Genomic DNA, 110,807 nt, shown 5'->3' with positions numbered 1-110,807 from the left:
TAATAGTAGCTAGCACCAAGCACTCCGAGCATGCTGCCGGTAGTTAACACTTCGAATAACAAATCGCCACGCTCCTTTCTATATCACGTAGTGATAGTTGTAATAGATACGCATAGTGGAAGCGAATAATAGGACGATTGGTGTCGTAGTGATAGAGGCGATTATTTACCGTTCGCTCTACCGTGATGCTAGCGATTGGTAATGCGTATATAAGAGTGTATGGGGATTCGCCTAAATATTGCGTGTCTATCATAAGATTTTTTGGAAAATTACAAAGGAATTTATGAAAGGATTAGGACGAGTTTTGTCGAATTTATATAATAGGTGATCAGAATGGTAATTAGCTTAATTGGATCGTGGATAAAACAATCGGAGTATAGTAGGCCGGAAATTTGCGAGATATTCGGAATCTCACAAAATACATTATCGAATTGGAGTACCGGGAAGACCTATCCGTCCATACCGCAGGCTTTAAAACTGGCTGCGTTGTTAGGCGTTAAAGTGGACGATTTATATAAGGTGAAAGACGAAGAATAAGACCCTCGGTTAATTACCGTGGGCCTCTTCTTGAAATATACGTAATCTATACCGTGCCATTTCCTCCGCTGCTTCTCTCGTGGTGCCGTAGCAACTAAAAACCGACAGCTTTCCGTCAGTTGCCATTGCGTTGTAATTATTCTCACCGTGATACCATACCTTAACTTTAACGCGCTTTATTCTCACCGATCATCGCCTCGCTTTCTACCGTTAAGAGTTCGGTAACTGCTGGCGAATACCTGCGGATATTTGCGACAGTTGTGTGAACTATATGAGTTCAAAAAATTATACGCGGGTCAGAAACGTCAATCTCGGCCTTGTCGAAAGGTAGGCTTGGGGTCGACACAATTCGACATTACCAGAATTGTTTGTATTGTTCACACAATTTATACAATTCGCAGTTAGCGCTTGTCTGCCTGTCCTAGCCACGCCTGGCAATGTTCCCTCCGGATGAATACGGCCGTATAAAAATGCGACAAAATTACGAAGTATTCTAATTTTACGTAATTATCTCGGTATCGGTACGTTGATATGACGGCATTTAATGGCCCCGTAAATAACGGCGATATACATCCGTTTATACATTGTTGATATGGCGCCATTTATAACGATGGCAGCTCCGTTATTTCCCTACGTTTATGTATAATGAATATCGGTTCAGTATGCGGATGGCCTACGAGCTGATCCGTTATTACGCATGGCCGAACGTCTACAACCGACACGCTATTCGACAGACCCCCTGAGTTTCGACAAGGCGTCCGCCCCGGCAGCTCCGTGCGGATGCGGAGCCCCTACGGATATTGCGAAAATGTAAAGTATTGACCGCAGTGGTCAACGTATACCTTACTTATCCTTACGTCGTAAATCGTAATCATTCCGAGTTTCTTCTATTATATACCCCGGTAGGTATATTTGTAATGTCCGTTAAAACGGTAGACTCCAATTAGCGTCAATGTTTCGTAACTCCTCCCGCTCTATATCGGCCACCAGCTCCGTAATATCTTGATCGCCATTTACAATGGCTCGCTCTAACTCCGCACGGTTGGACATTTGCTTACGGATTTCTTTCCAGAATGCAAGCGCAACTTGTTCCGGCCGTCTTCCTTTTAGCGGAAAGCTCCCACGCTGCATTAGTCGGCTAGCGGATGTATAATGAATCTCGATAGTGATTGCGTTCAAATTAATCACACTCCTCGTATTTATTATACACGAACAAACGTTCCGTATAAATAGAAACATTTCCCACTTAAAACGACACGTATTGACAATCCGCTGACTATTCGGCAAAATAGCGTATGTAGGTTATTAAATTTTAAGCCGTAGGTCCTACGCTGACACTTTCGGTCAATCAACCGCAATGACAATGCGATGACAATACGATGACACTAGCGAATACATAACGTAAAGTTTCCTAAACTGTAGGTCGGAGGTTCGAATCCTCTTCGGGACGTCAAAGAAATCCTTATTTATCAAGGGTTTCTTTTTTTTTAGGATTTATTATAACTGAATGTTGATTTCACTGTTTTCTGTATATACATTTTTTATAATAGATTGGGGAGAAAAATATGCTAAGAAAAATCAACAGCAATGATATGGGTTCTAGTAATCTTGGTTGGTTAAGAAGTAAATTTCACTTTTCATTTGCAGAATATTATAATCCAGACAATATTCAGTTTGGGGTTTTACGTGTAATCAATGATGATTTAATTAATCCGCAAACAGGTTTTGGCACGCATCCACATAAAAATATGGAGATTATCTCCTACGTGGTAAATGGTGAGTTGACTCATGGTGACAGCATGGGTAACCAAAATACAATAACACGCGGACAAGTTCAATATATGAGTGCAGGTACGGGTGTACTGCATAGCGAATACAATTTAGGCAAAGATACATCAAGGTTTTTACAAATTTGGATTTTACCAGACAAAAATGGCCATGCACCATCCTATGGTGATTTTAGATTCAATTGGGATGATAGGAAAAATAATTGGCTGCACATGGTTTCGGGAAGAGACGGAGATGCTCAAATTACGATTAACCAAGATGCAAACATCTATTCCTTGGAATTGCAGCAAGGAAAAGATATAAGTTTTCCAGTTAAAGAAGGCAGGCAGGCTTATTTAGTTCAAATAGAAGGTACTTCTGTCATTAATGGCATTGAACTCTCTGATAGAGATGGAATGGAGATTGTTGAAGAAGATATCACAATTAAGGCAGAAAAAAACTCTCATATCTTACTAATAGAGATGAAAAAAGCATAGTAGTTTGATATATAAAAAGTCTGATGGAAATCCCATCAGACTTTTTGTTTTATTTCACTATCGACCTTTCATTGATAATCATTTGAATTTGCGCCACTGTTGCTGGATCTTCAAGCCCTGTAATATCACCTGAAACCTTTCCAGACACGAAAATTTCCTTTAATAAGCGGCGCATGATTTTTCCGCTAACTGTTTTCGGCAGTGTTTCTGTGAAGATGATGGATTTTGGCAGGGCAATTTTTCCGATAAGCTGTATAATCCGCTCATTAATCTTTTCTTTTAAATCATCAGTCCCTAGAGAAAGATCATTTACCCGGACAAATACAAGCGGTACCTCACCCTTGATTTCATCTGGGACACCAATTACGGCCGCTTCAGCAACTCCTTCACATTCAAGAACTGCACTTTCAATTTCCATTGTACTTAAACGATGCCCGGCAACGTTGAATGCATCATCTGAACGACCAACAACCCATACATAGCCATCCTCATCAATTAGGGCCAAATCACTTGCAAAATAGCTTCCTTCTACCTGACTAAAATAAGAGGAAATATAGCGCTCCGGTTCCTTCCAGAGTGTGCGGCAAAGCATTGGGAATGGTTTTCTTATGATTAAATTTCCTAACGTACCCGGTTTTACTGGATTTCCCTCTTCATCCACTACAGCTATATCTGCACCTAAAAATTGCATTCCGGCTGATCCCGGCTTCATTGGAGTTAACCATGAGGCACCAGCAATTGGACAGCCCGCTGTTTCTGTTTGTCCCCACGTATTATTAACACATATTTTTTTCTTTCCTAATACATCATACGTCCATTGCCATGATTCTGGATCAAAGGGTTCACCCACTAGGGAAACGACATCCAGACATGATAAGTCAAATTGATTCCGTACTTTTTCCCCTAGACTTTTTAACATCCGTAAAGCAGTTGGTGCGGTAAACAATTTATTAACACGGTATTTCTCGATTACCTGATAAAATCTGTCCTTTGTTGGAAAGTCAATCGATCCTTCATATACGACAGTGGTCACTCCATTTGCGAGTGCGCCCGCAATTCCCCAAATATGCATCGTTAACCATCCAATATCAGCCGTACACCAGAAAACATCATCATCATGATGATCCATATGATATTTGCTATAAATGTAATTTTGGATTACAAAGGCCATTCCTGAATGAACGACTCCCTTTGGTTTTCCTGTTGTACCGCTTGTATAGAAGACAATTCCATATTCATTGGCCTCTAGCTTCTCAGGTTCACAATGGATACTTGCCATTCTAGTTAGTTCCTCCCACCAGAAATCCCGTCCTTCTGTCATATTGATTTCTGAATTAAGGCGATTAACGACGATTACCGCTTCAATGGATGGAATATCTGGTATTACCCTGTCCACTTTTTCCTTTAAGCAAACTTTGTTTCCACGTCTTATCGTAGCGTCAGTCGTTACGATAATCTTTGGCTCAAAGCTAATGAGACGGTCCTTCAATGACTTTTCGGAGTATCCTGAAAATACTGTATTGTAAATTGCCCCAATCCGAAAGCAAGCGAGCACGGCAATTATTGCCTCTGCCAAATTCGGAAGAAAAATCGCCACACAATCCCCTTTTTTCACACCAAAGGAACGCAAGACATTCGAAAAGCGATTTACTTCTGCTAACAGCATATTATATGTAAAAAACTTAGTGTCCCCGTTTTCTCCCTCCCAAATCAGTGCGGTGCGATTTCCAGCACCATTTTCCACATGACGATCGAGTAAGTTAACACAAGGGTTACTGATGCCCCCTTCAAAAAAGCGAAAGTCAGGAAGGCTTCCACTTATTGTTTTTTGCCAAGGCTCATACCAGAATAGCTCTTTCGCCACATCGTTCCAAAAGGCTTCGGGATCTTTTTGGGATTTTTGAAGAAGTTCTTGAAAAGCTTTACTGCTTCCAATTGAGGTGATAGATTGTTTTTCTTCGCTTGGATATACAAGTTTACTTTCTGCAACTACCTTTAAAATTCCGCTTACATCCATATAAATCCCCCTAAATTGAAAATATTAAATCCATAGTGACCGACTAGTTGGTTAGTTCAGCGCTAAATCTATGAAAGCGCTTTACTATTATGTAATACAAAAATTACTGCTAAAATAGCAGCCTGTCATTGATGTACATCAATAAGGTTAACATAAATATTCTGAATTTTCAATATTGTAAAATTCTGCCTTAGCTGCATCTGCTGTGGGGCTTCCCGAACCGCCCGCGGAAAGCGAAGCCGCCTGGAACGGAAATCAACAGACTAGTTTAATGTAGCCAAACAAAAAAGACTGTNNCGATTTAAAACCCGAAATCCTTCGGATTTGTCGACAGTCTGAGAAACAATATTTATGAATCCTTTGAAACTCTTACCCTTCTAATAATAACGAGTGTGGATCTTCCAATAATTCTTTGACTGTCGCCAAGAAGCTAACAGCCTCTTTTCCATCTACAATTCGATGATCGTATGACAAGGCGATATACATCATCGGGCGGTTTTCCATTCGCTCCTTATCAATCGCAATTGGTCTTGTTTGGATTTTATGCATTCCGAGAATCCCTACTTGCGGGCTATTCAAGATTGGCGTTGACATTAACGAACCGAAAACTCCACCGTTTGTAATGGTAAATGTTCCACCTTGCAAATCATTTAACGTAAGGGCATTATCACGAGCTTTTTTACCAAGATTACTGATATCCTGTTCGATTTCGGCAAAGTTTTTCTGGTTCGCACCGCGGACAACCGGGACGACCAAGCCCTCTGGTGCTGCAACAGCAATACCGATATCATAGAACTTCTTGATAATCAATTCATCGCCTTGTATTTCGGCATTTAAAAGCGGGAATTGCTTTAAAGCTGAGACTACAGCTTTGGTAAAGAATGACATGAATCCCAGACGGACACCATGTTTTTCATAAAAGGCATCTTTCCGCTGATTGCGTAAATCCATAACGGCCGACATATCGACTTCGTTAAAAGTGGTTAACATCGCTGCTGTATGCTGGACTTCTACTAGACGTTTAGCGATGGTTTGACGCCGGCGGGACATTTTCACCCGTTCAACTGGTTTGTCAAACTCTTCATCTATTTGTTGTACGGCTGGTTTTGAGCTAATTTTTTCCAACTTAGCCTCTTCTTTAACTGAAGGTGCCGGAGTGTATGCTTTTACATCCTCTGGTCTAATTCTGCCAAGTGGATCCCTGCTGCTTACTTGCGCTAAATCGATTCCCAATTCTCTGGCCAATTTTCTTGCCGCTGGTGAAGCAATCGGGCTTGCAGCTTTCGGAAGTTCTTGCTCAGCTTGGGTGCTTTGTTGATTAAAGGTTCCTACTTCAGCTGATTTTTCCGGAGCTGCTGGAACAGATGAATTGGCTACAGTAGCTGCATTCTCATTCTCTTCGATAATCGCAATAACATCGCCTACTTCGACGATATCGCCAGGCCCTTTTAAAACCTTGGTAACTACACCTGAGTATTCGGCATTTAATTCTATATTAACTTTATCAGTTTCCAACTCAACAACACTATCCCCTTTGGTTACTTTGTCACCAATATTAATGAGCCATTGAGCAATAGTTCCTTCTGTAATGGATTCTGCCAGTTCTGGTACTTTGATTTCAATCATGTGGTGTATCCTCCTATGTTTGTTGGTAATTCCCCTATTAAGTTAGTATTTCTACTTAAATTATTTTCCTTAAATGCAATTAGTAACTAGTTCTCTTTCTTGTTTCTGAGAATCTATTAGACTCAATATAGTTCAGAGCTTGTTGGATAATCCGTTCTTGTTCTTTCTTATGAACGGCTGGATCGCCTCCTGCTGTGCTTGAACGTTCACGACGTCCAATGTAACCAACAGTCAGTCTGCCAGAAGCAAGTTCAAAGAGAGTTGGAGCGATATAATGCCACGCACCCATATTTTTCGGTTCTTCCTGCACCCAAACAATTTCTTTCAAGTTAGGATAACGCTTTATGATGGCTTCTACTTTTTCCTCAGGAAATGGATACAATTGTTCAATTCGAGCGATGTGAACCTCTTCTAGGTTTCGATTTTCTTTCTGTGAGTCTATTCCAACAGCCAGATCAATGGCCATCTTACCCGTTGTTAACACTAAACGCTTTACCTTTTCTGTCACTTTTCCGAGTTCAGGCTGTTCCAAAACCGTTTGGAAATGACCTTCGCTTAGTGCAGTACCAGTAGAAGCAACTAGCGGGTGGCGGAGCAGACTCTTTGGCGTCATAATCACCAATGGTCGAACAAACTCTGATCCTAAGATGGCAGCTTGACGGCGTAGTATATGAAAATATTGGGCCGCACTTGTCAGGTTGGCCACCGTCCAGTTGTTTTCAGCAGCTAACTGTAAAAACCGTTCAGGGCGGGCACTTGAATGCTCCGGACCTTGGCCTTCATACCCATGAGGCAACAGGAGAATTAGGCCTGATTTTTGTCCCCATTTTGCCCTTGCAGATGAAACAAATTGATCATAGAGCGGCTGTGCCGTGTTGGCAAAGTCGCCATATTGAGCTTCCCACATGACAAGTGTTTCAGGAGCAAATACATTGTATCCATATTCAAAACCTACAACAGCTGCTTCTGACAGCGGGCTATTATGAACCGCAAACGAAGCTCGTGCTTGCGGAAGATGATGCAATGGTGAATACGTTTCATTGGTTTCCGCATCGTGGAGCACAATGTGCCGCTGTGCAAACGTTCCACGCTCAGAATCTTGGCCGGTTAGACGAATTGGTGTACCATCTTTTAACATCGACGCAAATGCCAGCACTTCTGCTACCGCCCATTCTACTTTCCCATTAACTTCTAATGCCTGATCACGACGCTCTAAAATCCGCTTTAATTTTGGATATACATGAAAACCTTCCGGCCATTTCAGTAAATCTTGGTTTATTTCACGAAGTGTATCAAGTGGCACGCTTGTTTCCAACTGTGGAATTCCTTTGGCAATTACCATTGGAACTTCTACTTCTGCTGGAGGTTCACTTTGCGTCTTATCTGATACTTTTTCAAACTCCACTTTTAACATATCTTGCACACTGCGATTCATTTCCTCAACTTCAGCTTGATTGAGAATGCCCCTATTTTGCAACTGTTTAGCATACACTGCTCTTACAGTTGGATGGTTCACAATTTTTTTATATACCTGTGGCTGAGTAACCGCTGGATCGTCCATTTCATTGTGGCCAAATCGACGATATCCAACCAAATCAATCAAAAAGTCCTTTTGGAAACGAGCGCGGTACTGATAAGCCAAACGAACAGCGGCCAGACATGCTTCAGGGTCATCCGCATTGACATGGACAATCGGAATCTCAAATCCTTTTGCTAAGTCACTCGAATATCTCGTCGAACGTGAATCGTGGCTATCGGTTGTAAAGCCTACCATGTTGTTGGCAATGATATGGATGGTTCCACCCGTTCGATATCCTTTTAACCCGCTTAAATTCAAGGTCTCCGCTACAATTCCCTGACCCGGAAAAGCTGCATCACCATGGACCAAAATCGCAAACGACCTCGTAACATCCTGCTTAGGGTAACCGGCATTCTTCCGTTCTTCTTGGGCCGCTCTCGCAAAACCTTCAACTACCGGATCAACAAACTCAAGATGACTCGGATTATTCGCTAAGGTAATCCGCGCTCGAACATTCCCGGGGCCTTCCATGAAACGATTCCGGCCTAAATGATATTTCACATCTCCTGTCCAGCCCTCACTAATATCGACTAAATCTTCTGAAGGACCTTGTTGTTTAGCGGACGAATGTAGAAATTCAGAGAACATCTTGCTGTATGGTTTGTTTAACACATGCGCAAGAACACTTAAGCGGCCGCGATGCGCCATTCCAATCACGACATTACGTGCTCCATCCTCGACACCTTCGTGCACGGCCTCATTCAGCATCGGTACTAGCATGTCAACGCCCTCAATGGAGAATCTCTTCTGACCGACAAAGGTTTTATGCAAAAATTGTTCAAATCCCTCTACCTCTGTCAAACCCTGAAGCAAGTTTTTTTGTTCTTCTTTTGATAAGGATCGATGCAAGGAACCTGTTTCCACCATTTGAGTCAACCATGATTGTTCATCCATATGGTGCACGTGGTTAAATTCAAAGGCTAGTGTGGAGGTATAAATATCCTTTAAATGGTTGATCGCATCCCATGCCGTTTGTATTCCTGCCGGGGCCTCCTCCCAAACTAGTTTGGCTGGAATCGCTTTCAGCTCTTCCTCACTTACCCCATGTTTTTCTGGATGAAACAACTCTTGATTTTGCACATTCCCCTCTAGTGGGTTCATGTTTGCCTCTAAATGACCGTTAGAACGAATGTTCTCAAGCAGCTTTACCACTTTCAGTACTATCTGTATATTTGTAGAATTATTAGGATTGAAAGAATCATTATTAGGGTATTCTTCGGTATGTCTTGACTCAAAAGACAAAGGTGAGCCCCATTTTAGAAAAAGCTCTCTTAATTTTGGATCAATCAATTCTTCTCCGTTTGTATACCGCTCGTATTGTTCAATAACATAGCCAAGGTTTGGACCATTGAATTTCCTCCATGGATTATGCTGGTTCTTCTGTACTCCCATTCACAATTCCCCCAATGTTGTGTTACTTATATGTTCTGTTTCAGATTATTTAGTAAGTAATTTTCAATTGCTTAAGGTTAAGGATAATGTAATAATTGAAATAAATAAAATGCTAAAAAATAATATTAACTTATAAAAAATATTAATATCAGATAGATGGGTGGAAAAATGGATTACCGTGACTGGGAAATACTAAAGGTGCTTTATCATCAAAAGAATTTAACAAAAACAGCCCGCCTCTTATTTCTTACTCAACCCGCATTAACGACTCGATTAAAGCATATGCAGGAAGAACTAGGCGTAAAAATCGTAACCCGTGAAAGCAGGGGAGTGCATTTTACCCCACAAGGAGAATACCTTGTTCATTGTGCTGAGGAGGCATTAGCACATTATGAAAAGATAAAAGAAAATGTCCAAAATATGAGTAATCACGAAAGTGACCAAGTGGTAGGTACGTTGAAATTGGGGGTTTCCAACTTTTTCGCGAATTACGAACTTCCCTATATTTTGAAATTATTTAAAATGCAATATCCACATGTGGAATTCAAAGTAACGACGGGATGGAGCAGAGACGTAACTCAACTTATTCATAATAAAGACGTTCATATCAGCTTTGTTCGTGGAGATTATGGCTGGCGGGGATTATCGAAACATCAATTGTTTGAGGAAACTATTTGCATTGCTTCAAAAAATGAATTTAATATGAAGGACCTGCCTCGTCTTCCTAGAATCGAATATCGAGGGGACTACCTATTAAAATCACTCATTGATCATTGGTGGGCAGAAAATTTTGCGCAAGCCCCCTTTATAAGTATAGAAGTCGATCAAGTAGACCCCTGTAAGGAAATGGTTTTAAATGGTTTAGGATATTGCATTTTGTCTAGCAGAGTACTCAAAGGGATAGAAGACATATACAAAATCAATTTAAAAGACCAAGAAGGAAATTCAATTTTGCGAAGAACGTGGATGTATTACCATAAAGAAGCTATGGAGTGGAATGTTGTTAAGGCGTTTGTCAATTTTATCGAAAAAATCGATTGGAAACACAATTGAAAGAGGTGAAACAGGTCACGTAGTCTTCTTCTACGTGACCTGTTTCACTACCCTAATTAGGTAAAAATGTTGTTCGGAGACAAATTGTTAAGCAATTACACTATACCTAGATAGCTCCTTGTGATATTTGGAATAACTATTTGCCCACTATTGCTATATCTGGAAAATAGATTTGATAATGCTGTAAGGAAGGGATGATATTCCTCATCGGTTTTTTTGGGGGAATATGAAGCGGATAAGTATCGTCCCAAAAATCCATTTAAATTAAATTGCAGGTCATTGTGAAAGAACTTTAAATCATACTTTCCATCTTTAAAAAATTGCTGAAATGCAATCGGAGTTTCCTCCATACCACCGCTAAATCCTTTAAAATTTGGGCAGTACCTTTGGCAAACCTCTGCACTTTCCTTGTTTATATCGCTTGACCCATCCCGGCTATTCCAGACAAGAGCAACTTTTCCATCTTGATGTAAAATCCGTTGACATTCCAATTTGAATGGCTCCATGTCGAACCAATGAAATGCTTGTGCTACGGTAACTAGATTTATACTATTATCAGTTAAACTTGTGTTTTCAGCCGTACCCTTAATCGAAATAAAACGGGAATCCGTCTTCAAAGCTTGTTCTGCAACTGTCCTCATATCATCATTTGGCTCCACTCCAATTACAGTAAATCCCCTATCAATAAGCTGCCCACTTAATATTCCGGTTCCCGAGCCAATATCTGCAATAATACTATCCTCATTTAAACCAGCTTTAGAAATTATATATTCAATATATTCAGGGGGGTAGCTGGGACGATATTTTGCATATACCTCTGCTTTTCCTGTGAATTGATCATTTGATTTCATAAAGCCACCTTCTCTCTCTGTTCCAAATGAAATAGCCTTTAAAACAGCAACCTCTACTTTACCGCATGAGTTTCGTGATATTCATTTTTTAAAGGAAAACAAATGGTGAATTTAGTTCCTTGATTTGGGATACTAGTCACCTTAATCGTTCCTCCATGATCCTGAATAATTTTCTGACAAATAGAAAGCCCTAACCCCGTTCCATCAGATTTCGTTGTATAGAAAGGACTAAAGATTTTCTCCAGATTTGTATCCTCGATACCTACACCCTTATCACTAATCTCAACTACAGCTTTGTTCTCATCTTTTAATAATCGAATCGTAATATCTCCATTTTCAACCATTGATTGGATGGCATTATTTATTAAATTCACAAAAACTTGTACCATTTTATCAAAGTCCATCGGTAAAAACAGATCGGGATTGTAATCCGCGTATATGATTTGATGTCCCGAACTACGGGCTTTGGAATCTGTTAATACGATTACCCTCTTTAAACACTCATGCATGGAAAATGTTTGGTATAAAGAGACATTTGGTTTTGAAAATTGCAGGAATTCAACTGTTAACTTATTCATTCTACTGACTTCACTAAGGATTAAGTCATACCAAGGTTTTATATTATAATTATGCTCTTTAGAATGTTTGATGAATCCTTGGATAATGGTCAAAGGGTTCCTAATTTCATGTGCGAGGCCACCAGCCATTTCTCCTAAGAGTTTCATTTTTTCCTCTTGATAACGTAATTCTTCCCGTTTCTTCTCTTCTTTGAGGAGATTTTTTGCTCTCTCTGTCTCAATGATGTATTGAATGATAAGCACTACAGCTAGAGATGTTAAGAAGTCCGATCCAACTGCGAGTACGCTATAGGCATCAACCGGAGTATACGAAATTCTTATTAATGTGTAAAAGGCAATCAAGACAAAACCAAGAAAAATCCCTTTAAGGACACCCCTGATTTGAAATAAGAATTTACTAAGTAAAATAATATAAATGGAGAAACACCAATTCAACTGGGTTGTTAAATGAAACAATAGTAACGAAATGATCTCAATAGCAGCTATATAAATAAAATAGCGTGGATATATCCTTTCCCAAAAAATGCTTATTATAAAAATAATGCCTAGTAAAATCATTAAAAAGTGGTTTTGGGATTTATTCAACGTTGTAGAGGAAAAAATCACAAATACAACATAAATAGGCAAGACGACATGGTACATTAAACGAAAAAACATATATTTCTCTCCGATTCATTTATCTAAAGGTTGTCCAAATGATTATACTAGATTTTCCGGTCAAAAACCTCAGATTAATTTTACCATAATAAATAAAAAGACTGTCCTCTTATGTTATGTTAAAGGACAGTCTAAATGACAAGTTATTTCGCACTCACATACTTTTGCTGACTACAAGGATCTAATTCCCCCCAAAAAACCACTATACTCTCCATTACCTTTTTGAAACTGGGACCCCAGCTATTCCCCAATGGGATTTTGGGATCTCTGTAACGATAACTCTTATGCTCTCCTTTGGAGCGTCTAATGTTTCTGAAACAGTATTAGTAAGATTGTGAATAACTTCTTCTATTTTCTCTTTTGGTCTTCCTTCTAATATTTGAACATTAATAATTGGCATTGTAGATACTCCTTTTTTTAGACTCTTCAGGCTGCTGCTATCTTACTATTCCTCCAATTTGAAAACAACATCCTGATATAATTCATCACGATCAATGATGCTTCCTGTAAATTCATGCGTCAGCCTTCCGTCTCCATTAAAGATAAACGTTTTGTTGTCATGTAAAACTTCAGACCCTCTTTTTTCATAATGCTCACCGAGGGTATTTGCCAAGTTTTGAATCTGATTCTTATCTCCTGTCAGCATTTTCAGGTAGGATAAATCAAAATTCATTTTCTTTGCATGTTCTTTCATGATTTCTGGTTTATCATTTTCAGGGTCAAGTGAAATGGACACAAGTAAAAGATTATCTGTCTTACTTCTTTTTGATTTCAGATCCTGCTGCAAATGGCTGAAATTCCCCAATAATATGGGACATGCGTTTGGATCGATACAATTAACATACGTAAAGGTCAGTACAACGGTTTTCCCTAAAAAATCTTGTTTCGTTACTGAATTTCCATTCTGGTCCATTAACTTAAATTCAGGTAAAGTAACTTCTTTTGTCGCTTTATGGGCATTCGCTAATGTTTTTGCCTCAACAGTAAATTGCTTTTCATCCTCAACAATTTTGCCATCTTGTTCTACTTTTATTGTAGCCATCCAATCACCGTTCATCGCTATATTAGCGGTTCCAATATATTTGCCATCCCCAATTTCTTTAACTGCTACAGGGGTTGTTCCGTGGTCCATATTTTTCATATTTAATTCAGCACTCACTTTAGCCCCCTCCACCGGATTTCCCTGTTTGTCGACCACAGAAAACTGCATCGCATATATTTTTCCAGGTGTAAATGTTTTTGGTGTAGAAAGTTTTATCGTTAAGTTACTTGCTGACCCACAGCCTGCAATAAATATAAACATCAGACTCAATATGAATACAAAAGATTTTTTCATCGTGCCTAACCTCTCAGTCAGATAATTTTAATATCACAGCTCCCTTTTACTATATAATACAATCTTCTTTAAATCTGTGAAGTTTTACACATAAACCAAAATAACGATTGTAGGCGCATGATGAATTCATACGCCTCTTCAATCATCAATATGTACTGATTCTTTCTTTCTCATCAACCTGTAGTCTTGTAAGCAATGGACGGTTTATCTTCCACTCAACCTGTACTGGAAGATTGAAAAATTCCGTTAACTTTTCACTTGTTAGCAATTTTCTTGTCTCTCCAGCTGCAAAAACTTGACCCTCTTTTAGTAAAAGGGTTTTGTTGAAAACAGGAAGGATTTCCTCGAGATGATGCGTGACATAAATCAAGCTCGGGCCATCGGGATCTTTTGCAATTTTTTCAATCGATTCTAATAGTTGTTCACGTGCAATAAAATCTAATCCATTTGTCGGTTCATCCAAAATCAGCAAAGAAGGGTCTGCCATCAGTGCACGAGCAATTAATACACGCTGCTTTTCACCCTGTGATAATTTTTCGTAATTTCGGTTTGCATATCTAATACAACCAAGTGACTCCAAAAGACCAACAGCCTTTTTCCTCATTTCATCTGTGGGTGTTTCATAGAGACCAATCGATGCAAAAGCCCCGCTTAAGACAACCTCAAATGCGTTATCTCCGGGATGAAATTTTTCCTGAAGTGAATATGATACAAATCCAATTTGTTTGCGCAGTTTCTCACTTAGATACGTTTTCCCAAATTCCATGCCCAGTACAGTTACATTCCCTTTTGTCGGAAAATAATAGGCATTTAATAAATTTAGGATTGCAGTTTTACCCGAGCCATTTAAACCAAATAATACCCAATTTTCTCTTCTATTAATCTGCCAATTTACATTTTGCAAAATCCAATTTCCTTCTCGTCTTAATGAGACATTTTCAAGTTGTAAAACCATTGTAATATCTCCTTTCATCTTTTTTATGGTATGTATTTTATTATTATTGTATCAAATTTTCAGAAAATAAAAAAATAAGCCCTACCAAATAGGACTTATTGAATCTTTTTTACTCGTCTCGAAGCGATCGATATCTTCCACTAAAATAAATTAACGGATCCGAATCTTCCAGGTTAATGCTAGTTACCCGGCCAATAAAAAGGGTATGATCTCCTTCAACATGCTCCGCCGATACTTCACATGTAATTTGTGCCACTGCGCCAGGTAAAACCGGGATTCCTTCAAGACGGTCAAACACTACATTTTGTTGATTTTTTAACTGTCCTGCAAATATCATTGATAATTCTTGTTGTCCCGCAGCAAGTATATTGACCGAGAACTTTTTGCTTTGTTTTATCTTTTCAAGCATTTGTGCTTTTTCAGCAATCGAAATGACAACAAGTTTTGGATTAAGCGAAACAGACATAAAGGCATTTGCAGTCATTCCATGTACATTTCCCGCAACTTCTGTTGCCACTACTGTTACTCCAGTTGCAAATTTCCCCATTGCGTTTCGAAACTGACGGTCATCCATAATAACACCTCGCTACATATTATTATTTTCTAGCCTTTCTTTTTCAAACGACGATACATCCGATATCCTTTCCGCATTGCATCAACCATTAAAAAAGGGATTGGTGGATGATATTTATATATATATGGTAAATAAATCTTATAATAAGCTTTTTTTAAATCTTTCCATTTCCTACAAAATCCTTTTTTATAAAAATCAGATATATCCACTATATAACCCCTACCCTCAAACATGACGACATTTTTCCCATGGACATCGTAGGGATTTAATCCAACTGACCTTGCATAATCCAAACCGGAATCAATATCATTTATAACTGATTCGGGAATTGGAACCCCCTTTACCAGGGCATCAAACAAAGTGATACCTTCTAGCTTTTTTAAGATTAAATAATTTTCCCCATAATCATACAGAGTAGAATAACTTTTATGATTTCCTAATCTTTTATATACTTCAATTTCCTTCTTAAGTTCCTCAGGATTTCGACCATATACTTTTACAACCCATTCTGGCTTTGCATCAAGCGAAAATACCCCAGCATAATTACCACTTCCGATGGTTTTCCAGATCTGTGATTGATTTTCTACTATAATTGGGTCAAACGGACTTGTTGTCGTTAATTGTATTTTCGGGAATAGCTCTGTTTCTATTAAATTTATATACTCCGCTTTTTGCAAAATGTACACCTTCTAAACCAAAATATAATGGAAATTTCTTTTATGCCATTATACACTAATAATTAGTATTAAGATTTAGAATTCATATGGAAATTCGAAGCACTAAGGGCTAATAGAAAGGATTTGCTATGACTTTTCCCATTTTAGAAACCAAAAGACTTAAATTAATTGAAATAACCCATCAGCATGTGGACTACATATACGAAATTTTATCCTTAGAAGAAGTGACGAGGTTTTATGGGACTAATCGTTTTACTTTACCTGTTGAAGCTTCAAGATTAATTGACATGTTTTATAAGAATTTTGTTGAAAAACGCGGGATCCGTTGGGGTATAAAATTAAAAGAAAATCAGCGCTTCATCGGTACGGTGGGGCTTAACGGTTTACATTTAAAAAATAGGCGTGCTGAGATTGGCTATGAACTCCATCCAGATTATTGGAGAAGGGGACTAAGTTCCGAAGCGATAAATGAAGTAATCCGCTTTAGCTTTCACCACTTAGATTTAAATCGTCTTGGTGCCGTTGTCTTTCCGGAAAATGTAGCATCAATCAATTTACTACTGAAGATTGGTTTCACAAAGGAAGGAATTCTTCGCGGCTATATTAATCAAAATGAACAATTTTATAATACGTACGTTTTGTCGTTATTAAAAGCAGAATGGACAGAAAGCCAGGGGTAATCTCCTGGCTTTCTTATTCCTCAAAGTAATCCTTTACTTTTTTAGGGTTTTTCCCTACGGTATCATTATAGTACGGATTACATTCAGTAGCATCTTGTGGATCGAGATTGGTTTTGATCACTAACATTGGTGAGGGTGAACTCTCTGCAATGATTCGGTCATTTAATTTGTCAAAATCGGGTATATTTTTATTTCCAGGCTGTCTAGGTTCCATTTTCTAACACCTCCTTATCATAGCATGCTAATTTTCCATTTAATAATTCCCATGAAAAAGAAAAAAACTAGGAAGTAAAACCTCCTAGTTACTTTTATTCTTCTTCTGAGCCGACTAAGAAATCTGGATTTAACTCTTCGAATTCTTCATCGTCTACATCCATACCCCAATCATCATCGCAGTCCTTGCATCCATCAGAGCTGACAAGAACACAAACCTTTGTTTCGCCAATCACCTCTACGAGGAATTCTCTTTCAACATGGACGATGATACGATTGCCATTCGGAGAAATGACTGCTTCAACACAATTTGGCTGCTGCAGCACTCGAGCACTAATTTCATTGTCATCGAGGCAATCATGGTCACGATACTTTAACTTAATGACGTCTGTATATTGGACACGTTCTGTGACAACTTCTGTTTTGGTATTATCATTAAATGAGTACCAAACATTGATGTCATAAGAGCCATGTATCTCTACAGTCTTGCCAACCTTTTTCGCATTATATTTATGGTTGATGATCCAACAGCCAAGTATACTTGTTGGACTATGCGCCGGGCTAATCGTATGATTGGACTGTGTAAATTTACGTCCTTTCGCTACTACGGCCTTGGTAATTATCTCTCTATATTCTCCCATTTCGCGCGAACCCTCCTCATTCATTTTCATTTCATCGTATGCAAGATATAAGACTAGTGTGAAATTTATTTTGTTGAGTACTGGATAAAAGTTTAGTCATAGTTCATTTTATGCGGGAGTTATAGGTGTGTGCCTTGTATGCATGTACTTTAAAAATGAAGAGTAATAAGATTCAGATTGGAGGGGAAAATAAATAGGAGGAAAAAAATAAAGCCAGGCTCTAGTAAGCCTGGCTGGAATCTTAATGTTCGTGATCGCAATCGTCGTGACCTTCACAAGAACCGCCGCCATTTTGCATGCTTGAACCAGTTTCTCCTAATAATACATCGCCGCCCGTTGAAATGATGATTTCATCGGTGACTGTATTTGAAATGGTTGAAGCAATAATTTGAAGCAATTCGTTTACATCTAATTGTGATTGTTTGAACTCCTGTACAACAGGAATTTCATCTAATTCTTGCTCAATCGAAGCAATCTTATCTTCAACCTTTTTCAAGGCCTCAGGTTTTCCATAATGCTGAAGATTTACAGCTTGCTTTTGTAATCCTTTTATATCTGAAATTAAAGTGTGAACTTTCGTGTTTTCATTTAATTGTGCTTCTGCACGTTTAAAGAAGTCAACCTCTTCTGTTTCTGCAATCATTCGAGCTAAGTCTGTTGCACGTGCAACGATATCATCTTTTGTATATTTCGCCACTTTACTTCACCTCTGCTGGATCTAGTTCTTTCACGATTTCTCCGTTCAATGACCATGTTCTTGCTTCTGTTATTTTGACTTTTACAATTTTTCCAATTGCAGATTTTGGTGCAACAAAGTTTACAAGCTTATTCCTAGATGTGTAACCTGCAAGGACATCAGGATTGTTCTTACTCTCCCCTTCAACCAAGACATCAACGATTTGCCCTTCATGCTTTTTCATCGCTTCTAAGGAAAGTTCATTCACAAGTGCATTTAAGCGTTGTAACCGTGCTTTCTTAACTTCCATTGGAACATTATCTTCCATTTTTGCAGCTGGAGTGCCTTCACGTGGAGAATAAATAAAGGTATATGCTAATTCATAACCGACTTCACGATAGAGAGACATTGTTTCTTCAAACTGCTCATCCGTTTCATTCGGGTAACCCACTATAATATCTGTGGTTAGAGCTACATTAGGAATTGCCGCTTTAATTTTTCTTACTAATTCTAAATATTGTTCTCTAGTATACTTACGTGCCATAATTTTTAATACATCAGTAGAACCTGATTGAACCGGTAAATGAATATGGTCCATTAAGTTTCCACCTTTGGCCAGCACATTAATTAAACGATCATCAAAGTCACGCGGATGGCTTGTGGTGAAGCGGATTCTTGGAATATCAATTTTTCGTAATTCATCCATCAATTCACCCAGACCATACGAACCTTCTTCTAAATCTTTTCCATAAGCATTTACATTTTGACCAAGCAAGGTAACTTCTTGGTAACCCTGTGCGGCAAGATGACGTACTTCTTGAATGATTTCTTCCGGCCTGCGGCTTCTTTCTTTCCCACGAGTGAATGGTACGATACAATACGTACAGAATTTATCACAACCATACATGATGTTAACCCAAGCTTTAATATTCCCACGACGGACTTTTGGAAGGTTTTCAATGACATCTCCTTCTTTAGACCATACCTCAACAACCATCTCTTTTGACATGTATGCCTCATTCAAGATATGTGGTAAACGGTGAATATTATGGGTACCAAAAATCATATCAACCTGATGGTAGGTTTTTAGAATTTTGTTAACAACAGATTCTTCTTGTGACATACATCCACAAACACCTAAAAGTAAGTCAGGCTTTTCCAATTTTAATGACTTTAAATGACCTAGTTCACCAAACACTTTATTTTCAGCATTTTCCCTAATTGCACATGTATTTAATAAAATGACATTTGCATCTTCAGTGCTGTCAGTGGGTTCATAACCTAAAGCTAAAAATATCCCTGCCATAACTTCCGTATCATGCTCATTCATCTGACACCCATAGGTACGGATATAAAACTTTCGACCCTCGCCCATTCCACGGAACTCCTCTGGAATCGCAAAGTCATTATGGTACTTTACTTCTTCTTTTCCACGCTTTTTAGCATCCTTCAAGGATGGTGCAGTAATTACTTGTTCAAAGTACTTGCTGTAATCCTTGGCGGATTTTTTGTCCGAAGAATTAACAGACTCGACTTGCGTACCTTCTAAACGTTGTTTTTCATTCATTTGTTCAAATGCCCCTTTCAGACATAGTCCACACATTATTATAGTATAAAGGTTAACGGACTTGAAAACAATAGAAAATCCCGTGGGCTATAGCCCCGGGATTTTCTATTTGCCATTAAATAAATTCAGAAACTAATTTATCAAAATAATTTTGATCCAAATTAAGGTCTGCTTTAGATAATGGTGTTTCAGAGAAGCCAGTTATTAATTCTTGATATGACTTACGTTCAGTATTTTGATAAATTAGCCCTGTAACAAGACCATTATGCTTCATTAATGTCTGCATTGCTTCTTCGCGATTTGAAGGATCATAACCTTCGATATCACTAAGTTTAGTAAGATTTTCTTTAAACCAATCGTATGTGTTTACCTTATTATAAGTAACACATGGACTGAACACATTGATTAATGAAAATCCTTTGTGATTAATACCTGCTTCAATTAAAGCAGTTAAATCTTTTAAGTCTGTAGAGAAACTTTGTGCTACAAATGTTGCTCCTACAGTTAACGCCATTTCCATTGGAGAAATTGATTGCTCAATCGATCCAAGCGGAGATGACTTTGTTTTAAAGCCTGCTGCTGAACGTGGTGATGTTTGACCCTTTGTTAAACCATAAATTTGGTTATCCATTACGATATAAGTAATGTCGAGATTACGACGAATAGCATGAATCGTATGCCCCATTCCAATTGCATATCCATCTCCGTCTCCGCCAGAAGCGATAACAGTTAGGTCACGATTTGCCATTTTCACACCTTGTGCAATTGGAAGTGAACGGCCATGAATTCCATGGAAACCATAGGAATTAATATAACCTGAAATCCGGCCAGAACAGCCGATTCCAGAAATTACAGCAAGATTTTCGGGTTCTAAACCAACATTCGCTGCCGCACGTTGCATTGCCGCTTGTACAGAGAAGTCGCCACAGCCAGGGCACCAGTTCGGTTTTACATTGTTACGAAAGTCTTTAAAAGTGGCCATTTAGAACAACTCCTTACATTTTGTATAAACTTCGTGTGGTAAGAATGGATTTCCATCATATTTAAGATGCTTAGTAATCTTTTCAGCATGTCCAACATTCATTTTCATAATATTTGCTAATTGCCCGGTTGCATTGTTTTCTAAAACAATCACTTTCTTAGCAGCACGAACTAACGGAAGAACTTCGTCTGTTGGGAATGGGTGAATTAAGCGAATCTGAGCATGATTTACTTTTAAGCCATCATTCTCTAAACGTGTCATCGCTTCTTCAATAACACCGCGTGTTGAATTAAAACCGACAAATAATACATCTGGATCTTCGTGCTTAGTATTTTTATATACAGGTGTATTAAAGCGAATATTTTCGATTTTACGGAAACGCTTATCCATTTGTGCAATTCGATTTGCAGCAGATTCAGATGGTTTACCTGTTTCATCATGCTCAACACCTGTTACATGGTGGATACCATTTTTCATACCAGGAATTACACGTGGTGAAACACCATCTTCTGTAACTTCATACCGTTTAAAATATGCATTATTTTCGTTAGCTGGGATTTCATCAGCAACCAATTTTCCACGTCTGATTTCAACTTTGTCATAATTTAATGGTTCAACGGTCTGTTTTCCTAAAGATAATTGAAGATCAGATAAAATAATGACAGGGCATTGATATTCTTCTGCTAAATTGAATGCTTCCGCTGTATCATAAAAAGCTTCCTCAACCGTACTTGGAGCCATAACAATTTTTGGGATTTCACCATGTGTACCATAAATCATTGCCATAAGATCCGATTGTTCTTGCTTTGTTGGTAATCCTGTTGAAGGACCTCCACGTTGCGTATCCACAATTACCAGCGGTGTTTCAGTGATACCAGAAAGTCCAATTGCTTCCATTTTTAATGATAACCCAGGTCCAGCTGAAGCAGTAATTGCACGTACACCGCCGTAGTTAGCTCCAATGGCCATCGTACAAGCAGCAATTTCATCTTCTGTTTGAATAACTGTTCCACCTAAAGCAGGTAATTTTTTAATCAAATACTCCATTATTTCAGATGCTGGTGTAATAGGATAAGCTGCCATAAATCGGCATCCGCCTGCAATAGCACCAAGTGCGATCGCATCGTTACCAATCATAAACATCCTTTTTTGGCCGTCAGCCTTTTCAAGTTCCATTGTTGGGACACCTGAAGCTAGATTTTCTTTCACTTTTTCAAAGCCGGCTTTGATTGCATCCATATTCTTCGCAACAACTTGGTCGCCTTTTTTGCCAAAAATCTCACGAACTACTACTTCAAATACATTAATATCTAAGTCTAAAATAGCAGATGTTGCACCGATTGCTACCATGTTCTTCATTAAAGAAGTTCCAAGTTCAGTGGCAATTTCAGTAAATGGTACCGCATACAATGATGCTTGTGTATCATCAGGCTTCTTTGGTGAAAATTTTGCATCAGCAAGGATTACACCATTACTGTGTAGTTCTTTGTAATTTAAATCAATCGTTTCTTGGTCAAATGCTACTAGGATATCTAGGTCATCAGAAATTGAACGCACTTCTGTCGTACTTACTCTGATTTTATTGTTGGTATGACCACCCTTAATCCGTGAAGAAAAGTGACGATAACCATACAAGTAATAGCCCAGGCGATTCAGTGCAATTGCAAAGATTTCCCCAGTACTTTCAATACCTTCCCCTTGTTGTCCTCCAACTTTCCATGAAAGTTGATTGATCATGACTTACACCCCTTTGGATATGTAAAAATTAATTAGAATAAATTGATTCATTTATTAGTTTAGCACTATTCCGAGTATTTCACTAGAATTTAGCCTATAATAGCAAGACTAAAAAATGTAACTTAAGATATGTACTAAACGCTTACAATTCTAGACCTATGCACTAAAAATTGCAACCCTTTAAAGCGAAATATTGTCTAAAATATGAATATTTTTTTATTATTTGAAATATACTCGGATTCGATTATGTCGACTGCTGTAAAAACAAAATCCACCTCATTATATGGCAGTTTTTCTAACATTTATTCTTCAAACAAATATCTATTATTTATATTCTAGAAATAATCATAGTCTATCTTAGAATAATGTTTTATCGATATTTTTGATTTTTGACCTAAAACTAAAAAATACCTGCTTGATTATACAAGCAGGTAGTATCAATCATTATTTGTTTTTACTTGTCAAAAGTCTATCTCTTTCAACGCGGTTCTACAATTAGTTTGATAGCTGTGCGTTCTTCCCCGTCAATTAAAATATCGGTAAACGCAGGGATACAAATTAAATCAACTCCGCTAGGTGCTACAAATCCTCGAGCAATCGCTACTGCCTTAACGGCTTGATTCAATGCACCCGCCCCAATTGCCTGTATTTCCGCTGCACCTCTTTCACGCAGAACCCCGGCAAGCGCACCAGCTACAGAATTAGGATTAGATTTTGCTGAAACTTTTAATATATCCATTTCTAGCTCCTCCTTAGAAAATCCCGATCCCGCATGAGCAGTTTCATGAACAAATCAGGTTATAACATTCCACTGCTACTATATTCAGTTGTCAAAAAACATATTCCGGCTTGGACAAAAAAAATGCGCCAGTCTCTAGGCTCTGGAGCTTTTGGAGCTATAAAAAAAAGAGCAAAACCAATTTGCTCTTTAAGTATAAAACGGATGATCATCATTTATTAAGATAGGTTGAATTTTTTTTGTAAAGCCGGATTTCCGATCCAATTCAATATAGACGGCACTAAGCTGATTTCTTCCGCCTGTCGCCACCTCAAACCGGACAGGAAGGCTCGTCAGAAACCTTTTAAGAACAGCATCTCTCTCCACCCCTAAAATACCGTCATACGGACCCGTCATGCCCACATCGGATAAATACCCTGTGCCATTAGGCAGAATGCGGCTATCAGCCGTCTGAACATGTGTATGTGTCCCTACAACCGCAGATACTCTCCCATCCAGGTACCAACCCATTGCCTGCTTCTCACTGGTTACTTCGGCATGAAAATCCACAAAAATATATGGAGTTCTTTCTCTGGCAATTTCAATTAATTCGTCTGCCTTTTTAAATGGACAATCCAACGGTGCCATGAAAGTTCTCCCTTGCAGATTAATGACGGCAACTTCTAAATCATTTACTTTAAAAAATGCCATCCCTTTACCTGGTGTTCCTTCAGGAAAATTCGCTGGTCTAACCATATTTTTGGCTGAACCGATAAACTCAAAGATCTCACGGTTGTCCCATGAGTGATTACCAAGGGTTACAGCTTGTGCGCCATAACCTAAAAATTCACGATATATCTTTTCTGTAATTCCTTTACCGCCTGCAGCATTTTCCCCATTAATAATGGTAAAATGTGGACGATATTTTTCTTTTAATTTTGGCAAATATTCCTTTACCATGTCTCGGCCTGGTGACCCGACAACATCACCTATAAAAAGTAGATTCATTTTTAATCCTCTCATCAAGAAAAATTGTTAATGTTTCAATTGTATCACATTCAGACTTCATTTAATCGGATAAGCACTTTCATAAAAAAAAGCGGTGCATGTGCACCGCTTTATTTCGCATATTCAACAGCCCGTGTTTCTCGGATAACTGTCACTTTAATGTGTCCAGGATAATCAAGTTCTTCTTCAATGCGCTTACGAATATCACGAGCTAATCGATGCGCAGCAAGATCATCAACCGAATCAGGTCTTACAATAATACGAACTTCACGTCCAGCTTGAATAGCAAAAGATTTCTCTACACCTTCATAAGACTCAGAGATTTCCTCTAACTTTTCAAGACGTCGGATATAGTTTTCAAGAGTCTCACTACGGGCACCAGGTCTTGCAGCTGATAATGCATCCGCAGCGGCAACTAAAACAGCAATGATAGACGTTGGCTCTGTATCCCCATGATGTGATGCTATACTATTAATTACTACAGGGTGTTCCTTGTATTTAGTTGCAAGTTCAACACCAATTTCTACGTGACTGCCTTCTACTTCATGGTCAATTGCCTTTCCAATATCATGAAGCAAGCCCGCACGACGTGCTAAGGTTTCATCTTGACCCAATTCAGCAGCAAGTAATCCAGAAAGCTGTGCTACTTCCATTGAATGTTTTAAGACGTTTTGACCATAGCTTGTACGGAATTTCAAGCGGCCAAGAATTTTGATAAGATCTGGATGAAGTCCATGAACCCCCACTTCAAAGGTGGTTTGCTCACCAACCTCGCGGATATATTCATCCACTTCACGACGAGACTTTTCAACCATTTCCTCAATTCGTGCTGGATGGATACGCCCATCTTGAACTAATTTCTCCAATGCCAGGCGAGCCGTTTCGCGACGAATAGGATCAAAACCTGATAGAATTACAGCTTCAGGAGTATCATCAATAATTAAATCAATTCCTGTTAATGTTTCTAGCGTACGAATATTTCTTCCTTCACGGCCAATAATACGGCCCTTCATTTCGTCATTTGGCAGGTTGACGACAGAGACAGTCGTTTCCGCAACATGGTCAGCAGCGCAACGCTGGATTGCTAGCGAAAGAATTTCCTTCGCTTTCTTGTCTGCTTCCTCTTTCGCACGATTCTCACTTTCCTTAATCATTATGGCAGTGTCATGGGTTAATTCCTGCTCCATTCTGTCGATAATGATAGCTTTTGCTTCCTCGCGCGTTAAGCTTGAAATTCGTTCGAGTTCAGTTTGTTGTTTTCGTACCAACTCGTCCACTTTGCTTTCCATCTCTTCAATATGCTGTTGTCTTTGGTTTAGAGAATCATCCTTCTTTTCTAAAAGATTTTCACGCTTGTTTAACGTTTCCTCTTTTCGATCTAAATTCTCTTCTCTTTGCAGTAAACGGTTTTCTTGTTTTTGCATTTCATTTCTTCGTTCACGAACCTCACGTTCTGCTTCTGTACGCAGCTTGTGAATTTCATCCTTTGCTTCTAGCAAAGCTTCTTTTTTCAGTGAATCAGCATCACGTTTCGCATCTTCAAGAATCTGCTCTGCAGCATTCTTTGCACCTGCTACTTTTGCTTCAGCAATGGACTTATGAACAAAATAGCCAACAACGGCACCGACGATAAGGCCAAGCAAAATGGAGATGATAGTAATTAAATCCAATCGTTACACCTCCTCTTGCTATGAACTTTTGTTACATTTTTTAAGTGTCGGCATGTACATTGTTTAGACTCAACATACAGCAAGCACCAAGGCTTTTTTCGGATTGTAATAATACCAAAAATGTAAAATATACATGTTAATTGTAAAGGTGGGAATATTCATTGTCAAGGCTTAGTCCTATTGGCTTTTTGAAATATTTAGAATAGGACATCATTTTATGACCGATAGGCTAAAATCTTTATCAACTTATGACTATATTATTGTAATTAAAATATATTTTGTGAAGCTCTGTTATACTTGGCTGTTGATTTCCGCTCCAGGCACTTTGCTTTCCGCGGGAGTCTTCGTGCCTTCCGCTCCAATCAACTTGCTATTAAATCAAAAGTGCCCTTTTAACACAGCCTTTGTAAAAAAAGAGCAAAACCATATAAATAGCTTTGCTCTTTTACATTAATCAATTAGTTCAAATTGTTCATCATCATCTGTTTCAGTTACAAACTTCTCACCGTCTAAGCCATAATGTTCACGTATTTGCGTTTGAATCTGGAGACGAATATCAGGGTTTTCCTTTAAATACAGTTTTGCATTTTCACGGCCTTGACCAATTCTAATGTCGTTATAGGAATACCATGAACCGCTTTTTTGGACGATATCTAATTCAGAACCTAAATCAACAATCTCGCCTTCCTTAGATATCCCTTCGCCATACATAATATCTACTTCTGCTGTACGGAAAGGCGGAGCAACCTTATTCTTAACGATTTTTATTTTGGTTTTATTCCCGACAATGTCAGTCCCTTGCTTCAACGCTTCCGCACGGCGCACTTCAAGACGGACTGTTGAATAAAACTTTAACGCACGACCACCAGGTGTGGTTTCAGGATTCCCGAACATAACGCCAATTTTTTCACGGATTTGGTTAATAAAGATTGCGATCGTCTTAGATTTGTTAATGGCTCCAGATAGTTTACGAAGTGCCTGTGACATTAGACGTGCTTGTAAACCAACGTGAGAATCTCCCATTTCCCCTTCAATTTCCGCTTTTGGAACCAATGCGGCTACAGAGTCAACGATAAGAATATCAATGGCACCGCTTCGTACTAATGCTTCCGCGATTTCAAGCGCTTGTTCACCCGTATCAGGTTGTGATAATAATAACTCATCAATGTTAACACCTAATTTTTGGGCATACGTTGGGTCAAGCGCATGTTCAGCATCGATAAATGCAGCTTGTCCACCGTTTGCTTGAACTTCAGCAATTGCATGTAATGCAACCGTTGTTTTACCAGAGCTCTCAGGGCCATATACTTCAATAATACGTCCTCTAGGATATCCACCTACCCCAAGTGCTGCATCAAGTGCTAATGAGCCACTTGGACTCGTTAAAATCTTTGTATCCGTTTTTTCTCCCATCTTCATGACGGAACCTTTACCAAATTGCTTTTCTATTTGCTTTAACGCCATTTCTAAGGCCGCTTTACGATCATTACTCACGAATCATTTCCTCCCTTATATATAAACACATGCTAATTGCTATAATCTATTAAATTAATTCCTATTAATAATATAACTTCTTTTCGAATATTTGTCGAGCAAAAAAACGAACATTCATTCGTTTATTTTCAAAGCAACTTTGATGTAATTTTAGGTAATTCTCTATGCTTTTTGTATTTTTTTGCAACTTTAGCAGGCAGATAAAGTTAGTTTCATCCATTTTCTGATTTTTCCGCTAACTAATCTATTCAAAAAAAATCACAGAATACTATTAAGCATTCTGTGACTCTTTTAACAATTGAAGGAGAAAATGACACCCATATTTTACGGCACGCCCTCGATTGGCTTCTCTTGTACCGCCAAGGATAAGTTTTTCAACAACGGTTGGCTTTCCCTTTATTGAAATCCCAATAAATACAGTACCAACCGGCTTGCCTTCAAGCTCTTCAGGACCTGCTACACCAGTAAAACTAATTCCAATATCCGTTTTAAATAATTGGGCAGCATTTTCAGCCAGTTCCCTAGCACATTGTTCACTAACTGCACCTTCTGTTTCTAGTGTTTCTTGCCGCACTTTTAAAATCTGCTGTTTTACTTGATTTGAATAGCAGACAACTCCACCAGTAAACACCGAACTTGCACCCGAAATGGCGGTCAGCCCATGTTGGAACAGTCCACCGGTTAAACTCTCAGCCGCAGTAATTGTAAGTTTTCGTGTCTGTAAGGTCTTTCTTACTTCTTCCATTAGTGACGTATGGTCATATCCATAAAAAAACTCACCTACACGCTGGTTAATGGTATTTTCTAGATTATCGAGAAGTGACTGAGCTAGTTTTCCGTCTACATGTTTGGCAGTCAGCCTCAATGTAACCTCCCCATCCCCAGCAAGCGGGGCGATCGTTGGGTTGCTCTGTGCGTCAATTAAATCCATAATCTCGGTTTCCAAGGCAGCTTCACCAATTCCAAAAAACCTTAACACCCTTGAAACAATTACCTCTTTGGACAGGTTTTCTTTAGAGAGTGCCTGACACCCATATTGACTAAACATCGGCTCAAGTTCCTTAGGTGGGCCAGGGAGCAGCATATAGGTGTGATCGTTAGATTTAACAACCATTCCTGGAGCCATTCCATGATCATTTGGAAGAATATGTGCACCACTTAATACAAGTGCCTGTTTTCGGTTATTTTCGGTCATTGGGCGATGGGTCCGTTTAAAGTATAATTCTATCGAAGTTAATGCATCCTCATCGGTCACAAGTTCTTTTCCAAGGTGGCGTGCAATTGTTTCCTTCGTTAAATCATCCTTTGTTGGTCCAAGGCCACCCGTAAAGATAATAAGTTCTGCACGCTTCTCAGCTATTTCAATTGCCGATTCTAATCTATCAGGATTATCACCAACTACCGTATGATAAAAGACATTAATCCCTAGGTCCGCCAATTGCTGGGACAAAAAACGTGCATTCGTATTCACAATTTGACCGAGCAATAACTCCGAACCAACTGCAATAATCTCAGCATTCATCATAATCAACATCCTTTACTCCTAAGTTGGTAAAACTTACTTTGAATTTTTAAGGACATGACTATTTTTTGCAAAATAATCCCATCCAGACCAAATCGTAAAAATTAATGCAACCCACAATGCCACGATATCAAAACGAAATGGAATCATTGCAAAAATAATATTATGTAATAAAAGTGCTGAAATAGCGACAATTTGCGCCCAGGTTTTAATTTTCCCAAGCATGTTAGCCGCAACCACTTCTCCTTCTCCTGCAAGTAAGAGACGTAATCCTGTTACCGCAAACTCCCTGCTAATAATAACAATCACAATCCATGAAGGTGCATAAACATCATTCAATTCAACGAGAACAATCAATGCAGCCGAGACCAATAATTTGTCAGCAAGCGGGTCGAGAAATTTCCCCATATTAGTCACCAGGTTATACTTTCGGGCATAATGCCCATCAACCCAGTCAGTGGATGAGGCTAAAATAAAAATCAATGCACCGACAAAATGGGTCACGGGAAGGTCTGTCCCCAGCAGATGCATATCGCCCCATTCAAAAGGAGCAAGCATAATAATCAAGAATATTGGAATTAATAATATTCTTGATACAGTGATTCTATTCGGAATATTCATAGTTTTCCTCCGTTTTAATATTAAAAGCGAAAAATAGTCATCAACAGATGACTATTCGTTTTTCAGAACATATTGGATCGTTATGTTCTGAACATTTGCAGTCGCTGGCACTGCATACTCGAGCTTTTGGTCATTAACATAGATTTCTGTATCAGCGGCATTTCCCACTCGAATAACGGCCGCACTCTCTGCTGATAAGTCTTCTGTTTGACTTTCAGTACCGCCTTTTTTTAATAATCCTTGGAAAAAGGATTTCCCTTTTCCATTTTTAATACTAACCCAAGTCTGCCCTTTAGAAACCAACTTCACAACAAACTTGTCTGCATTTTTTAATTCATAGGTTGAATTCCTGCCGCTGCTTTGAACGGCTGTAATTTCTTGTTTTGGTGATTCTTCTACAGTTGTTTGCTGCTCTTCCTGCTCTGTATTATCTGTCTTTTCTTGGATGTCATCCTTCTTATTCACTTCTGCTTTTTCTTTTTCAAGATTCTCCGATTTCACAATTTTAACCGGTTCATTTTCTTTATTAATTGATTCATTCGTATTATCACCCGCATGTTTATATACAAAATAATATAACAGGCTGGCAACTCCAATTACAAAAACACCGATTAAAACCTTTGGTAATATATCAAAAATTTTAGAATTGCTTTCTGAAATTGATTTATGTGTTTTCACTCTGGACAATTGCTGTGGCAATTCGTCATTTAAGCTTGCAGGAATTTCACCTTTATAGGTTTCAAAAATTTCATCAGGATCAAGACTTAGTGCCTCTGCATACTGCTTAATAAATGCGCGAACATAAAAATTCCCGGGCATGCTCGCATAATTCCCTTCTTCAATACCAATTAAATACCTCTTTTGAATTTTCGTCATGGATTGTAAATCATCCAAGCTTAATCCATTAGCTAATCGGGCTTCTTTTAGTCGATTCCCTAATTCAGTCAACTGTTAACACCTTCCAATTTATTAAAAATCAAAATCTCCAAAATCAGATCCGGAGAACATACTATGCTGATCAACGACCTCATATGTAATCTCTTCTTCCGCGTCATTCCTAAGCTCAATAATGTAATCAAAATCGTCGAGTGTATATTCTGAGTTTTGAACAAAAATATCAGGATGCTCGATGACTTTTACAGACGGAAGTCTCATGATTTCACGAACAAGCTGCCAATGACGCTCATTAGCACGTCTGGTAGAAACAATTCCATCCAGTATAAATAGATTGTTTTCGTTATATTCATCTTCAATTAATTGATTACGGATTGTTTGTTTTAACAAAGTGGAAGACACAAATAACCAGCGTTTATTTGCACAAACACTTGCAGCCACCAATGATTCTGTTTTTCCTACACGAGGCATTCCGCGAATACCAATCAACTTATGGCCTTCCTGCTTAAATAATTCTGCCATAAAATCAACTAATAAGCCAAGTTCATCCCTTACAAAACGGAAGGTTTTTTTATCGTCCGCATCTCTTTGAATATAACGTCCATGTCTTACCGCAAGCCTGTCACGCAGTTTGGGTTCTCTAAGTTTAATTAGTTTTATTGTGTCCATCGTATGTAAAATTGACTCAAGGCGTTTAATTTGGTCATCATCTTTTGCTAAAATGAGTAATCCTCGTCGTCCTTCATCTACACCATTTATTGTAACAATGTTAATAGAGAGCATTCCTAATAGGGATGAAATGTCCCCTAATAGGCCTGGTCGGTTCTTCTGAATCTCATATTCTAAATACCATTCTTTTTTCAAGTAATAAACCTCCTCAAAAGAAGTTTCGACATTTTTTTTACAATTTCTTATCTAACCCCTATAATAAATGATTTTGGATGAAGATGAAAGTAAAAACAAAGATATTCCGCTCGTTAACAGTGATTCTCCAAGAATGCATACAAAAAGAGAGGAGAAAGTCCTCCTCTCTTTTAACGACTGCCGTTATTTTGAATCAATTTAACCATTATATTTGCAATTGCCTGTTGTTCTTCTTTATCTGCAACTGACCAAAGATCAGCAAGAATTCTTTCCTGTTCATTTTTTGGTTCTACTTGGTTTGATAAATAATCACCAATTTGAAAAGCAAGGTTACTAATGGCTCCATCGCTCATACCTTCATTTTGTGCATGATGAAGACGATCGGCTAAGAAGTCCTCCCATTGTTTCCAGTTATCTAAAACAGACATGGTTATTTCCCTCCTCTTTTATTAGTACAAGATTATTTTGTGACGAAGAGGAGGGAACTATACATTGATTACATTGAAATTTTAGGTATACCACCCGCCATTTATTGCTAGGATTTGTCCTGTCATGTAGGATGAATCTTCGGAAAGTAAATATGCTACACCCCTCGCTATATCCTCCGGCTGCCCCAACCTGCCCATTGGTATTTCGTATGAAAGCTGATCTACTTCTTCTGGTGTAAAACCTTCCATCATTGGTGTCAATATAGCTCCAGGGGCAATGGCATTTACACGAATTCCATTCATGGCTACTTCTTTACTCAATGCCTTAACGAATGCAATTTGCGCTCCCTTAACCGTAGAATATGCAACTTCACAAGCCGCTCCTGTTTGCCCCCAAATCGAAGTAATCACCACAATATTTCCGTTTCCTTTAGCAAGCAATTTCGGAAGGAGCTCTTTTGTCAGCATTAATGGCGTTAACACATGAACATTTAATAATGCTTCTGCTTCAGATTGTTGTAAATCAACAAGAAGCCCATATTGACTTTGGCCCCCGCAATGGATAATCGCATCTAATGAAAATATTTCTGAATTGACCTTTTTATATCCACTTGGATCAGCTAAATTTGCTTGAATCGGAATATACTCCCCACCGTATGACTCCAGATTATTTATTAATTCCTTTATTGCTTGTGTATTTTTATGGTAATGCAGATACAAATGATAGCCTTTTTCTGCCAGGTTATATGCAATCGCTTGGCCGATTCCACCACTTGCACCCGTTATTAATACATATTTCATTTTTGTTCCCACTCTCTTTTACTGTGACTAATACGAAGAAAAAGCGCCGGTTAATCGACGCTTTCATGTATTTATTTTTTTTTAGGAATTACCTGATATACTGAAAACCGGTCTTCTGATATGACTTCTGACGCTAGTGACTGAACATCGTTTAGGGTGATTTTTTCAAGTGTTGGAACCACATCAAACAAATTCATATCATTAAATGCGTAGCGCGTAAACTGATTGGCGATATACTCTGGTGAGTTTACCGCCCGCAAAAATGCACCAATCTTTTTCCTCTTCGCTCTTTCTAGTTGATCCTCATTAAAGACATTTTGATTTTTAGCATCTAGAAGCATTTTTTGAAGAGTTTCTGCTAATTTATCAGGTTCTCCAGTGTCTCCGCCGATCATGGCAAACCCAAAGCCCTGCTCTTGGGTATAATCGAAAGAAAAGGTTTCATCAATTAGTCCATCATTATAGAGTTGATTGTAATTTTCCGAACTTTTCCCAAACAATAAATCCAATAGGACATTCATGGTTAATTCATTTTTTAACATTTCATTTCCGCTTTGATCGACATGTAGTGCTTTTATTCCAAGTAAGCATTTTGATGTTTGCACATTCATTTCAAGTACCTGTCTTTTTTCAGCTGCCTCTGTCGGTTCATTTTCAAATTTCCGCTGAATCTCAGGCATATCTTTGTATTCCTTTTTCGCTTGATTCTCTTTAACTTGATTCATGAAACTTTCTGGGTTTACTGGGCCAACAATAAATAATAACATGTTACTCGGATGATAGAAGGTGTTATAGCATTCATAGAGCCAATCTTTAGTAATATGGGAAATCGATTCAATTGTTCCAGCGATATCAATCTTTACCGGATGGTTTTGGTAAAGATTTTGAATCAATCCAAAGTATAAACGCCAATCCGCATTATCATCATACATAGTAATTTCCTGCCCAATTATCCCTTTTTCTTTTTCAACTGTTTTTTCTGAAAAATATGGTTCCTGAACAAAATCAATGAGGGTTTCTAGATTTTTTTCTACGTCTGACGTACTCGAAAATAAATAGGCTGTTCGAGTAAAGGAGGTAAACGCATTAGCCGATGCTCCCTGGCGGCTAAATTGTTGAAAAACATCGCCATCTTCTTTTTCAAACAGCTTATGCTCTAAAAAGTGAGCAATTCCATCAGGAACTTTAACATACTCTTCTTTTCCCAATGGAACAAATGTATTATCCACAGAACCATACTTTGTCGTAAAGGTAGCAAAGGTTTTATTAAATCCTTTTTTCGGTAAAATATACACATTTAGACCATTGGCCAGTTTTTCATGGTAAAGTTCTTCCTGAAGTTGGTCGAAACTAATTTTCTCCATTTATTTGCCCGCCTCCGTTCCTGTTAAGAAGTAGATGGTATCGATTTCAATTTTTTTAGCGACTGCGATGATTTCTTCTTTCGTTACATTTTGCATTTCTTTCAGCCATGTATCAAGATTAATATTTGCATCGGCCACAACATTATGATAAAGAATTTCAGTTAACCCTCTTGATGTATCTATGGTCTCTAGGATTTGATTTTGAATAACTGCTTTTGTTTGGTCGAGTTCTTGGTCTGTAAAATCACCATTTCTCATCGCCTCTAATTGATCATGTATAATTCCAACTGCCTGATCATAATTTTTTAAATCAATTCCTGACATAACCATCATTAAGCCTTTATGACTCTCAAGACGGCTTGCTGCATAATAGGCAAGACTTGCTTTTTCACGTACATTTATAAATAATTTAGAATGAGAGAACCCGCCAAATATTCCATTGAACACTTGCAAGGCAAAATAATCCGAATCACCATAGACGATGTTTGTGCGATAGCCAATGTTTAATTTCCCTTGTTTTACATCTTGCTGCTCTTTCACTTCATTAACTTGTCTATTCAAGGTTACCTTTTCTTGTACTAATTTTTTCGGTGTTCTATCCTCAAACTTTAATAGATCTGATGCAAATTGCTTCACTTCTTCTTCATCAACATCACCGATAATATATAAATCCATTTCATCAGATAAAAAGGCGTCTTGATAATATTCATATAAATTCTCGGGAGTTATGGCATCTACATCAGCAGCATCCCCGTTTACTTCTAAAGCATAGGGTTCCCCCTTACACATTTCTTGAATCAGGCGTACATTTGAGTAGCGCATCTTATCATCAAAAACGGATTGAATCCTTTGTTTTTGTGTCCGCTTTTCTTTTTCTACAGTGCCTGGATCAAAAGCATTACCTTTAAGGTTTGGATTTGTTAATATTTCTGCTAATAATTCAAACCCTTTTCTTAATAATGGACTTGGATCACTTAAGAATTTTTCATTGGCAATTTCGATTGAAAAACTCATGATATGGTATTCACCTTTTTTAGATAGATCAACGAAAAGTGTCGCTCCATATAACTCATCAAGATAAGACCGAAGTGCAGTGGTTGAAGAATATTTTGCTGAACTGCTTTGCAATACTTGTGGAAGAAGTGCTCGTTTGGTTACATCTTCTTTTGTAAGCGGGGCTTTCATTTTCCAGATTAAAGTATTCGTTTTATATTTTTCTGTTGGGATCACATGAAGTCTATATCCATTAAGCTCTGTTATTTTTTCTGCAGCTGTTGCCACATCCATTCCTCCTTAACTGTTAAAGGTTATACATTACAATATGTAAGCATTTTTCTTTATATCATTTCCTTTGAAAGAAAACCTATACTTATTACTATAATTTGGCAGGGTTGGTCAATACAAGCAATATCACTTTTTCTCTCATAAAAAAGAACCCCTGGCAAGATAACCAAGGATTCCGTCCGTATAGTAAATGAATTATCTACTACCTTTAATATAATGAGTACCAGATGCTTTAGGTGCATCTGCACGCCCGATGAAGCCAGTTAAAGCTAATATTGTTAAAACATAAGGAGCAATTAACAGGTACACATTCGGAATTTCTTTTAAGAAAGGTAAGCTTGATCCAATGATACTGATACTTTGTGCAAAACCAAAGAATATTGCAGCACCAAGTGCGCCAAGTGGATGCCATTTCCCGAAAATCATTGCTGCTAGTGCCATGAAACCTTGACCACTGATTGTTGAGTGGCTGAAGTTAGATGTAATGGATTGTGCATATACTCCACCACCCAGACCACCAAAAGCTCCTGAAAGAATAACACCTAAATAACGCATTTTTGTAACATTAATCCCCATTGTATCAGCAGCCATTGGATGTTCACCAACAGAACGGAGGCGAAGTCCAAATGGTGTTTTAAATACAATGTACCAAACGATAATGGCAACAATGATTGCTAAGAATGAAGTCCAATACGTATTTTGGAAAAATATTTTCCCAATAACTGGAATATCTTTTAAAACCGGGATATCAATTTTATTAAATCCTTTGCTGATAATATCTGTTTCACCTTTATCATAGATTAGTTTCACTAGAAACAATGTTAAGCCTGATGCAAGTAAGTTAATAGCAACACCAGAAACAGTATGGTCAGCACGGAATGTAATCGCAGCTACCGCATGTAACATTGAAAATATCGCACCCGCAACCATTGCAACTACAATTGCAATCCAAGGTGTCCAACTTCCGAACGAATGAACGAAGGTAAGGTTAAAGACAATAGCTGTAAATGCACCTATAACCATTAATCCTTCAAGACCAATATTTACAACTCCCGAACGCTCAGAGAAAATACCGCCTAATGCAGTGAAGACAAGTGGAGCTGCCCATAACAAAGTGGATGGAACAACAATCATTAATATTTCCATTAAGCTCAACTTACTTCACCTCCTTTTTACTAAATCGGTCAAGAAATATTCTAATAATATAACTTGATGCAACAAAGAATACAATCAAGGCAATGATGATATCAACTAATTCATTCGGAACACCCGCTTCGAGAGGCATATTTAATGCTCCCACTTTTAGTGCACCAAATAATATGGCTGAGAAAAATACACCTATTGATGTATTCCCACCTAGCAGGGCAACAGCAATCCCATCAAATCCAACACCTGTAAAACCGCCTTTAACGGTGGCGTAGCCGAAAGTTCCTAATCCTTCCATCGATCCTGCTAAACCAGCAAAAGCACCAGCAATAACCATAGAGAGGATAATATTTTTATTAACATTCATCCCTGCATAATGGGCAGCATGTTGGTTAAAACCTACTGATCTTAATTCAAATCCTCTAGTTGTCCGTTCTAATAAGAACCACATAACAAAACAGGATAAAATGGCAAGGATAATACCCCAGTGAAGTCTTGAATAATCAGTTAAACTCTCTAACCAGGGAGACCTTAATGTGGCAGATTCTTTAATCATATCTGTTTTATCTTTATTATCTGTAATGATATTTTTTATAAAATAATTTGAAACATGTAAGGCAACATAATTCATCATAATGGTAACAATTACTTCATGAACGCGAAAACGAGCTTTTAAGAAGCCAGGGATGAACGCCCACAAGGCTCCTGCTACCATAGCTGCTATAATAGCTAATGGTAAATGGATAATTTTCGGGAGATCGAAAGCAACCCCCACCCATACTGCGGCTAGCCAGCCAACTAAAAATTGTCCCTCTACTCCAATATTAAACAGGCCGACACGGAAAGCAAATGCTACAGCTAATCCTGCAAGAATATAAGGAGTAAACTGTCTAATTACTTCTCCTAGATAATAAGAATCACCAAAAGCCCCGTTCCATAATGCTGTGAATGCTGCGAGTGCATCATAACCGCTGATGATCATAATAATAGTTCCAACAATTATCCCCAATAAAACGGCAATAATAGGTGTTAAAATACTTTTAAAGCTTTTAAGCATTGGCGTGTTCACCCGCTTCCTTTCTATTTGACCCAGCCATCAATAAGCCAAGTTCTTGTTCTGAAGTTTCTCTTGGGTTAACTACCGCAACAATTTTCCCCTCATATATAACAGCAATTCGGTCACTCACGTTTAATATTTCATCCAATTCAAATGAAATTAGTAAAACAGCTTTTCCATTATCACGCTGCTCTATAAGACGCTTATGAATAAATTCAATCGCTCCAACATCTAATCCACGTGTAGGCTGTGCTGCAATTAATAAATCCGGATTACGGTCAACCTCACGTCCAATAATGGCCTTTTGCTGGTTACCGCCAGAAAGAGCGCGAGCCAAGGTGTACTCACTTGGAGTCCTGACATCAAACTCACTAATTAAAGTTTTTGCCTTTTTATAAATCTCTTTAAAATTTAGAATCCCATTTTTTGAATATGGCTTTTTATTATACGTTTGTAAGACCATGTTCTCACCGATTGGGAAATTTAACACGAGTCCGTGTTTATGGCGGTCTTGAGGAATATGACCAACACCCGCCTCAGTTATTTTCCTAGGAGTATGATTAATAAGTTCATTTCCATTTAACTTCACGCTGCCACTTTCTGCCTTACGTAAACCAGTAATAGCCTCAATGAATTCTGATTGTCCATTGCCATCAACACCCGCAATCCCAACAATCTCCCCGGCTTTTACGGTTAGATTAAGACCATTTACAACATTAATACCGCGAGCATCTTTTACTAGTAAGTCTTGAATCTGTAATACATCCTGTTTGGGTTTTGCTTCTGTTTTCTCTGTTTTGAAGACGACTTCACGCCCAACCATTAAGCTCGCAAGTTCATTAGGGTTTGTTTCACTAATATTTACAGTCCCAATTCCTTTACCTTTGCGTATGACGGTACACCGATCCGCAACTTCCATAATCTCTTTTAACTTATGAGTGATTAATATAATCGACTTTCCTTCTTTTATAAGCGTTTTCATAATCTGCATAAGTTCTTTTATTTCTTGTGGGGTTAGTACGGCTGATGGTTCATCAAAAATGACAATTTCAGCACCTCGGTACAACGTTTTTAAAATTTCTACCCTTTGCTGCATTCCAACTGATATATCGGAAATTTTTGCTTGAGGGTCAACGGCCAAACCATATCGTTCTGAAATTTCACGAACCTCTTTTTCTGCCTTTTTAAGATCAATTCGACCGCCTGTGGTAATTTCTCTGCCGAGAATAATATTTTCCGTTACAGTAAAAGTATCAACAAGCATAAAGTGTTGGTGAACCATTCCGATCCCTAGATCATTAGCAATATTTGGGTTAGAAATATTAACTGGTTTCCCTTTTACCCGAATTTCTCCTTGTTCCGGCTGGTATAAACCAAAAAGTGCATTCATTAAAGTGGATTTGCCTGCACCATTTTCACCAAGTAATGCATGAATTTCGCCCTTCTTCAATTGAAGGGTAATGTTATCATTCGCAACGAAACCGCCAAATTCCTTACGAATGTTGAGCATTTCAATTACAAAATCCATCTTTCTCACTCCCTGTGTTAAGATAAAAGGAAAATTTGACCAATAGTAGTAAGAGGTCAGACCTTTAAGGATTTTTAAAAAACAGGGATTAACTCCCTTATAAAATCTTAAATGAAAGGTAGAACATTTATTCCACGCTTCAGTTAGGATTCCATAGTTTGGAATAAGCGAGAATTCTCCCGCTTATTCCACAAAAATTATTTTGCGCTAAAAGTCTTTAATTCTGCACGAGTACCAGGAACTTTCACTGAACCTGATTTAATTTTGTCAGTCCAATCTTTTACAGATGCTTCAATTGCAGCCTTGTTCGGTGCTTTGCTATTGATTGGAGCTAACCCAACACCGTCTTCAGCAAGACCGTATAATGCCACTTCCCCGCCAGGGAAGTTACCATCTTTCGTTTTTGTAGAAACGTCATAAACCGCATTATCTACGCGTTTAAGAGCGGAAGTTAAAACAATATCTGGACCCATGTTTGCTTGGTCACTGTCAACTCCGATAGCCCAAATTTCACGAGATGGATCTTTTTTCTTAAGGTCATTAGCTTCTTTAAATAAACCAACACCAGTACCACCAGCAGCGTGGAAAACTACATCATCGCCTGAAGAATACATTTTCGAAGCAATCGATTGTCCAAGCTCTGCTTTATCAAATGCACCAGCATATTGAATGTCAACAGTCGCTTCAGGTTTTGCAGCTTTAACACCAGCTACAAAGCCTGCTTCAAAACGTTCAATAACTGCCCCTTCAATACCACCAATAAATCCAATTTTATTGGATTTAGTTGTCATTGCTGCTGCAACTCCTGCAAGGAATGATGCTTCTTGTTCTTTAAAAAGAATGCTTGCAACATTTGGTTGTTTGACTTCAGAGTCAACAATTGCAAAGTGATGATCCTTTTGTTGCTTAGAAATTTCTTCCACAGCACCTTGCATCAAAAATCCAATACCGAATACTAAATCAAAATCTTGACGGGCAAGAGTGTTTAAGTTGGTAGCGTAATCTGCATCTGATTTTGATTGAACGTAATCATATCCGCCTTTACCTTTTGATAATCCGTTATCTTTACCAAATTTCTGAAGACCTTCCCAAGCAGATTGGTTAAATGATTTGTCATCAACACCACCAACATCAGTAACCATTGCTACAGAGAATTCATTTTTCTTTTCTCCGCCTTTTGATGTATCTTTGTTTGTATTATCACTTTTTCCACATGCTCCTAATAGTGTACCAGCAGCAAGAACAAGTGATAATGCCGTTCCAATTTTACGCTTTTTCATGGTATTGACCCCCTATGAATATGGATTGATTAAGTAAAAATTTTTGAATAGCAAGACTGATTGCGTTTTCAAGATGGATGAAAAAAATTTAAATTCTTTTCCTTAAAACATGAAAACTAAACTTGTCCGCTTTAAAATAGTTTACCGAAAAAAGAATAGGTTCATCCATTTCATCGAAATGCATTTGCTTTAAGACTAACAATGCAGTTTCTGGTTCGCATTCTAGAATTGGAGAAATTTTTTCATGATAGCCTAAGGGCTCAATTTGAGCAACCGCGTATGTAATTCTTCTGTTAGCTTTTTCTTCCAAAATATGAAAGATCGATTCTTCTGCATGTGAAAATGTTTCCGGCAGAATACGTTTGGGTACCTTGTCGACACAATAAACGACTGGCTCCCCATTGGCGGTTCTAACCCTCTCCATCACGAAAATCTCCTCATCAATAGAACAGGAAAAACGGCGAATATCCTCTTCGGTAGCATCTTGTGTTGATGAACTAAGGAAAATTGTTCCAGGAGTCATTCCAGCTTGTTTAATCATGGCTGTTACACTATTAAGTTGTTCTATACCTGATGTAAACAAGGGCTTTACATTAACAAAAGTACCCACGCCATGTCGTCTAATGATGACATTTTCTTCTTCGAGGATCCGTAATGCTTCTCGAAGAGTTGCTCTGCTCACACCAAGATGTTTGGCAAGATCAAACTCAGAAGGTAATTTCTCTTTTTCTTTATATACTCCATCTGCTATATCTTGCTTTAGACGATCGATAACTTGTAGGTATAAATGCCGGTTATCTGATTTTATAGACATCCTGTATCCTCCAGCCTTTTCCTTAGACATCAGACATCTGATATCATTTCTACTAATCGAAATTTATATTAACACTTTTTTGGGTATAAATAAATAGCTATTTATAAATTTTGTCGATAATGGGGAAGGTTATGTCACAAAAGTATCAAGGAAATTTTTCCTATATATTATTTTGGATTTTGCGGGTAATTTCACCCACAAAAAAACAGCCCTTATTATGATAATTTTCCCATCATAATAAAGGCACTATATTTTCTAGTCTACCTTTTACAGTTTCTGCTAATTTCACCAACTAATTTATGAACTTTGTTCTTCTTTATCTATTGGTTTCGCCTGCAAGACAGCTCGCGGCTTACTGCCTTCATAAGGTCCAACGATCCCACGTGCCTCCATTTCGTCTATTAATCTTGCTGCTCTTGTATACCCAATACGAAAACGTCTTTGTAACATAGAAACAGATGCTGTTTGCATTTCAATAATTAAGTCAACTGCCTCTTCATAAATATCATCATCGACCGCACCCGTTACTTCTGGGATATCATCTGGTATCATTTCATCCTGATATTGAGCTTTTTGCTGTCCAATTACAAATTCTACCGTATCCTCCACTTCTTGGTCCGAAAGAAAAGCACCTTGAACTCGAACTGGCTTTGATTCTCCAACTGGAAGGAATAACATATCGCCTCTGCCTAACAGTTTTTCTGCACCACCCATATCCAAAATTGTCCTGGAATCGGTAGCACTGGATACGGCAAAGGCAATTCTTGATGGAATATTTGCTTTAATTACCCCAGTAATGACATCAACAGATGGCCGTTGGGTTGCAATAATCAAGTGAATTCCTGCCGCACGGGCCATTTGTGCAAGGCGGGTAATCGAATCCTCCACATCTGAAGAGGCAACCATCATTAAGTCTGCTAACTCATCAACAATAACGACAATAAATGGCAGCAATGGCTGTTTATCATTTTCTTCTAAGTTATGCCTTCTTACATGTTCATTATAGCCCTCAATATTACGCGTTCCCGTATGTGAGAACAAATCATAACGTCGTTCCATTTCGCTTACTACTTTTTGCAATGCTTGTGAGGCTTTTTTGGGATTCGTTACTACCGGTGCTAATAGGTGTGGAATCCCATTATAAACATTCAATTCAACCATTTTCGGGTCAATCATCATTAATTTTACTTCATGAGGCTTTGCTCGCATCAATATACTAGTGATAATTCCGTTTATACATACACTTTTACCGCTTCCAGTTGCACCAGCAACCAACAAATGGGGCATTTTATTTAATTCCGCCAAAACAGCCTCACCAGTAATGTCTCTGCCTAAACCAATTAACAGTTTTGAGTCGGGCTTGTCATTTTGGGTTGCTTCTAATACCTCACGAAGTGAAACCATTGCCACCTCTGAATTAGGTACCTCTATTCCAATCGCTGATTTACCAGGGATTGGCGCTTCAATTCGAATTCCTTTAGCAGCTAGTGCTAATGCTAAGTCATCACTCAGACTGACAATTTTACTTACCTTTACACCTACATCGGGATGAACTTCATATTTTGTAACAGCTGGTCCTAAATGTACTTGAGTAACTCTCGCCTTTACTCCAAAGCTTTGAAATGTTCTCTCGAGCTTTGCCGCATTCGCATGGATTTGTTCATATTCTCCACTTTGGTCTGCTTTTCTTGGCAAATTTAACAATCTAAGCGGGGGTAACTCATAGTCGATATTCTCGACTTCTGTAAAAGTGATTGGCGGTATTGGATCTTCATTTTCTTCCGGCTTGCTTTTAGTTTGCTTCGTTTCTGCAGGCTGATTTGTTTCAATTACCTCTTCAACATAGGCCCTATCTGCAAAGCTAGAAATAATTGGCTCTGGAGAACTGATTTCTTCCTGAGGTGATTGTGATTCTGTAGTTGATCTTGTCTGGCGATTCTGTTCACTGTTCTCCTGCACTTGTCTTCTTTGTGTAGTTCTTTCTGCTTTTTTCTCCTGTTGTTTTTGTTTCCATTCTGTCATATCGGTTTGAAATGCATCCCATTGACTTTTTGAGAAATCAACAAGAACCATCATGATTTTCGCAACAAAATCTCCAAAAGATTTTCCAGTTAGTAAAATAACTCCAATTAGGATGAAAATAAAAGCAATAATTTTCGTCCCGGTCTCTGCAAATAAATAATGAAATAAAGCAAATAATACTGCCCCAAGCATTCCCCCACCTAAATCGGTTGTGCTTGTTTCACCTCTTAGTTCCATCATAAATAATTCCCATGTATTGCTGATCACACTGGGGTCTTTAAATTTCCCATCATTGGTTAGCAAATGAAAAAGCGTGACATGACTTAGGAGCAGAATCGCTGAAGTAATAAAGTACACTCCAACTAATTTAATATGGAAGAAAAAAGGAAGAATTCGTTTCCACATTAAATAAACGCTTAATACAACTAGTCCAATTAAACTGAGCATATACCATTCTCCCATCCAAAATCGGAAGAAAATCACGGTTGCTTTTCCTACTGCACCAAGTTTTGCTATCGATATGATTGCAATTGCTAAAATGGCCAATGCGGATAATTCAAATTGAACAGTCTTTTTCAAATGGTTATCTCTTTTTTTAGGTTGTCTTCTCTTTTTCTTTGCCATCTAATCACCCTGTGTTTATTATGGTATATTATTCCTTTAGTATATAACATCCCTGTATAAGAGGGTAAAAAGGAAGAAAGCAGCCTTACTGGCTGCTCTAGTGTCTTCCCTTGATTATACCATAATCTTCTATTACATAGCGGACAATCCGTCCAGGTTCGCGAAAGAAATTTTTGCTCCCGGACATAGTTGGTCATCCAAGTAATGCTGGGGATCTGTACTTAGATTCCGGATGACTTGAACATTTTGACCATCTACAAACTCTACCATGAGGGGTATGCCCTGGTAACTGACCATTTGTGGTTGTCTGGGTGATTCCGCCTCATAAGGAAAAATTAATTCGGGTGGCACCATAGTATAAAGTATCATTGGATCATCCCCTTATCCTTTTCTTTATGTAGGTCAATCATTTCATTTAACTTTTTCATTGCCTGTCCAAGCCCACCTACTTCATCAATTAAACCTGTCTTAACAGCATCAACACCAATTACATTTGTTCCAATATCCCTAGTTAAATTTCCTTTTGCAAACATTAAATCTTTAAATGTTTCTTCACTAATTTTTGAATGCTTGGTTACAAAGTTAATGACCCGGTCTTGCATTTTATCCATATATTCGAAGGTTTGCGGCACACCAATTACAAGACCCGTTAATCGAATAGGGTGGATCGTCATGGTTGCCGTTTCAGCAATAAAGGAGTAGTCACAGGAAACAGCAATTGGAACTCCAATGGAGTGGCCTCCTCCTAATACAATGGAAACCGTCGGCTTTGACAGAGTCGCAAGCATTTCAGATATAGCTAGGCCTGCCTCAACATCCCCGCCAACCGTATTTAAAATAATGAGAACACCCTCTATTTTAGGGTTTTGTTCTATTGCTACAAGTTGAGGAATGATATGCTCATATTTTGTTGTTTTGTTTTGTGGTGGCAGTGCCAAATGCCCTTCAATTTGACCAATAATTGTCAAACAATGAATTTTAGAATCTGTTGACAGCTGCGGGACATTTGTTTGTCCTAGCTGCTGAATTTTTTCTATTAATGCAGAAGATGGTTTATCCTCTTTTTGAGGTTCGCCGCCTTCTTGACTCGCAGTTTTATCCTTTTGAAAATCGTTATTCATCCTTAATACTCCCTTCAAGCATGATATAGGTTAGTATTATCTTATAAGGTAAAATCATGCCAAAAATAAAAAGCACTGGATGTCCAGTGCTTTCATTCTAGATTTCCATAATGATTGGGAGAATCATTGGTCTTCTTTTTGTTTTTTCATATAAATTTCGATTTAATTCTTCTCTTATCTCCTGCTTTAAACTAGACCATTCAAATGTTTCTTTGGCAATATTTCTTTCTACAATGTCACGAACTAGTTTTGTTGACTCCTCCATCAACTTCTCCGATTCGCGAACATAAACAAAACCTCTAGAAATAATTTCAGGACCAGCTGCTATACTCTTGTCTTGTTTTTTCAATGTCACTACGACAATTAGGATTCCATCCTGCGATAAGAGCCTTCGGTCACGAAGGACGATATTCCCGACATCACCAACACCAATTCCATCAATTAGAATATTCCCAGAAGGAACCTTACCCGAAATGGCTAGTCTGCCTTCCTTCCATTCTAGAATATCTCCACGGTCAGGGATAATAATTTGTTCATCAGTGAGACCACATTCCAAAGCTAATTTTCGGTGCGCTTTAAGCATCCGATATTCACCATGTACAGGAACGAGATATTTCGGCTTCATTAAGTTAATCATAAATTTTAATTCTTCTTGACTGCCATGACTTGATACATGGATCGTCCTTTTACCCGATATAACATTAGCACCAGCTCTAAAGAGCAAATCGATTGTTTTAAATAAAAATACTTCACTGCCTCTGAGCGGGGAAGCGGCAATTAAAACCGTATCTCCTTTTTGGATGTTAACCACTTTATCCATTTGCTTTGCCATTCTCTGCAAAGCCTCGATCGGTTCACCCTGACTCCCAGTCATTAATATGACAATTTCATGATCCTGATATTCTTTTAACTGACTGACAGGAATAATTAGATCTTCTTCTACTTCTAAATATCCTAAATCAAGGGCAATATGATAGATCCGCTCCAAGCTCTTACCGACCACAGCCACTTTACGTCCGTTTTCCTTTGCTGCGTTAAAAATATGCTGAATTCTATTTATATCCGAGGCAAAACATGCTGCAATAATCCTCCCAGGGGCATTATAGAAGGCATTGGACATTTCCCGTTCCACAATTGCTTCTGATGCAGTATAACCAGGCTTTTCAGCTTCCGTACTATCAGACAATAAACATAAAACCCCTTGTTCCCCAATAGCTGCCATCTTTCCAATTTCAGGTTTATAAAGCTGTGTAGCCGCCTGATCAAATTTAAAATCACCTGTATAAACAATGGATCCTTCAGAGGTATGAATGCAAATCCCCACAGAATCTGGAATACTATGATTGGTTTTAAAGAAACTAACATCAACTGCATCTAAGTTAACAATCGTATCTGACTGCACTTCAATAAAATTTGTCTTACTAAAATAATCCTGTTCTCTAAGCTTTGCACTTGCAAGTGCCAGTGTGAGCTTAGTTCCATAAACAGGCACATCAATATGGGTAAGAACATATGATAATGCCCCAATATGATCTTCATGTCCATGAGTAAGGAAAATTGCCTTTACCCGTTCCTTATTTTCTTTTAAATATGTAATATCCGGAATGACAATATCTATGCCTAGCATTTCTTCCTCGGGGAACATTAAGCCGGCATCAATAATAAATATGTCCTTGTCCACTTCAACAAGATACATATTTTTTCCGATTTCTCCTACGCCACCAAGTGAGATTACCTTAATGGAGTTATTAATTTTGTTTATCAATTTGTAAATCCTCCTATGTTGTAACTAAATTTATTTTATTGAACTCCGAAAAATGTCTAGCTGCAGCTCCGCTCTTTAGGGTGCATCCGCCTTTCTTATTTCCGATCCAAATCAGTTATAATTATTATACTTGATTTTTGAAAACCTTTCCAACAAAAATGCAATAATGACTTTTTCTGATGGCTCTGTTAAAGTTGCCTGTTGATTTCCGCTCCAATCAACAGGGTGCCAAAATATACAATAAGCCTTAACACAGCCTTTTAAATAAAAAAGCCAACCGACTTTTTGATCCGGTTGGCTTTGACTATTCATTTTATTTGTTTTAATAGAGTAATTAATGTTGCTCGTTCTTGTTCTGTCAGCCCAACGAGTGGGAGCCTTACTGACCCGACATCTAATCCTGATACCTGTAAAGCCGTTTTTACAGGAGCAGGACTCGGAGCAGCAAATAACCCTTGCATAATTGGGAGAAGCTGTTGATGCATTTTAGCAGCCTTTTCGTTTTCACCATTAAAAAAAGCTTTAACCATTTCCTGCAGTTGATTCCCAATAACGTGAGATGCAACCGAAATTACACCTACCCCGCCAATAGAAAGCACAGGGATTGTCATACTGTCATCCCCACTATATAAAACAAAATCATCATCTGTATTAGCAACGATATGTGTCATTGCATTCAGATCACCGCTTGCTTCCTTAACTGCTACAATATTTGCTATCTTTGATAATCGAATAATCGTATCAGGATGGATATTAACTGCAGAACGGCCTGGTATGTTGTAAACCATTACCGGCAAGGAGGTTGCTTCTGCAACAGCCTTGAAATGCTGATAAAGGCCTTCTTGATTTGGTTTATTATAATAAGGAGCAACAATCATTATTGCATCCACTCCAAGCTGCTCAGCTTTTTTTGTTAATTCAATGGATGCATAAGTATTATTGCTTCCTGTTCCAGCTATTACTGGAATGCGCTTATTTACTACTTTAACAACATGATCAAATAATGCCAGTTTTTCTTCCTTAGACAAGGTTGGAGATTCACCAGTGGTCCCAGCAATTACTAGGGATTCTGTTCCATTTTCAATTAAATAATTCACTAATTGCGTGGTTTTAGCAAAGTCAATATGTCCTTTTTTATCAAAGGGAGTTACCATTGCCGTCGAAACTCGCCCGAAATGAACCATATTTCTACTCCTCTCAATACCATCAAGCATAATTAAATCCACAATTCATCTTAGGGATTTACTATTCATTTGAAGATAACTTTTATAAATCAGTAATATTAAATTCTACTGATTCATCTTCTAACTGAAAGGCATCATGAAGGGCATTAACCGATTTAACTAAATCATCCTGCTTTACAAGTACCCAAATCGTAGTATGACTATCTGCAGATTGTAATATACGAATCCCATAATCCGATAAAGCCGTCACGATTTTGGAGGTAACACCAGGGACACCGGCAATTCCTGCACCAACAACAGAAACCTTAGCACAATGACGCTCAACGACGGGGTCATTGCCTAATTCATTTAGAACTGTAATTGCACGATCCGTCATTTCTTCCGTAACTGTATAGATTACACCATTAGGAGAAATATTGATAAAATCTACACTGATGCCTTCATTGGCCATCGCCTTAAATACTTCAGCCTGCAAGTAATATTGATCCTTTTTTGCAAAGACTTTAATTTGGGTAACATTTGAAACATGAGCGATTCCGGTAACAACACGTTCCTTTATATCACTGCCACGATTATTTTTATTTATGGATGTGACCAATGTTCCTAAATTATCTGAATAGGTTGAACGAATCCGGATTGGCACTTTTGCCTGCATAGCGATTTCAACCGCCCTAGGGTGAATGACCTTTGCACCTTGATAAGCCATATTACACACTTCTGTGTAAGTTACAACAGATAGTGGTCTTGCATTTTCAGCAATACGCGGGTCTGCTGTCATAATTCCTTCCACATCTGTAAAAATATCAATATACTCAGCATTTAGGGCAGCTCCTAAGGCAGCCGCTGAAGTGTCACTTCCACCCCGGCCAATGGTTGTCATATCACCATTATTTGCCGCACCTTGAAAGCCTGCTACCACGACAACATCATTACTTTCTAACTCACTAAGCAACCGATCACATTGCATATCAATAATTTTTGCATTTGTATGGTCATTGTTTGTACGGAAACCTGCTTGTGCACCAGTTAATGATACAGCACTAATTCCGCTCTCAAGCAGCATATTCACAAACACAACACTAGATATAACTTCACCACATGACAATAATAAATCATGTTCGCGTTTTGAAATTTTACTTAAATTTCCACCGACTAAAGAAAGTAATGAATCTGTTGCATAAGGGTCACCTTTTCTTCCCATCGCGGAAACTACAACTACCACTTTATAGCCATCTGCTAAAGCTTTTTCGATATGGCTCTGAGCATATTTTCTGCTTTCTTCATCTTTTACAGATGTACCGCCAAATTTTTGAACAATAATTTTCATGGTGACACAAAAACCTGCCTTTGTGATGTAACTTTATTTTACAATACCTAATTTCACTAAACTTTCTGCGATTTGGACAGAGTTCCAAGCTGCTCCTTTAAGCAAGTTATCAGAGACAACCCACATATGAAAACCACGAGATTCATCGAGGTCCTTTCTAATTCGACCGACAAAAACATCATTTTTCCCAACGCAATTTGCAGGCATTGGATATAATTGATTTTCTGGATCATCTTGTAAAATAATACCTGGAGCATCCTTTAATAATGCTTTAATGTCATTCGCACTAACATCATCCGCTTCAATTTCAAAATAAACTGACTCAGAATGACCAACTGCTACAGGAAGTCGAACGCAAGTTGCAGAAACCTGTAACTCTGGTAAGTGCATGATTTTTTTAGTTTCATTAATCATTTTCATCTCTTCAAATGTATATCCGTTATCTTGAAATTTATCGATTTGTGGAATCGCGTTAAAAGCAATTTGATAGTGATTTTTATCTGATTTCACTGGTAAAATCTTTGGTTCATATGCTTCTTCGTTTAAGATTGACTGAGTTTGCTGCATTAATTCCTCGACAGCTGCTGCACCTGAACCGGAGACAGCTTGATAAGTGGAGACGATAACTTTCTTTAAACCAAATTGTTGACGAATTGGCTCAAGGGCAACAACCATTTGAATGGTGGAACAATTTGGGTTAGCAATAATCCCATTATGTTGATGAAGGTCTTCTTCGTTCACTTCTGGTACAACTAAAGGTGTATTCTCATCCATTCTAAAAGCGCTAGTGTTGTCCACCACGATCGCACCGCGCTTAACTGCTTCTGGACCAAGCTCCTTTGATACACTACCGCCTGCACTAAAAAGGGCTATCTCAACGCCTTCAAAACTCTCAGGCTTTGCTTCTTCAATCGTATATTCTTGACCATTAACATCTACTTTTTTACCTGCTGAACGTGCTGAAGATAATAGGGTAAGTTTTCTGATTGGGAAGTTTTCTTTCATTAATGTTTGTATCATTTGTTGTCCGACTGCTCCTGTTGCTCCAACAACAGCAACGTGATATCCATTTTGTTGAGTCATTACTAGTTTTCCCCTTCCATACTCATCGTTGTACATAACTGGTTATATACTTTAAAAGGAAATCGCCTGTATAAAGCATCCAGCATGTTATTAATAATTTTTTATTTCTCATCAGTGGGTTGAATCTTCCCACTGATGATAGAATAATTTATTTTAACATATTCCTTAAAAGAAATAACCTATTTTGATGAATGAAGGAATTATTAGTCAGAATCTTTATACCTTTCTACTAATACAGGTTGAATTTGTTTCCCTTCGATAGCTGCTTCAACTGTTTCTGTGAGCAATGTCATTCTTGCAACCATTGAATTTGGTTTTTTAATTGGATCATCCTGCCCATATGGAATAAAGTATATATTCTTGGTAGCCATTAGTCTCATTAAATTTACTCCATTTAAACCGAGTGCATCATTTGTTGAAATCCCCAGCACCACTGGTTTTAAGTTACGCAGTGTTGCTTTTGCTGCCATTAATACTGGACTATCATTCATGGCATTCGCAAATTTACTCATTGATACCCCTGTTAATGGAGCAATTACCATACAATCCAAAGGAATTTTTGGTCCGAGCGGCTCTGCTTTTACAATGGAGTCGATCACTTTGTTTCCTGTTAAATCTTCAATTCTTTGGATCCAATCTTCTCCTTTTCCAAAGCGGGTATCTGTATTTTTAACCGTAAAAGTAACGACAGGCATTACCTCTGCACCGGCTTGAACTAACTTTTCAATTTCTGGGAATACTGCATCATACGTACAATGAGAGCCGGTTAAGCCAAAGCCAATTCTTTTACCTTTTAAACTCATTTCACTTTCCCCTTTCGCTTTCTTAAATCATCTTGAAGCAGTTGGGCAAGAACATTGGCCAAAATTTGACCCGCCGTTTTTGGAGCGACAATCCCAGGCAGCCCCGGTGCAAGCAATGCTTTAATCCCTCTTTTTTCAGCATAACGAAAATCAGTACCTCCTGGCTTGGAGGCCAAGTCAATAATGAGCGTATGTGAAGGCATTTTTGAGATAACCATCGCTGTCACGATCAAATGTGGTGCTGTGTTTATTAAAATATCAGTGTCTTTTACTTCATTAACTAGATTATTTAAATGGAATGGTGTCAATCCCATCTCAGTTATCCGAGCTATATGCTCACTTTTCCTTGCTCCCACCTTAACTTTTGCTCCTAGTGCAGCAAAGGTTCTTGCCACACTCATCCCCACTCTCCCTAAGCCTAGAACCGCAATATTTGACCCATGTATGGTAAAGTCGGTATGTTGAATCGCCATCATTATTGTCCCTTCAACCGTTGGAATTGAATTGTAGATGGCCACATCATCCCTTTCAAATAATTGTATAAGAGTTCGTTTAGCTTCCTTAGTAATTCCATTTAAGTAGGGATTGCTAATTCCGGAATAAACCGTACAATGCTCGGGGGTCTTTGCAAGCAAATCCCCTGTCAAAATAACCTTTTCATTAGAAAAGATTGTTTCTACCTGACCTTCTAAATTTGTACCGGGTACTGGCAGGATAAGGTTATCCATATTTGAAAAATCTACTTCATCCAACTTTTCCTTGACCGCACCTGTAAATGCGTGATCAAGTTGCTCAAAACCAATAAGCGATAATCTCGCATCTAATTCGGTTAACTTGCGGATGATTTCCAGCTGTCTGGCATCCCCGCCAATCACGGCAATCTGCATCCCTGTCAGCATGAAAACATTCACCTTCTTTTTTTAAAAATCCTACTAAGAGAATCCTTTTCTATATATCACTCCACCATCTTATGTCGGTTCTCTTCATTCGGTGAGTTTTCCATACGTACTAAATAAAAAAGCCCAAGCAAGATGAATCTTGCTTGGGCCTCCATGGGCTTGCGTGTATTAATCCTCGTCTGGTACATCGATAATGATCATATCAGAGCCTATTTTTTTTATATGATGCCACGGAACCCTAATTTCTTCCCCTTGTTTTCGAAAACCAAACCATTTTATAGAAGGAATAAGCAGTGCCTGAATTTGGCCTGTCCCTTCATTAATTTCTAAATCAGTTTGTCCGAGTACTCCCATTCGTTCGGCCTTTTTTACATCAACAATTTCTTTCCCGCTTAATTCACTCAATCTCAATGCAAATGCCCCCCTTCCTTTCCACCTTACTAATAGTCTATAGGAGGAAGTCCTTATTTAGACTAAAGAAAAGATTTTAGAACTTAGTGGTTAAGTTTTCCTATATAAAAAGAGGTATCCATCTAAATGGAATACCTCTTCTTTTTATGCAAGTTTATTAGGAAATTCTCCGTCTGGGCTTATCAAAGTGACAGAATATTTATCTGTAAAGATATTTCTTGCCATTTCATCGACTCCGTTTTTTGTAACCGAATCAATCTGTTCAATTATTTCATCAAGTGAACGATGACGTTTTAATAAAAGTTCATTTTTTCCATTCCGGCTCATCCGGCTATTTGTGCTCTCAAGACTTAGCATCAAGCTGCCTTTTAGCTGCTCTTTGCTATTCGTTAATTCCTTTTCAGTAATTCCATCTCGCTTCAATGTATTAAGTGTTTCTTGAATGGTATCAAATAATACATTCAGCTGCTTCGCACCAGTCCCACCGTATACTGTTACAATACCACTATCTTGGTAAGCAGAATGGTATGAGAATACTGAATATGCTAAGCCCCGTTGTTCGCGAACCTCTTGGAACAATCTTGAGCTCATACTGCCGCCTAAAATATTATTTAAAGTAATCAGGCTGTAAATATCTTCATGGCCGACCTTTAATCCTTCATAACCTATACATAAATGGGCCTGTTCTGTTTCTTTTTTTCGCGAGATTTGATTCGAATGAAAAGTAGGAATATTTTCAGTAACTTGACTGTTACCACCTTTATAGGAACCAAAATACTTTTCAACTTCTTTAATAAATGCATCAGTAACATTTCCTGCAATTGAGATGACCACATTTTCTGGAGTATATCTCTCATGAATGTATTCTTTTAGAGTTTCTCCAGTAAATGTATTAAGTATTTCTTCTGTCCCTAGAATCGGATAGCCTAATGGATGGTCTCCAAAAACAGCCCTGCTCAATAAATCATGAACGATATCATCAGGGGTATCTTCATACATTTTTATTTCTTCTAAAACTACATTTCTCTCTTTGTTTAATTCCTCTTCCACAAATGTGGAATTGAAGAACATATCTGCGAGCACATCTAGTGCAAATTGGGAATGAGTATCAAGAACTTTAGCATAATAGCATGTATATTCCTTAGATGTAAATGCATTCACCTGTCCGCCAATGCTATCAAAGGATTCAGCTATTTCCTTCGCAGATCTCGTGGTGGTGCCTTTAAAGAACATATGCTCAAGAAAATGGGATATCCCATTGTTCTCGGGGTTCTCATCTCTTGAACCAGTACCAATCCAAACACCAATTGCTACGGAACGTACGGTAGGAATATTTTCTAAAACAATTCTTACGCCATTTTGGCAAGTGTATTTATTAATCATCTACTTCCTCCAGTCTATAAACAAACGCAGCTACTTCTCCATCTTACATTATACTTATAATGTTGTATTTTCTCCAATTTCAAGTATTTCTTACGTTAAAATTATTCCACTCTTTCTTCGCTCATCAACTCAGAAACTGTTCCGATTTTTAAATTCTTTTGTTTAATTTGAGTGATTAAGCGATCAAGTGATTTTGCAGTAGACTCAGTTGGATGCATAAGAACCATTGAACCATTATCAATTTTTGACATGACACGGGAAATTAGCTGATCTGGAGATGGTTTTCTCCAATCAACCGTATCAACCGTCCACATAACCGTCTTCATTTTAAATTCAGCAGCCACTTTTATTGTTTCATCCCGATAACTGCCACTAGGCGGGGCAAACCAAATACATTTCTTACCGGTAGCAGCTTCAATAATTTCGTTGGTTTTTTGAATTTGTTCTCTGGCCCTGCTAGCTGTTAATTGCTTCATATCAGGGTGAGAATAAGAATGATTACCGACTTCATGTCCAGAAGTAACGATCAATTTAGCGAGTTCAGGGTTTTTCTTAGTCCAATTTCCTTCCAGAAAAAAACTAACCGAAACATTTTGCCTTTTTAATGTAGCAAGCATTTCTGATAAATATTCATTGCCCCAGGCCACATTAATAATAAAAGCTACCATTGGTTTATCAGGATTCCCTTTATAAATAGGGGATGGCGGTAAATCATTAAGGTGCACCTTAGGCTTAATCTCTGTGAAGACGAGTTTCTTTTCATTAAAAACACCTTTGCTTTTCATATTTTTATATGATGCAGCAATGTCAACCTCACGTCCATTATAGCCTGGAATTGCTTTCCAAACCCTGTCTATAGTTGCATCTTTAGGCGATATTTCATATGTAGGAGCATTTTTAATAATGCTTTGATAAAGAGGGTCTGATTCTTTTACTGCTGGCAAAGATGATTCCATTTTAAAAGATAAATATTTGCTAACAAATGGATTACTTACCGCGATCCATCCGGCTACACATATGATTATAATGAAATAAACCTTTTTCATCTAACTTTCCCCCTTTCCATAAAGATTATGTAAAGAAAGGACAAGGTAGAACTCTCGGTTTAATACAACTAATGCTATTATAAGAAGAAAAAAGGAACATGTTTAACAAATCGAAAAAGCCAGGGTAAGGACCCTGACTCATCATTCTAAACTCTTACGATTTGTTTTCTTCTGCCTTTTCACGTTGTTCTTTTAAAACAGCTTTTCGGGAAAGGTTCACACGACCTTGTTTATCAATTTCAGTTACCTTCACTAAAAGTTCGTCCCCTATTTTTACAACATCCTCGACCTTACCAACACGTTCTTCAGCAAGTTCAGATATATGCACAAGACCATCTTTCCCAGCAAAGATTTCTACAAAGGCTCCAAATTTTTCAATTCGTTTCACCTTACCAAGATACAATTCACCTACTTGGACCTCACGAACAATATCTTCGATGATCTTCTTGGCTTTTTGGTTCATTTCTTGATTTGTTGAGGCGATAAATACTGTACCATCTTGCTCAATATCAATCTTAACACCAGTTTCCTCAATAATCTTATTGATTTGTTTTCCACTTGGTCCAATAACATCACGAATTTTATCTGGATTGATTGTCATCGTTAAGATTTTTGGTGCAAATTGTGAAAGCTCTGTTTTTGGTTCAGAAATTGTGGCTAACATTGAATCCAAAATATGCATTCTGCCAACTTTGGCTTGTTGAAGAGCTTCTTCTAATATCTCACGGGATAGTCCTTCAATCTTAATATCCATTTGAAGGGCAGTAACCCCTTTAGCTGTACCTGCCACCTTAAAATCCATATCTCCAAGATGATCTTCCATTCCTTGGATATCTGATAATACGGTATAGTGTTCACCTGATTTAACGAGACCCATTGCAATTCCGGCAACAGGTGCTTTAATCGGCACTCCAGCATCCATCATCGCTAATGTACTTGCACAAATACTTGCCTGTGACGTAGAACCATTGGATTCAAGCACTTCAGATACAAGACGAATGGTGTATGGGAAATCCTTCTCAGACGGTACAATTGGTTCAAGCGCACGCTCTCCAAGTGCACCATGACCAATTTCACGACGACCCGGACCACGAATTGGACCTGTTTCACCAACACTGAAGGAAGGGAAGTTATAATGGTGCATAAAGCGTTTCTCTTCTTCAATACCGAGACCATCAAGAATTTGTACGTCACCCATTGCCCCAAGAGTACAAATGCTGAGCGCTTGAGTTTGACCACGTGTGAACAGACCAGAACCATGTGTACGAGGTAAAATACTAATCTGTGAAGAAAGCGGACGGATTTCATCGATTTTACGGCCATCAGGACGAACCTTTTCAACTGTAATTAAACGGCGGACTTCACCTTTAACAATCTTGTCCAATATTTGCTTAACTTGTTTCAGATCTTCATCTGTTGCTTCTTGTTCTTCAAATTTAGCAATTACTCGGTTTTTCACCTCTTTAATGGCATCTTCACGGGCATGCTTCTCTTGAACCTGAATAGCATTTACCATATCGGCTTCACACATTTCCCTCACTTCAGCCTCGAGGTCCTTATCAATCTCATAAAGAGTTATTTCTCTTTTTGGCTTGCCTATTTCAGCGACAATTTTTTCTTGGAATTCAATGAGGCGCTTAATCTCATCATGACCAAACATAATCGCTTCAAGCATGGTTTCCTCAGGAACCTCTAATGCCCCTGCTTCAACCATATTAATGGCATCTTTCGTACCGGCTACTGTTAAATGTATATCACTCTTTTCAGCTTGCTCAACGGTTGGATTAATGACAAATTCATTATTCACCCGACCAACAACCACGCCAGCAATCGGTCCTTCAAATGGGATATCCGAAGTGCTTAGTGCTAATGACGAACCAAACATTGCAGCCATTTCTGTTGAACAGTCTTGATCCACACTCATGACAATACTAATAACCTGAACATCATTACGGAACCCATCAGCAAATAGTGGACGAATAGGTCTGTCAATCAGTCGGCTTGCTAAGATTGCCTTTTCACTTGGACGGCCTTCACGTTTAATGAAGCCCCCTGGAATTTTACCAACTGCATACAAACGTTCTTCATAGTTAACAGTTAATGGGAAAAAGTCTAAGTTTTTAGGTTCTTTTGATGCTGTTGCCGTACTCAATACTGCTGTGTCCCCATAACGAACTAGGACAGCACCGTTTGCCTGTTTGGCTAATTGTCCAATTTCGACGGTTAATTTACGACCTGCCCAAACAATGGAATACTCATGTTTCAATTGTTCCATATTTTTACCCCTCTCTATCTAAATCACTTAGGAGGATGAAGCGAAAATTTCTACCCTCGCTGTAATCATCATTCTAAACTAATATTAAAAAGCTTAAAAAGCTTATATTATCAATGCAAATCACCTTATTAGTATGCACAAAAAAGTCCTGACTTAAAAATATGTATAAAAAATTCTTTTTTTAGCTGTAAGCTTTTTTAGCCTAATAAAAAAGCGGGAATAATCCCGCTTCTGTAAACTAACGACGTAGACCAAGCTTATTAATTAACACACGGTAACGTTGAACATCTTTGTTACGTAGGAATGTTAAAAGATTACGACGTTTACCAACCATTTTCAAAAGACCGCGACGTGAGTGGTGATCTTTCTTATGAGTACGTAAGTGCTCATTCAAATTGTTGATTGATTCTGTAAGGACAGCGATTTGAACTTCTGCAGATCCAGTGTCGCTTTCATGAGTTTTAAACTCATTGATAAGTTCATTTTTACGTTCTTGAGTGATTGCCATCCGTATTCACCTCCTAAATTTTACAAATCCCCTGATACCGAGCAAGCGTTGGTGATTCGTCTTGCCAAGTAGAGGTTATTTTTAATACGTTAATAAGAATACAACTTTTTACGCCAAAAAGCAAGGATATAACGAAGTTTATTGTAGGAAAAACACCTTTTAAGACGATATTTAAGAAGAATGTCTGATTTCCTCTTCAGGCGCGAGCGGATCACGGGCACTCCCGGGAGCCTCCTGCTCCAATCAACTTGGCTATAGTAACCGATAACCTAGCTTATTTGTTAAAGTAATTAAGTGAATTTTGCTTATCTCGTTCAATTTGCGCGACTAGCTCTTGAATTCCTGAAAATTTTTGTTCATTACGTAAGTGGAGATGCCATTCAATAATCACTTCTTCACCATAGATATTTTCATTAAAATCAAATAAGTGGACTTCCACGGAAGGTAGGAGTGCATCCTTATTAAATGTAGGCTTATAGCCAATATTACATACGCCAGCATACCATTTTGAATGTACCTTCATTCGAACGGCATAAACACCAACAGGCGGCATAATATAATCATCATTTAAATATACATTCGCAGTAGGAAAACCAATCGTCCGGCCTCGTTTATCACCATGGATGACGATGCCTGATGTTGTATAATATCGGCCTAAAAGTGAATAGAGTTCATTGGTCCTGCCTTCTTTAAGCAGTTTGCGAATTCTAGTTGAACTTACCTTTTCATCACCTTGTGTAAATTTTGGAACAACTGAAAAAGAAAATTTATCTCTAGAATGAAAAGGCAATGTTTCCATTGTTCCTTTTCCCATTCGTCCATAGGTAAAGTCAAAGCCAGCGACCACATGCCTTACGTTCAGGCTAATCACACATTGGTCAATAAATTCCTGTGGCAGTAGATTAGCAAATTCCACACTAAAATGAATAATAAATAAATAATCAATTCCTAGCTCTTCAATGATCTTTATTTTTTCAGTTAATGGGGAAATAGACTTAATCTGATTATCTGTTTTTCCTAATACTACAGAAGGATGCGGGTCAAATGTCATCACCGCACTGCATATTCCTTTTTCTTTAGCTTGCTTTTTAGCCTCGAGAATTACCTGTTGATGTCCACGGTGAACACCATCAAAGTAGCCTAACGCCATTGAGAGAGGCGGATATTCATTTATTGCATTATTAAATGGGAATCTAAGCCTAATTACTTCCAAAAGAAACTCACCTTTTCTATACCGTACCTTTTAATCTAAATCATTTCGTAGCACTTTAACTGGTTTAAAGAGGTCAGGCTTGTTAGGATGCTTTGAATAAATAGCAAGAGCCAGTCCATCTACAGTTTCAACGATAATCGGTCCGTTACTAGTTTTTAAATGTTCAGGCATTTGTAATAATGCGCCATTTTTCACTTTCTCTGCTACTTTATCATTAATTTGGAGTTTCGGCAAATGAGAAAGTGCAGTTTCTAGAGGCCTTAATACACTCGAAATCGTTCCAGCTTCCATATGTTTTTCAATCTCTTCAAACGTTAAGCAGTCCTCTAAGGAATAAGAAGCTGATTGAACTCTTTCCAGGTAGGACATATGTGCTGGATAGCCAAGCATTTCACCAATCATTACGGCTAAGGTCCGAATATACGTTCCTTTACTACAACTGACTCTAAACTTAAATTTTACCGTTTCACCGATATATTCAGATCGATCGTCTAATAAGTCGATTGAATAAATCGTTACCTTTCGAGTTGGCCTTTCGACTTCGATTCCTTTTCGCGCGTATTCATACAGTCGGACACCACCAACTTTTACTGCCGAAAACATTGGCGGTGTTTGTTCAATTTCACCAGTTAATGACTTTAAAACTTTAAGAATTTCTTCCCGTTGAATAACCCTGGTTACTGGCTTTTGGGCAACTGTTTCTCCTGACGCATCTTCCGTTGTTGTTGAATAACCAATAGTGACTTCTCCCTCGTATGCTTTACCTGCATCCGTAATATATTCGGCCACTTTAGTTGCTTTTCCAATACATATCGGAAGTACACCTGTGACGTCGGGATCTAATGTGCCCGTATGCCCCACTTTTTTTGTTTTTAATATCTTCCGTAACCGAAAGACACAATCATGGGATGTTAGTCCCGCTGGTTTAAATAAAGGTAGAATTCCTTCCACTGTAAAACCTCCAATCAAAAAAAGGATAGACATATGTCTATCCAGTTATTTTTCTTCCCTATTTTCTAAAGGCTTTTCATCCTTATGCAGTTGGTGAAGAAGTGTATCAATTCGATTCCCGTAATCGATTGATTCATCCCATTCAAAGATAATCTCAGGGGTTTTTCGAAGGCGGATTCGGTGGCCAATTTCGGTCCGAATAAAGCCTTTCGCTTTAGCTAGGCCCTTTAAAGTATTTTCCCTTTGTTCTTCATCACCTAATACGGAAATATATACTTTAGCCTGTTGTAGATCACCTGTTACTTCGACATCGGTAACCGTAACAAAACCAATCCGTGGGTCTTTTATTTTACGACCGATGATGTCACCAAGTTCTTTCTTCATTTGTTCTCCAACACGATTTGCTCTGTGGCTCATCACATTCACCTCTTAACTTAAAGCCATTCAATCTCGGTGATCGTTCTCTCTATTTCTGGAAAGGAGTCAATTAATTTTAACGCGTTATTCAACTCATGTTCCGTGTTTACACGAGTGGAAGTGACGACAACGATCGCAATTTTCGTTCGCTGCCACACATCCTGAAAACCTACTTCAGCTACAGAAACATTAAATTTCTGTTTTAAGCGAGTTAGGATTCTTTGCAAAACCGCTCGTTTCTCTTTTAAAGAATGCGCATCATAAATTATACATTCGCATTCAGCAGCACCGATGATCATTTACGTTCAATTTCTTCCATTACATATGCTTCAATGATGTCTCCTTCTTTCACATCATTAAAGTTTTTAATGGTAATTCCACATTCGTACCCTTGTGATACTTCTTTTACGTCATCCTTAAATCGTTTTAATGCATCAATATTACCTTCAAAGGTTACAACACCGTTACGAATTAGACGAATTCCACTGTCACGGGTAATTTTACCATCTGTAACATATGAACCAGCAATCGTCCCCACTTTTGAAACCTTGAAAGTTTGACGAATCTCTGCTTGACCAATAATCTTCTCTTGGAATTCAGGATCAAGCATACCTTTCATAGCCGCTTCAATCTCTTCGATAACTTTATAAATAATACGGTGAAGACGAACGTCTACTTTCTCAGCCTCTGCTGCCCGTTTGGCATTAACATCTGGACGAACATTAAAACCAATAACAATGGCATTTGAAGCTGCAGCAAGGGTAATATCAGATTCATTAATGGCACCCGCACCACTATGAATAATTTTAATGTTTACTCCCTCAACATCTATTTTTTGCAATGAAGCAGCAACAGCCTCCGCAGAGCCTTGAACATCTGCTTTCAGGATGATGTTTAAGTCCTTCATTTCGCCCTGTTTCAATTGATCAAATAGAGTTTCTAAGCTAACAATGGATTTTTCTCCACGTTGAGCAGCTAATGCAGATTGAGCACGAGCTTCCCCGACTTGTCGTGCAGTTTTCTCATCTTCAAATACGACAAAACGGTCCCCTGCCTGCGGCACATCATTAAGTCCTGTTATTTCAACTGGTGTGGATGGACCTGCTTCTTTCACACGGCGGCCTTTGTCATTTACCATCGCACGTACACGACCGAACGTGTTACCAACTACGATTGGATCACCGATTTTTAATGTACCGTTTTGGACTAATAATGTGGCTACAGATCCACGCCCTTTATCCAATTGTGCCTCGATGACTGTTCCGACTGCTTTTCTATCTGGATTAGCTTTATACTCTTCTACTTCACTAACGAGAAGAATCATCTCTAATAGGTTATCGATACCTTCACCTGTTTTTGCAGATAGGGGAACAAAGATAGTATCCCCGCCCCAAGCCTCAGAAACTAAACCATGTTCTGTTAATTCCTGCATTACACGGTCCGCATTGGCAGCTTCTTTGTCCATTTTATTCACTGCGACAATAATTGGAACCTCAGCAGCTTTTGCATGGTTAATCGCTTCAACCGTTTGTGGCATTACACCATCATCAGCAGCTACGACAAGAATGGTAATATCCGTAATTTTAGCTCCACGTGCACGCATTGTCGTAAAGGCAGCGTGTCCTGGAGTATCAAGGAAGGTAATTTTTTTGCCGTTTTCAACAACTTGGTACGCACCAATATGTTGAGTAATTCCCCCGGCTTCTCCTTCCGTTACCTTTGTGTTACGAATGGAGTCAAGCAAGGTTGTTTTCCCATGGTCGACGTGACCCATAATTGTAACGACAGAAGGTCTTTCTACAAGAGAATCCTCTGAATCCTCAGTAAAGTATACTTCAAGGTCTGTTGTATCCACTTTAATTTCTTCTTCAACCTCAACACCATACTCGCTTGCAATTAATTCAATCGCATCTTTATCTAATACCTGGTTAATTGTTGCCATTACTCCAAGTAAAAAGAGCTTTTTAATAATTTCCGAAGGCTCACGATAGATCTTTTTCGCTAACTCGCCAACCGTTAGAGATTCACTAAAAGTAATTTTAGCTGGAAGTTCCTTCTCTTTTTTCTTCTGTGGCTGTGTTTGTTGAACTGGCGTATGATTTTTCTTTTTATTTTTATTATTATTATTATTGCGGTTTTGGTTGTTATTATAAGGCTTAGACTTTGCTTTATCAGCATTATTAAAGACCTTATTTTCTTTTGATTGATATTCCTGATTTTGTTTCTTTCCATCTCCTGATTTTGGAGGAGAGACCACTTTAACTTTTGTTGGAGCAACATTATTATCTGCCGCTTCCTCAAATGCTTTAGCGGTTTTGGTTTGTACTTGTGGTCGCTGTGTGGATTGAGCAGGTCTTTGGTTTTGACGTTGCTGCCCTTGAGCTGGACGTGAATTAGTTCGTTGCGACTGTTGTCCATTTTGTTTATTTTCTTGTTGTTGTGATGTCTTGTTCTCTTTTTTGCTGAATGTTTCATCAAGCTTTTTAACGTCTGCGTCTTCTATTGTTGCCATATGATTAGAGACCTCTATATTCATTTCTTTTAGTTTAGTGATGATTTCTTTACTTGAAATGTTGTGTTTTTTTGCGTATTCATATACACGTATTTTACTCATCTTTTCACCCCCGCTAGATTTAATCGAGCAACGTTACCATTTTTTTTGCAAAGCCATCATCCAGTACAGCTACAACAACGCGGGCTTCCTTGCCAATCGCTTGGCCAAGAAGATGACGATTTTCCACAAATTTATATGGAACCTCATACGAATTACACTTATCAGTAATTTTTTTTGTCGTATTTGCAGAAGCATCTGCTGATAATAAAATGAGTCGTGCTTTTCCGCTTTGAATCTGCTTCACGGTTAGCTCCTCACCTGATATGATTTTACGTGCTCGATTGGCCAAGCCAAGCAATGACATCCATTGATTATCTTTCATTTGGATTGTCAATTCTCCTTCTCTATAAGCTCAAGTAGCTCTTCGTATAACGAATCATTTATAGAAACCTGTAAGTGATTAGATAGGGTATTTTTTTTCTTGGCAAGTAAGATTGCTTCCTTGTCCTTTGAAAGGTAGGCACCCCTTCCGGATTTCTTTCCCGTCAGATCGATGGATACATCCCCTTCTTTTGAGCGAACGATGCGAACTAGTTCTTTTTTCGGCTTCATTTCACCGGTTGCTACACACTTACGCAAAGGAACTTTTTTCTTTTGGTTCACTCATCATTCACCTCACTTTTTAATCAAGCTCTTCTTCATAATCGAAGTCATTTTCAACATGATCATCAAAAAGCCTAATGGTTTCTTCACGCGGATAGATACCAATTTCGCGTGCTTCTGTTTCAGATTTAATATCAATTTTCCAGCCTGTTAATTTTGCTGCCAAGCGGGCGTTTTGTCCCCGTTTACCAATTGCTAATGAAAGTTGATAATCAGGAACAACAACAGTAGTTGCTTTTTCATTTTCATTCACCATAACATCTAAAACTTTAGACGGGCTAAGAGAATTTGCCACAAAAACAACAGGATCCGCTGACCACTTAACAATATCGATTTTCTCACCTTTTAATTCATTAACAACCGCTTGAACCCTTGCTCCTTTTGGTCCAACACAAGAACCAACAGGGTCTACCTCGGGATTATCTGAATGAACAGAGATTTTCGAGCGGTCTCCTGCCTCACGAGCAACTGATTTAATTTCAACGGTTCCATCATAAATTTCAGGTACTTCAATCTCAAACAGACGTTTTAAGAGGCCTGGATGTGTCCGTGAAACAAATATCTGGGGACCCTTGGTTGTTTTTTCAACTTTTGTGATAAATACTTTGATTCGATCATGGGGTTTATACCGTTCATTGGGCATCTGCTCATTCACTGGGAGTAAGGCCTCGATTTTCCCAAGACTTACATAAATAAATTTGGAGTCCAATCTTTGAACAATACCAGTCATAATATCTTCTTCACGGTCAATAAATTCTGAATAAATAATTCCTCGTTCTGCTTCTCTAACACGCTGGGTAACAACTTGTTTAGCGGTCTGAGCAGCAATCCGTCCGAAATCTTTAGGAGTGACTTCCATTTCGACAACATCTTCAACTTGATAATTTGGTGAGATTTGTCTAGCATCCTCTAAGGAAATTTCAAGACGAGGGTCAAATACCTGATCGACGACTTCTTTTCTAGCAAAAACACGCATCGATCCTGTCTGTAAATTTAAATCAATCCTTACATTCTGTGCCTGATTAAAGTTTCGGCGATACGCCGAAACAAGGGCTGCTTCAATTGCTTCAATGATAACATCTCTGGAAATACCTTTTTCTCTTTCCAGTATAGTAAGAGCATCTAATAATTCGCTGCTCATCTTTGTGTATCCCCCTATCTTTTTCCAATAATTTCATTACGAAAATGTAACTGCTAAACGCGCATTTGCTACCTTTTCATAGGGAAGTTCAATCGTCTTCTTACGGGTCTTTATTTTCATTTCAATTTTTAAAAGTTGTCCATCAAATTCTAATAAGGTCCCTTCAAAGCTTTTTTCCCCATCGATTGGTTCATAAGTTTTGATAAAAACATTTTTACCGATTGCTTTTTGAAAGTCTTTATCTTTTTTTAATGGACGCTCTGCCCCAGGTGAAGAAACTTCAAGAAAATAGTTATGGGGAATCGGATCAAGCTCATCGAGTTTTTCGCTGAGTTTTTCGCTAACGAGTCCGCAATCTTCAATATCAACACCGTTGTCTTTATCGATATATACGCGTAGAAACCAACTTTTCCCTTCTTTCACATACTCAATTTCCACTAATTCTAAACCAAGTTCTTGAAAAATAGGTGCAGCCAATTCTTCTACAACTTCCGTTACCTTGCTCATGCTTTACCTCCTTTTCCGATAATTTCACCCATATTGTATGTAGTTCACGGAAAGTTTTATCAAGTTATACTAAGAAAAAAAGTCGTATACAAAAAGGAAAGAGCGGGTTTCCCCACTCTTGTTCACGAGAGTATTTCTTAGTATTTCCAATAAAACTATACCATAACCATCATTTTTATGCAAATAGCTTCGCCGTTTGTCAAGTATTTTCCTATTTAAAACAACGATAACTGGTTTTGCTCTGGAAGGGATGCGAGACACCCCTGTTTGTCCAAATATTCAAGGATAGTTTTAGATACTTTTCCGCGCTGCTGCAAATCTTCTTTAGATAAAAACTCTCCTGATTCCCGAGCTTTGACAATATTATAGGCTGCATTTGTTCCAAGACCTGGAATCGAATTAAATGGCGGTATTAAGGAATTGCCTTCAATGATAAATTCAGAGGCAGAAGATTTATATAAATCATAGTTTTGGAATACAAAGCCTCTTTCTGTCATTTCTAATGCTAGTTCTAATACCGTCAATAAGTTTTTCTCTTTGTTTGATGCTTCCAAGCCTTTAGCATTAATTTCCTCAATTTTAGCACGAATTGCTTCTGAACCGCGCGACATCGCTTCAATATCAAAGTCTTCAGCACGTACAGTAAAGTAAGCGGCATAATATAGGAGCGGCAAATGAACCTTGAAATAGGCAATTCTAACTGCCATAAGTACATAGGCAGCCGCGTGAGCTTTAGGGAACATATACTTGATCTTTTTACAGGAGTCGATGTACCATTCCGGAACCTCATTTTTCCTCATCTCAGCTTCCATTTCTTCACTTAACCCTTTACCTTTACGAACGGATTCCATAATTTTAAAAGCAAAGGAAGGATCCAATCCCTGATAAATAAGGTAGACCATGATATCATCCCGGCAGCCAATTACTTCACTCAGATTACATGTTTTATTATGAATTAATTCCTGAGCATTCCCAAGCCATACATCGGTACCATGAGACAGACCTGAGATTTGCACTAGTTCAGAAAAAGTAGTTGGTTTTGTATCTTCTAGCATCTGACGAACAAATCGAGTCCCAAACTCAGGAATACCCAGTGTACCGGTTTTACACATGATTTGTTGTTCAGTTACACCTAATGACTCGGTTCCGCTGAATATCTTCATAACTTCAGGGTCATCGGTTGGGATTGTTTTTGGATCCATTCCGCTCAGATCCTGAAGCATCCTAATGACTGTCGGATCGTCGTGCCCTAGAATATCGAGCTTTAAGACATTATCATGGATGGAATGGAAATCGAAATGAGTGGTCTTCCATTCTGAATTTCTATCGTCAGCTGGGAATTGAATCGGTGAAAAATCATAAACATCCATGTAATCAGGGATTACGATAATCCCCCCCGGGTGCTGTCCCGTTGTTCTTTTAACTCCTGTACATCCCGTAGCTAATCGTTCCACTTCGGCACCGCGGAGTTGAAGATTGTTATCCTGCTGATATGCCTTCACATAACCAAAAGCTGTTTTATCGGCAACCGTGCCTATTGTCCCAGCACGATAAACATATTCCTCACCGAAAAGAACCTTCGTATAGTTATGGGCACGCGGCTGGTACTCACCAGAGAAGTTTAAATCGATATCGGGAACCTTATCCCCTTTAAATCCAAGGAACGTTTCGAACGGAATATCGTGTCCGTCTTTATGGTATTTACCGCCGCATTGCGGACAATCTTTATCAGGTAAATCAAACCCAGACCCAACTGATCCATCATTAAAGAACTCTGAATGCTTACAGGTTGGACAAACATAATGTGGCGGCAGTGGATTTACTTCCGTAATTTCTGTCATCGTTGCAACCAGTGATGAGCCGACAGATCCCCTGGAACCTACAAGGTAACCATCATCTAATGATTTTTTTACTAACTTGTGTGAAATCAAATAAATAACGGCAAATCCATGTCCAATTATACTTTTCAGTTCTTTTTCTAACCGGGCTTCAACAATTTCAGGCAAGTTGTCACCGTAAATCTTCCGTGCCATTCCGTAACTCATTTCGCGCATTTCTTCATCGGCACCCTCAATTTTCGGTGTATACAAATCATCTTTAATTGGTTTAATGACTTCAATCATATCAGCAATTTTATTTGTGTTCGTGACGACAATTTCTTTTGCTTTCTCTTTTCCTAAAAATGAAAAGGCATCAAGCATTTCATTGGTTGTTCTAAAGTGAACATCTGGAAGTTGATGACGGTTGAGCGGATTCGCTCCCCCTTGCGAATTAATTAATATTTTGCGATAAATTTTATCATTTTCGTTAAGATAATGGACATTCCCTGTGGCAACAACTGGAAGACCTAATTTATCTCCCAATTTAACGATTTTCGCAATAATGTCTTCCATTGCTTTTTCATCGCTCACTAATTCCATTTCAATTAAAGGGGCATTGACTTCTTTTGGCATGACTTCAATGTAATCATAAAAGCGGGCAGCGCCTTCCACTTCCTCTGGAGACTTTTGCATCATCCCCTCAAATACTTCCCCTTTATTACATCCGGAGCCAACAAGAATCCCTTCTCTGTATTTTTGTAAAACAGATCGAGGCAATCGTGGGACACGATAAAAGTATTCAAGATGAGAAATGGATACAAGTTTAAACAGATTCTTTAAACCTGCTTGAGTCTGAGCTAATAATGTACAGTGATAGGGACGTGCACGTTGGTAAGCATTGCCTTTACCCATATTATCATTAAATTGATCATGATATTCGATTCCTTTTTCTAATGAATCTTTTAACATTTTCAAAAGTAAATAACCAGTGGCTTCCGCATCATAAATCGCCCGGTGATGCTGGGTTAATTCAATATCGAACTTCTTTGCCAGCGTATTTAACCGATGGTTTTTCATCTCTGGATACAGGAAGCGTCCTAGTTCAAGCGTATCAATAACAGGATTATTTGCTTTATCAAAGCCTATTTTCTTATAGCCGACATTTAGGAAACCCATATCGAAGGAAGCATTATGGGCAACAAGGACAGAATCTCCGACCCATTCTCTAAAATTCCGAAGAACTTCTTCTATTTCCGGAGCCGTTTGGACCATGTCGTCCGTTATTCCAGTGAGATTGATTGTTGTTGCCGATAATCGGTGATGTGGATTGGCAAAGGATTCAAATCGATCAATGATTTCTCCATCATGTATTTTTACAGCAGCTAGTTCGATAATAGTGTTGTACACTGCTGAGAGACCCGTCGTTTCAACGTCAAAAACGACATAAGTATCCTCGGTAAGCTGACGGTGCGCATCATTATAGGCGATTGGGACCCCATCATCTACTAAGTTTACTTCAACGCCATAGAGAATTTTAATATCATTTTTCTTCCCTGCACCATATGCTTCAGGAAAGGATTGGGCAACAGCGTGATCGGTAACGGCAATCGCTTTATGCCCCCATTTTTTTGCCTGAGCAATCAACGCACTTACAGGTGTGACAGCATCCATTTGACTCATCGGGGTATGAAGATGGAGCTCAACCCGTTTTTCATCTTCAGGAGCCGTATCCTTACGACCTGCAGGTTTGATTTCATTGATATCATTTCCTATCATGACAAGGTCTCGGACAAAGGTATCATTTTGAATGCTTCCTCGAACCTTTACCCACATCCCCTTCTTGACTAGTTGGAAGAGAGCGGCGTCCTCTTTGTCTCGTGAAAACATTTTTACCATGATGGAACTTGTATAATCAGTTATTTTAAAGGTTAACAGCGACCTGCCGCTCCTGAGTTCACGAATCTCAGCATCAAAGATGTAACCTTCCACTGCTACTCTTCTTTCTTCATCAACAATATCAATCAAACTGCGGAAGTCGTTATTATCTTTAATCGTAAGACCAATAGTAAGTGGTCCAGATGGCAAATCACCCGAAGCTTGATCTTTTTCAGCTTCTTTTTTCTGCAATTCAACCATTGCCTGCAGTCCGCGTTCTTGATCTTCTTTTTGCTTAGCAAGTAAAAATTGTTGGTATTCATCACTTTTTTCTACATTTTTCAGGTCCGTCTCTATTGAAAGGCTAGGAAATCCAAATGATTGATATATATTTGAGATTATCTCTCCATATTTCCTCTTTAACGCAAGTCCCTCTGTATCGTTACGAACTGTAATTGTTAGTTTATTTCCATTCACTTCAGGGAGTTGTTCATGTAAAAGTTTTAAAAGCGGCGGAGCAATCCCATCGATTTGCTGAATGCTATAACTCCAATAATCTCGTATTAATTCAGATGAAATGGTTTGGTTTGTTACATTAATTTGGAACGATATCGTGGCAATGTTTGAAAATGTCCGTTCAAGTTGTGTCGTAAACAAAACGTAGATATTATAGGGAAGGATATTTTCGAGTGAAAATTGAAAATGCCACTTTCGATTCTTTTTTTCAACTAAAAGCCTATCTATTTGCGCATTGTTGAAATGCACTACAACAGCATCCTCGATTAATTGCAGCTGCTGGAGCAAGAGTTGGAATCGCTCTTTTTTGCCGTCGGCATGTTCGCTCATCTTTCTCTCTCCCATCTATTAAAAATCATTAAATTTTTATTTCGTCAAAAAATAATTATATCATATGAGTTGAATGGATTCGTCTTTATTCGACAGAAAAAATTCTCCATTTTAGGTAAAATAGTTTTCCTGAAAACAAATGAAGGGACCGTATAGACGGCCCCATAAATCATTAATATTTAATTACAGGAAGAATCTTTGAATATCATTCCACGTTACGACTAGCATGAGCAGCATGAGGAGGGCAAATCCAATAAAATGGACCATTCCTTCCTTTTGACGATCAATCGGTTTTCCTCTGACAGCTTCAACAGCAAAAAACATCAATCTGCCGCCATCAAGAGCAGGAATAGGTAATAAGTTCATAATTCCTAAGTTAATGCTTAAAATCCCAGCCCATTTCATTAAATAATAAATTCCAGATTTAGCAACAGAATCAGTAGCTTGGTAAATACCAACCGGCCCAGATAGAGCATCGATTGAAAATTGTCCCGTAACTAATTTACCGACCATCACAAAAATCTGCTTAGTCCAGAAATAGGTTTCTGTGAATCCTGCTTTTACCGCTTGAATGGGTGATTTTTCAACTGGACTATATACACCAATCAGTCCAATTTTCTTTCCCTCCACCGTTTTTTCAATCGGGGTTACCGTGATATCTAAATCCTTGTTGTCACGGCGAATTGAAAAATCGAGTTTTTCATTTGGGTTTTTCCGAATAACTTCCACAACATCAGACCAACTAGTTATTTCTGAACCATTGATTGTCTGTATTAAATCACCCTTTTTAAGACCTGCAGCCATTGCTGCTCCTTCAGGAGTGATTTCACCTAACTTAGGTTCATTCGTAGGAACACCTTGAATAAAAGCAATAATAATAAATACAATGAATGCAAGTACAAAATTCATCATTGGTCCAGCAAAAATAGCCATTGTTCGTTGCCCCAATGTTTTTGAACCAAATTGACGATCAATGGGAGCAATCTGTGATTCGACCCCATTTTCTACAATGACTGCTTTTGGGTCAATGGTAAATGTTTTTAATTCCTCTTCCTCATCGTCAGGAAATCCTTTAATGATTAAATCTTTTTCTATATCTGCATATTCCACTTCAACAATTCGGCAATTAGGAAATTTTTCTTTATTATTCAGGATGATTTTATTTACTTTCTCATCTTTATCAAACAACAGGCCAATTCGATAGCCAGGCTTAATTTCAATTATTTCTGGGTCTTCTCCAGCCATACGGACAAATCCGCCAATCGGTAGTAAGCGAATAGTATACGTCGTTTCCCCTTTTTTATGGGAAAAGACCTTGGGACCAAAACCTATGGCAAATTCACGGCATAAAATACCTGCCCTTTTTGCGAAAATCAAATGACCTAATTCATGAAAGAATACAAGCGCGCCAAAAATCACAATAAAGGCAATTACTGTAGTCAAATTAAAACCACCTTTTTTTATAGAAGTGAACGTACATAATCTCTTGTTTCTGTATCTATCTCTTGGATTGCTGCTAAGCTAGGGTGATCCACGATTTGGTGAGTAGTTAATGCCTTTTCAATCAAATCTTCAATTTGCAAGAAATGGATTTTTCCCGCTAGAAATGCTGCAACGGCCACTTCATTTGCCGCATTCAATACCGTAGGCATCGAACCCCCTTTTTTTCCTGCTTCATAGGCAAACCCTAGACAGCGAAATCTTGCAACATCCATTTCCTGAAAATGCAATTTCCCAATACTTGCTAAATCCAAACGTTTTGATGTAGGTAATGCTAAGCGATCGGGATAGGTAAGAGCAAATTGGATAGGTACGCGCATATCTGGTGTACCTAATTGGGCAATTATACTGCTATCATGGAATTCAACCATTGAATGGATGATGCTTTCTTTATGAAGCAGTACATCAATCTTTTCATATGGCATATTAAAGAGCCAGTGTGCTTCAATGACTTCCAAACCTTTATTCATCATCGAGGCCGAATCAATGGTGATTTTGGCTCCCATTGACCAATTTGGATGGTTTAAAGCTTGTTCGACGGTAACATTTTTCAATTCTTGCCGAGTTCGATCACGAAAGCTTCCACCAGAAGCAGTAAGAATTAATCTTTCAATATTTTTTTCTTTCTCCCCCTGCAAGGCTTGAAAAATGGCAGAATGCTCACTATCGACAGGTAGGAGTGGAACATTATTTCTTTTAGCAGCATCAATTACTAAATGGCCAGCAGTTACAAGAGTTTCTTTATTAGCAATAGCAATGATTTTCCCACTCTCGATCGCTTGCAGCGTTGGGTTTAAACCCACACTTCCAATAACAGCATTGACAAGGATATCTGCCTTTTCATAAACGGCAGCCTCAATAAGTCCTTCCTGACCAAATGTAAACTTAATATTAGGGAATTCTGCTTTTAATGTATGACAATCCTGATAGTCTTGTACAGAAACAAGCTCAGGTTGAAACTCAACAATAAATTTTCGAGCCAAATCAATATTTTTCCCAACAGAAATAGCTGTCACTCTAAATTCGGATGGATGTTCACGAATAATATCTAACGTTTGAGTGCCGATTGATCCTGTCGCACCCAATAAATTAATCTTTTTCAATAAGGTCAACTCCTAAATGTAAAGCACATACGCTTTATACCCAAAGGTGAAACAGATGAAGCAAGGGCCAAACAAATAATAGGCTGTCAAATCGGTCAAGAATCCCTCCGTGACCTGGCAAGATATTCCCAGAGTCTTTAACATGGAAATGACGCTTAAAAGCAGATTCAACTAAGTCACCAATTTGTCCGAAAATAGATAGAACAACTGTAATTCCCATTAATGATAAGAGACCAACATTGATGTCAGAAAAGATTGCAAAGAGAACTGCAACCAAAACAGCACAAACAACACCGCCAATTGATCCTTCCACTGTTTTATTGGGGCTAATTTCCGGCCAAAGCTTTGTCTTTCCAAGGGCCTTTCCAATAAAATATGCACCTGAATCGGTAGCCCAAATCATAAATAAAGAATACAAGATAAAAACGAGGCCGCCGTCTTGTCTTGTTTCGAAGAAAAAGTAAAAACCAATCCCTACATAAATAGCAGACAAAATGGAAAATGAAACATCTTCAAATGTAAATTGATTCTTGGTTATGACTGTAAAAGTAAGTAACAAAAAAATTAAAGCAATACATATCTCCACTTTTGAATAATAAAAGGAATCCAATATGTGATAATACTCCTCAGGAAAAAGCAGCACCCAAAGAAATAAAACCGTCAAAACACCATTTACAGAAAAAATATTAATTTTTTTCATTTTCAATAATTCATATAAACCGATCGTCGCTAAAAAGTAGGTTAACAATACCATTGGAAACCCGCCAAAGTAAACGATGGGTAAAAAAAGTGCAGCTGCGATGACTCCTGTTATGATTCTTTGCTTCATTTAATTTTCAACACCTTTGTTGTACTATATACCACCAAACCGACGCTGTCGTTTTTGAAATGTTTCTATTGCTTCCAGTAAATGTTCCTCACTAAAATCTGGCCATAACACATCGGTAAACCAAAATTCTGAGTAAGCTAACTGCCAAAGCATAAAGTTACTTAAGCGGATTTCACCACTCGTTCGGATTAATAAGTCTGGATCAGAAAAGTCGGCGGTCATTAGATAGGAAGAAAAGACCTTATCATCTAAGGCTGACTCTTTTAGTTTACCACTTTTGCTATCTTTTAAGACCTTCTTAACAGCATCGAGTATTTCTGCTCTACTCCCATAATTTAAAGCAAAATTGAGGACTAACCCGTTGTTATCCTTTGTATCATCAATAGCTTTTTCAATTGCACGCAGTGTATGTGGGGGAAGTTGATCTTTGTAACCCATCATTTTCACCTGTACATTTTCTGAAATCAAATCCGGAAGAAAAGTACCTAAAAACTCATCAGGAAGACTCATTATATACTCCACTTCATTTTTTGGTCTTTTCCAATTTTCAGTCGAAAACGCATATAATGTTAACGTCTTAATTCCAAGTTCATTGGCTAACTTCGTGGTTTTTCGGACGACTTTCATACCTTCGTGATGACCAGCAATCCTTGGTAATGCCCGTTTTTTAGCCCAACGCCCGTTTCCATCCATAATAATCGCCACATGTTCAGGAACAGGCAATTTTTTTATTTCATCTATTTTATTTCGGAGTGTGGAAGAGGTATTTCGGTTCTTCCCAAGCCTTATTTTATTAAACATGACATTGCTCCTCTAATTAGTTAATCATTTCCTCCGAAAATAAATCATCAATCAATTCCATTGAAGCGTGTGTTGTTATGTAATGGACATTTCGGGGTAGCATGTTTTTATCATACCAAAAAAGCATTAAGATATCTCTATTAATTAACTTATGTAAAATAAAAGGAATTAAGAATTATTTTCAGACAACTTTCAAAATCCCTCAATTGGAATTTATTTACGTAATAAAATAGTGAAAAACCCCCTATGCAGAGGGTTCTATAATAAATTATACTTCCAAAATTTCTTTTTCTTTATCTTTTGTAATTTGATCAATTTTACTAATATACTCGTCAGTAAGCTTTTGAATATCATCAGAATGACCGCGAAGAGCATCCTCAGTAATTTCACCGTTCTTCTCAAGCTTTTTCAAATCATCATTTCCGTCACGACGGATATTACGGACAGCTACTTTAGCTTCTTCTGAATACTTTTTAACTAACTTGACCAGTTCTTTACGACGCTCCTCAGTTAACTGTGGAATCGCAAGGCGAATAACCGTTCCATCATTACTAGGATTTAATCCTAAATCGGATTTGAGAATAGCTTTCTCAATATCACCAAGAATGGATTTATCATACGGTTGTATCACAATCAGCCTTGCTTCAGGTGTGGTAATTCCAGCCATTTGATTGACAGGGGTTGGTGCACCATAGTAATCAATTGTAATCCTATCTAATAATGAAGCACTTGCTCTTCCCGCTCGAATACTTGCAAGTTCACGTGAATATGACTGAATCGCTTTTGTCATACGATCTTTTGTCGCAGCAATGACCTGTTTTGGCATTAATGTTTCCCCCTAACAATTGTTCCTATCTTTTCACCCATAACAGCGCGTTTAATATTGCCCTGCTCCATAATTGAGAATACAATCAATGGAATATCATTGTCCATACATAATGAAGAGGCAGTTGAGTCCATAACTGCTAATCCTTCTTTAAGCACATCAAGGAAGGACAAATCTTCATATTTAGTTGCATTTGCATCCAAACGAGGGTCTGCAGAGTAAACACCATCGACATTATTTTTAGCCATCAAGATCACTTCAGCATCAATTTCCGCTGCTCGGAGTGCTGCTGTTGTATCAGTTGAGAAGTATGGATTCCCAGTACCAGCTGCAAAAATTACCACTCGTTTTTTCTCTAAATGTCTAATCGCACGACGTCTAATATAAGGTTCAGCTACTTGACGCATTTCGATAGAAGTTTGCACTCTTGATTCAATGCCTAAATGCTCTAAACTATCCTGTAAGGCTAAGGAATTCATTACCGTTGCAAGCATCCCCATATAATCAGCAGTTGCCCGATCCATTCCCATTTCACTGCCAATTTTACCACGCCAAATGTTACCGCCGCCAACCACAACAGCAACTTCGACACCAAGTTCCGCTATTTCTTTCACTTGAATAGCAATCGATTTGATCACAGAAGGTTTAATTCCAAAGCTCTCATCACCTGCTAGTGCTTCTCCGCTCAACTTTAATACAACGCGTTTGTACTTAGGACCGTTCATATAAACCTCCATTTATGTATTAATACTTTTTAAAAAAGGGAACACACAGTGTCCCCTATTTAATAACTATTTCGTAATATTCCCTTTTGCTCAAGAATATTTCAGATTATTTTTTAATTTGATTCATTACTTCTTCTGCAAAGTTATCTTCACGTTTTTCAATGCCTTCTCCTACTTCGTAACGAACGAATTCACGGATTGTAGCACCTTTAGATTCCACAAATTGACGTACTTTTTGATCAGGGTTTTTAACAAAAGTTTGATCAAGGACACATACATCTTCAAAATATTTTCCTAGGCGGCCTTCAACCATTTTTTCAACGATCTTTTCAGGCTTTCCTTCGTTTAGAGCTTGTTGAGTTAATACTTGACGCTCGTGCTCTACTTCGTCTTGTGAAACTTGATCACGGGAAACATATTTCGGCTTAAGTGCAGCAATATGCATAGAAACATCTTTTGCAGCATCTGCATCTGTAGTACCTTCAAGAACAGATAACACAGAAATACGGCCACCCATATGAATGTAAGCACCAAATGCATCGTTATCAGTTTTTGATAAAACTGTAAAACGGCGAAGTGTTAATTTTTCACCAATCTTAGCAATCGCAGCATTGATATGGTCTGCTACAGTCACGCCATTTTCCATTGTTTGTGCAGATGCTTCTTCAACAGATGCTGGGTTGTTTTTTAGAAGATGTGCAGCTAATTCTTTAACAAGTGCCTGGAACGCTTCATTTTTCGCAACGAAATCAGTTTCAGAGTTTACTTCTAGGATAACTGCATTGTTTCCTTCAGTAACAACATATGTTAACCCTTCTGCAGCGATACGGTCACCTTTTTTAGCCGCAGATGCAATTCCTTTTTCGCGTAAGAAGTCAATTGCTTTTTCCATATCACCATTAGTTTCAGTTAATGCTTTTTTACAATCCAACATACCTGCACCAGTTTTTTCACGTAATTCTTTTACCATTTGAGCAGTAATTGCCATAATGTAAATTCCTCCTTTATTTTTCTATGTATCCATATCTTAGCCAATGACAGCTAATATAAAACTTTCTTAAAAAAACCTTCTTAAAAAAAGGTGATAAAGGGTCTCCCTCTTATCACCTTTTCATTCAATCACTTAAATTAAGCTTGAACAGCTACTTCTTCACCTTGTTTTGCTTCAAGGATTGCATCAGCCATTTTACCAGTTAAAAGCTTAACCGCACGGATCGCATCGTCATTCGCAGGAATAACAACATCGATTTCGTCTGGATCGCAGTTTGTATCAACGATACCAACGATTGGAATGTTTAATTTCTTAGCTTCCGCAACAGCGATACGCTCTTTACGAGGATCAATGATGAATAGTGCATCTGGAAGTTGTTTCATGTCTTTAATTCCGCCTAGGAATTTTTCAAGACGTTCTTGTTCCTTCTTCAATTGTACTACTTCTTTCTTAGGTAGTACTTCGAAAGTACCGTCTTCAGACATTCTTTCAATATCTTTTAAGCGGCCAATACGCTTTTGAATTGTTTCAAAGTTTGTTAGTGTACCACCTAACCAACGTTGGTTAACATAGTACATACCAGAACGGCCTGCTTCTTCTTTAACAGAATCTTGAGCTTGTTTCTTTGTACCAACAAAAAGTACAGTTCCGCCGTTACCAGCAAGGTCCTTAACCCAGTTATAAGCTTCTTCAACTTTTTTAACTGTTTTTTGTAGGTCAATGATATAGATACCGTTACGCTCTGTGAAGATATATTTCTTCATTTTTGGATTCCAACGGCGTGTTTGGTGTCCAAAGTGTACACCAGCTTCAAGCAATTGCTTCATAGAAATTACTGACATGATTTTTTCCTCCTAATGGTTTGTTTTCCTCCGCTCACTTCATTTCTAAACAGAAACTGTCATTAACAGCACCATCTGTTTAAATCAATGAGCGTGTGTATTAACACCATGAAATAATATAGCATATGTGGTAATAACAATCAAGCATTACTTTACTAAAAAAACAAATTCCCTAGCTCGGCTAGGGAATGGTTTAATTAATTTGCTCTTAGTTTATCTAATTCAATCAAGAACTTATCATTTAAGACTTTGATATATGTTCCTTTCATACCAAGTGAACGTGATTCAATTACCCCAGCACTCTCAAGCTTTCTTAAAGCGTTAACGATAACTGAACGGGTAATTCCAACACGGTCTGCAATTTTAGATGCAACTAATAACCCTTCACGGCCATTCAGTTCTTCAAAAATATGCTCAATCGCTTCAAGCTCACTATATGATAATGAACTAATCGCCATTTGAACAACGGCTTTACTTCTTGCTTCTTCTTCAATTTCTTCTGATTTTTCACGGAGAATTTCCATTCCTACAACTGTTGCCCCATATTCTGCAAGGATTAAATCTTCATCATGGAATTTCGCTTCTAATCTTGCAAGAATGAGTGTTCCAAGACGCTCCCCTCCACCAATAATCGGCACAATTGTGGTTAATCCTGTACGGAATAAGTCTCCATTTTCCACTGGAAAAGCAGTATATTGGCTTTCAATATCAAGGTTAGAAGAAGTTTCTTGAATATTAAATAAGCCATTTGTATATTCTTCAGGAAATTGACGATCCTCAAACATTTTTTTCATTCTTTCGTTTTCAATTTGCTGATAAATTGAAAAACCAAGAAGCTTCCCGCGACGGCTGACAATATACACATTTGCTTCGATTGTTTCGCTCAATGTCTCGGACATTTCCTTAAAATTAACTGGTTTTCCAGCCGCCTTTTGCAATAGTACGTTAATTCTTCTAGTTTTTGTAAGTAAATCCATCTGTTTCTTCCTCCTAAGTAACTACAACCATTATTAAATTTTAATAAAGCAAATTTCTACATTTTTGGTATCTAATAAATGAACATCGCTTCCAAAATTTTCATAAAACAAATGTTCACTTTTATAGGATAAATTGACTTAAATCTTTGTTTTTCGAAATAGCACCGAGTTTATCATCTACATACTGTGGTGTAATAGTAACTTTCTCCATCGAAATATCTGGTGCCTCAAAAGATAAATCTTCTAAAAGCTTTTCAAGTATAGTATGAAGACGTCTTGCACCAATATTGTCTGTATTTTGATTTACTTCATATGCCACTTCAGCAATTCTACGAATAGCATCGTCAGAAAATTCAATTTGTATACCTTCAGTTTCCAATAATGCTTGATATTGCTTTATTAGTGCATTATCAGGTTCGATTAAGATCCTGAAAAAATCTTCCACAGTCAATTTCGTTAATTCAACACGAATCGGGAAGCGCCCTTGAAGCTCCGGAATTAAATCTGAAGGTTTGGCCATGTGAAACGCGCCGGCTGCAATAAATAAAACATGATCTGTTTTTACTGAACCATATTTTGTTACCACTGTTGAACCTTCAACCACAGGTAAAATATCTCGTTGGACACCTTCTCTTGATACATCTGCTGAAGAACCTCCAGAGTTCTTGCTAGCAATTTTATCAATCTCATCTATGAAAATGATTCCATTTTGTTCCGCACGATAGATTGCTTCAGACGATACTTCATCCATATCGATTAGCTTAGAAGCCTCTTCACTAGTTAACACCTTTCTAGCTTCACGAACAGTCAATTTGCGCTTTTTGCGTTTTTTAGGCATAAAGCTGCTTAATGCATCTTGCATATTCATTCCCATTTGTTCAATCCCTGAGCCTTGAAGCATATCAAACATGGATGGTGTTTGCTCTTCTACTTCCACTGTAACGATTTCTTCCTCAAGCTGCCCTAATGCTAATTTTTCTTTCACAATTTTTCTTTTTTCTGTGATTGAATAATCTTCTTGCTGAACTTCTGTATCTGTAGACGGATTGCCACCGCCAAAGAGCATCTCAAGCGGATTTTTAAAATTATTTGCTTTCTTAGCGGACGGAACTAGTAAATCGACCAGTCGGCTGTTTGCATTTTCCTCAGCCCGTTCCTTCACATTTTGCATTCGTTCTTCTTTCACTAAACGTACAGAGGTTTCAGCAAGATCTCTAACCATGGATTCAACATCACGCCCAACATAGCCCACTTCCGTAAACTTGGTAGCCTCAACTTTAATAAAAGGAGCGCCGACAATTTTAGCAATTCTTCTGGCAATTTCCGTTTTACCCACGCCAGTTGGCCCGATCATCAAAATATTTTTAGGGATAATTTCATCCCTAAGTTTTTCATTTAACAATCCTCTTCTGAAGCGATTCCTAAGGGCAACAGCCACTGCTTTTTTGGCATCCTTTTGTCCAATGATATATTGATCAAGTTTTTCAACGATTTGACGAGGGGTTAAATTAGTGGTTCTTCCCATAATATAAGTCTCCTTCCGTTATAGCTCTTCCACAATAATGTTATGGTTCGTATACACACATATTTCTGCTGCTATTTCTAAAGAAGCTTTCGCTATTTCCTTTGCAGACAAGTGGTCTCCTGAGTATTTCTTTAAGGCACGGCCAGCGGATAACGCATAGTTACCACCCGAGCCAATCGCTAGAATTCCATCATCAGGTTCGATTACTTCTCCAGTTCCTGATACAAGCAGTAAATATTCACGATTCATAACAATTAGCATTGCTTCAAGCTTCCTGAGCACTTTATCGCTTCTCCACTCTTTAGCAAGCTCTACCGCTGCTCTCTGAAGGTTTCCGTTAAATTCCTCTAATTTTCCCTCAAATAGTTCAAAAAGGGTAAATGCATCTGCAACAGAACCGGCAAAACCAGCAAGTACTTTTCCATTAAATATCTTTCTTACTTTTCTTGCTGTGTGTTTCATCACTACCGCATTACCAAATGTCACTTGTCCATCACCTGACATTGAATATTCACCATTATGATGGATTGCAAATATCGTTGTCGCATGAAATTGGTTCATAAAGATGAACCTCCTTTTGGAGTGATTTCGATTTAATTTTCGCACAGATAATTATGTAACATGTGAAATTTCAATTTGTAAATACTCTATAATTAACTTTAAGAAAATATTCACATTTGTCATAATATTTTCTTCGCAAGGGCTATTAAATCGTAACATACTTCTAATTCCCTTGCAATAAACTTTACAAAACTTTCACAAAGTTCTGAATTGTTTCTAGCGCTCGATTTGCGTGTTGTAAATTTCTCTCTTGCTTTCCTTTAATTCTTACCGGCAGTTCGGGGAATAAACCAAAGTTTGCATTCATTGGCTGGAAATTCTTAGCGTTGGTAGTCGTAATATAATGCGCCATACTTCCAATCGCTGTTTCTTCCGGAAATTCAAGTGGATCCAATCCTTGGCTTAACCTCGCGGCATTTATTCCTGCAATTAACCCACTTGCCGCAGATTCAACATAGCCTTCTACCCCTGTCATTTGACCGGCAAAGAATAAATCTTCTCTGTTCCGGAATTGATAGGTCGCTTTTAAGACTTTTGGAGAATTGATAAACGTATTCCGGTGCATCACACCATAACGGATAATTTCTGCATTTTCTAAGCCAGGAATTAATTGAATGACTTCCTTTTGTGCGCCCCACTTTAAATGTGTCTGAAAACCGACAATATTAAAAAGTGTTCCAGCCGCATCATCTTGACGAAGCTGCACTACTGCAAAGGGCCTTTTTCCTGTTTTTGGATCCTCTAATCCTACTGGTTTTAACGGACCGAACAGCATCGTTTTCTTTCCACGTGACGCCATTACTTCGATGGGCATACACCCTTCAAAAAAAACTTCCTTTTCAAATTCTTTTACAGGAACTGTTTCAGCAGTGATTAGTGCGTCATAAAAACGGTTAAATTCTTCTTCAGTCATTGGACAGTTCAGGTATGCTGCTTCGCCTTTATCATAACGGGATTTTAAATAAACTTTTTCCATATCAATACTATCTTTTTCAAGTATTGGTGCAGCAGCATCGTAAAAATAAAGATATTCCTCACCTGTCAGCCCCTTAAGTTTTTCAGAAAGATCCGGACTTGTTAGTGGGCCAGTGGCAATAACTGTTATGCCCTCAGGAATTTCCGTAACTTCTTCATTTACTACCGTCACATTTTCATGATTTTTTACCATTTCAGTCACTTTAGCTCCAAATTCATGTCGGTCTACTGCCAGCGCACCCCCGGCAGGTACAGAACAAGCATCAGCCGCCGCGATGATGACGGAATCAAGTTTTCTCATTTCTTCTTTTAATACACCTACTGCATTTGTTAATGTATTAGCACGTAAAGAATTACTGCAAACTAATTCTGCAAATTTATCTGTATGGTGGGCAGGTGTTTGCCTCACTGGTCTCATCTCATAAAGTCTTACTTTGACCCCGCGTTTTGCAATTTGCCATGCTGCTTCACTTCCTGCAAGACCCGCCCCAATTACATTTATAGTTCCATCCTTCATTTATTATCCTCCTAATATTAACCTTGGTTTATGTAAATGTGGAAAAGTTCACATACCTATCATTACCTTTCCCACAATTTAGTCCATCTTGCATTGTACTATACGAATGAAAAAGAAAAAAGTTTTAAGTAATGTGGAAATGTTTTTAATTATGATTAAAACAAAATGAAAAGAGTGGACTTTGTCCACTCTTCCCCCTAGTTTTGCGGTTCCTCTTTGTAATCACAACTAACACATTGAACTTGCACGCCTTTTTTTAATTTCTTTTCAACCAGCATGCCTTCACATTTAGGGCATTCCCTTGGAAGTGGTTTATCCCAAGAGATAAATTCACAAGCAGGGTATTTTGTGCACCCGTAAAATAATCTCTTTTTCTTACTTTTACGCTCAATGATTTGTCCTTCTTTACAACTCGGGCAAGTTACTCCGATTTCTTTGACAATTGGTTTTGTATTCCTGCAATCAGGAAAATTGCTGCAAGCCATAAATTTCCCATACCGTCCCATTTTAAAGACCATAGGGTTCCCACAGTTCTCACAATCTTCCCCTGCAGGCTCATCTTTGATTTCAACCGATTGCATTTCTTCTTCAGCTTTTTTTAGATGAATTTCAAAATCTTGATAAAACTCATCGATAATATTGACCCAAGGGACCTTACCATCTTCGATATTATCTAAGCCCTGTTCCATTTTTGCTGTAAATTCGACGTCTAGAATATCTGGGAAAAACTCTAAAATTAACTCATCGATAATTTCACCAAGTTCGGTAGGTATAAATCTTTTATTATCGAGTGCTACATACCCCCGCTTTTGAATTGTGTCGAGGGTTGGTGCATATGTCGACGGACGGCCAATTCCCAGCTCTTCCAGTGTCTTAACCAATCTTGCCTCCGTATACCTTGGTGGTGGCTGAGTGAAGTGCTGCTTAGGCTCGATGTCCTTTTTAAATACTTCATCCCCAACTTTTAGATCTGGAAGCATTTTATCCTTTTCATCTACATTGTCATCTGAACCCTCCACATAAAGTTTCATAAAACCAGGAAACTTGATTTTTGAACCATTTGCTCGGAAGAGAACATTCCCATTTTGCAAGTCTACACTCATAGTATCCATAACAGCTTGTGCCATTTGGCTCGCTAAAAACCGTTCCCAGATTAATTTATATAGACGCAGTTGGTCTCTTGATAAAAATGATTTTAAGCTATTGGGATCTCTCAAAGTACTTGTCGGGCGAATCGCTTCATGTGCATCTTGGGCGTTCGATTGTTTCTTCTCTTTTCTTTGCTCATCTTTTAAATAATCTTCCCCATACTCTGAGCGGATGTACTCAGCAGCCTCGGTTTGTGCGACATCTGAGATCCTTGTTGAATCCGTCCTCATGTATGTAATCAGACCAACCGTTCCTTCTTTTCCAAGCTCAATCCCTTCATATAACTGCTGTGCAAGCATCATCGTTTTCTTAGCTCGAAAGTTTAATTTTCGGGCTGCTTCTTGTTGCAAAGATGAAGTTATAAAAGGTGGCGCAGGGTTTCTTTTTCGTTCTTTTTTTGTAACTGACATGACTACAAACTTATTGTCATCCATTTGGCTTAGAATACTTTGAACATCTTGTTCAGATTTAAGTTCAAATTTTTCTTTGCCTGCTAAGGAAAAATATTGGGCACTGAAATGGTCTTTTCCTTTTAAAAACTCGCCATCAATCGTCCAATATTCTTCTGGGACAAAGGCTTTGATTTCATTTTCTCGATCGATAATAAGACGGACAGCAACAGATTGAACTCGACCTGCACTTAAGCCTTTCTTTACCTTTTTCCAGAGAAGAGGACTGATATTATAGCCTACAAGCCGGTCAAGAATTCTACGTGCTTGCTGGGCATCCACCAAATCCATATTAATTGGACGTGGATGCTTAAAGGATTCTTTTATCGCATCTTTTGTAATTTCATTAAAAACAACTCGACAATCAGAACTAATGTCGACTGATAAACTATGGGCTAAATGCCATGCAATTGCTTCCCCTTCGCGATCCGGGTCAGCTGCGAGATAAATTTTTTTCGCTTTTTTAGCTGCTGTTTTTAAATCTTTTAAAACAGGACCTTTTCCACGAATCGTTATATATTTTGGTTCATAGCTATTTTCTACATTAACCCCCATTTGGCTCCGTGGCAAATCGCGAATATGTCCCATTGAAGCTTTTACTTTATATTTATTTCCTAAATATCGTTCAATCGTTTTCGCTTTTGCCGGCGATTCAACGATTACAAGAAAATCAGCCATTTAAATATCCTCCTTAAGAGGGAAAGTGTAGAAGCGCCCCGATTCTGGCAAAATTTCTGTTTCTAAGGTGCTTTTCATGTGAGAAGCTTTCCTACATACCAGTTTTACCTAAAATGACCGGAGAAAATACTTTACAAAACTGCCCTATCCCAAAGTTTTTCTTTTATATGTGTTTTACATAATTATTTATTCCATGTGCAAATATTCTTTTTTTCGAACATCTGTTGGAAAATGTATAACAAATTAGAAATTATTGCAACCTTTTTAAGCTAATTTCTCCATTTATTCATAAAAACCTTTAAAAATAAACAATTTTTTCTTAAAAATTTATAGGTAATCTAAAGTTTTATCTAATTTCAACTAATATATCCTCCGCACCGGTTACCAGCTTTGCCCCTTGTTGAATTAGTTCATTTGCTCCGATTGAATAAGGGTTAAAAATGCTTCCAGGTAAGGAAAATACCTCTCTTCCCTCATTGACCGCAAAATTGGCGGTAATCAGAGAACCGCTTTTTCGCTTTGCTTCTATAATAAAGGTCCCCTTAGACAAACCACTAATGATTCGATTCCGCGATGGAAAATGCCATCTGAGCGGCTTAGTATCCGGGGGAAACTCTGAAAGAACAAGTTGATTTTTCATCATTTCTAAAGCTAAGTTCATATTTTCCTTTGGATAAATATGATAAAACCCACCTGCTATCACGGCAATAGTATTTCCACCATTTTTTATCGCATATTCATGTGCAAGTGCGTCAATCCCTCTTGCCAAACCACTTACTATAAGGATTCCCTTATCTATTAAACCAGGAAAAATCACTCGAATAGCATTTTTTCCATACTGGGTAGCCTGACGGGAACCAACTACGGCAAGTTTGGGGTCTTTTTCGAGGAGGGAGAGATCACCCTTGGCAAACAATGCCCATGGTGGTTGATAAATTTCTTTTAACAATGAAGGATATTCTTTATCTAGAATAGTGATCACAGCTATATCATTGGTTTCGTATTGGCGGATTTGATCTCGAATGATATCAGGATTAAATGAAGAGTTAGAAGAATTATCTGAAGAGTTGCTTGAGGTACTAGGTGAAAATAAACTAGTCTGGTGTGGGAAATGGGTTTGGAATTTATAGACGTTTTTCAGGGTTGGGTCTTTTTTTAGCATTTGGAAAACGGTGCTCCAAGAAATATCTGGATAATGTAACAAAGATATCAGTTTCTCCTTAAAGTCGTCCATTTTTAATAATTTCCTCCTTATAATTTTAGATTAGACAAATAGCCCCTCATTTATGAGGGACTGATTGTTAAACACTAGCAGTAAATATTAGTGTGTTTTACACTTTTCGTATAAACCTTGTTCTTTTAACACTTCAATTAAAGTTTCACCCATAACAGATGGAGTATCAGCAACTTTAATTCCGCACTCGTTCATGACACGAATCTTTTCATCTGCCGTACCTTTACCACCTGAAATAATCGCACCTGCATGGCCCATACGTTTCCCTGGAGGAGCTGTACGTCCACCGATGAAGCCGACTACAGGTTTTGTCATGTTCGCTTTCACCCATTCAGCTGCTTCTTCTTCAGCTGTACCGCCGATTTCACCAATCATGATGACAGCGTATGTTTCAGGATCTTCATTAAATGCTTTTAAAACATCGATGAAGTTTGTTCCATTCACAGGGTCCCCACCAATACCGACAGCAGTTGTTTGACCAATACCAGCTTGGGTTAATTGATGAACAGCCTCGTATGTTAATGTTCCAGAGCGGGATACAACACCAACATGTCCTTTTGTATGAATGTAACCAGGCATAATTCCGATTTTACACTCATCAGCAGTGATCACACCCGGGCAGTTTGGACCAACTAAGCGGGTCTTTTTGCCTTCCATATAACGTTTTACTTTTACCATATCTAAAACTGGAATATGTTCAGTGATACAAATGGCAAGATCCAACTCAGCATCGACAGCTTCGATAATCGCATCGGCAGCAAATGGTGCAGGTACGTAAATAACAGAAGCTGTAGCACCTGTTGCAACAACAGCATCTTTAACCGTATTAAAGACAGGAACGCCTTCTACTTCCATTCCGCCTTTACCTGGAGATGTCCCACCAACAATTTGTGTTCCATATTCAAGCATTTGTTTTGTATGAAAAAGGGCAGTTGAACCAGTAATCCCTTGAACAATAACTTTTGTATCTTTATTAATAAAAACGCTCACATTAATTCCCCTTTCTATGATCCTATTTCACTAATGAAACGATTTTTTGTGCGCCATCAGCCATGGATTCAGCAGCAATAATTTCAACAGTTGACTCGGCTAAGATTTTCTTACCTAATTCAACGTTTGTTCCCTCTAAGCGAACTACAAGCGGAACACTTAGACCAACCTGCTTAGCTGCTTCTACTACACCCTCAGCAATAACATCACACTTCATGATTCCACCAAAGATATTAACGAAAATACCTTTTACGTTTGGATCAGAAAGGATAATTTTGAATGCTTCTGTAACTTTCTCAGCTGTTGCGCCGCCCCCAACATCAAGGAAGTTAGCAGGGTCGCCGCCGTAATGTTTAATAATATCCATCGTTGACATAGCAAGACCTGCACCATTAACCATACAACCAATGTTTCCGTCCAAAGCAACATAGCTTAAGTCGTATTTAGATGCTTCGATTTCTTTTGCATCCTCTTCTTCAAGGTCACGATACTCAAGAACGTCTTTTTGACGATATAGAGCATTCGAGTCAAAGTTTAATTTTGCATCAAGAGCCATTACCTTACCATCACCTGTAACAACAAGCGGATTAATTTCTGCGATGGAGCAATCTTTATCGATATATGCATTGTATAGCGCTGTCATAAATTTAACAGCTTGATTAATTAATTCTTTTGGAATATTAATATTGAATGCAATGCGACGTGCTTGATAAGGCTGTAAACCTACAACCGGATCAATTTCTTCTTTGAAAATTTTCTCTGGAGTCTCTTCAGCAACCTCTTCAATTTCCGTACCGCCCTCTTCTGAAGCCATTAAAACAACTCGAGATGTCGCACGGTCTAATACTAGTCCAACATAGTATTCTTTTTTGATATCACAGCCTTCTTCAATAAGGAGGCGTTTCACTTCTTTACCTTCTGGACCTGTTTGGTGTGTTACTAACGTTTTTCCGAGGATTTCGCTTGCATATGTACGAACCTCATCAAGGTTTTTTGCTACTTTAACACCGCCGGCTTTACCCCGTCCACCAGCATGGATTTGTGCTTTTACTACACAAACTTGTGTACCTAATTCTTTCGCTGCTTCCACTGCTTCCTCTACAGTGAACGCTACTTTTCCATTTGGAACCGCAACCCCGTATTTTCTGAGGATCTCTTTCCCTTGATACTCATGGATATTCATTTCCCATCCTCCTATTCAAACTCTTCTAAAAACTGACTCCGTTTTCATTTTATATAATGATACATACCTTGTCTACCATTATGCTAAAAAATTATATACTTCTTAGAAATATTCTAAATTGTCAATTATTTTTTTCGATTTTACACAGGAAGTTAGCACCTCATTTGGAATAATTTGTTTCCTAATATAATAATAAAAAACAAGCTTTGCCTGTTTTTTATTACAGACTGTCGACAAATCCGAAGGATTTCGGGTTTTAAATCGACAATCTTTTTTGTATGGCTACATTAAACTAGTCTGTTGATTTCCTTAAACAAAGTCTTTGACTGGTGCGAAGGTCTTTCTGTGATACGATGTAATTCCATGTTGTTTAATTGCATCGATATGTTCTTTCGTTCCATAGCCCATGTTTTGTTGAAATCCATAGACTGGATAAGTTTGTGAAATTTCCTTCATCAATGTATCTCTTGCTACTTTTGCTATAATCGATGCTGCAGCGATTGAAATACTTTTGGCGTCACCCTTAATAATAGATTCAGAGGGGAAGGGAATTTCAAGTTTCATTGCATCAATAAGTAAAAAGTCTGGTTTAGGTCCTAAAGATGCAATAGCAACATTCATTGCTTTTTTTGTCGCTTGATAAATATTCATTTCATCAATTTCCTGCGCATGAATCATAGAAATGCTGAAGGCAATGGATTCTTTTCTAATGATTGAATCGTATTCCAAACGTTTTTTTTCAGACAGCTTTTTAGAGTCGTCAATTCCTGCAAGAAAAAAGTCATGTGGTAAAATGACAGCCGCTGCAACCACTGGACCTGCAAGCGGTCCTCTTCCGACTTCGTCAACACCTGCAATCATTTCAAAACCTTTTAAACGCCATTTATGTTCATAAACATTCATTTCAGCAAATTTTTCTTTTAGCTGTTGTTTCTCGGCATATTTCTTTTTCCATCTATGTACCAACTGTTGAACACCTTTACGCTCATCTTGAAGAAGGTCCAATAAGAACGGATCAGATTCGATCACGATATTTTCTATTCGCTTTTCAATCTCTGCGATGGTTAATTGTTTCATTCTATCACCTGCAATTTCGATCTTATCATTTTCTATTAACAAGCAAAATAACACCCAATCTTTCATTCGCATTGGGTGTTATTCATACTTTTTAGGATAATACTAAGTCTTTTAATTTGAATGGTTTGTCATTTCCAAAAATTTCTTGTTCTAATCTTTTCCCTGTTGAAGTCGCTGCAAGTCCGCCTTCGGCTGTTTCTCTTAAAGCAGATGGCATGGATTGACCTATTAAAAACATAGCATGTATGACTTCGTCACATGGGATTCTACTTGTAATTCCCGCCAACGCCATATCTGCAGCAGTTATCGCATTAGATGCGCCCATTGCATTCCGTTTTACACAAGGAACCTCAACTAAACCAGCAACTGGATCACATACTAATCCAAGTATATTTTTCAAGGTGATCGCCATCGCCTCGGCTGCCTGCTTAGGCGAACCGCCTGCTAATTCAACAATCGCTGCAGCTGCCATTCCACTCGCTGAACCTACTTCTGCTTGGCATCCACCTGCAGCGCCTGAAATAGAGGCATTATTTGCGACTATGAAGCCGAATGCCGCTGCCGTAAATAAGAATTCTATCATTTCTTGGCGAGTTGGATTTAATTTTTCTTTTACTGCAAATAATGTTCCAGGTACTACGCCTGCTGAACCAGCTGTTGGTGTAGCACAAATCACACCCATCGCAGCGTTCACTTCATTAGTTGCCACAGCCTTACTAACGGCATCTAACAAAATCGTCCCCCCTAGGGCTCGGCCACTCTTAATATAGTTTTGAAGCAACACTGCGTCGCCGCCAGTTAGGCCTGTATGGGAGTGTACTCCCTTCAAACCTCTTTCCACCGCTTGTTCCATTACTGCTAAATTCCTATCCATTTTAGCTAGAACTTCTTCTCTAGAAAGTCCTGAAACTTCGATTTCTTGACGAATCATGATTTCTGCAATTTTAACTTGATTTTCCTCTGCAAGTTGCACAAGTTCCACTACATTTCGAAACATATAAACACCTCCAGATGTGTCCTTAAGTCAATCTATTCAGCCATTCGAATGATTTGCGATACATTGGAAAGCTGTTGTAATTCCTCAATTACCCTGTTATCAATTTTTTGGTCCACTTCAATAACCATTAAAGCCATTTCACCTTTTTCTAAACGCGAAACTTCCATATGCCCTATGTTAATTTCATATTTTGATAACACACTTGTTACGGCTGAAATGATACCAAAACGGTCTTGATGTATAACTAATATTGCAGGATGTTCACCCGAAAGTTTCAATGTCAATGAATTTAATTCAGTTATCTCGATCGTTCCACCGCCAATTGAAATCCCAACGAGTTCAAGTTCGTTATCTTCATGATACAAATTTATTTTCACGGTATTAGGGTGATCTGTTACTGCCACTTCAGTACAAAAGATCACCTCTAACCCCATTTCTTTTGCAATATCCAAGGATTTTGGCATTCGTTCATCAAATGTATCTAAATCCAACAGTCCAGCCACAATGGCAAAGTCTGTTCCGTGTCCTTTATAGGTTTTTGCAAATGAACCGTACAATGAGATGACTGCTTTCTTTGGCAGCTGACCGAATAAGGTTCTTGCTACACGGCCAATTCGAGCTGCGCCTGCGGTATGAGAGCTTGATGGTCCAATCATGACTGGACCAATAATATCAAATGCAGATCGATATTTCATTTAGGATGCTCCTTTATTTTCTATACAATTATATTACAAGATATAAGGCAAAATAGCCTCCGATAAATACTGGGAAAAATCCATAAAAAAGACTCTCCGTCGGGAGAGTAAAAACTAATTCTTATTCAGTAATAATATCATCAGGTCGTTCAAATGTTATCCGGCCAAATTTCTCTGACCTAATTTCCTTGATGACTAGTTCAGATACTTTATCATAATCAACGATACCTCCAGCTGCAAGGCATCCGCGCAATACACCTATTTTATCAAACATCTCGACAACATCGTCAGGAAGAGTTTCAAGATTGTAACGCTCCTTTAAGCGCTCAGGATATTCTCTTTCTAAAAACCTAAGTACATAAACCGTGAGATCTTGGAGGTTCAGTAGTGTATCTTTGATTGCTCCGGTAACGGCCAGTTTTTTGCCAACTTCTTGGTCCTCAAACTTTGGCCATAATATTCCCGGCGTGTCTAGAAGTTCCATTTCCTTCCCTACTTTAATCCATTGTTGGGCTTTGGTAACACCTGGAGTATTACCCGTTTTAGCGATATTTTTCTTCGCTAACCGATTAATCAAAGTCGATTTACCGGCATTAGGAATTCCTACTATCATTGCTCGAATCGCCCGTGGATTCGTTACCCCTCTTGCTCTGAGACGGTCAAATTTTTCTTTTAATATTTCTTGTGAAGCTTGCGCAATATCTCTCATACCTTCCCCAGCCTGGGAGTTAATTGCTAGTGCTTTAATTCCTTTTTCGGCAAAGAAGTTTATCCATTCCTTAGTTGCATCCCTATCAGCCATATCTGCTTTATTTAACAAAACAAGCCTTGGCTTATGCTGAATAATTTCATCAATCATTGGATTTCTCGAAGAGTAGGGAATCCTCGCATCCACCAATTCAAATATAATATCAACTAACTTTAACTTTTCTGTAACCTCTCTGCGAGCCTTAGCCATATGGCCTGGAAACCATTGGATTGTCATGACCCGGCCACCTCCTCTAAAAGCTTAAGCGCCTTGATCAAGGCGCTGTAACTGTGTAGTAAAATCTATTTCACTGATACAATATGGGCATCATTTAATGGCCAATAAACGAAACTTGTTTTACCAATAATTTTATCATAAGAAATGGTCCCAATATGGCGACTATCTTTACTGAAGCGACGATTGTCACCCATGACAAACAATTCACCTTTTGGAACGGTTTTACGACCAACAGCTGTTTCATCCAAGGTAAATGGATCGGTTAACGGTCCATCCTCAACTTCTTTTTTATATTTATCCAAATATGGCTCTTTATACGCTTTTCCATTAACATATAATGTATCATCTTTATACTCAATGGTGTCGCCGGGCAGTCCAATTACGCGTTTTATATAATCCTTTTGCTCAGGAGCATGAAAGACAATGATATCAAACCGCTTTGGCTCCCCAATATTATAACTAAACTTATTTACTATCATTCGATCCTGATCCTTCAATGTAGGCATCATCGATAACCCATCGACAACAATTGGAGCAAATAAAAAGTATCGAATAACAGCAGCCAAGATAACTGCAATCAAAAGAGCCTTTGTCCATTCCCAGAGTTCATTTTTCTTTTTTGTCATCGCAATCCCCGCCAATCTCAGTAAAAAAATGTTTTATAAAGCTTATTTTACATAACTTCAACAAATTTAACACGATGGGAACATATTTTTTAATCAAACTTTAATAATTTGTTAAAAAACAAGCAATAAATTGGTTAACTCCAAATATATCGTTAAGGGTTTCAAATCAATATACATAAAAAAAGAGCCTGCTTTCGAGCAAGCTCTTTTTCTCTTCTATTATCGGATCTCTTTAATTCTTGCTTTTTTACCGCGAAGGTTACGCAAGTAGTAAAGCTTAGCACGGCGAACTTTACCGCGACGAAGTACTTCTAGCTTCGCAATTTTTGGTGTGTGTACTGGGAAAGTACGCTCAACGCCTACTCCGTAAGAAATTTTACGAACTGTAAAAGTTTCGCTAATTCCACCACCACGACGCTTAATCACAACACCTTCAAATAACTGAATACGCTCACGAGTACCCTCGACAACCTTAACGTGTACACGTACAGTGTCACCAGGACGGAAAGCAGGAAGATCAGTACGAAGTTGTTCTTTTGTGATTTCTTCAATCAATTTTTGCATCGTTTTCAACTCCTTCCAACAGACGCTCATGCACATCAAACTTCTAAATCCATTGCAGCGGAACATCGTTATAAGACTACAATCTGATAGGTATCAGCTCAAGTCACAAGAAGTATCATACCATAATTACTAGACACGCGCAATACTACTTGTATTCTTTTTTTATTTCTTTAAGCCATTTTTCCTGCTCATCAGTTAATTCCATTTTCCTGAAAAGGTCTGGTCGTCTTAAAAATGTTCGACGTAATGCTTCTTTATTGCGCCATTCTTCTATTAACTTATGATTCCCTGACATTAGGACTTCAGGAACCTTCAGGCCGCGAAAATCCGCTGGTCTTGTGTAGTGAGGATGCTCTAACAGTCCCGTACTGAAGGAATCTTTCATATGTGATTCCTGATTGCCTAGCACCTCTGGCAGAAGTCGGACAACACTATCAACTACCACCATTGCACCAAGTTCACCACCAGTCAGGACATAATCGCCAATCGAGATTTCATCTGTTACCACATGTTCTCTTATTCGTTCATCGTATCCCTCATAATGACCGCAAATAAATATTAAATGCTCTTCTTTTGCCAGTTCCTCTGCTTTTACCTGTTCGTAGCGTTCACCTTGAGGGCAAAGCAGAATGACCCTTGGGTTCTTACTTTTAGCATTATCCTTCAGTGCTGATACGGCATCAAAGATCGGCTGTGGTTTTAGAACCATCCCAGCACCGCCGCCATAGGGATAATCATCAACAGTAGAGTGTTTGTTATCTGCATACTTACGAAAATTTATCACATTGTAACTGACTGCAGATTTTTCAGCCGCTTTATTCAAAATTGATTGACCAAATACCCCAGAAAACATTTCTGGGAAAAGGGTAAGGATATCAATCTGCATCATGAAAGCAGCCCTTCCATCGGTTCAATTAAGACGACTTTTTCTTTCACATCTACTTTCTTGACCACATCATGGATATAAGGGATGAGTATTTCTTTGCCTCCCTTACCTTTAACCACCCAGACGTCATTGGCACCAGGAGATAAAATTTCAGAGACTTTTCCAAGTTCTTCTCCTCTTGTTGTAGCAACAAGACATCCTATAATCTCATGGTAATAAAATTCATCTTTCTTAAGTGTACCTAATTGGGATTCAGGAACCTTCAAAATTCCTTCTCTGAACTTTTCTACTTCATTGATATTGTTATACCCTTCAAATGTAAGTAATTCAAAATTTTTATGAGTTCGATGGCTTTTGACTGTTAATTCAATCGGCGAACTTGAACCCGGCATAAACAAATATAAAACATTACCAGCCTTATAGCGTTTTTCAGGGAAATCAGTCTTTGATATGACCCGGACTTCCCCCTTAATTCCCTGTGTGTTAACAATTTTCCCAACATTAAACCATTTTTCCATTTCATTATTCACCTTCTCTAATTTCCTCAATTATACCGTCTTTAATGATAATCTCAGGCTGTCCTGTGCGTTCATTCCAGGAATCGCCTATTTTCACTTCAATGAGTGCTTGTACTTCCTTTTCCTTTAATTCACTGCCTAAAGGTAGCATATGTAATTGTTCGATTTGAAAGTCAAGAAGCTTTTCTTTTTCTAAACGTTTACTGATTTCTTTTTCAAAATGAGCCTTCAACGCTTGAGGTGAAAAATTTTTGGTTTTTTCCATCCGCTTCAATTCAAATTGAAGCTGACTGTTTTCCCGTTGAAGCTGTAGTTTTTTAGCCTCATATTGATGGAATAATTTTTTCTTACTATTTTCCGTTAGAATTTGTTTAACCACAACCGTTTGAATGATTTGCAAAGAAAGGGCCTCCCTTACGTCTACACATTCGTATGCAAAAAAAGGGAGGAATTAATTCCCCCCTTTCTTCTCGGTGCAAAAAGCTATTCACCAATTTCTAGAAAAATTTTCTTTTGTTGTGATGATCCTGCTGCATAAACAACAGTTCTAATGGCCTTTGCAACACGCCCTTGTTTACCAATCACTTTTCCCATATCTGTTTTATTCACAGACAGCTGATAAGTAATCCGGGTATCGTCTTCCTTAACATCCACATGGACGTCTTCTGGAAAATCAACAAGGGGCTTAACAATTGTTTCGACTAATTGTTTCATCGTCGTCCGTTTTACTTACTTAATTTTGCATTATGGAATTTTTCCATGATGCCTTGGTTAGAGAAAAGGTTACGAACTGTATCAGATGGTTTCGCACCGTCTTGTAACCATTTAAGAGCTAGTTCTTCGTTGATGTCAACTTTTGCTGGTTGTGCAACTGGATTGTAAGTTCCAACAACCTCGATGTAACGTCCATCACGTGGTGAACGAGAATCTGCTACTACAATACGATAGAAAGGAGTTTTGTTAGCTCCCATACGTTTTAAACGAATTTTAACTGCCATTTTAAAAAAGCACCTCCGAATAGTTTCACACAAGATAGTATATTATCAATTCTTTTAAAGTTTGTAAAGTGTTTTTTCTTTACATACAGTATTACCAATTTTTTCAAAAACAAAACAAGTTAGAATGGATTAAATGGGAACTTAAATCCACCTTTTTTCTTACCTTTTTGCTGCATTCCAGTCATTTGTTTCATCATTTTTTTCATGTCGTCAAACTGCTTCAACAAACGGTTTACTTCTGTTACAGAACGACCACTGCCCTTAGCAATCCGGTTTTTCCGTTTCGCGTTCAAGATTTCAGGGTTCGTTTTTTCAGCCATCGTCATTGAACGAATAATTGCTTCTACATGGGAAATTTGTTTTTCATCAATTTGAAGATTATTTAATCCCTTGATTTTGTTTGCACCAGGCATCATCTTTAATAATTCGTCAAGCGGTCCTAAATTCCGGACTTGACCAAGTTGATCCAAAAAATCTTCGAGCGTAAAAGACGCTGTCCGCATTTTTTGTTCCAACTCTTTTGCTTTTTCTTCATCAACATTAGCCTGTGCTTTTTCAATCAACGTAAGCACGTCACCCATACCAAGGATTCTAGATGCCATCCGTTCAGGGTGAAACGGTTCAAGAGCGTCTAACTTTTCACCTAAACCGACAAATTTAATCGGTGTTTGGGTAACTGCGCGAATTGATAACGCAGCTCCGCCCCTGGTATCGCCGTCCAACTTGGTTAATACAACACCAGTTAGACCGAGCTGTTCATTAAAGCTTTGAGCAACATTGACCGCGTCTTGACCAGTCATGGCATCGACAACTAAGAAGATTTCATCAGGCTTTGTCAATTCTTTAATGTCTTTTAACTCACCCATTAATGCTTCATCCACATGAAGTCGACCAGCTGTATCAATAAGGACATAATCATTATGATCTTCTTTTGCTTTTGCAATTGCCTGCCTAGCAATCTCTACTGGGCTTACTTGATCACCGAGTGAGAAAACGGGCATGTCCAATTGTTTACCAAGAGTTTCAAGTTGTTTAATGGCAGCAGGTCGGTAAATATCGGCAGCAACAAGCAATGGCTTGCGGTTATACTTTTTGCGCAGTAAATTAGCAAGTTTGCCTGAAGTTGTCGTTTTACCAGCACCCTGTAAACCGACCATCATAATGACAGTAGGGGGACGATTAGATGCAGCGATTTTGCTTTGTTCTCCACCCATTAATTCCGTTAATTCTTCATTAACGATTTTAATAATTTGCTGTCCTGGTGTTAAGCTTTTCAGTACTTCCTGCCCAACGGCACGTTCACTGACTTTTTTCACAAAATCTTTAACTACCTTAAAGTTTACGTCTGCTTCTAGTAAAGCGAGACGCACTTCCCGCATCATTTCTTTAACATCCGCTTCTGAGACTTTCCCTTTTCCACGGATTTTCTGAATTGTATTCTGCAGTCGGTCGGCTAATCCTTCAAATGCCATTCATGCCGCCTCCTAATCTAAATTCTCCAACTCGGCAACAGCTTCTAGCATTGCCTGCTTTGAAGGGTCGTCCTCGTTAAGCAATTCTTTCACATTTCTTAAAAGTTTACTACGCTCTTGAAATTTATGAAATAACAGCAGCTTTTCTTCATACTCCTCGAGCATTGTCTCAGTCCGCTTAATATTATCATAAACGGCTTGTCGACTGACATCATACTCTTCGGCTATTTCTCCTAATGAGAAATCATCTAAATAATAGAGAGACATATAGCTTTGCTGCTTAGGTGTTAACAACGAATGATAAAAATCATAAAGATAATTCATTCGTGTTGTCTTTTCAAGCATGCCAATCCCCTCCAACACGTATGTTAAGTGAAAAGCCTTTACATAAGTAGTTTACAGGGTCAGACATTATCTGTCAAGATAATCCCTTTACATCACCTATTCGGTTTGTTCAATTTCATTCGCAAATAAGCCATATACATATTTCTCTGCATCAAATTCCTGAAGGTCATCCATTTTTTCCCCCAGACCAACAAATTTCACAGGTATTTTTAATTCATTGCGAATCGCAAGGACGATTCCACCTTTTGCTGTTCCATCCAATTTTGAAAGGACAATTCCACTTACATTTGTCACTTCTTTAAATGTTTTTGCCTGGATTAACGCATTTTGACCTGTTGTTGCATCTAAGACTAGGATTACTTCATGCGGCGCACCAGGAACTTCTTTTTCGATGACACGCTTAACCTTCTCTAGCTCTTTCATCAGGTTTACTTTGTTTTGCAAACGTCCAGCAGTGTCACATAACAAAATATCGGATTTCCGTGATTTTGCTGCCTGAATTGCGTCATACATAACGGCTGCAGGATCTGATCCTTCTGCTTGCTTGATGACGTCAACACCTACTCTTTCTCCCCAGACTTCTAGTTGTTCGATTGCACCTGCACGGAAGGTATCACCTGCTGCCAATAGTACTTTCTTTCCTTCATTTTTAAATTTGTAGCCTAATTTTCCAATCGTGGTGGTTTTCCCCACACCATTAACCCCAACAAATAGGATAACAGTTAGACCGTCCTCTTGAATGTTTAATTTGGAGGATTGCTCCTCACCCGCATTATAGATATCAACCAGTTTCTCGGAAATTACGCTTTGAACTTCTCGTGGGTCTTGGATGTTCCTGCGTTTGACCTCCATTTTTAACTCTTCAATTAGTTTCATGACCGTATCAAAACCGACATCGGCCTGAATCATTATTTCTTCTAATTCCTCAAAGAAGTCTTCATCCACTTTACGGTATCTTGCGACTAGATCATTTACTTTTCCTGAAAAATTATTTCTTGTCTTCGTAAGACCTTCCTTAAACTTCTCTGTAACCGTATCGGTTGATTTAGTGATTTTTTCTTTTAACTTTTTAAAAAAACTCATTTTATCACTTCCTAATATTAAGTTTCAACAAGCTCTTTGGTATCTTCTAGACGAACGGATACTAGCTTTGAGACGCCTGATTCTTGCATGGTTACACCGTATAATACATCCGCTTCCTCCATCGTTCCTTTACGGTGGGTGATTACAATAAATTGTGTCTCCTTACTATATCGTTTTAAGTATTGGCTAAAGCGCTGGACATTCGCTTCATCCAAGGCCGCTTCAACCTCATCAAGAATACAGAATGGAACAGGACGGACTTTTAGAATTGAAAAGAGGAGTGCAATGGCTGTTAATGCTCGCTCTCCACCTGATAATAAGCCTAAGTTTTGCAGTTTCTTTCCCGGCGGCTGTGCAACAATTTCGACACCTGTATTTAATAGATCTCCTGGGATGGTAAGCACTAAGTCTGCTCTTCCCCCTCCAAAGAGTGATCTGAATACTGGCTCAAAATGCTCTCGAATACCATTGAAGGTTTGTTCAAAGCGTTTTTTCATTTCCTCATCCATTTCCTCAATTACCATGTAAAGGGTTTCTTTGGCCTCCTGGAGATCTGTCTTTTGTTCATTGAGAAATTCATATCGTTCAGATACACGTTCATATTCCTCAATCGCTCCGATATTCACATTTCCAAGTTCCTCGATGGCAAGTTTGATGAGCTTGACCTTCTTCCTAGCCTCTTCTAGCGGTATGGTTAATGGATATTGCTCCTTAGCACCCTCAAACGATAAAAGATATTCTTCTCTTAAGCGGGCAAATCGGTTTTCAAGTTCTACATCCAAACGGTTAATTTTTACTTCCTCGTCTTTTAAAACAACAATTAGCCCACGCTGAAGTCGTTTTAATTCTTTTACTTCCAATTCTAAATCTTCTAATGTGGTCTTTAGGGTTAAGCGTTCTTCTCTTCTTACAGAAATTAACTTCATTGCGGCATCTTTATCTTGTTGTTTTTTAATTGCAGCAGTTTCTAGCTGCTCTTCACCGGATGAACTATTTGTCATTTCCGAAGTTAACAGATTAAGGTCTTCTGTATACAAAGAAAGCTTTTGTTTACTCTCATCTAAATCGGCTTGTAATTGAGCTAAGCGTTCTTGTGTACTCATATACTGTTCATTCTTGGAGGCAAAGGCAACTTTTAAATCGTTGATTTCATTCGAAAGTGCTTCTTTTGAGGTCAGATCATTCGACTTTTGTTCCGAGAGTTTCGATATTTGAGCATCTAGTTCTGCTAAAGAAGTTTTGTAGTTTTCCATCGCAGCAGATAATTCATTTTTTCTATTGGTTAGGGTTGTTTTCTCATCAAAAAACTGGCCTTTTTCAAGGTCATATATAGCTAATCTTTCATTAATGTTTTTTTCTTCAAGCTCTGCTTGGCGAAGATCACCCTTCAATGTCAGTTCCGTTAATCTCAAATCTTCACCATTTTTACGGAGTTCATCCAATAGAACCTCTAAATCTTGTACCTCTGTTTTTAATGACTTTACAAGATTCTCTAACTGAATTGTTTTTTCTTCCATCCCAATTAACTTTTCTTTTAACTCTTCAAGTTCCCCCTTACGAGTTAATAAAGAAGAGTTTTTTTGCTTAACCGCCCCACCTGTCATTGATCCTCCAGGATTGACGATATCCCCGTCAAGCGTGACCATCCGGCATCGGTATTGAAGAATTTTTGCTAATTCATTGGCACCTTTTAAGTCTCTTGTTATAACCACATTTCCAAGAAGGCTGCTCATAACCTCCGCGAATTTAGGATCAAATTTCACAAGACTGACGGCAGTTCCAATAAAAGATGGATGATTTTGAATCGAAGATAATTGGACTAAAGATAATGCTCTCCCCTTAATGACACTTAGAGGTAAAAATGTAGCCCTGCCAAAAGAATTTTGTTTCAAATATTGAATAGCTGATCGTGCATTTGGTTCATTATCTACCACAATATGCTGCAGTGCTCCGCCAAATGCAGTTTCTAATGCCGTTTCATACTCCTTCGGAACGGTAACAAGTTCAGCTACAGCCCCTTCAATTCCCTTGAGATTTTTCCCTCGAGCTTTAAGAACCTCTTTGACACCTTGAAAAAAGCCTGAGTAATCTTCTTCCATTTCTTCGAGCACTTCTTTTCTTGACTGTGCCTGCTGAAGAATTTGATATGCCTGGTACAAAGTCTTTTCCTGTTTTTGATAATTATTTTTTAATGCTTCAAGCTTACGTTGCTTTTCTCTATAGGTACCGACTTGATTCTCTATTTTTTGTTGTATTTCGTTTAATGAGGATTGGATATCTGATACCTTGTCTTTCGCGATTTGCCGCTCTTCAATAAACTTGTCATTTTCAATATCTAAACGGGAACTTTTTCTTCCCTGCTGGTCAAGCTGCTGGTCAATGTACTTCAATTCATTTTTTGCACCAGCTTGGTCGTTAAGTATTTCAATATATTCACTTTTTAAGCTCTCGATTTTTTCTTCAATATTTTCATTAAATAACTGCAGTTTTGACTGCTTTTCTTTTAATTGTACTTGTAGTTGGTTCACTTGCTTACTTAGTTCTTCAGCAGAAATAGAAACACTGTCACTATTCTTTTTTAATTGGCTAATTTTATCAGTTATTTCAATAATGTTCGTTTGAAGCTGTTCTTTATTTTGGGAGGAATTTTTCTTCCGTTCTTTAAGGACTTCTTTTCTCCCCTCAAGTTTTTCTAGTTCCTCTGTTGCATGAAGAAGAACATTTTGAAGGTCAGTAATGGACTCATCAAACGCCGCGATCTGATCTCTTTTTTCAACAATCTTAGCTTCCTTTACTTGCAGTTCCGTTGAGATTTTGAGTTCATCTTCCTGATGTACTTTTAACTGCTTAGAAAGGTCTTCCCATTTTTGGTGAAGATCTTCAATTTCATAAACAGTTAAGGAAACCTCAAACTTTTCAAGTTCCTCTTTTTTCTCCAGAAAGTCCTTGGCCATTGAAGCCTGTATTTTTAATGGTTCAACTTGGCTTTCGAGTTCGTGAAGTATATCATTTACACGGTTTAAATTGTCCTGAGTCTCAAACAATTTCACTTCTGCCTTTTTCTTACGTTGTTTATACTTTAGAACCCCTGCAGCTTCATCAAATATGGTTCGTCTTTCTTCTGCTTTACTATTAAGTATTTCTTCCACTTTCCCTTGACTGATTATCGAAAATGCTTCTCGTCCCAGCCCGGAATCCATGAATAAATCAATGATATCTTTAAGACGGCATTGCTGTTTATTTATTAAGAATTCACTCTCACCCGATCGGGTTACTCTTCTCGTCACACTTACTTCGTTATAATCAAGGGATAAGCCTTGGTCTTGGTTATCTAAGGTCAATGTTACTTCAGCAAAATTCAGAGGCTTTCTTGTGTCACTTCCACCAAAAATAATATCCTCCATTTTGCTGCCTCTAAGCGATTTAGCAGATTGTTCCCCCAAAACCCAACGGATAGCATCGGTTATATTACTTTTCCCACTGCCATTAGGACCTACCACCGCCGTTACGCCTGGAACAAAATCAACCCCTATACGATCAGCGAAGGACTTAAAACCAATAATGTCCAACCGTTTTAGAAACATTTCTTAATCCTCCCTATGCATGCAAGTTGGACTCCTTGCAAACATTTTGTCATTCTAAGTTGTTTTAGCCTTTAATATGTCTAAAGCCATTTGGGCGGCATGTTGTTCGGCTTCCTTCTTTGATTTTCCGGTTCCTACACCTAATTCCTTGCCATTCAAAGAAACTTTTGAAACAAATTCTTTGTTGTGGGCAGGTCCAATTTCTTGAAGTACACGATATTCAATTGTCCCTGTACCATCTCGCTGAATGAGCTCCTGTAATTGACTTTTATAATCCATCACATGAGAAAAAGCACCAGCATTTATTTTAGGGAAGACTACTTTCTCAAGAAAACTAATCACTGTTTCAATTCCTTGGTCTAAATAAAGGGCCCCGATGAATGCTTCAAAAACATCAGCTAATAAAGCTGGACGTTCCCTTCCACCTGTCATCTCTTCACCTTTACCTAACAATACTAATTTTCCAAAATGTAATTCATTAGCAAAAGCTACTAGAGACGGCTCGCAAACAATGGCTGCTCGAAGTTTTGTCAATTCACCCTCGGTCATCGTTGGATATTTTTTGTAAAGGAATTGTGAAACGGTTAGTTCAAGAACGGCATCCCCTAAAAACTCAAGTCTCTCATTATCTTCGAAAGGCTTTCTGCGATGCTCATTCACATAGGATGAATGAGTAAATGCTTGTTTTAATAATTTTTCATTCTCCATCGAAATACCAATCGTATGTTGAAAATCTTTAAAAAGATTTTCCTTTGCGCGATTATTCAACTCTTTTTCATTATTGTTCTTGCGCATATAAAACTTCTCCACCTTGCATCTAATAATTTACACACAACTGCCTACTACATTCTAGTTTAAAAAAGTTTTTCGCAAAACGCAAAGAAACTTGGCATCACTGTTGGAAGCCAAGTTCTATTTTACAGAATAAAGCCCCGTTTGAAAACGGAGCTTTTGTGAAGAAATCCAACGATTACTTTGTGCTTTGTATGTAATTAACAGCATCACCAACTGTGCTAATTTTTTCAGCATCATCGTCAGAAATTTCCATATCGAACTCATCTTCTAATTCCATAACTAGTTCAACTACGTCAAGGGAATCAGCACCAAGATCATCTTTAAATGAAGCTTCAAGTTTAACTTGAGATTCATCTACACCTAAGCGGTCAACGATGATTTTTGTTACACGTTCTAATACCTCTGCCATGCCTGTTCACCTCCCCTCAAGCTATTATAGAGTATTTCAACAAAATAATACACTAGGTTTTTATTACTATTTGAATTTTAATCTTTTTAAACTGTCTAGCTCAAGCGACCAAGGGTGCTTCCGCTTTTCTTATTACATTACCATGCCGCCATCAATATGAAGTGTTTGTCCAGTAATATAGGACGAATCATCTGATGCGAGGAACGCTGTTATTTTGGCGATGTCTTTAGGCTCTCCTAATCTTGCCAACGGAATTTGTTTTAACATTTCTGCTTTTACATCTTCCGGTAACTTATCTGTCATATCTGTTGTGATGAAGCCTGGTGCAATTGCATTAACTGTAATGTTACGGGATGCCAGTTCTTTCGCCGTTGTTTTTGTTAAACCGATGACCCCTGCTTTGGCAGCTACATAGTTGGCCTGACCTGGGTTCCCACTAACGCCAACAATTGATGCAATATTAATGATCCGACCCACCCGCTGTTTCATCATTTGTCTTGTTACTGCCTTCGTACAAAGGAACACACCTTTGAGGTTGATATTAATAACATCATCCCATTCTTCTTCTTTCATTCTCATCAACAAATTATCTTTTGTAATTCCTGCATTATTGACTAGAATGTCAAGTTTTCCAAAACTGTCTATGGTTCCTTTAATCATCTCAGCAACTTCTTCAGAGTTTGAAACATTGCATTTTACAGCGAATGCCTCTCTGCCAAGTGCTTTGATTTCATCGACAACCTCATTTGCTTTTGCTTCACTGCCTGAAAAATTTACGGCTACATTGGCTCCTTGCCTTGCAAGTTCTAGAGCAATTTCTCTGCCGATTCCTCTTGAGGCACCTGTGACAAGGGCTGCTTTCCCTTCAAGATTCATATTTTCTCCTCCTTTAATGCATCAATAACAGATTGTGCACTTTCCTCATCCGAGACAGAGAAAGTGGTAACTGTTTTATCAATTTTTTTGATTAACCCTGAAAGAACTTTTCCGGGACCAACTTCAATGAATGTATCGACACCCAGCTCAATCATTTTGCGAACAGAATCTTCCCATAATACAGGGGAATAGAGCTGCTCAATTAATTTATCCTTCATTTCAGATGCTGAGCTAACAGGCTCAGCTGTTACATTTGCAACGATTGGGACTTCGGCATCTTTCATTTCAATTCCATCCAGAACTTCACGCAACTGGTCTGCAGCAGGCTTCATTAAAGTGGAATGGAATGGACCGCTAACTTCTAGAGGAAGAGCCCGTTTTGCTCCTGCTTCTTTTGCTTTGGCAGTAGCCAACTCGACCCCTTTTCTTGACCCAGAAATAACAATTTGGCCAGGGCAATTGAGGTTTGCTAGTGAAACCGGATTCCCTGATTCACTTACCTCATTTGTTACTGCAAAAAGACGATCTCGGTCAAGCCCTAGTATGGCAGCCATTGACCCTTCTCCATTCGGGACCGCATTCTCCATAAATTCGCCCCGTTTTCTAACGACATATACTCCTTCTTCAAAAGAAAGGGTACCGGCAGCAACAAGAGCCGTATACTCCCCTAAACTGTGACCAGCTACGTAATCAGCCTTAATCCCAAATTTTTGAAAGTAATCTAAAATAGCAATACTTGTTGTTAATAGGGCAGGCTGTGTATTGTAGGTAATAGTCAACTCTTCCTTCGGGCCATCAAAAATTAGATTACTCAGTGGAATATTTAACTTTTTATCAGCTCTTCTAAAAAAATCCATCACCTCGGAATGTTTATCTGCTAATTCTTTTCCCATTCCGACCGTTTGTGACCCTTGTCCTGGAAATACGAATGCTATTTTATTCATTTCATAACTCCTTTACCGTTCTACTTTTTCTCGATTCTCTTCTTCAGAAGACATCTTTATTAAACCAACAACATCATTGTTAACCATTTCCCTTGTTTGTCTAATAGCACTAAATATAGCCTGACCATTGGATGAGCCATGCGCCTTAATTACAGGAGCGTTCAATCCAAACAAAGCGGCACCGCCGTATTCGGAATAATCCAATGTATTTTTTAACGTTTTAAGATTTGGTTTCAACACAGCTGCAGCTAGTTTACTTGTAAAACTACTCATCAATGCCGTCTTTAACATTTTAAACATAGAAAGTGCCGTTCCTTCAATTGTCTTAAGAACCATATTTCCCGTAAATCCATCGGTCACGACCACATCCGCCACACCATCTAATAAATCCCGCGCTTCAACATTTCCCACAAAATTAATATCAGCATTCTTCAACAATTCGAAAGCATGCTTTGTTAGGTCATTCCCTTTCTTTTCCTCCGTTCCAATATTTAAAAGACCGACTCTTGGTTTGGAAATTCCTCTTACTTTCTCACTATAAATCGAGCCCATTAGTCCATATTGGAGGAGGTGCTCTGGCTTGGCATCCGCATTAGCCCCTACATCTAATAACAAGAATCCCTCGCCGCCAATGGTCGGCAGCGTAGGTGCTAAGGCTGGGCGATGGATCCCAGAAATTCTTCCTACTACAAAAAGTCCTGCCGCTACTAATGCACCTGTATTTCCAGCTGAGATACATGCATCTGCCAATCCATCCGCGACTTGTCCAGCGGCTAACACCATTGAAGCATTCTTTTTGCGGCGAACCGCTTTAACAGGCTCATCTGTTCCAAGGATTACTTCCGTTGTATGGATTACAGTGATCCGATCATGATTTGTTAAGGTTTCATTTATTTTATTTTCATCCCCGACAAGGGTAATATGTATATCTGAAAATGCTTGTACAGCTTTAAGTGCCCCTAATACGATTTCTTTAGGAGCATTGTCGCCGCCCATGGCATCGATTGCTAGTTTCATTTTCCTCATCCTCTACCGATTTTTCGAACGGTACATTTCAAATTCTCCGGTAAAAACAAGTTCATTATTAACAAAACTTGTTACTTCAACACTCGTTCTACCTTGATTCCGATCAATTTTTGTAACCTTAGCTTTTGCAATAACCCGCTCATTCAGTTTAACCAAACGGTTAAATTGAATATTCGCTTTTGCTGTTAGCGCCAGTTCATCATTTATTACAGCTACTGCTAATGAATTAGCCTGAGCGAATACATGGTGGCCACGTGCAATGTTATTTCGTATAAAGACATGCTCTTTTTTTACATCAAAAATCGAAATGGCATTCTGATCTAATTCTATATGAATAATTTCACCAATGACTTCTTCAAGCGGTAATGAGCGGACTTCATTGTCAAATCGTTTCTCAGCTACAGTCTTAATCCGTTCACGAAGTTCTGGAATTGATAACTCTAAACGGTCAAGACGAATGGTTTGTACACTTACTTGAAATTTTTCTGCTAAATCTTCATCTGTAATAAAAGGATTATCTTTAATTGTCGTGGTCAACAATTGTTGTCTCTCTTTTTTACTTTTTCTCATGTATGATTACACCGTCCGAGATCTTATGACTAGGTACTAATAGTAGTATAAAATTTGAAAAAGCAGATTGCAAGAATTAGTTTTTATTCAAACCTTCTGCTTTTTCCAAAAAAGAAACCCTTTAAGAAGAAAAAGTTTGATTTAATCTAGTTTTTCCCCTTCTAATACGCCTGATTCATCGAGGATATTTCTTAGGTAATGATATTCTGGGTCTGTCCAAAATGCTTCAGACTGAATCAACATCACTGCATCATTTCGTGCAGTTTCAAGGGCTCGATAATCATGAACCATATCTGCGACTTTAAATTCAGGAACCCCGCTTTGTTTTCTGCCAAAAAAGTCGCCTGGCCCTCTAAGCTCTAGGTCTTTTTCACTTAATACGAAGCCATCGTTCGTTTCGGTCATGATTCGCATGCGTTCCTGGCCCACTTCTGATTTTGGACTTGCCAGCAATATGCAATAGGATTGATCACTGCCTCGTCCAACTCTGCCACGCAGCTGGTGAAGCTGTGAAAGTCCAAACCTTTCAGCATCATAAATGACCATCATGGTCGCATTCGGCACATTTACTCCCACCTCAACAACCGTCGTTGAAATTAGTACCTGTACTTCGTTAGCACTAAATGCCTTCATTACCGAGTCCTTTTCTTCTGAACTTAATCGGCCATGCATAAGGCCCGCTTTAAATCGGTTTTGAAAATAATGACTTAATGTATTGTACACGTCAATTGCATTTTGAACATCAAGCTTTTCTGATTCTTCAATGAGCGGACAAATAACATAGGCTTGGTGGCCTTTTTGTAATTCTTTTTCAACAAAAGCCAGAACCCGTTCAAGCATTTCTGGTTTGGCCCAGTAGGTTTCTATCGTTTTTCTTCCTGCTGGCATCTCATCAATGATTGATACATCCATTTCACCAAAAACCGTTATCGCGAGTGTCCGTGGGATTGGAGTCGCCGTCATAAACAAAACGTCTGGATTCTCTCCTTTTTCTCTCAGTACTCTTCGCTGCTCCACGCCAAAGCGATGTTGTTCATCCGTGATTACAAAACCAAGCCTCTTAAAGGTGACCTCATCCTGAATTAGCGCGTGTGTACCAATTAAAATATCAACATTCCCTTCTGATAGTTCGGAAAGGATTTCTTTTCTTCGCTTCCCCTTTATCGAACTCGTCAGAAGCTCGCATCTGATATTAAATGGCTCTAACATACTTTTTAAGCTTTCTGCATGCTGCTCCGCCAATATTTCTGTCGGCACCATAAGCGCTCCTTGAAAACCTGCAGTAACACTGGCATACAAGCCAATAGCTGCAACCACTGTTTTTCCAGAACCAACATCTCCTTGCAGCAATCGATTCATACGAAGTGGTGATTTTAATTCTGCTAATACTTCATTGACCACCCGTGCTTGGGCATTTGTTAACGGGAAAGGCAGGCTATTAATAAATTCCTTTACTTTTGTTACATCATAGTTTTGGCAAACTCCAGGAGAATGCTCGCGTTCAAATTTCCTTAATGCCTGCATTTTTAATTGGAAGAAAAGAAATTCTTCATAAACAATACGCCTTCTCGCCTGTTTCACCTCTTCTTGGCTGTCTGGAAAGTGCATGGCTTTGAATGCTGCCTGCCTATCAAGTAATCGATATTTTTTTAAAAAAGCATTGGGTAGTGTTTCTTCAATAAAATCTCCATATTGTTGAAAAGCAATGCTGATAAATTTCCGTATTCCCTTTGTCGTTAATTTCCCTCTTAACGAATAAACGGGCTCAAAATCTTTTGTTTTTGCATTTGTTCCTATCTGCATCTCAGTTGCCGTGATCGTTTGCCGATGGGCATCCCATTTCCCTGTGATCGTAATGGTTTCATTGATGATAATTTTATTTTTTAAATAGGGTTGGTTGAAAAAGACTACCTTAATCAAATGCGCTCCAACAAAAAGCCGGAACATAAGTTTTGATTTTTTCCTGCCAAAATAGCTAAGAGAAGGCTCACTGTGAACCTTCCCTTCCACTGTTACTTTCTCTTCATGCTGCACCTCAGTTATTTCCCGGAGGCGGTAATCTTCATAACGATAAGGAAAATACTCTAATAAATCTTTTATCGTAAAGATTTTCATTTCTGAAAAAATTTCAGCAGTTTCTTCACCAATTCCCTTTATGACGGTTATTGATTGATTAAGATGTGGATTCACTTTACTTTGCGGTATACCGAAGGTCCTAGCTTCCAGTTTATGACCTGTCGGCGCTGCCGCCAACCCTCCCTGCCCAGTTTTTTCTTAGTGTTGTTGGCATTGTTAAACCTGTTTTTATTTTCGGATTGTTCCACTTGCTTTTTTGCACAAAAAAAGAAGGGATGCTCCCTTCTATTTTAGCTTTTCATTATTCAATTGAAAAGATATATGAATATAACGGCTGACGACCATTATGGATTTCCACTTCAATATCTCCATAATTTTCTTCCACATATTTTGAAAGCTGGTTTACATCTTCCTCGTTAATGTCTTCCCCATAAATGATGGTTAATATTTCTGAATCCTCATCCAGCATTTGTGAAAGCAGGTCCTCGGCAACTTTGCCTTTGTCCTTGTTTTTAACAACGATCTTTCCTTCAGAAATACCCATAAAATCATCTTTCTCGATTTCTAAGCCATCAATCTGGGTATCCCTAACAGCAAAGGTGATTTGACCAGTTTTCACATGTTTTAGCGCATCATTCATAGAGTCTTCATTCGTCTGAAGACCAGCAGATGGATTGAACGCTAACAAAGCTGATAGTCCTTGCGGAACCGTTTTGGAAGGGATCACATAAATATCCTCTTCAGAAACGTCTGCGGCCTGCTGAGCTGCCATAATGATGTTTTTATTGTTCGGTAAGATAAATACTTTTTTAGCATTTACTTCTTTCACTGCCTTGACGATATCCTCCGTACTCGGATTCATCGTTTGTCCGCCTTCAATCACTGCATGTGCGCCAATACTTCTGAATAAATCTGCAATCCCGGAGCCCATGGATACGGCAACAATTCCGTATTCTTGCTGTTCCTTTGCTGAGTTATCACGGTCTGTAACTGGTCCATTTTTGTGCTCGCCAACAATATTGGTATGTTGTTGACGCATATTTTCTATTTTCATATTAATTAAATTTCCATACTTTTGTCCATAGCTTAGTACTTCTCCTGGTTGTTCGGAATGAATATGAACTTTTACAACATCCTCATCCGCAATAACCAATAAAGAATCGCCCAATTTACTAAGGTCGTTTCTGAAAACACCTTCATCAAACGGATGTTTTGCAGTCTTTTCTTGTTCAAATCTCACCATAAATTCAGTGCAATACCCAAATTCAATGTCTTCTGTGTTTATATGTCCTTGGACACTTTTATGGTGTTCAGTATTGACTAACTCATCCATCGAAAGAGCTGCTGTAGGTGTATCAGGAAGCTTTTCTCCTTTTAGGACTGCAAGAAAACCTTCGTACACAAATACAAGACCTTGACCGCCACTGTCAACCACGCCAACTTCCTTTAAAACTGGAAGCAGGTCCGGAGTGCGTTTCAATGAAGCTTTTGCTTCTTTTAAAACTTCTTCCATAATCACAATGACGTCGTTTGAATGCTGGGCAGCTTGGATGGCTTTTTTAGCAGAATCCTTGGCGACAGTTAAAATGGTTCCTTCAACAGGCTTCATTACTGCTTTATAGGCTGTCTCTACTCCAGCTTCAAGGGCTTCAGCAAACTCAGTCCCTGAGATTTTCGCTTTCGTTTCAACCGCCTTTGAAAAACCACGGAATAACTGCGATAGGATTACACCTGAATTGCCGCGCGCTCCCATTAGCAATCCTTTAGAAAGGGCTGCTCCTACTTTTCCAATATGGTCTTGAACATTATTCTTTACTTCCTTTGCCCCGGATGTCATTGATAAATTCATGTTAGTTCCAGTATCACCATCGGGCACGGGAAAAACGTTTAAAGCATCAACCATTTTTGCATTTGCTGACAAATGATTGGCACCTTGAATCACCATTTCGGCAAAACGTTTTCCATCTAAAGCTGTTATTGACACAAACTTTCCTCCTCTACGAGAGTTCGTAACACAAACTTACGGGTTCGTCACTCGAACTCCCTGAACGTAAATATTGACCGAGTCAACGGCAAGTCCAACAGTCTTATCGAGGGTATACTTAACCTTTGATTGCACGTTGTGGGCAATTTCGGAAATTTTTGTTCCATAGCTAACAATAATATACATATCAATATGTAATGCCTCGTTCTCTTGGCGGACAATCACGCCCCGAGTGAAATTTTCTTTACGTAGTATTTCCGTAATTCCATCTTTAATTTGGTTCTTTGAGGCCATACCGACGATTCCATAACATTCAATCGCCGCTCCTCCGGCAATGGTCGCGATTACTTCGTTAGAAATATCAATTTGTCCGAACTTTGTTTTTAATTCAATGGACATGAATCGTTCCCCCTCCTGAAAAAATTGCTCCTTGACTATAGTCATTTTACTATAGTCAATGCAATATTGAAAGTTATTCCTGTCTGTTTACTATAACAGCTTAATATGAAATGTGATGTCAAGTGTTTTTTCTTGAAAGGTAACTATTGCAATCAAATAAGTTGTATGATAAATTATTAAGGTATCTCAAGTCTAGAAAATTTGTTCAAACAATTTTCTTTTTCCAGATGAGGATCTTAAAGATTGCTGTATAAAGCTTTTGGTAGTTAAGGAGGGAAATCATTATGCCACGTCAATGTGTTGTAACAGGAAAGAAAACAACAACTGGTAACGCACGTTCTCACGCTATGAACGCAAACAAGCGTACATGGGGTGCTAACCTACAAAAAGTACGTATTCTTGTTGATGGAAAGCCTAAGCGTGTTTGGGTTTCTGCAAGAGCGTTGAAATCCGGTAAAGTAGAACGCGTTTAATAAACCGTTTAGAAAGGGCATCCGATAAGAGGCCACTGCAATAAGGG

The 110,807-nt window shown here is 38.3% G+C and carries 104 protein-coding genes; 5 read left to right on the top strand and 99 right to left on the bottom strand.

The genetic code is table 11. The features are described 5' to 3' along the window. The first annotated feature begins 333 nt into the window (after positions 1–333). Positions 334–537: a helix-turn-helix transcriptional regulator gene (locus tag COJ96_RS04220; RefSeq protein WP_098571747.1), complete on the top strand. Its 204-nt coding sequence runs from the start codon at positions 334–336 to the stop codon at positions 535–537. Positions 538–546: 9 nt separating this feature from the next. On the opposite strand, the gene COJ96_RS28435 is transcribed toward COJ96_RS04220, so the two are convergent. After that, complete coding sequence (locus COJ96_RS28435) at positions 547–723, bottom strand: hypothetical protein (RefSeq protein WP_180229971.1); 177 nt, start codon at positions 721–723, stop codon at positions 547–549. Positions 724–1,461: 738 nt separating this feature from the next. Further along, on the bottom strand, positions 1,462–1,716 hold the full coding sequence (locus COJ96_RS04215) for a hypothetical protein (RefSeq protein ID WP_098571746.1): 255 nt from the start codon (positions 1,714–1,716) through the stop codon (positions 1,462–1,464). Positions 1,717–2,102: 386 nt separating this feature from the next. Between COJ96_RS04215 and COJ96_RS04210 the strand changes: the two genes are divergently transcribed. Further along, positions 2,103–2,801 carry a pirin family protein gene (locus tag COJ96_RS04210; RefSeq protein WP_098571745.1) on the top strand — a complete coding sequence of 233 codons (699 nt, stop codon included), beginning with the start codon at positions 2,103–2,105 and terminating at the stop codon, positions 2,799–2,801. A gap of 49 nt (positions 2,802–2,850) precedes the next feature. Here the strand turns inward: COJ96_RS04210 and COJ96_RS04205 are convergent, their stop codons facing one another. The 3 genes from COJ96_RS04205 to COJ96_RS04195 all read right to left on the bottom strand — a co-directional run bounded on the left by COJ96_RS04205 (position 2,851) and on the right by COJ96_RS04195 (position 9,415). Continuing rightward, positions 2,851–4,818, bottom strand: coding sequence for an acetate--CoA ligase (locus tag COJ96_RS04205; RefSeq protein WP_098571744.1), 1,968 nt, complete (start codon positions 4,816–4,818; stop codon positions 2,851–2,853). Between the two features lie 369 nt (positions 4,819–5,187). Continuing rightward, complete coding sequence (gene odhB, locus COJ96_RS04200) at positions 5,188–6,444, bottom strand: 2-oxoglutarate dehydrogenase complex dihydrolipoyllysine-residue succinyltransferase (RefSeq protein ID WP_098571743.1); 1,257 nt, start codon at positions 6,442–6,444, stop codon at positions 5,188–5,190. A gap of 79 nt (positions 6,445–6,523) precedes the next feature. Further along, entirely contained in the window at positions 6,524–9,415 is a 2,892-nt protein-coding gene (locus COJ96_RS04195) for a 2-oxoglutarate dehydrogenase E1 component (RefSeq protein WP_098571742.1), read from the bottom strand. 168 nt (positions 9,416–9,583) lie between these two features. Between COJ96_RS04195 and COJ96_RS04190 the strand changes: the two genes are divergently transcribed. Beyond that, on the top strand, positions 9,584–10,468 hold the full coding sequence (locus COJ96_RS04190) for a LysR family transcriptional regulator (protein WP_098571741.1): 885 nt from the start codon (positions 9,584–9,586) through the stop codon (positions 10,466–10,468). Between the two features lie 95 nt (positions 10,469–10,563). Here COJ96_RS04190 and COJ96_RS04185 read toward each other — a convergent pair whose 3' ends face one another. The 7 genes from COJ96_RS04185 to COJ96_RS04155 all read right to left on the bottom strand — a co-directional run bounded on the left by COJ96_RS04185 (position 10,564) and on the right by COJ96_RS04155 (position 16,096). Then, on the bottom strand, positions 10,564–11,319 hold the full coding sequence (locus COJ96_RS04185) for a class I SAM-dependent methyltransferase (protein ID WP_098571740.1): 756 nt from the start codon (positions 11,317–11,319) through the stop codon (positions 10,564–10,566). A 53-nt stretch (positions 11,320–11,372) separates the two neighbouring features. Further along, positions 11,373–12,554 carry a two-component system sensor histidine kinase NtrB gene (locus tag COJ96_RS04180; RefSeq protein ID WP_098571739.1) on the bottom strand — a complete coding sequence of 394 codons (1,182 nt, stop codon included), beginning with the start codon at positions 12,552–12,554 and terminating at the stop codon, positions 11,373–11,375. A 214-nt stretch (positions 12,555–12,768) separates the two neighbouring features. Continuing rightward, on the bottom strand, positions 12,769–12,954 hold the full coding sequence (locus COJ96_RS04175; protein ID WP_098571738.1) for a 4-oxalocrotonate tautomerase: 186 nt from the start codon (positions 12,952–12,954) through the stop codon (positions 12,769–12,771). Between the two features lie 45 nt (positions 12,955–12,999). After that, positions 13,000–13,890 carry an SCO family protein gene (locus tag COJ96_RS04170; protein WP_098571737.1) on the bottom strand — a complete coding sequence of 297 codons (891 nt, stop codon included), beginning with the start codon at positions 13,888–13,890 and terminating at the stop codon, positions 13,000–13,002. Positions 13,891–14,035: 145 nt separating this feature from the next. Then, entirely contained in the window at positions 14,036–14,845 is an 810-nt protein-coding gene (locus tag COJ96_RS04165; protein WP_098571736.1) for an ABC transporter ATP-binding protein, read from the bottom strand. 109 nt (positions 14,846–14,954) lie between these two features. Continuing rightward, on the bottom strand, positions 14,955–15,419 hold the full coding sequence (locus COJ96_RS04160) for a flavin reductase family protein (RefSeq protein WP_098571735.1): 465 nt from the start codon (positions 15,417–15,419) through the stop codon (positions 14,955–14,957). A gap of 29 nt (positions 15,420–15,448) precedes the next feature. After that, a complete protein-coding gene (locus COJ96_RS04155) occupies positions 15,449–16,096 on the bottom strand; it encodes a protein kinase family protein (protein WP_098571734.1) in 648 nt (215 codons plus the stop codon). Positions 16,097–16,224: 128 nt separating this feature from the next. On the opposite strand from COJ96_RS04155, the gene COJ96_RS04150 reads away from it, so the two are divergent. Continuing rightward, positions 16,225–16,776 carry a GNAT family N-acetyltransferase gene (locus COJ96_RS04150; RefSeq protein WP_098571733.1) on the top strand — a complete coding sequence of 184 codons (552 nt, stop codon included), beginning with the start codon at positions 16,225–16,227 and terminating at the stop codon, positions 16,774–16,776. Between the two features lie 13 nt (positions 16,777–16,789). On the opposite strand, the gene COJ96_RS04145 is transcribed toward COJ96_RS04150, so the two are convergent. The 87 genes from COJ96_RS04145 to COJ96_RS03710 all read right to left on the bottom strand — a co-directional run bounded on the left by COJ96_RS04145 (position 16,790) and on the right by COJ96_RS03710 (position 110,287). Beyond that, the gene (locus COJ96_RS04145; RefSeq protein ID WP_098571732.1) at positions 16,790–16,990 is read right to left on the bottom strand and encodes a hypothetical protein; all 201 of its coding nucleotides are present in this window, start codon (positions 16,988–16,990) and stop codon (positions 16,790–16,792) included. 94 nt (positions 16,991–17,084) lie between these two features. Further along, complete coding sequence (locus tag COJ96_RS04140) at positions 17,085–17,630, bottom strand: outer spore coat protein CotE (RefSeq protein WP_026566510.1); 546 nt, start codon at positions 17,628–17,630, stop codon at positions 17,085–17,087. 241 nt (positions 17,631–17,871) lie between these two features. Then, positions 17,872–18,327 carry a YlbF/YmcA family competence regulator gene (locus tag COJ96_RS04135; RefSeq protein WP_098571731.1) on the bottom strand — a complete coding sequence of 152 codons (456 nt, stop codon included), beginning with the start codon at positions 18,325–18,327 and terminating at the stop codon, positions 17,872–17,874. A gap of 1 nt (position 18,328) precedes the next feature. Continuing rightward, the gene (miaB, locus tag COJ96_RS04130) at positions 18,329–19,873 is read right to left on the bottom strand and encodes a tRNA (N6-isopentenyl adenosine(37)-C2)-methylthiotransferase MiaB (RefSeq protein WP_098571730.1); all 1,545 of its coding nucleotides are present in this window, start codon (positions 19,871–19,873) and stop codon (positions 18,329–18,331) included. 115 nt (positions 19,874–19,988) lie between these two features. After that, positions 19,989–20,855: a 2-oxoacid:ferredoxin oxidoreductase subunit beta gene (locus COJ96_RS04125; RefSeq protein ID WP_098571729.1), complete on the bottom strand. Its 867-nt coding sequence runs from the start codon at positions 20,853–20,855 to the stop codon at positions 19,989–19,991. Next, positions 20,856–22,592 (bottom strand): 2-oxoacid:acceptor oxidoreductase subunit alpha, encoded by a 1,737-nt coding sequence (locus tag COJ96_RS04120; RefSeq protein WP_142332956.1) that lies wholly within the window; start codon positions 22,590–22,592, stop codon positions 20,856–20,858. A gap of 478 nt (positions 22,593–23,070) precedes the next feature. After that, the gene (gene spoVS, locus COJ96_RS04115; protein WP_026566505.1) at positions 23,071–23,331 is read right to left on the bottom strand and encodes a stage V sporulation protein SpoVS; all 261 of its coding nucleotides are present in this window, start codon (positions 23,329–23,331) and stop codon (positions 23,071–23,073) included. A 189-nt stretch (positions 23,332–23,520) separates the two neighbouring features. Continuing rightward, on the bottom strand, positions 23,521–24,318 hold the full coding sequence (locus tag COJ96_RS04110; RefSeq protein ID WP_098571728.1) for a TIGR00282 family metallophosphoesterase: 798 nt from the start codon (positions 24,316–24,318) through the stop codon (positions 23,521–23,523). 110 nt (positions 24,319–24,428) lie between these two features. Beyond that, positions 24,429–25,988, bottom strand: coding sequence for a ribonuclease Y (gene rny, locus COJ96_RS04105; protein ID WP_098571727.1), 1,560 nt, complete (start codon positions 25,986–25,988; stop codon positions 24,429–24,431). A gap of 450 nt (positions 25,989–26,438) precedes the next feature. Continuing rightward, positions 26,439–27,482: a recombinase RecA gene (gene recA / locus COJ96_RS04100; protein WP_098571726.1), complete on the bottom strand. Its 1,044-nt coding sequence runs from the start codon at positions 27,480–27,482 to the stop codon at positions 26,439–26,441. A 271-nt stretch (positions 27,483–27,753) separates the two neighbouring features. Continuing rightward, entirely contained in the window at positions 27,754–29,004 is a 1,251-nt protein-coding gene (locus COJ96_RS04095) for a competence/damage-inducible protein A (protein ID WP_098571751.1), read from the bottom strand. 36 nt (positions 29,005–29,040) lie between these two features. After that, the gene (gene pgsA, locus COJ96_RS04090; protein WP_098571725.1) at positions 29,041–29,625 is read right to left on the bottom strand and encodes a CDP-diacylglycerol--glycerol-3-phosphate 3-phosphatidyltransferase; all 585 of its coding nucleotides are present in this window, start codon (positions 29,623–29,625) and stop codon (positions 29,041–29,043) included. Positions 29,626–29,676: 51 nt separating this feature from the next. Continuing rightward, entirely contained in the window at positions 29,677–30,573 is an 897-nt protein-coding gene (locus COJ96_RS04085) for a helix-turn-helix domain-containing protein (RefSeq protein ID WP_098571724.1), read from the bottom strand. Positions 30,574–30,594: 21 nt separating this feature from the next. Further along, complete coding sequence (locus COJ96_RS04080) at positions 30,595–31,383, bottom strand: DUF3388 domain-containing protein (RefSeq protein ID WP_098571723.1); 789 nt, start codon at positions 31,381–31,383, stop codon at positions 30,595–30,597. A gap of 170 nt (positions 31,384–31,553) precedes the next feature. Beyond that, the gene (locus COJ96_RS04075; RefSeq protein WP_098571722.1) at positions 31,554–31,811 is read right to left on the bottom strand and encodes a DUF3243 domain-containing protein; all 258 of its coding nucleotides are present in this window, start codon (positions 31,809–31,811) and stop codon (positions 31,554–31,556) included. An 81-nt stretch (positions 31,812–31,892) separates the two neighbouring features. Further along, entirely contained in the window at positions 31,893–32,612 is a 720-nt protein-coding gene (ymfI, locus tag COJ96_RS04070; protein WP_098571721.1) for an elongation factor P 5-aminopentanone reductase, read from the bottom strand. A gap of 71 nt (positions 32,613–32,683) precedes the next feature. After that, positions 32,684–33,976, bottom strand: coding sequence for an EF-P 5-aminopentanol modification-associated protein YfmH (gene yfmH / locus COJ96_RS04065; RefSeq protein WP_098571720.1), 1,293 nt, complete (start codon positions 33,974–33,976; stop codon positions 32,684–32,686). Beyond that, entirely contained in the window at positions 33,977–35,263 is a 1,287-nt protein-coding gene (gene yfmF / locus COJ96_RS04060) for an EF-P 5-aminopentanol modification-associated protein YfmF (protein ID WP_373561651.1), read from the bottom strand. Between the two features lie 192 nt (positions 35,264–35,455). After that, on the bottom strand, positions 35,456–36,415 hold the full coding sequence (locus COJ96_RS04055) for an ABC transporter permease (RefSeq protein ID WP_098571718.1): 960 nt from the start codon (positions 36,413–36,415) through the stop codon (positions 35,456–35,458). 1 nt (position 36,416) lies between these two features. Continuing rightward, positions 36,417–37,463: an ABC transporter permease gene (locus COJ96_RS04050; RefSeq protein ID WP_098571717.1), complete on the bottom strand. Its 1,047-nt coding sequence runs from the start codon at positions 37,461–37,463 to the stop codon at positions 36,417–36,419. Further along, the gene (locus COJ96_RS04045) at positions 37,456–38,991 is read right to left on the bottom strand and encodes an ABC transporter ATP-binding protein (protein ID WP_098571716.1); all 1,536 of its coding nucleotides are present in this window, start codon (positions 38,989–38,991) and stop codon (positions 37,456–37,458) included. Before COJ96_RS04045 ends, COJ96_RS04050 begins: the two co-directional genes overlap by 8 nt. 197 nt (positions 38,992–39,188) lie before the next feature. Continuing rightward, entirely contained in the window at positions 39,189–40,271 is a 1,083-nt protein-coding gene (locus tag COJ96_RS04040; RefSeq protein ID WP_098571715.1) for a BMP family lipoprotein, read from the bottom strand. An 88-nt stretch (positions 40,272–40,359) separates the two neighbouring features. Beyond that, positions 40,360–41,085, bottom strand: a complete 726-nt coding sequence (locus tag COJ96_RS04035) for a GntR family transcriptional regulator (RefSeq protein ID WP_098571714.1) — start codon at positions 41,083–41,085, stop codon at positions 40,360–40,362. A 297-nt stretch (positions 41,086–41,382) separates the two neighbouring features. Further along, positions 41,383–43,731 (bottom strand): FtsK/SpoIIIE family DNA translocase, encoded by a 2,349-nt coding sequence (locus tag COJ96_RS04030; protein WP_098571713.1) that lies wholly within the window; start codon positions 43,729–43,731, stop codon positions 41,383–41,385. Between the two features lie 132 nt (positions 43,732–43,863). After that, positions 43,864–44,100 carry a YlzJ-like family protein gene (locus COJ96_RS04025; protein ID WP_098571712.1) on the bottom strand — a complete coding sequence of 79 codons (237 nt, stop codon included), beginning with the start codon at positions 44,098–44,100 and terminating at the stop codon, positions 43,864–43,866. Continuing rightward, positions 44,097–44,852: a ClpP family protease gene (locus COJ96_RS04020; RefSeq protein WP_098571711.1), complete on the bottom strand. Its 756-nt coding sequence runs from the start codon at positions 44,850–44,852 to the stop codon at positions 44,097–44,099. Before COJ96_RS04020 ends, COJ96_RS04025 begins: the two co-directional genes overlap by 4 nt. A 97-nt stretch (positions 44,853–44,949) precedes the next feature. Beyond that, a complete protein-coding gene (locus tag COJ96_RS04015) occupies positions 44,950–46,617 on the bottom strand; it encodes a ribonuclease J (RefSeq protein ID WP_098571710.1) in 1,668 nt (555 codons plus the stop codon). 308 nt (positions 46,618–46,925) lie between these two features. Further along, positions 46,926–47,801, bottom strand: a complete 876-nt coding sequence (gene dapA, locus COJ96_RS04005; protein ID WP_098571708.1) for a 4-hydroxy-tetrahydrodipicolinate synthase — start codon at positions 47,799–47,801, stop codon at positions 46,926–46,928. Between the two features lie 82 nt (positions 47,802–47,883). After that, on the bottom strand, positions 47,884–49,128 hold the full coding sequence (dapG, locus tag COJ96_RS04000; RefSeq protein WP_098571707.1) for an aspartate kinase: 1,245 nt from the start codon (positions 49,126–49,128) through the stop codon (positions 47,884–47,886). Between the two features lie 33 nt (positions 49,129–49,161). Next, a complete protein-coding gene (gene asd, locus COJ96_RS03995) occupies positions 49,162–50,211 on the bottom strand; it encodes an aspartate-semialdehyde dehydrogenase (RefSeq protein ID WP_098571706.1) in 1,050 nt (349 codons plus the stop codon). A gap of 203 nt (positions 50,212–50,414) precedes the next feature. Then, positions 50,415–51,014 carry a dipicolinate synthase subunit B gene (gene dpaB, locus COJ96_RS03990; RefSeq protein ID WP_026566481.1) on the bottom strand — a complete coding sequence of 200 codons (600 nt, stop codon included), beginning with the start codon at positions 51,012–51,014 and terminating at the stop codon, positions 50,415–50,417. After that, positions 51,011–51,913, bottom strand: coding sequence for a dipicolinic acid synthetase subunit A (dpaA, locus tag COJ96_RS03985; protein ID WP_098571705.1), 903 nt, complete (start codon positions 51,911–51,913; stop codon positions 51,011–51,013). Before dpaA ends, dpaB begins: the two co-directional genes overlap by 4 nt. Positions 51,914–52,081: 168 nt before the next feature. Beyond that, positions 52,082–52,324: a YlmC/YmxH family sporulation protein gene (locus COJ96_RS03980; RefSeq protein ID WP_098571704.1), complete on the bottom strand. Its 243-nt coding sequence runs from the start codon at positions 52,322–52,324 to the stop codon at positions 52,082–52,084. Positions 52,325–52,468: 144 nt separating this feature from the next. Then, positions 52,469–53,707 carry a M16 family metallopeptidase gene (locus tag COJ96_RS03975; RefSeq protein ID WP_098571703.1) on the bottom strand — a complete coding sequence of 413 codons (1,239 nt, stop codon included), beginning with the start codon at positions 53,705–53,707 and terminating at the stop codon, positions 52,469–52,471. A 101-nt stretch (positions 53,708–53,808) separates the two neighbouring features. After that, complete coding sequence (locus COJ96_RS03970) at positions 53,809–54,753, bottom strand: polysaccharide deacetylase family protein (protein WP_098571702.1); 945 nt, start codon at positions 54,751–54,753, stop codon at positions 53,809–53,811. A 154-nt stretch (positions 54,754–54,907) separates the two neighbouring features. Continuing rightward, entirely contained in the window at positions 54,908–57,028 is a 2,121-nt protein-coding gene (pnp, locus tag COJ96_RS03965) for a polyribonucleotide nucleotidyltransferase (protein WP_098571701.1), read from the bottom strand. Between the two features lie 238 nt (positions 57,029–57,266). Next, a complete protein-coding gene (gene rpsO, locus COJ96_RS03960; protein ID WP_026566475.1) occupies positions 57,267–57,536 on the bottom strand; it encodes a 30S ribosomal protein S15 in 270 nt (89 codons plus the stop codon). Positions 57,537–57,810: 274 nt separating this feature from the next. Next, complete coding sequence (ribF, locus tag COJ96_RS03955) at positions 57,811–58,749, bottom strand: bifunctional riboflavin kinase/FAD synthetase (protein ID WP_098571700.1); 939 nt, start codon at positions 58,747–58,749, stop codon at positions 57,811–57,813. 30 nt (positions 58,750–58,779) lie between these two features. Further along, the gene (gene truB, locus COJ96_RS03950) at positions 58,780–59,700 is read right to left on the bottom strand and encodes a tRNA pseudouridine(55) synthase TruB (protein ID WP_098571699.1); all 921 of its coding nucleotides are present in this window, start codon (positions 59,698–59,700) and stop codon (positions 58,780–58,782) included. 45 nt (positions 59,701–59,745) lie between these two features. Further along, positions 59,746–60,117, bottom strand: a complete 372-nt coding sequence (gene rbfA, locus COJ96_RS03945; protein WP_098571698.1) for a 30S ribosome-binding factor RbfA — start codon at positions 60,115–60,117, stop codon at positions 59,746–59,748. A gap of 17 nt (positions 60,118–60,134) precedes the next feature. Further along, positions 60,135–60,416, bottom strand: coding sequence for a DUF503 domain-containing protein (locus tag COJ96_RS03940; protein ID WP_098571697.1), 282 nt, complete (start codon positions 60,414–60,416; stop codon positions 60,135–60,137). Beyond that, positions 60,413–62,731, bottom strand: coding sequence for a translation initiation factor IF-2 (gene infB, locus COJ96_RS03935; RefSeq protein WP_098571696.1), 2,319 nt, complete (start codon positions 62,729–62,731; stop codon positions 60,413–60,415). Before infB ends, COJ96_RS03940 begins: the two co-directional genes overlap by 4 nt. Before the next feature lie 19 nt (positions 62,732–62,750). Further along, on the bottom strand, positions 62,751–63,053 hold the full coding sequence (locus tag COJ96_RS03930) for a YlxQ family RNA-binding protein (protein WP_098571750.1): 303 nt from the start codon (positions 63,051–63,053) through the stop codon (positions 62,751–62,753). 8 nt (positions 63,054–63,061) lie between these two features. Then, entirely contained in the window at positions 63,062–63,334 is a 273-nt protein-coding gene (gene rnpM / locus COJ96_RS03925) for an RNase P modulator RnpM (RefSeq protein WP_098571695.1), read from the bottom strand. Positions 63,335–63,353: 19 nt separating this feature from the next. Next, on the bottom strand, positions 63,354–64,475 hold the full coding sequence (gene nusA, locus COJ96_RS03920) for a transcription termination factor NusA (RefSeq protein ID WP_098571694.1): 1,122 nt from the start codon (positions 64,473–64,475) through the stop codon (positions 63,354–63,356). Positions 64,476–64,511: 36 nt separating this feature from the next. After that, the gene (gene rimP, locus COJ96_RS03915) at positions 64,512–64,982 is read right to left on the bottom strand and encodes a ribosome maturation factor RimP (RefSeq protein WP_098571693.1); all 471 of its coding nucleotides are present in this window, start codon (positions 64,980–64,982) and stop codon (positions 64,512–64,514) included. Positions 64,983–65,197: 215 nt separating this feature from the next. After that, a complete protein-coding gene (locus COJ96_RS03910) occupies positions 65,198–69,523 on the bottom strand; it encodes a PolC-type DNA polymerase III (RefSeq protein ID WP_098571692.1) in 4,326 nt (1,441 codons plus the stop codon). Between the two features lie 183 nt (positions 69,524–69,706). After that, positions 69,707–70,966: an RIP metalloprotease RseP gene (gene rseP, locus COJ96_RS03905; RefSeq protein WP_098571691.1), complete on the bottom strand. Its 1,260-nt coding sequence runs from the start codon at positions 70,964–70,966 to the stop codon at positions 69,707–69,709. A gap of 17 nt (positions 70,967–70,983) precedes the next feature. Continuing rightward, complete coding sequence (dxr, locus tag COJ96_RS03900) at positions 70,984–72,126, bottom strand: 1-deoxy-D-xylulose-5-phosphate reductoisomerase (protein WP_098571690.1); 1,143 nt, start codon at positions 72,124–72,126, stop codon at positions 70,984–70,986. Between the two features lie 34 nt (positions 72,127–72,160). Beyond that, positions 72,161–72,955: a phosphatidate cytidylyltransferase gene (locus tag COJ96_RS03895; RefSeq protein ID WP_098571689.1), complete on the bottom strand. Its 795-nt coding sequence runs from the start codon at positions 72,953–72,955 to the stop codon at positions 72,161–72,163. A gap of 24 nt (positions 72,956–72,979) precedes the next feature. After that, positions 72,980–73,756 carry an undecaprenyl pyrophosphate synthase gene (locus COJ96_RS03890; RefSeq protein ID WP_098571688.1) on the bottom strand — a complete coding sequence of 259 codons (777 nt, stop codon included), beginning with the start codon at positions 73,754–73,756 and terminating at the stop codon, positions 72,980–72,982. A 268-nt stretch (positions 73,757–74,024) separates the two neighbouring features. Next, positions 74,025–74,582 carry a ribosome recycling factor gene (gene frr, locus COJ96_RS03885; RefSeq protein WP_098571687.1) on the bottom strand — a complete coding sequence of 186 codons (558 nt, stop codon included), beginning with the start codon at positions 74,580–74,582 and terminating at the stop codon, positions 74,025–74,027. Continuing rightward, a complete protein-coding gene (gene pyrH, locus COJ96_RS03880; protein ID WP_098571686.1) occupies positions 74,582–75,307 on the bottom strand; it encodes a UMP kinase in 726 nt (241 codons plus the stop codon). The genes frr and pyrH overlap by 1 nt, the downstream gene beginning before the upstream one ends. Positions 75,308–75,413: 106 nt before the next feature. Further along, entirely contained in the window at positions 75,414–76,295 is an 882-nt protein-coding gene (tsf, locus tag COJ96_RS03875) for a translation elongation factor Ts (RefSeq protein ID WP_098571685.1), read from the bottom strand. A 140-nt stretch (positions 76,296–76,435) separates the two neighbouring features. Continuing rightward, positions 76,436–77,140, bottom strand: a complete 705-nt coding sequence (rpsB, locus tag COJ96_RS03870) for a 30S ribosomal protein S2 (RefSeq protein ID WP_098571684.1) — start codon at positions 77,138–77,140, stop codon at positions 76,436–76,438. A 197-nt stretch (positions 77,141–77,337) separates the two neighbouring features. Then, positions 77,338–78,117, bottom strand: coding sequence for a GTP-sensing pleiotropic transcriptional regulator CodY (gene codY / locus COJ96_RS03865; protein ID WP_026566456.1), 780 nt, complete (start codon positions 78,115–78,117; stop codon positions 77,338–77,340). 121 nt (positions 78,118–78,238) lie between these two features. Beyond that, positions 78,239–79,642: an ATP-dependent protease ATPase subunit HslU gene (gene hslU / locus COJ96_RS03860; protein WP_098571683.1), complete on the bottom strand. Its 1,404-nt coding sequence runs from the start codon at positions 79,640–79,642 to the stop codon at positions 78,239–78,241. Between the two features lie 18 nt (positions 79,643–79,660). After that, positions 79,661–80,203 carry an ATP-dependent protease subunit HslV gene (gene hslV, locus COJ96_RS03855; protein ID WP_088086376.1) on the bottom strand — a complete coding sequence of 181 codons (543 nt, stop codon included), beginning with the start codon at positions 80,201–80,203 and terminating at the stop codon, positions 79,661–79,663. 184 nt (positions 80,204–80,387) lie between these two features. Next, entirely contained in the window at positions 80,388–81,695 is a 1,308-nt protein-coding gene (trmFO, locus tag COJ96_RS03850) for an FADH(2)-oxidizing methylenetetrahydrofolate--tRNA-(uracil(54)-C(5))-methyltransferase TrmFO (protein WP_098571682.1), read from the bottom strand. Positions 81,696–81,892: 197 nt separating this feature from the next. Beyond that, the gene (gene topA / locus COJ96_RS03845) at positions 81,893–83,971 is read right to left on the bottom strand and encodes a type I DNA topoisomerase (protein ID WP_098571681.1); all 2,079 of its coding nucleotides are present in this window, start codon (positions 83,969–83,971) and stop codon (positions 81,893–81,895) included. A gap of 346 nt (positions 83,972–84,317) precedes the next feature. Further along, a complete protein-coding gene (gene dprA, locus COJ96_RS03840; protein WP_098571680.1) occupies positions 84,318–85,205 on the bottom strand; it encodes a DNA-processing protein DprA in 888 nt (295 codons plus the stop codon). Between the two features lie 87 nt (positions 85,206–85,292). Next, on the bottom strand, positions 85,293–86,195 hold the full coding sequence (gene sucD / locus COJ96_RS03835) for a succinate--CoA ligase subunit alpha (protein ID WP_098571679.1): 903 nt from the start codon (positions 86,193–86,195) through the stop codon (positions 85,293–85,295). A gap of 22 nt (positions 86,196–86,217) precedes the next feature. After that, positions 86,218–87,378 carry an ADP-forming succinate--CoA ligase subunit beta gene (gene sucC / locus COJ96_RS03830; RefSeq protein ID WP_098571678.1) on the bottom strand — a complete coding sequence of 387 codons (1,161 nt, stop codon included), beginning with the start codon at positions 87,376–87,378 and terminating at the stop codon, positions 86,218–86,220. A 309-nt stretch (positions 87,379–87,687) separates the two neighbouring features. Then, the gene (locus COJ96_RS03825) at positions 87,688–88,455 is read right to left on the bottom strand and encodes a ribonuclease HII (protein ID WP_098571749.1); all 768 of its coding nucleotides are present in this window, start codon (positions 88,453–88,455) and stop codon (positions 87,688–87,690) included. A 91-nt stretch (positions 88,456–88,546) separates the two neighbouring features. After that, entirely contained in the window at positions 88,547–89,452 is a 906-nt protein-coding gene (gene sdaAA, locus COJ96_RS03820; protein ID WP_098571677.1) for an L-serine ammonia-lyase, iron-sulfur-dependent, subunit alpha, read from the bottom strand. 32 nt (positions 89,453–89,484) lie between these two features. Beyond that, positions 89,485–90,147, bottom strand: a complete 663-nt coding sequence (gene sdaAB / locus COJ96_RS03815; RefSeq protein WP_098571676.1) for an L-serine ammonia-lyase, iron-sulfur-dependent subunit beta — start codon at positions 90,145–90,147, stop codon at positions 89,485–89,487. A 121-nt stretch (positions 90,148–90,268) separates the two neighbouring features. Continuing rightward, positions 90,269–91,132 (bottom strand): ribosome biogenesis GTPase YlqF, encoded by an 864-nt coding sequence (ylqF, locus tag COJ96_RS03810; protein ID WP_098571675.1) that lies wholly within the window; start codon positions 91,130–91,132, stop codon positions 90,269–90,271. Between the two features lie 65 nt (positions 91,133–91,197). Next, positions 91,198–91,758, bottom strand: a complete 561-nt coding sequence (gene lepB, locus COJ96_RS03805) for a signal peptidase I (protein ID WP_098571674.1) — start codon at positions 91,756–91,758, stop codon at positions 91,198–91,200. Positions 91,759–91,977: 219 nt separating this feature from the next. Then, positions 91,978–92,322, bottom strand: coding sequence for a 50S ribosomal protein L19 (gene rplS, locus COJ96_RS03800; protein WP_026566443.1), 345 nt, complete (start codon positions 92,320–92,322; stop codon positions 91,978–91,980). 145 nt (positions 92,323–92,467) lie between these two features. Beyond that, complete coding sequence (gene trmD / locus COJ96_RS03795) at positions 92,468–93,211, bottom strand: tRNA (guanosine(37)-N1)-methyltransferase TrmD (protein ID WP_098571673.1); 744 nt, start codon at positions 93,209–93,211, stop codon at positions 92,468–92,470. Further along, the gene (rimM, locus tag COJ96_RS03790; RefSeq protein ID WP_098571672.1) at positions 93,208–93,726 is read right to left on the bottom strand and encodes a ribosome maturation factor RimM; all 519 of its coding nucleotides are present in this window, start codon (positions 93,724–93,726) and stop codon (positions 93,208–93,210) included. The genes trmD and rimM overlap by 4 nt, the downstream gene beginning before the upstream one ends. A gap of 4 nt (positions 93,727–93,730) precedes the next feature. Next, on the bottom strand, positions 93,731–94,126 hold the full coding sequence (locus COJ96_RS03785; RefSeq protein ID WP_098571671.1) for a YlqD family protein: 396 nt from the start codon (positions 94,124–94,126) through the stop codon (positions 93,731–93,733). A gap of 83 nt (positions 94,127–94,209) precedes the next feature. Further along, on the bottom strand, positions 94,210–94,440 hold the full coding sequence (locus COJ96_RS03780; RefSeq protein WP_026566439.1) for a KH domain-containing protein: 231 nt from the start codon (positions 94,438–94,440) through the stop codon (positions 94,210–94,212). 11 nt (positions 94,441–94,451) lie between these two features. Continuing rightward, entirely contained in the window at positions 94,452–94,724 is a 273-nt protein-coding gene (rpsP, locus tag COJ96_RS03775; protein ID WP_088086361.1) for a 30S ribosomal protein S16, read from the bottom strand. A gap of 119 nt (positions 94,725–94,843) precedes the next feature. After that, positions 94,844–96,196 (bottom strand): signal recognition particle protein, encoded by a 1,353-nt coding sequence (gene ffh, locus COJ96_RS03770; protein WP_098571670.1) that lies wholly within the window; start codon positions 96,194–96,196, stop codon positions 94,844–94,846. Between the two features lie 12 nt (positions 96,197–96,208). After that, entirely contained in the window at positions 96,209–96,541 is a 333-nt protein-coding gene (locus tag COJ96_RS03765) for a putative DNA-binding protein (protein ID WP_098571669.1), read from the bottom strand. 96 nt (positions 96,542–96,637) lie between these two features. Next, positions 96,638–97,624, bottom strand: coding sequence for a signal recognition particle-docking protein FtsY (ftsY, locus tag COJ96_RS03760; RefSeq protein ID WP_098571668.1), 987 nt, complete (start codon positions 97,622–97,624; stop codon positions 96,638–96,640). A gap of 17 nt (positions 97,625–97,641) precedes the next feature. Beyond that, on the bottom strand, positions 97,642–101,208 hold the full coding sequence (smc, locus tag COJ96_RS03755; RefSeq protein ID WP_098571667.1) for a chromosome segregation protein SMC: 3,567 nt from the start codon (positions 101,206–101,208) through the stop codon (positions 97,642–97,644). Positions 101,209–101,262: 54 nt separating this feature from the next. Next, a complete protein-coding gene (rnc, locus tag COJ96_RS03750; RefSeq protein WP_098571666.1) occupies positions 101,263–102,003 on the bottom strand; it encodes a ribonuclease III in 741 nt (246 codons plus the stop codon). 175 nt (positions 102,004–102,178) lie between these two features. After that, positions 102,179–102,412 carry an acyl carrier protein gene (gene acpP / locus COJ96_RS03745; RefSeq protein WP_026566432.1) on the bottom strand — a complete coding sequence of 78 codons (234 nt, stop codon included), beginning with the start codon at positions 102,410–102,412 and terminating at the stop codon, positions 102,179–102,181. A gap of 132 nt (positions 102,413–102,544) precedes the next feature. Beyond that, positions 102,545–103,288: a 3-oxoacyl-[acyl-carrier-protein] reductase gene (fabG, locus tag COJ96_RS03740; RefSeq protein WP_098571665.1), complete on the bottom strand. Its 744-nt coding sequence runs from the start codon at positions 103,286–103,288 to the stop codon at positions 102,545–102,547. Then, entirely contained in the window at positions 103,285–104,232 is a 948-nt protein-coding gene (gene fabD, locus COJ96_RS03735; protein ID WP_098571664.1) for an ACP S-malonyltransferase, read from the bottom strand. The genes fabG and fabD overlap by 4 nt, the downstream gene beginning before the upstream one ends. 12 nt (positions 104,233–104,244) lie before the next feature. Beyond that, positions 104,245–105,249 carry a phosphate acyltransferase PlsX gene (plsX, locus tag COJ96_RS03730; RefSeq protein WP_098571663.1) on the bottom strand — a complete coding sequence of 335 codons (1,005 nt, stop codon included), beginning with the start codon at positions 105,247–105,249 and terminating at the stop codon, positions 104,245–104,247. Between the two features lie 12 nt (positions 105,250–105,261). After that, a complete protein-coding gene (fapR, locus tag COJ96_RS03725) occupies positions 105,262–105,828 on the bottom strand; it encodes a transcription factor FapR (RefSeq protein ID WP_098571662.1) in 567 nt (188 codons plus the stop codon). A 141-nt stretch (positions 105,829–105,969) separates the two neighbouring features. Further along, on the bottom strand, positions 105,970–108,018 hold the full coding sequence (recG, locus tag COJ96_RS03720; RefSeq protein WP_098571748.1) for an ATP-dependent DNA helicase RecG: 2,049 nt from the start codon (positions 108,016–108,018) through the stop codon (positions 105,970–105,972). A gap of 187 nt (positions 108,019–108,205) precedes the next feature. Continuing rightward, the gene (locus tag COJ96_RS03715) at positions 108,206–109,888 is read right to left on the bottom strand and encodes a DAK2 domain-containing protein (RefSeq protein ID WP_098571661.1); all 1,683 of its coding nucleotides are present in this window, start codon (positions 109,886–109,888) and stop codon (positions 108,206–108,208) included. Between the two features lie 36 nt (positions 109,889–109,924). Beyond that, complete coding sequence (locus COJ96_RS03710; protein WP_026566425.1) at positions 109,925–110,287, bottom strand: Asp23/Gls24 family envelope stress response protein; 363 nt, start codon at positions 110,285–110,287, stop codon at positions 109,925–109,927. A 284-nt stretch (positions 110,288–110,571) separates the two neighbouring features. Here COJ96_RS03710 and rpmB point away from each other — a divergent pair, with 284 nt between their 5' ends. Further along, on the top strand, positions 110,572–110,760 hold the full coding sequence (rpmB, locus tag COJ96_RS03705; protein ID WP_026566424.1) for a 50S ribosomal protein L28: 189 nt from the start codon (positions 110,572–110,574) through the stop codon (positions 110,758–110,760). Positions 110,761–110,807 lie beyond the last annotated feature (47 nt).

The organism is Bacillus sp. AFS073361 (genome assembly GCF_002567005.1).
GTDB lineage: Bacteria > Bacillota > Bacilli > Bacillales > Cytobacillaceae > Neobacillus.
This window is presented reverse-complemented; position numbering and strand designations above follow the sequence as displayed.

Excerpts from the sequence above, each read along its gene's own strand:
- COJ96_RS04220 (WP_098571747.1), top strand. The coding sequence starts at position 334 with ATGGTAATTAGCTTAATTGGATCGTGGATAAAACAATCGGAGTATAGT.
- COJ96_RS04210 (WP_098571745.1), top strand. The coding sequence starts at position 2,103 with ATGCTAAGAAAAATCAACAGCAATGATATGGGTTCTAGTAATCTTGGT.
- COJ96_RS04205 (WP_098571744.1), bottom strand. The coding sequence starts at position 4,818 with ATGGATGTAAGCGGAATTTTAAAGGTAGTTGCAGAAAGTAAACTTGTA.
- odhB (WP_098571743.1), bottom strand. The coding sequence starts at position 6,444 with ATGATTGAAATCAAAGTACCAGAACTGGCAGAATCCATTACAGAAGGA.
- COJ96_RS04195 (WP_098571742.1), bottom strand. The coding sequence starts at position 9,415 with ATGGGAGTACAGAAGAACCAGCATAATCCATGGAGGAAATTCAATGGT.
- COJ96_RS04190 (WP_098571741.1), top strand. The coding sequence starts at position 9,584 with ATGGATTACCGTGACTGGGAAATACTAAAGGTGCTTTATCATCAAAAG.
- COJ96_RS04185 (WP_098571740.1), bottom strand. The coding sequence starts at position 11,319 with ATGAAATCAAATGATCAATTCACAGGAAAAGCAGAGGTATATGCAAAA.
- COJ96_RS04180 (WP_098571739.1), bottom strand. The coding sequence starts at position 12,554 with ATGTTTTTTCGTTTAATGTACCATGTCGTCTTGCCTATTTATGTTGTA.
- COJ96_RS04175 (WP_098571738.1), bottom strand. The coding sequence starts at position 12,954 with ATGCCAATTATTAATGTTCAAATATTAGAAGGAAGACCAAAAGAGAAA.
- COJ96_RS04170 (WP_098571737.1), bottom strand. The coding sequence starts at position 13,890 with ATGAAAAAATCTTTTGTATTCATATTGAGTCTGATGTTTATATTTATT.
- COJ96_RS04165 (WP_098571736.1), bottom strand. The coding sequence starts at position 14,845 with ATGGTTTTACAACTTGAAAATGTCTCATTAAGACGAGAAGGAAATTGG.
- COJ96_RS04160 (WP_098571735.1), bottom strand. The coding sequence starts at position 15,419 with ATGGATGACCGTCAGTTTCGAAACGCAATGGGGAAATTTGCAACTGGA.
- COJ96_RS04150 (WP_098571733.1), top strand. The coding sequence starts at position 16,225 with ATGACTTTTCCCATTTTAGAAACCAAAAGACTTAAATTAATTGAAATA.
- COJ96_RS04145 (WP_098571732.1), bottom strand. The coding sequence starts at position 16,990 with ATGGAACCTAGACAGCCTGGAAATAAAAATATACCCGATTTTGACAAA.
- COJ96_RS04140 (WP_026566510.1), bottom strand. The coding sequence starts at position 17,630 with ATGGGAGAATATAGAGAGATAATTACCAAGGCCGTAGTAGCGAAAGGA.
- miaB (WP_098571730.1), bottom strand. The coding sequence starts at position 19,873 with ATGAATGAAAAACAACGTTTAGAAGGTACGCAAGTCGAGTCTGTTAAT.
- COJ96_RS04125 (WP_098571729.1), bottom strand. The coding sequence starts at position 20,855 with ATGGCCACTTTTAAAGACTTTCGTAACAATGTAAAACCGAACTGGTGC.
- COJ96_RS04120 (WP_142332956.1), bottom strand. The coding sequence starts at position 22,592 with ATGATCAATCAACTTTCATGGAAAGTTGGAGGACAACAAGGGGAAGGT.
- spoVS (WP_026566505.1), bottom strand. The coding sequence starts at position 23,331 with ATGGATATATTAAAAGTTTCAGCAAAATCTAATCCTAATTCTGTAGCT.
- COJ96_RS04110 (WP_098571728.1), bottom strand. The coding sequence starts at position 24,318 with ATGAATCTACTTTTTATAGGTGATGTTGTCGGGTCACCAGGCCGAGAC.
- COJ96_RS04095 (WP_098571751.1), bottom strand. The coding sequence starts at position 29,004 with ATGAATGCTGAGATTATTGCAGTTGGTTCGGAGTTATTGCTCGGTCAA.
- pgsA (WP_098571725.1), bottom strand. The coding sequence starts at position 29,625 with ATGAATATTCCGAATAGAATCACTGTATCAAGAATATTATTAATTCCA.
- COJ96_RS04075 (WP_098571722.1), bottom strand. The coding sequence starts at position 31,811 with ATGTCTGTTTTAGATAACTGGAAACAATGGGAGGACTTCTTAGCCGAT.
- ymfI (WP_098571721.1), bottom strand. The coding sequence starts at position 32,612 with ATGAAATATGTATTAATAACGGGTGCAAGTGGTGGAATCGGCCAAGCG.
- yfmH (WP_098571720.1), bottom strand. The coding sequence starts at position 33,976 with ATGGAGAAAATTAGTTTCGACCAACTTCAGGAAGAACTTTACCATGAA.
- yfmF (WP_373561651.1), bottom strand. The coding sequence starts at position 35,263 with ATGGATGTGGCAACAGCTGCAGAAAAAATAACAGAGCTTAATGGATAT.
- COJ96_RS04050 (WP_098571717.1), bottom strand. The coding sequence starts at position 37,463 with ATGCTTAAAAGCTTTAAAAGTATTTTAACACCTATTATTGCCGTTTTA.
- COJ96_RS04045 (WP_098571716.1), bottom strand. The coding sequence starts at position 38,991 with ATGGATTTTGTAATTGAAATGCTCAACATTCGTAAGGAATTTGGCGGT.
- COJ96_RS04040 (WP_098571715.1), bottom strand. The coding sequence starts at position 40,271 with ATGAAAAAGCGTAAAATTGGAACGGCATTATCACTTGTTCTTGCTGCT.
- COJ96_RS04035 (WP_098571714.1), bottom strand. The coding sequence starts at position 41,085 with ATGTCTATAAAATCAGATAACCGGCATTTATACCTACAAGTTATCGAT.
- COJ96_RS04030 (WP_098571713.1), bottom strand. The coding sequence starts at position 43,731 with ATGGCAAAGAAAAAGAGAAGACAACCTAAAAAAAGAGATAACCATTTG.
- COJ96_RS04025 (WP_098571712.1), bottom strand. The coding sequence starts at position 44,100 with ATGATACTTTATACTATGGTGCCACCCGAATTAATTTTTCCTTATGAG.
- COJ96_RS04020 (WP_098571711.1), bottom strand. The coding sequence starts at position 44,852 with ATGAATAACGATTTTCAAAAGGATAAAACTGCGAGTCAAGAAGGCGGC.
- dapA (WP_098571708.1), bottom strand. The coding sequence starts at position 47,801 with ATGGTTCATTTCGGGCGAGTTTCGACGGCAATGGTAACTCCCTTTGAT.
- dapG (WP_098571707.1), bottom strand. The coding sequence starts at position 49,128 with ATGAAAATTATTGTTCAAAAATTTGGCGGTACATCTGTAAAAGATGAA.
- asd (WP_098571706.1), bottom strand. The coding sequence starts at position 50,211 with ATGACTCAACAAAATGGATATCACGTTGCTGTTGTTGGAGCAACAGGA.
- dpaB (WP_026566481.1), bottom strand. The coding sequence starts at position 51,014 with ATGAGTTTAAAAGGTAAAAGAATTGGCTTTGGCTTAACCGGCTCTCAT.
- dpaA (WP_098571705.1), bottom strand. The coding sequence starts at position 51,913 with ATGCTGACAGGGATGCAGATTGCCGTGATTGGCGGGGATGCCAGACAG.
- COJ96_RS03975 (WP_098571703.1), bottom strand. The coding sequence starts at position 53,707 with ATGATTAATAAATACACTTGCCAAAATGGCGTAAGAATTGTTTTAGAA.
- COJ96_RS03970 (WP_098571702.1), bottom strand. The coding sequence starts at position 54,753 with ATGAAAAAGGTTTATTTCATTATAATCATATGTGTAGCCGGATGGATC.
- pnp (WP_098571701.1), bottom strand. The coding sequence starts at position 57,028 with ATGGAACAATTGAAACATGAGTATTCCATTGTTTGGGCAGGTCGTAAA.
- rpsO (WP_026566475.1), bottom strand. The coding sequence starts at position 57,536 with ATGGCAATCACTCAAGAACGTAAAAATGAACTTATCAATGAGTTTAAA.
- rbfA (WP_098571698.1), bottom strand. The coding sequence starts at position 60,117 with ATGAGCCACAGAGCAAATCGTGTTGGAGAACAAATGAAGAAAGAACTT.
- COJ96_RS03940 (WP_098571697.1), bottom strand. The coding sequence starts at position 60,416 with ATGATCATCGGTGCTGCTGAATGCGAATGTATAATTTATGATGCGCAT.
- infB (WP_098571696.1), bottom strand. The coding sequence starts at position 62,731 with ATGAGTAAAATACGTGTATATGAATACGCAAAAAAACACAACATTTCA.
- COJ96_RS03930 (WP_098571750.1), bottom strand. The coding sequence starts at position 63,053 with ATGAAAGATAATCAATGGATGTCATTGCTTGGCTTGGCCAATCGAGCA.
- nusA (WP_098571694.1), bottom strand. The coding sequence starts at position 64,475 with ATGAGCAGCGAATTATTAGATGCTCTTACTATACTGGAAAGAGAAAAA.
- rimP (WP_098571693.1), bottom strand. The coding sequence starts at position 64,982 with ATGAGCAAGGTAACGGAAGTTGTAGAAGAATTGGCTGCACCTATTTTT.
- COJ96_RS03910 (WP_098571692.1), bottom strand. The coding sequence starts at position 69,523 with ATGAGCGAACATGCCGACGGCAAAAAAGAGCGATTCCAACTCTTGCTC.
- COJ96_RS03895 (WP_098571689.1), bottom strand. The coding sequence starts at position 72,955 with ATGAAGCAAAGAATCATAACAGGAGTCATCGCAGCTGCACTTTTTTTA.
- COJ96_RS03890 (WP_098571688.1), bottom strand. The coding sequence starts at position 73,756 with ATGTTTAATAAAATAAGGCTTGGGAAGAACCGAAATACCTCTTCCACA.
- frr (WP_098571687.1), bottom strand. The coding sequence starts at position 74,582 with ATGCCAAAACAGGTCATTGCTGCGACAAAAGATCGTATGACAAAAGCG.
- pyrH (WP_098571686.1), bottom strand. The coding sequence starts at position 75,307 with ATGAACGGTCCTAAGTACAAACGCGTTGTATTAAAGTTGAGCGGAGAA.
- tsf (WP_098571685.1), bottom strand. The coding sequence starts at position 76,295 with ATGGCAATTACTGCTCAAATGGTAAAAGAATTACGTGAAAAAACTGGT.
- rpsB (WP_098571684.1), bottom strand. The coding sequence starts at position 77,140 with ATGTCAGTAATTTCTATGAAGCAATTGCTTGAAGCTGGTGTACACTTT.
- codY (WP_026566456.1), bottom strand. The coding sequence starts at position 78,117 with ATGGATTTACTTACAAAAACTAGAAGAATTAACGTACTATTGCAAAAG.
- hslU (WP_098571683.1), bottom strand. The coding sequence starts at position 79,642 with ATGGGAAGAACCACTAATTTAACCCCTCGTCAAATCGTTGAAAAACTT.
- hslV (WP_088086376.1), bottom strand. The coding sequence starts at position 80,203 with ATGAACCAATTTCATGCGACAACGATATTTGCAATCCATCATAATGGT.
- trmFO (WP_098571682.1), bottom strand. The coding sequence starts at position 81,695 with ATGAAGGATGGAACTATAAATGTAATTGGGGCGGGTCTTGCAGGAAGT.
- topA (WP_098571681.1), bottom strand. The coding sequence starts at position 83,971 with ATGGCTGATTTTCTTGTAATCGTTGAATCGCCGGCAAAAGCGAAAACG.
- dprA (WP_098571680.1), bottom strand. The coding sequence starts at position 85,205 with ATGGACGACTTTAAGGAGAAACTGATATCTTTGTTACATTATCCAGAT.
- sucC (WP_098571678.1), bottom strand. The coding sequence starts at position 87,378 with ATGAATATCCATGAGTATCAAGGGAAAGAGATCCTCAGAAAATACGGG.
- COJ96_RS03825 (WP_098571749.1), bottom strand. The coding sequence starts at position 88,455 with ATGAAACAATTAACCATCGCAGAGATTGAAAAGCGAATAGAAAATATC.
- sdaAA (WP_098571677.1), bottom strand. The coding sequence starts at position 89,452 with ATGTTTCGAAATGTAGTGGAACTTGTGCAACTTGCAGAGGAAAATCAA.
- sdaAB (WP_098571676.1), bottom strand. The coding sequence starts at position 90,147 with ATGAAATATCGATCTGCATTTGATATTATTGGTCCAGTCATGATTGGA.
- ylqF (WP_098571675.1), bottom strand. The coding sequence starts at position 91,132 with ATGACAATCCAATGGTTTCCAGGCCATATGGCTAAGGCTCGCAGAGAG.
- lepB (WP_098571674.1), bottom strand. The coding sequence starts at position 91,758 with ATGACAAAAAAGAAAAATGAACTCTGGGAATGGACAAAGGCTCTTTTG.
- rplS (WP_026566443.1), bottom strand. The coding sequence starts at position 92,322 with ATGCAAAAATTGATTGAAGAAATCACAAAAGAACAACTTCGTACTGAT.
- trmD (WP_098571673.1), bottom strand. The coding sequence starts at position 93,211 with ATGATGCAGATTGATATCCTTACCCTTTTCCCAGAAATGTTTTCTGGG.
- rimM (WP_098571672.1), bottom strand. The coding sequence starts at position 93,726 with ATGGAAAAATGGTTTAATGTTGGGAAAATTGTTAACACACAGGGAATT.
- COJ96_RS03780 (WP_026566439.1), bottom strand. The coding sequence starts at position 94,440 with ATGAAACAATTAGTCGAAACAATTGTTAAGCCCCTTGTTGATTTTCCA.
- rpsP (WP_088086361.1), bottom strand. The coding sequence starts at position 94,724 with ATGGCAGTTAAAATTCGTTTAAAACGTATGGGAGCTAACAAAACTCCT.
- ffh (WP_098571670.1), bottom strand. The coding sequence starts at position 96,196 with ATGGCATTTGAAGGATTAGCCGACCGACTGCAGAATACAATTCAGAAA.
- COJ96_RS03765 (WP_098571669.1), bottom strand. The coding sequence starts at position 96,541 with ATGCTTGAAAAGACAACACGAATGAATTATCTTTATGATTTTTATCAT.
- ftsY (WP_098571668.1), bottom strand. The coding sequence starts at position 97,624 with ATGAGTTTTTTTAAAAAGTTAAAAGAAAAAATCACTAAATCAACCGAT.
- smc (WP_098571667.1), bottom strand. The coding sequence starts at position 101,208 with ATGTTTCTAAAACGGTTGGACATTATTGGTTTTAAGTCCTTCGCTGAT.
- rnc (WP_098571666.1), bottom strand. The coding sequence starts at position 102,003 with ATGCGCAAGAACAATAATGAAAAAGAGTTGAATAATCGCGCAAAGGAA.
- acpP (WP_026566432.1), bottom strand. The coding sequence starts at position 102,412 with ATGGCAGAGGTATTAGAACGTGTAACAAAAATCATCGTTGACCGCTTA.
- fabG (WP_098571665.1), bottom strand. The coding sequence starts at position 103,288 with ATGAATCTTGAAGGGAAAGCAGCCCTTGTCACAGGTGCCTCAAGAGGA.
- fabD (WP_098571664.1), bottom strand. The coding sequence starts at position 104,232 with ATGAATAAAATAGCATTCGTATTTCCAGGACAAGGGTCACAAACGGTC.
- plsX (WP_098571663.1), bottom strand. The coding sequence starts at position 105,249 with ATGAAACTAGCAATCGATGCCATGGGCGGCGACAATGCTCCTAAAGAA.
- fapR (WP_098571662.1), bottom strand. The coding sequence starts at position 105,828 with ATGAGAAAAAGTAAAAAAGAGAGACAACAATTGTTGACCACGACAATT.
- COJ96_RS03710 (WP_026566425.1), bottom strand. The coding sequence starts at position 110,287 with ATGTCCATTGAATTAAAAACAAAGTTCGGACAAATTGATATTTCTAAC.
- rpmB (WP_026566424.1), top strand. The coding sequence starts at position 110,572 with ATGCCACGTCAATGTGTTGTAACAGGAAAGAAAACAACAACTGGTAAC.